Annotated in this window: 71 protein-coding genes; 51 read left to right on the top strand and 20 right to left on the bottom strand. The window is 66.4% G+C overall.

Going from position 1 to position 81,819, the window contains the following annotated elements; all coding sequences use genetic code 11:
* The 18 genes from HHL15_RS21320 to HHL15_RS21235 all read left to right on the top strand — a co-directional run.
* Positions 1 to 620 (top strand): methyl-accepting chemotaxis protein (locus tag HHL15_RS21320; RefSeq protein ID WP_235943561.1); only part of this gene is annotated, 620 nt, incomplete at its 5' end.
* Positions 621 to 641: 21 nt separating this feature from the next.
* Positions 642 to 1,589 (top strand): CheR family methyltransferase, encoded by a 948-nt coding sequence (locus HHL15_RS21315; protein WP_169147835.1) that lies wholly within the window; start codon positions 642 to 644, stop codon positions 1,587 to 1,589.
* Complete coding sequence (gene cheD / locus HHL15_RS21310) at positions 1,579 to 2,193, top strand: chemoreceptor glutamine deamidase CheD (RefSeq protein WP_328825073.1); 615 nt, start codon at positions 1,579 to 1,581, stop codon at positions 2,191 to 2,193. The genes HHL15_RS21315 and cheD overlap by 11 nt, the downstream gene beginning before the upstream one ends.
* Before the next feature lie 38 nt (positions 2,194 to 2,231).
* On the top strand, positions 2,232 to 3,326 hold the full coding sequence (locus HHL15_RS21305; RefSeq protein WP_169147833.1) for a protein-glutamate methylesterase/protein-glutamine glutaminase: 1,095 nt from the start codon (positions 2,232 to 2,234) through the stop codon (positions 3,324 to 3,326).
* Between the two features lie 64 nt (positions 3,327 to 3,390).
* On the top strand, positions 3,391 to 3,696 hold the full coding sequence (locus HHL15_RS21300; protein ID WP_169147832.1) for an STAS domain-containing protein: 306 nt from the start codon (positions 3,391 to 3,393) through the stop codon (positions 3,694 to 3,696).
* Positions 3,697 to 3,698: 2 nt separating this feature from the next.
* A complete protein-coding gene (locus HHL15_RS21295) occupies positions 3,699 to 5,447 on the top strand; it encodes an ATP-binding SpoIIE family protein phosphatase (RefSeq protein WP_169147831.1) in 1,749 nt (582 codons plus the stop codon).
* Between the two features lie 198 nt (positions 5,448 to 5,645).
* Positions 5,646 to 7,301: a methyl-accepting chemotaxis protein gene (locus HHL15_RS21290; RefSeq protein ID WP_328825072.1), complete on the top strand. Its 1,656-nt coding sequence runs from the start codon at positions 5,646 to 5,648 to the stop codon at positions 7,299 to 7,301.
* A gap of 174 nt (positions 7,302 to 7,475) precedes the next feature.
* On the top strand, positions 7,476 to 8,447 hold the full coding sequence (locus tag HHL15_RS21285) for a chemotaxis protein (protein ID WP_169147829.1): 972 nt from the start codon (positions 7,476 to 7,478) through the stop codon (positions 8,445 to 8,447).
* Between the two features lie 21 nt (positions 8,448 to 8,468).
* Positions 8,469 to 9,416 (top strand): chemotaxis protein, encoded by a 948-nt coding sequence (locus HHL15_RS21280; protein WP_169147828.1) that lies wholly within the window; start codon positions 8,469 to 8,471, stop codon positions 9,414 to 9,416.
* A 15-nt stretch (positions 9,417 to 9,431) separates the two neighbouring features.
* Positions 9,432 to 9,830, top strand: coding sequence for a chemotaxis response regulator CheY (gene cheY / locus HHL15_RS21275; RefSeq protein ID WP_169147827.1), 399 nt, complete (start codon positions 9,432 to 9,434; stop codon positions 9,828 to 9,830).
* A gap of 28 nt (positions 9,831 to 9,858) precedes the next feature.
* A complete protein-coding gene (gene cheZ / locus HHL15_RS21270) occupies positions 9,859 to 10,689 on the top strand; it encodes a protein phosphatase CheZ (RefSeq protein WP_169147826.1) in 831 nt (276 codons plus the stop codon).
* Positions 10,690 to 10,728: 39 nt separating this feature from the next.
* Entirely contained in the window at positions 10,729 to 12,678 is a 1,950-nt protein-coding gene (locus HHL15_RS21265; RefSeq protein WP_206198900.1) for a chemotaxis protein CheA, read from the top strand.
* A gap of 154 nt (positions 12,679 to 12,832) precedes the next feature.
* Positions 12,833 to 13,141, top strand: coding sequence for a DUF3135 domain-containing protein (locus tag HHL15_RS21260; RefSeq protein ID WP_169147825.1), 309 nt, complete (start codon positions 12,833 to 12,835; stop codon positions 13,139 to 13,141).
* Positions 13,142 to 13,248: 107 nt separating this feature from the next.
* On the top strand, positions 13,249 to 14,403 hold the full coding sequence (gene flhB, locus HHL15_RS21255) for a flagellar biosynthesis protein FlhB (protein ID WP_169147824.1): 1,155 nt from the start codon (positions 13,249 to 13,251) through the stop codon (positions 14,401 to 14,403).
* A 77-nt stretch (positions 14,404 to 14,480) separates the two neighbouring features.
* Positions 14,481 to 16,574 (top strand): flagellar biosynthesis protein FlhA, encoded by a 2,094-nt coding sequence (gene flhA, locus HHL15_RS21250; protein WP_169147823.1) that lies wholly within the window; start codon positions 14,481 to 14,483, stop codon positions 16,572 to 16,574.
* 270 nt (positions 16,575 to 16,844) lie between these two features.
* Positions 16,845 to 17,477, top strand: coding sequence for an arylformamidase (gene kynB, locus HHL15_RS21245; protein ID WP_169147822.1), 633 nt, complete (start codon positions 16,845 to 16,847; stop codon positions 17,475 to 17,477).
* Positions 17,478 to 17,514: 37 nt separating this feature from the next.
* Positions 17,515 to 18,765: a kynureninase gene (gene kynU / locus HHL15_RS21240; RefSeq protein WP_169147821.1), complete on the top strand. Its 1,251-nt coding sequence runs from the start codon at positions 17,515 to 17,517 to the stop codon at positions 18,763 to 18,765.
* Positions 18,766 to 18,824: 59 nt separating this feature from the next.
* A complete protein-coding gene (locus HHL15_RS21235) occupies positions 18,825 to 20,222 on the top strand; it encodes an amino acid permease (protein WP_169147820.1) in 1,398 nt (465 codons plus the stop codon).
* Between the two features lie 522 nt (positions 20,223 to 20,744).
* On the opposite strand, the gene HHL15_RS21230 is transcribed toward HHL15_RS21235, so the two are convergent.
* On the bottom strand, positions 20,745 to 22,145 hold the full coding sequence (locus tag HHL15_RS21230) for a DcaP family trimeric outer membrane transporter (RefSeq protein WP_169147819.1): 1,401 nt from the start codon (positions 22,143 to 22,145) through the stop codon (positions 20,745 to 20,747).
* A 395-nt stretch (positions 22,146 to 22,540) separates the two neighbouring features.
* Between HHL15_RS21230 and HHL15_RS21225 the strand changes: the two genes are divergently transcribed.
* A complete protein-coding gene (locus HHL15_RS21225) occupies positions 22,541 to 23,038 on the top strand; it encodes an Lrp/AsnC family transcriptional regulator (protein WP_169147818.1) in 498 nt (165 codons plus the stop codon).
* Here the strand turns inward: HHL15_RS21225 and HHL15_RS21220 are convergent.
* Positions 23,035 to 24,582 (bottom strand): sigma 54-interacting transcriptional regulator, encoded by a 1,548-nt coding sequence (locus tag HHL15_RS21220; protein ID WP_169147817.1) that lies wholly within the window; start codon positions 24,580 to 24,582, stop codon positions 23,035 to 23,037. The two genes, HHL15_RS21225 and HHL15_RS21220, sit on opposite strands and share 4 nt — an antisense overlap.
* 268 nt (positions 24,583 to 24,850) lie before the next feature.
* On the opposite strand from HHL15_RS21220, the gene HHL15_RS21215 reads away from it, so the two are divergent.
* From HHL15_RS21215 to motD, 7 genes are all read left to right on the top strand, one after another.
* Complete coding sequence (locus HHL15_RS21215) at positions 24,851 to 26,104, top strand: D-amino acid dehydrogenase (RefSeq protein ID WP_169147816.1); 1,254 nt, start codon at positions 24,851 to 24,853, stop codon at positions 26,102 to 26,104.
* A gap of 19 nt (positions 26,105 to 26,123) precedes the next feature.
* Positions 26,124 to 27,290 (top strand): alanine racemase, encoded by a 1,167-nt coding sequence (gene alr, locus HHL15_RS21210; RefSeq protein ID WP_169147815.1) that lies wholly within the window; start codon positions 26,124 to 26,126, stop codon positions 27,288 to 27,290.
* A 116-nt stretch (positions 27,291 to 27,406) separates the two neighbouring features.
* Positions 27,407 to 28,996 (top strand): flagellar biosynthesis protein FlhF, encoded by a 1,590-nt coding sequence (gene flhF / locus HHL15_RS21205; protein ID WP_169147814.1) that lies wholly within the window; start codon positions 27,407 to 27,409, stop codon positions 28,994 to 28,996.
* A 1-nt stretch (position 28,997) separates the two neighbouring features.
* Complete coding sequence (locus HHL15_RS21200) at positions 28,998 to 29,783, top strand: MinD/ParA family ATP-binding protein (protein WP_169147813.1); 786 nt, start codon at positions 28,998 to 29,000, stop codon at positions 29,781 to 29,783.
* Positions 29,784 to 29,903: 120 nt separating this feature from the next.
* Positions 29,904 to 30,677, top strand: coding sequence for an RNA polymerase sigma factor FliA (locus HHL15_RS21195; protein ID WP_169147812.1), 774 nt, complete (start codon positions 29,904 to 29,906; stop codon positions 30,675 to 30,677).
* Positions 30,678 to 30,697: 20 nt separating this feature from the next.
* Complete coding sequence (locus HHL15_RS21190) at positions 30,698 to 31,438, top strand: flagellar motor protein (protein WP_169147811.1); 741 nt, start codon at positions 30,698 to 30,700, stop codon at positions 31,436 to 31,438.
* Positions 31,439 to 31,445: 7 nt separating this feature from the next.
* Complete coding sequence (gene motD, locus HHL15_RS21185; protein ID WP_169147810.1) at positions 31,446 to 32,330, top strand: flagellar motor protein MotD; 885 nt, start codon at positions 31,446 to 31,448, stop codon at positions 32,328 to 32,330.
* 103 nt (positions 32,331 to 32,433) lie between these two features.
* On the opposite strand, the gene HHL15_RS21180 is transcribed toward motD, so the two are convergent.
* The 3 genes from HHL15_RS21180 to flgA form a co-directional block, all read right to left on the bottom strand.
* A complete protein-coding gene (locus HHL15_RS21180; RefSeq protein WP_169147809.1) occupies positions 32,434 to 32,910 on the bottom strand; it encodes a flagella synthesis protein FlgN in 477 nt (158 codons plus the stop codon).
* Between the two features lie 74 nt (positions 32,911 to 32,984).
* Positions 32,985 to 33,308 (bottom strand): flagellar biosynthesis anti-sigma factor FlgM, encoded by a 324-nt coding sequence (flgM, locus tag HHL15_RS21175; RefSeq protein WP_169147808.1) that lies wholly within the window; start codon positions 33,306 to 33,308, stop codon positions 32,985 to 32,987.
* Between the two features lie 91 nt (positions 33,309 to 33,399).
* Positions 33,400 to 34,092 (bottom strand): flagellar basal body P-ring formation chaperone FlgA, encoded by a 693-nt coding sequence (gene flgA / locus HHL15_RS21170; protein ID WP_169147807.1) that lies wholly within the window; start codon positions 34,090 to 34,092, stop codon positions 33,400 to 33,402.
* A gap of 301 nt (positions 34,093 to 34,393) precedes the next feature.
* Between flgA and flgB the strand changes: the two genes are divergently transcribed.
* The 13 genes from flgB to HHL15_RS21105 all read left to right on the top strand — a co-directional run bounded on the left by flgB (position 34,394) and on the right by HHL15_RS21105 (position 46,192).
* Entirely contained in the window at positions 34,394 to 34,798 is a 405-nt protein-coding gene (gene flgB, locus HHL15_RS21165) for a flagellar basal body rod protein FlgB (protein ID WP_169147806.1), read from the top strand.
* Positions 34,799 to 34,807: 9 nt separating this feature from the next.
* Positions 34,808 to 35,212, top strand: coding sequence for a flagellar basal body rod protein FlgC (flgC, locus tag HHL15_RS21160; protein ID WP_169147805.1), 405 nt, complete (start codon positions 34,808 to 34,810; stop codon positions 35,210 to 35,212).
* Positions 35,213 to 35,228: 16 nt separating this feature from the next.
* A complete protein-coding gene (locus tag HHL15_RS21155; RefSeq protein ID WP_169147804.1) occupies positions 35,229 to 35,900 on the top strand; it encodes a flagellar hook assembly protein FlgD in 672 nt (223 codons plus the stop codon).
* Between the two features lie 12 nt (positions 35,901 to 35,912).
* Positions 35,913 to 37,478 (top strand): flagellar hook protein FlgE, encoded by a 1,566-nt coding sequence (locus HHL15_RS21150; protein WP_169147803.1) that lies wholly within the window; start codon positions 35,913 to 35,915, stop codon positions 37,476 to 37,478.
* Positions 37,479 to 37,497: 19 nt separating this feature from the next.
* Positions 37,498 to 38,238 (top strand): flagellar basal-body rod protein FlgF, encoded by a 741-nt coding sequence (gene flgF, locus HHL15_RS21145; protein WP_169147802.1) that lies wholly within the window; start codon positions 37,498 to 37,500, stop codon positions 38,236 to 38,238.
* Positions 38,239 to 38,411: 173 nt separating this feature from the next.
* The gene (gene flgG, locus HHL15_RS21140; protein ID WP_169147801.1) at positions 38,412 to 39,194 is read left to right on the top strand and encodes a flagellar basal-body rod protein FlgG; all 783 of its coding nucleotides are present in this window, start codon (positions 38,412 to 38,414) and stop codon (positions 39,192 to 39,194) included.
* Positions 39,195 to 39,216: 22 nt separating this feature from the next.
* Positions 39,217 to 39,894 (top strand): flagellar basal body L-ring protein FlgH, encoded by a 678-nt coding sequence (locus HHL15_RS21135; RefSeq protein WP_169147800.1) that lies wholly within the window; start codon positions 39,217 to 39,219, stop codon positions 39,892 to 39,894.
* Between the two features lie 11 nt (positions 39,895 to 39,905).
* Positions 39,906 to 41,015 (top strand): flagellar basal body P-ring protein FlgI, encoded by a 1,110-nt coding sequence (locus tag HHL15_RS21130; protein ID WP_169147799.1) that lies wholly within the window; start codon positions 39,906 to 39,908, stop codon positions 41,013 to 41,015.
* On the top strand, positions 41,015 to 42,067 hold the full coding sequence (flgJ, locus tag HHL15_RS21125; protein ID WP_169147798.1) for a flagellar assembly peptidoglycan hydrolase FlgJ: 1,053 nt from the start codon (positions 41,015 to 41,017) through the stop codon (positions 42,065 to 42,067). The genes HHL15_RS21130 and flgJ overlap by 1 nt, the downstream gene beginning before the upstream one ends.
* Before the next feature lie 80 nt (positions 42,068 to 42,147).
* Positions 42,148 to 44,097 (top strand): flagellar hook-associated protein FlgK, encoded by a 1,950-nt coding sequence (gene flgK, locus HHL15_RS21120; RefSeq protein WP_169147797.1) that lies wholly within the window; start codon positions 42,148 to 42,150, stop codon positions 44,095 to 44,097.
* Positions 44,098 to 44,114: 17 nt separating this feature from the next.
* Positions 44,115 to 45,305 (top strand): flagellar hook-associated protein FlgL, encoded by a 1,191-nt coding sequence (flgL, locus tag HHL15_RS21115; RefSeq protein WP_169147796.1) that lies wholly within the window; start codon positions 44,115 to 44,117, stop codon positions 45,303 to 45,305.
* A 5-nt stretch (positions 45,306 to 45,310) separates the two neighbouring features.
* Complete coding sequence (locus HHL15_RS21110) at positions 45,311 to 45,781, top strand: hypothetical protein (protein ID WP_169147795.1); 471 nt, start codon at positions 45,311 to 45,313, stop codon at positions 45,779 to 45,781.
* Positions 45,782 to 45,886: 105 nt separating this feature from the next.
* Entirely contained in the window at positions 45,887 to 46,192 is a 306-nt protein-coding gene (locus tag HHL15_RS21105; protein WP_169147794.1) for a PilZ domain-containing protein, read from the top strand.
* Between the two features lie 16 nt (positions 46,193 to 46,208).
* On the opposite strand, the gene HHL15_RS21100 is transcribed toward HHL15_RS21105, so the two are convergent.
* From HHL15_RS21100 to HHL15_RS21085, 4 genes are all read right to left on the bottom strand, one after another.
* Positions 46,209 to 47,840: an acyl CoA:acetate/3-ketoacid CoA transferase gene (locus tag HHL15_RS21100; RefSeq protein WP_169147793.1), complete on the bottom strand. Its 1,632-nt coding sequence runs from the start codon at positions 47,838 to 47,840 to the stop codon at positions 46,209 to 46,211.
* A 22-nt stretch (positions 47,841 to 47,862) separates the two neighbouring features.
* On the bottom strand, positions 47,863 to 49,263 hold the full coding sequence (locus HHL15_RS21095) for a GntP family permease (RefSeq protein WP_169147792.1): 1,401 nt from the start codon (positions 49,261 to 49,263) through the stop codon (positions 47,863 to 47,865).
* Positions 49,264 to 49,416: 153 nt separating this feature from the next.
* Positions 49,417 to 50,838, bottom strand: coding sequence for a sigma-54 interaction domain-containing protein (locus HHL15_RS21090; RefSeq protein WP_169147791.1), 1,422 nt, complete (start codon positions 50,836 to 50,838; stop codon positions 49,417 to 49,419).
* A 133-nt stretch (positions 50,839 to 50,971) separates the two neighbouring features.
* Positions 50,972 to 51,886, bottom strand: coding sequence for a LysR family transcriptional regulator (locus tag HHL15_RS21085; protein WP_169147790.1), 915 nt, complete (start codon positions 51,884 to 51,886; stop codon positions 50,972 to 50,974).
* Between the two features lie 177 nt (positions 51,887 to 52,063).
* Between HHL15_RS21085 and HHL15_RS21080 the strand changes: the two genes are divergently transcribed.
* Positions 52,064 to 53,008, top strand: coding sequence for a sodium-dependent bicarbonate transport family permease (locus tag HHL15_RS21080; protein ID WP_169147789.1), 945 nt, complete (start codon positions 52,064 to 52,066; stop codon positions 53,006 to 53,008).
* Entirely contained in the window at positions 53,005 to 53,313 is a 309-nt protein-coding gene (locus HHL15_RS21075) for a P-II family nitrogen regulator (protein WP_169147788.1), read from the top strand. The genes HHL15_RS21080 and HHL15_RS21075 overlap by 4 nt, the downstream gene beginning before the upstream one ends.
* Positions 53,314 to 53,341: 28 nt before the next feature.
* Here the strand turns inward: HHL15_RS21075 and HHL15_RS21070 are convergent, their stop codons facing one another.
* From HHL15_RS21070 to HHL15_RS21060, 3 genes are all read right to left on the bottom strand, one after another.
* On the bottom strand, positions 53,342 to 54,115 hold the full coding sequence (locus tag HHL15_RS21070; RefSeq protein WP_169147787.1) for a hypothetical protein: 774 nt from the start codon (positions 54,113 to 54,115) through the stop codon (positions 53,342 to 53,344).
* Positions 54,116 to 54,211: 96 nt separating this feature from the next.
* Entirely contained in the window at positions 54,212 to 55,747 is a 1,536-nt protein-coding gene (locus tag HHL15_RS21065; protein WP_169147786.1) for a fumarate hydratase, read from the bottom strand.
* Between the two features lie 18 nt (positions 55,748 to 55,765).
* Positions 55,766 to 56,296 (bottom strand): TIGR00645 family protein, encoded by a 531-nt coding sequence (locus HHL15_RS21060; RefSeq protein ID WP_169147785.1) that lies wholly within the window; start codon positions 56,294 to 56,296, stop codon positions 55,766 to 55,768.
* A gap of 104 nt (positions 56,297 to 56,400) precedes the next feature.
* Between HHL15_RS21060 and purB the strand changes: the two genes are divergently transcribed.
* The 3 genes from purB to HHL15_RS21045 all read left to right on the top strand — a co-directional run bounded on the left by purB (position 56,401) and on the right by HHL15_RS21045 (position 59,125).
* Entirely contained in the window at positions 56,401 to 57,768 is a 1,368-nt protein-coding gene (gene purB, locus HHL15_RS21055) for an adenylosuccinate lyase (protein ID WP_169147784.1), read from the top strand.
* Positions 57,769 to 57,882: 114 nt separating this feature from the next.
* Positions 57,883 to 58,200 carry a DUF2322 family protein gene (locus HHL15_RS21050; protein WP_169147783.1) on the top strand — a complete coding sequence of 106 codons (318 nt, stop codon included), beginning with the start codon at positions 57,883 to 57,885 and terminating at the stop codon, positions 58,198 to 58,200.
* A 226-nt stretch (positions 58,201 to 58,426) separates the two neighbouring features.
* A complete protein-coding gene (locus HHL15_RS21045; RefSeq protein WP_328825071.1) occupies positions 58,427 to 59,125 on the top strand; it encodes a DUF3025 domain-containing protein in 699 nt (232 codons plus the stop codon).
* Here the strand turns inward: HHL15_RS21045 and HHL15_RS21040 are convergent.
* Positions 59,122 to 63,012 (bottom strand): EAL domain-containing protein, encoded by a 3,891-nt coding sequence (locus HHL15_RS21040; RefSeq protein ID WP_169147781.1) that lies wholly within the window; start codon positions 63,010 to 63,012, stop codon positions 59,122 to 59,124. The genes HHL15_RS21045 and HHL15_RS21040 overlap by 4 nt on opposite strands.
* 256 nt (positions 63,013 to 63,268) lie before the next feature.
* Here HHL15_RS21040 and gpmI point away from each other — a divergent pair, with 256 nt between their 5' ends.
* Together gpmI and HHL15_RS21030 are read left to right on the top strand one after the other, a co-directional pair.
* Positions 63,269 to 64,909, top strand: coding sequence for a 2,3-bisphosphoglycerate-independent phosphoglycerate mutase (gene gpmI, locus HHL15_RS21035; protein ID WP_169147780.1), 1,641 nt, complete (start codon positions 63,269 to 63,271; stop codon positions 64,907 to 64,909).
* A 94-nt stretch (positions 64,910 to 65,003) separates the two neighbouring features.
* Positions 65,004 to 67,058: a hypothetical protein gene (locus tag HHL15_RS21030; protein ID WP_169147779.1), complete on the top strand. Its 2,055-nt coding sequence runs from the start codon at positions 65,004 to 65,006 to the stop codon at positions 67,056 to 67,058.
* Positions 67,059 to 67,136: 78 nt separating this feature from the next.
* Here the strand turns inward: HHL15_RS21030 and HHL15_RS21025 are convergent, their stop codons facing one another.
* From HHL15_RS21025 to HHL15_RS21005, 5 genes are all read right to left on the bottom strand, one after another.
* The gene (locus HHL15_RS21025) at positions 67,137 to 67,913 is read right to left on the bottom strand and encodes an enoyl-CoA hydratase (protein ID WP_169147778.1); all 777 of its coding nucleotides are present in this window, start codon (positions 67,911 to 67,913) and stop codon (positions 67,137 to 67,139) included.
* Between the two features lie 24 nt (positions 67,914 to 67,937).
* The gene (locus tag HHL15_RS21020) at positions 67,938 to 69,083 is read right to left on the bottom strand and encodes a CaiB/BaiF CoA transferase family protein (protein WP_169147777.1); all 1,146 of its coding nucleotides are present in this window, start codon (positions 69,081 to 69,083) and stop codon (positions 67,938 to 67,940) included.
* 172 nt (positions 69,084 to 69,255) lie between these two features.
* Entirely contained in the window at positions 69,256 to 70,392 is a 1,137-nt protein-coding gene (locus HHL15_RS21015) for an acyl-CoA dehydrogenase (protein ID WP_169147776.1), read from the bottom strand.
* An 11-nt stretch (positions 70,393 to 70,403) separates the two neighbouring features.
* Positions 70,404 to 71,591 (bottom strand): acetyl-CoA C-acetyltransferase, encoded by a 1,188-nt coding sequence (locus tag HHL15_RS21010; RefSeq protein WP_169147775.1) that lies wholly within the window; start codon positions 71,589 to 71,591, stop codon positions 70,404 to 70,406.
* 118 nt (positions 71,592 to 71,709) lie between these two features.
* Positions 71,710 to 72,474 carry an SDR family NAD(P)-dependent oxidoreductase gene (locus HHL15_RS21005; protein WP_169147774.1) on the bottom strand — a complete coding sequence of 255 codons (765 nt, stop codon included), beginning with the start codon at positions 72,472 to 72,474 and terminating at the stop codon, positions 71,710 to 71,712.
* Positions 72,475 to 72,666: 192 nt separating this feature from the next.
* Here HHL15_RS21005 and HHL15_RS21000 point away from each other — a divergent pair, with 192 nt between their 5' ends.
* Positions 72,667 to 73,719 (top strand): AraC family transcriptional regulator, encoded by a 1,053-nt coding sequence (locus tag HHL15_RS21000; RefSeq protein ID WP_169147773.1) that lies wholly within the window; start codon positions 72,667 to 72,669, stop codon positions 73,717 to 73,719.
* 11 nt (positions 73,720 to 73,730) lie between these two features.
* Complete coding sequence (locus HHL15_RS20995) at positions 73,731 to 76,649, top strand: HD domain-containing phosphohydrolase (RefSeq protein WP_235943560.1); 2,919 nt, start codon at positions 73,731 to 73,733, stop codon at positions 76,647 to 76,649.
* On the opposite strand, the gene HHL15_RS20990 is transcribed toward HHL15_RS20995, so the two are convergent.
* Both HHL15_RS20990 and HHL15_RS20985 read right to left on the bottom strand, forming a co-directional pair.
* The gene (locus HHL15_RS20990; protein ID WP_169147772.1) at positions 76,627 to 77,412 is read right to left on the bottom strand and encodes a LytR/AlgR family response regulator transcription factor; all 786 of its coding nucleotides are present in this window, start codon (positions 77,410 to 77,412) and stop codon (positions 76,627 to 76,629) included. The genes HHL15_RS20995 and HHL15_RS20990 overlap by 23 nt on opposite strands.
* A complete protein-coding gene (locus HHL15_RS20985; protein ID WP_206198898.1) occupies positions 77,409 to 78,500 on the bottom strand; it encodes a sensor histidine kinase in 1,092 nt (363 codons plus the stop codon). Before HHL15_RS20985 ends, HHL15_RS20990 begins: the two co-directional genes overlap by 4 nt.
* Positions 78,501 to 78,778: 278 nt before the next feature.
* Between HHL15_RS20985 and HHL15_RS20980 the strand changes: the two genes are divergently transcribed.
* From HHL15_RS20980 to HHL15_RS20970, 3 genes are all read left to right on the top strand, one after another.
* Positions 78,779 to 79,129 carry a hypothetical protein gene (locus HHL15_RS20980; RefSeq protein ID WP_206198897.1) on the top strand — a complete coding sequence of 117 codons (351 nt, stop codon included), beginning with the start codon at positions 78,779 to 78,781 and terminating at the stop codon, positions 79,127 to 79,129.
* Between the two features lie 119 nt (positions 79,130 to 79,248).
* Positions 79,249 to 80,484: a hypothetical protein gene (locus HHL15_RS20975; protein ID WP_169147771.1), complete on the top strand. Its 1,236-nt coding sequence runs from the start codon at positions 79,249 to 79,251 to the stop codon at positions 80,482 to 80,484.
* A 73-nt stretch (positions 80,485 to 80,557) separates the two neighbouring features.
* Positions 80,558 to 81,322: a hypothetical protein gene (locus tag HHL15_RS20970; protein WP_169147770.1), complete on the top strand. Its 765-nt coding sequence runs from the start codon at positions 80,558 to 80,560 to the stop codon at positions 81,320 to 81,322.
* Positions 81,323 to 81,819 lie beyond the last annotated feature (497 nt).

Below are 81,819 nucleotides of genomic sequence, written 5' to 3'. Positions count from 1 at the left end.
AGACGAACATCCTGGCGCTCAACGCGGCGGTGGAAGCAGCGCGTGCGGGTGAGCAGGGCCGTGGTTTCGCGGTGGTGGCGAGCGAGGTACGGAGCCTTGCGCAGCGCAGCGCGCAGGCCGCGCGGGAGATCAAGGCGCTGATAGCGGACAGCGTGGACAAGGTGGAGGACGGCGCGAAGCTGGTGAATGAAGCCGGCCACACGATGGAAGAAGTGGTCTCGAACTTCCAGAAGCTGTCGTCGCTGGTGACGGAGATTGCGGAGGCGAGCCAGGAGCAGAGCAGCGGCATCGAGCAGGTGACGCATGCGGTGGGCCAGATGGACGAAGTGACGCAGCAGAACGCGGCGCTGGTGGAAGAAGCCGCGGCGGCGGCGGAGAGCCTGGAAGATCAGGCGCGCAGCCTGGTCCGGTCTGTCGCCATGTTCCGGCTGAGTGCGGCGGGTGTCGCTGCCGGTAATGGGGCTACCGTGACCGCGGCGCCGGTGGTGCCCGACAACGTCGCACGCCTGCCTGAAAGGGCCGGTCGCAGTACCCCGCAGAAGGGCGGACATGCGCTGCCGAAGGTCCGGCGTGCTGGCGGAATCTCCAATGACCTGGATGACGAGTGGGAAGAGTTCTAAGCTCGAGGGGCTGACTGAACCATGACAGATAAAATCAATTCACCCTTTCCACGGACGGCGCCAACGGCATCGCCTGCGAAAAGGGCCACGATAGCCGATACCCGCGCGGCACTGTCCGCGGTAAGAGCCCCATCGCTGCCGATGCAGGAAAGGGAGTTCCAGTTTTCGAGCAGCGATTTCGAGCGTGTCCGGGAGTTGATTTACAAGCACGCCGGTATTTCCCTGTCACCGATCAAGCAGGACATGGTCTACAGCCGCCTCGCTCGCCGTCTGCGGGCCCGGGGGGACCGTACTTTCGCCGAGTATTTGGACCGGGCCCAGCGGGAGCCCGAGGAGTGGGAAACCTTCGTCAACAGCCTGACGACCAACCTCACCTCTTTCTTCCGGGAGGCGCATCACTTCGAGATTCTCGCGGAGCGGCTCAAGTCCCATGGCGGGCGGAGCCCGTTCCGCATCTGGTGCAGTGCCGCCTCGACCGGAGAGGAGCCCTACAGCCTGGCGATCACCGCGTGCGAGGCGTTCAATACGCTGACGCCGCCGGTGCAGATCGTGGCGACCGACATCGATACCAATGTGTTATCGACCGCGCAGAAGGGCGTGTATGGCGTTGAACGCGTGGAGCGCCTGTCTCGCGAGCGCATGCAGCGTTTCTTCCTGAAGGGAACCGGCACCCAGGACGGCTACGCCCGGGTCCGCCCCGAACTGCAGCGGCTGATCGAATTCAAGCGCATCAATCTGCTGGACAAGGTGTGGGCCGTGCAGGGGCCGTTCGACGCCATGTTCTGCCGCAACGTGATGATCTATTTCGACAAGCCGACCCAGCACGGAATCCTGAAGCGCTTCGTGCCACTGCTCAAGCAGGATGGCCTGCTCTTCGCCGGGCACTCCGAGAGCTTCCTGCATGCGGCGGACTTGTTCCGTTCCCTCGGCCGTACCGTGTACGAAAGGACGGACGCACGTGCACGCTGAGCCTGGTTACCTGGAGCACCTGGCTACAAATCGTTATTTTGACCGCACTTTTGGCTGCGATGCCGTCAAGGTATTGCCGGGCGAGTATTTCGTGACCACCTCCGACATTGTGCTGGTCACGGTGCTGGGGTCATGTGTGACCGCCTGTGTACGCGATCGCGACAAGGGGCTGGGAGGCATGAACCATTTCATGCTCCCGGACAACGGGGGCGAAACGAATGTGCTTTCGTCCTCTGCCCGCTATGGCGCCTATGCCATGGAAGTGTTGCTCAATCATCTCCTGAAGCTCGGTGCCCGGCGGAGTAGCCTGGAGGCCAAGGTCTTCGGGGGCGGGCGGGTCCTGGCCAGCCTCAGCCAGGCCCAGGTCGGCGAGAAGAACGTGGACTTCGTGCTCGATTACCTCAATACCGAGCGCATACCCGTGGTCGCTCAGGATTTGCTGGACATCTATCCCAGGAAGGTCTATTTCTTTCCGATCAGCGGACGGGTGATGATGAAAAAGCTGGTCCGCGTGAAAAATGACACGCTTATTGCCCGCGAGCGGGAATATGAAGCCCGACTTCGACGCGACAATGTGCAGGGTGACGTTGAACTCTTTGGTTGATGGAGTGCTTGCGCTCCGTCTGGAACTGGAAGCAAAGCATGGCCATAAAGGTTCTCGTTGTCGATGATTCAGCGGTGATGCGCGGAGTCCTCAGTGAAGTCATAAATTCCGCTCCCGATCTTGAGGTCGTGGGGGCGGCACCCGATCCGATTGCGGCCCGGGAGATGATCAAGACGCTCAGTCCCGACGTCCTGACGCTGGACATCGAAATGCCTCGCATGGATGGCCTCGATTTCCTGGCGCGCCTGATGCGGCTGCGCCCCATGCCGGTGGTGATGATTTCCAGCCTTACTCAGCGAGGGTCCGAAGCCACGTTGCAGGCCCTGGAGCTCGGTGCCGTGGATTTCGTGGCCAAGCCCCGACTGGATTCGACGGCCGGAATAGAAGCTTACCGTGTAGAAATTTGTGACAAGGTACGCGCCGCCTACAGTGCCCGTCCAAGGGTCTCTGCAAGAGGGGCGGACGCCTCGAAACCCTTGCTGCGAGAGCCTCTTGGTGTGATTGGAACTAACTCGTCCGGGCTGTCTGAGCGTACCCTTCAGGAACGCCTCGTGTTGATCGGTGCGTCGACCGGGGGCACCGAGGCGATCAAGGAAGTGCTATGTTCGCTGCCTGAACAAATGCCGGGCATTCTGCTGGTTCAGCACATGCCCGAAATGTTCACCGCGTCTTTCGCAAAGCGCCTTGACGGTTTGTGCCGATTGCGCGTCAAGGAGGCGGCGCATGGCGAAAAGATCGTGGCAGGGACGGCTTATCTTGCTCCGGGGCATTCGCACCTGTCGGTCCGGCGCGTGCCGGGTGGGTACCAGTGCGAACTGGCGCAGAGCGAGCCCGTGAATCGGCATCGTCCGGCGGTGGATGTGCTGTTCCATTCGGCAGCCAGCCAGGTCGGGGCCAACGGGGTAGGTGTCATCCTCACCGGGATGGGCAAGGATGGCGCCCAGGGCATGCTCGCCATGCATCAGGCAGGTGCCTGGACCATCGGGCAGGATCAGGAGTCCTGCGTGGTCTATGGAATGCCGCGAGAGGCCGCGGTTGTGGGCGCGCTCGACGAGGTCGCGCCGCTCAGGGAAATTGGACAACGTGTCGTTGCCCGGCTGCGTTCTCCGGCGGGCAGGGGCATCAAGGGATAGTCGGGCGGCATGGCCGGAGAGGTCCGGCTCAGTCGCAAGTGTCAGTCAAGAACAGAGGCAATACATGGATACCAGTGTCAGCACCCAGCAGAGTCAGGCCAGGATTCAGCTCTCCGGGCGTTTCGATTTCAACTCCCACCGGGAATTCAGGGAGGCGGTCGACCGCGCCCTTGGCAGCCCCGGTACGACCGAGGTGGCGGTAGATCTGGGCAATGTGGCCTATCTCGACAGTTCAGCCCTCGGCATGCTGCTGATGCTGCGCGACAAGGCCAAGAGCTCGGGCAAGACGGTCTGTCTGGCCAATGCCAAGGGAAGTGTTCGGCAGGTTCTCGATATCGCCAACTTCGGCAAGCTGTTCCCGATCGTCTGACGGTGCCGGGAAGCGATAGCGAATCCCTCTTCATCCTTGTTGTCGATGACAACCCCGATGATCTTTTCCTGATCAGAAGGGATCTGCTGGCCCTGGGGCATCGAGTCGCTGGGGTCGGCACCGCGCAGGAAGCCTTGGCGCACATTGCCCGGGCCCATCCCGACGTGCTCATGACCGATGTCGGTTTGCCGGGCATGGACGGGATCGAATTACTCCAGACCGTTCGGGCCCGTACTGGCGGCGTCTGGATTCCCAGTTTGGTCTTCACGGGCAGCCTCGACGAGGCGACGCAGATGCGGGCGCTCGAAGCGGGGGCTGATGCCTATCTTTGCAAGCCTGCCTCCAGGCAGATGCTGCAGGCCAAGCTCGGGGTCATTCTCCGCCTCAAGTCGATGCAGCGTCAGGCCGAGGCCCGCAATCGCGAACTGGCCCGCTACCGGAGCTTGCAGGAGGAAGAGCAGCGTCTCGCGCGCTTCGTGATGGAGCGCCTGATCAACCGGGAGGCGTTGGGCGATCCGGCGGTCTCGCACTGGATCGCCTCTGCGGCGGAATTTAGCGGTGATTTGATCGCGGCTGCGCGGACTCCGGCGAATGTGCTGCATGTCTTGCTTGCGGACGGCGCCGGGCATGGTCTGGCGGCCTCGCTCAATGTCCTGCCAGTGACGGCCCCGTTCTACCGCATGACCGAGCGTGGCTTCGGCATCGATGCGATCGCCCGGGAGATCAACAGCCGGGTGCGGGCCCTGCTGCCCGTCGACCGGTTCATTGCCGCGACGCTCGTGGCAGTCAATTTCCGCGAGGGTTACGTCACCGTCTGGAATGGCGGCAATCCGGGGCCCTTGCTGGTTCGTCCGGACGGCGAGGTCGGGCTGCATTTCAACCACCATCATTTCCCGCTGGGCGTGGTGGACGACGATGAGTTCGACGCGACGGTCGATACCCATGTGGTGAGTCCACACGATCATCTTCTGCTCTTTTCCGACGGCCTCATCGAACTTGAGGACGATGAGGGGCGGGCGATGGGGGTGGAAGGCCTGGGGGTGGCCCTGCGCGGTCAGGATCCGGAGTGCCGCCTGCCGCATCTCACCGAGTGCGTTCTGCGCCTCACCGGAGGCAAGCCCCCACGGGACGATATCTCGATCGCGCAGATCGCGCTCACCGATGCCCCCCAGCCGCTGCCCGCGTCGCCTCACGGCGAGTCGGCGGCGGCCCCCTTTGCCAGTGACTGGCGCTTTGTCCTGCGCCTGGGTGCGGCGGATCTGAAGCGGCTCGATGCGGTGCCGCTGGTGCTCGGCGTGATTGAGCAGTTTGAAGGGGTACGGCCGTTCGCGGGGCGCCTGTTCCTGGTGCTGTCCGAACTGTTCAACAACGCCCTCGATCATGGTCTGCTGCGCCTGCCGTCGTCCCTGAAGGCGGGGGTCGAGGGGATGGACGTGTTCCTGGAGGAGCGGGCGAGCCGGCTCGACCGCCTCGCCATCGGTGCGATCGAATTCGAACTGATTCTCCGGCAGAATCCGGCGCAGCCCCCCGTGCTGCATATCGGCTGTTCAGATACCGGGCCGGGCTTCAACCATGAAAAGCAGGTCCGGGCGGCGATGGCAGAGCCGACGGGAGAGGATCTCGTGAAAGGTCATGGGCGTGGCATACCGTTGCTGCTCCAAGTCTGCGACGAAGTGCGCTACAGCGGGGCAGGCAACCGAGTGGATGTGCTGTTCCGCCTCGCAGAGCGCACGGCCGAGAGTGTGAAATAGTGTTTAAATTGCCTGCTCCCCACCTCTAAAGTTAGTTTTTCCCCCGCCGATAGACATCGCGACACATGCAGGCCCGGGTGCTGACCGGCCTGCAAGGGTGGCGCCGGGTGTGGGGCCCGGTCCCGGGTTTGGCCTGATCGGCCTGGCCCTTACATTTTCCGGGTTCTCCTGCAAATGCATGTCCATCTCGTTTCGTTGGTGACCGCCCTTCTCGCGGCAGGTGGCGCACTTGGCGCCGGGCTGGCTTTCGGCTTGTCGTTTTCCTTTGCCTTTGCCGGCGTCTGTGCAGCTCTTGGTGTGATCATCGGCCTGATTGGCCATTTTGCCGCGCGTATCCTGTTCGTCCAGCCGCTGCATGAGTTGCGGGACACCATCCGGGCCATGCACAGGGATGGAGACCTGTCCCGGCGGGCCGTGGTGTCGAGTGGCACCACCGGCGAGGTCGAGTCGGTCTTCAATGAGCTGATCGCGAGTTTCCAGGGGATCATGGGCAAGGTGATCTTCGATGCCCAGCGGGTCCATGAGGCTGCTGGCATGCTGTCGGGTCACGCGGGACGGGTGGTCGATGGGTCCGGTAGCCAGCAGGCCGCAGCGGAAAGCATGGTGCTGGCTATCGAGCAGATGACCTCGGGCGTCAATGCGGTGGCCGATCACGCAAGTCAGACTGCGGTGAACGCTCAGACGGCGAAAGAGCTGTCGGTGAAGGGCGCCGAGATCGTCGAGAGCGCATCCCTGGAAATCGAGCAGATCGCCCTCTCGGTCGAACAGTCGGCCCGAGTGATTTCCGCCCTTGGCGAGCGCTCCGAGGCGATCAGCGGCATCGTCAGGGTGATCCGCGAAATTGCCGATCAGACCAACCTGCTGGCACTCAACGCGGCCATCGAGGCGGCGCGGGCGGGGGAGCAGGGGCGCGGTTTTGCCGTCGTTGCCGATGAGGTGCGCAAGCTTGCCGAGCGTACTTCATCGGCAACGACGGAGATCGGCACGATGATCTCCGCGATCCAGCATGAAACCCGGAGTGCCATTGCTTCCATTGATGCCGGCAGTGCCCAGGCCCGCTCGGGCGCAGCCCTTGCGCAAAGGGCTGCGGGCTCCCTGCAGCAGATCAATGAAGGGGCCCAGGGGACGATGGAGAAGGTCGATGCCATCGCGGCGGCCATCAATGCCCACAGCCGGGAGGCCGAGCAGATCGTCGGCCATGTCCGGCAGATCATGGACATGGTCGGGCGCAATTCGACCGGTGCCCGGGAAACCCTGGAGGAGGCCGACAGCCTGAGTGGCCTGGCCGCCAACCTCAAGGAGATCAGCCGGGTCTTCAAACTGGGCGCCGAGGGAGAGCGGGCCATGGTGGCGCACAAGAAGATGCCCGAGCAGGTGCGGGAGGCGGCGCGTCAGGTGGGCATGCTGCTGGAGCAGGCGGTGGGGTCCGGCCAGGTCCGGGAGGAGGATCTGTTCGACGAGTCCTACCGCCCCATCGGCAACACCCGGCCGCAAAAGTACAGCACCCGCTTTGACACACTGGCGGATCGCATCCTGCCCATCCTGCAGGAGCGCCTGCTCGACAGCAATGCCGAGATGGTCTATGCCATCGCGACCGACCGAAACGGCTATGTGCCGACCCACAACAAACGCTTTTCTCAGCCGCTGACCGGTGACTACGACAAGGATTTCGTCGGCAACCGCGGCAAGCGCATCTTCGACGATCCGGTCGGCAAGCAGTGTGGCCGGCATGAAATGCCCTTCCTGATCCAGACCTATCGGCGGGATACAGGAGAGATCATGCATGACATCTCGGCCCCGGTTTATGTGAACGGGCGCCACTGGGGCGGCTTCCGGATCGGCTACCGGGCCTGAGCCGGGTAGCCTGCGAGTATTGCCGGGCCCGCCGCTGCGCGGGCCTTTTGATGGGTGGAAGTACCTGCTTCCGGCCACTTTCAAAGCCTCAAGATTGTTTGTCCCCCGCCGATATTGCTTGCAGATCGGAACCTGCGCCATTGGGTCGGCAGGGGTCCGAGACGGAGATTGAGCATGTCCGAACTTCTCAAGAACATCGATGCGCGTACCCGGCTGGCGGGTACCAACAAACTGGAGATTCTTCTGTTCACCCTGGGGCTCGATCCCCGTACCGGGCGCAGGGAGACCTTCGGGATCAATGTCTTCAAGGTGCGTGAGGTCATGCGTACGCCGCCGATCACCGCGGCACCCGAAATGCCGTCGTCCGTCGAGGGGATGGTGAGTCTGCGTGGTGTGCTGGTGCCCGTGGTGGATCTGGCCAAGTACGCAGGCATGGGGTCCGACAGCCCCCGCGACATCATGATCGTGACCGAGTACAACGGGCACACTCAGGGTTTCCTGGTCGAGGCCGTGGATACCATCCTGCGGCTCGACTGGTCCCAGATGCGGGTCCCGCCCGACATGCTGACCGCCAACCTCGGCGGCCTGGTCACGGCGGTCACCGAGTTGCCCGGCCCCAAGTTGGTGATGCTCCTTGATGTGGAAAAGGTCCTGTCCGAAACCACCCGTTACGACGACGAATTCCTGTTCAAGGGTATCGAGCCGATCACCGTGGAGGAGCCGCTCACGGTGTATTTTGCCGATGATTCGTCGGTTGCCCGCAAGCAGATCGAGCGGACCCTCGACGTGCTGGGCGTGCGCTACGTCGGCACCGTAAATGGCCGGGCCGCCTGGGACGAGCTGGAGAAGCTTGCGTCCTATGCCATGTCCTCCGGGCGCAAGGTCAAGGATCTGGTGTCCCTGATCCTCACCGATGTGGAAATGCCCGAGATGGATGGCTATATCCTCACCAAGAAGATCAAGTCCGATCCCCGTTTCGAGGGGATCCCGGTGATCATGCACTCCTCCCTGTCCGGCATGTCGAACCAGCAGCTTGGCCGTTCTGTCGGTGTGGACGAGTACGTGGCCAAATTCGAACCCCAGCGCCTGGCAGAAGTGCTGCGTCGCCTGATCACCCAGCGCGCGGCAGCCGCCAAGACTGCCTGAGTACAGAGGATCATGATGAACATGGATCATGTCGATCGCGGGCTCCTCGAAGCCGTCGATGCCCGTACCAAGCTGGCGGGCTCCAACCGGATGGAAATCCTGCTGTTCTCCCTGGGGACCCAGGAGATATTCGGGATCAATGTGTTCAAGGTCCGTGAAGTGTCCCGGACCCCCTTCATCACCAAGGCTCCCAACATGCCGAATGGCGTGGAGGGCCTGATCTCCCTGCGCGGCAACGTCATCCCGGTGCTGGCTCTGGCCAAGGTGATGGGTATCGCGTCTCCCAGCGACCCCCTTGGTGGCTCGATGATGGTCACTGAGTACAGCAAGCGCACCCTGGGCTTCCTGGTCCATGAAGTAGACCGGATCATCCGGGTCGAATGGGACAAGGTGCGCGCCCCGGACAACGTGACCTCCGGCGCCCATCATTTCATCACTGCGATCACCGAGCTGCAGGACGGCAAGCTGGTTTCCATCCTCGATGTGGAAACGATCCTGGCCAGCACCTTCGGCGAAGCCGTTGTCGGCCAGATCCACCCCCTTGAGGGCGGGCACGACGTCAATCTCTTCTTCGTCGATGATTCAGCCGTGGCGCGCAAGAAGATTGCCGAAACCCTTGACAAGCTCGGCGTCCGACACAAGCATGCCCTCAACGGCCTGGAAGCATGGACCCGGCTCGAAGGCATGGCCAACCACGCGCAGCAACGGGGCATCCCCCTGCGCGAAGAACTCAGCCTCATCTTGGTCGATGCGGAAATGCCGGAGATGGACGGCTACGTCCTCACCCGCAACATCAAGGCGGATGCCCGTTTCGAGGGCATTCCCGTCGTCATGCATTCATCCCTGTCGTCGGAAGCCAACCGGGCGATGGGCAAGAGTGTCGGCGTCGACTCCTATGTCGCGAAGTTTGATGCCGATGTCCTGGCGGATACCCTGCGCCCCCTGCTCATGCGGGCCTACCGGGATTGAACGGAGATCTAAAACATGTCGGACCCCAAAATGAAATTTCTTGTTGTTGACGACTTTTCGACCATGCGGCGAATCGTCCGCAACCTGCTCAAGGAGCTCGGCTTCACCAACGTGGATGAGGCCGAAGACGGGCAGATCGCATTGCAGAAACTCAATTCCCTGCCCTTCGATTTCGTCGTGACGGACTGGAACATGCCGAACATGGACGGCCTGACCCTGCTCCAGAACATCCGCGCGACGCCCTCGCTGAAGCATCTGCCGGTGCTGATGATCACGGCGGAGGCCAAGAAGGAGAACATCATCGCCGCCGCGCAGGCCGGTGCGAGCGGCTACATCGTGAAGCCCTTCACCGCGGCGACCCTGTCCGAGAAGCTCGAAAAGATTTTCGAAAAGATGGGCAAGAAGGCTGCCTGACGGCTGCCGACCAAGACGGAGCTCCATCATGGCAAAACGTCTCAAATTTGATGAATCGGGCGACAGCGACGACCTGCAGGCCCTGTTCGACAGCATCTCTGGAACCCCCGCCGTTGCAGCGCAGCCGCATCTGGAAGTGGTCTCCCCGAAGGCCTCGGCGGGCGGTGACGATGACGAACTGCAAGCCCTCTTCGACACGGTGGCAAGCGAGTACGAGACCTCTGACGCGGGCGAGGCCGAGGTGCCCGCGCATAGCTGCGACAAGGTTTTCAACCGGATCGGCGTAATGACCCGGCAACTTCACGACACCCTTCGCGAGCTCGGCTACGACCGCAGCCTGCAGGAGGCCGCCCACGCGATCCCGGATGCGCGCCAGCGCCTCACCTACATCGCCGAGATGACCGAGCAAGCGGCGAGCAAGGTGCTCAACGCCACCGACATCGCCAAGCCCATCCAGGACCGCACCGAGACCGGCGCCCGCGCCCTGCAGGCCCGCTGGGACAGGCTCTACGCCAACCAGATGACGCCGGAAGAGTTCCGCGTGCTGGCAGGGGAGACCCGCGGTTTCCTCGGTGAGGTCGCGCAGGGGAGCCGGGAAACCGGCGCCCAGCTGATGGAAATCATGATGGCCCAGGATTTCCAGGATCTGACCGGCCAGGTCATCAAGAAAGTGGTCGATCTGGCCCAGGGCCTGGAGAAGCAGTTGCTGCAGGTGCTCATCGAGGCCATGCCCGCCGAGCGCAAGGCAGAAGCGCCGGACACCCTGATGAACGGGCCGGTGATCAATGCGGTGGGACGAGACGACGTTGTGTCCAGCCAGGAACAGGTGGACGACCTGCTGGAAAGCCTGGGTTTCTGACCCGGCCGGTAGCGGGCTATCCCGCAAGGAGCGAATGCAATGAGCGATTTTTCGGGGATGGAAGACCTCCTTCAGGACTTCCTCGTAGAGGCGGGAGATCTCCTGTCGGGTGTCGACAACAAGCTGGTGGATCTGGAGCGGGCGCCCAATGACACGGGCCTGCTCAACGACATCTTCCGCGGATTCCACACCATCAAAGGGGGCGCCGGCTTCCTGAACGCGGCCGAACTCGTCACTCTCTGTCACCTGACTGAGAACCTGTTCGACAAGCTGAGGAACGGCGAGCTGGAGATCACCCCTGAGGTGATGGACGTGATCCTGTCGTCCACTGGCGCCGTGCGCGACATGTTCGGCTACCTCGAGCAGGGCGTGCAGCCGGGGGCTGCGGATCCGCATCTGATCGAGAACCTCCGCCTCGCCATCGCCGGCAGTCTCTCCCATGAAGTCGCCGCCCAGCCTGCGCCGGAGCCTGTCCGGGCTGCCGCGCCGCTGCGTGCGGTTGCCGCGGCTCCCGCTCCGGTGGCGCCCTCGGCGACGGAGCCGGACTGGAATGTCCTGTTCGAGACGGTGACCGGCACTGCCGTGGCAGCACCTACGCCGGCCGGAGTGCCGTCTGCACCGGTGGTCATGCATCAATCCGATGACGAGCTGGCGCATAAATCGCCCGAGCAGATCATCAAGGCCGCGGTCGGCCGGCGTGTCACCGACAAACCGGGTGCCTCCGGCCCGGTTGGCCGGCGTGACAGCGAGAAGCAGCGCGACAACTCCATCCGCGTGGATACCGCCCGGCTCGACCAGGTGCTCAACCTGTCCGGCGAAATCGGCCTCACCAAGAACCGGCTGAACGCCCTGCGCAGCGACATCCTGAATGGCCGTAACGACACTGAGACCCTGCACGCCCTTGATCTGGCGGTGAGCCAGCTCGACCTGCTGGTCTCCGACCTGCAGAACGCGGTCATGAAGACCCGCATGCAGCCGATCGGCCGCCTCTTCCAGAAATACCCGCGGATCGCCCGCGACCTGGCCCGCAACCTGGGCAAGGATGTGGAGCTGGTGCTCTCCGGCGAGGAGACCGAGATCGACAAGACCATGATCGAGGATCTCTCCGATCCCATCATCCACCTCATCCGCAACGCGGTTGACCACGGCGTCGAGGAGACTCAGGAGCGCCTCGCCAACGGCAAGCCCGAGAAGTCCAACGTGCGCCTTGAGGCCCGCCAGGAGGGTGACCACATCGTCATCCTGGTGGCCGACGACGGCCGTGGCATGAATGCCGAGCGCCTGCGCGCCAAGGCGGTCGAGAAGGGCCTCATCACCGATGAGGAAGCCAACACCATGGACGAACGCCAGAGCTTCAACCTGGTGTTCCTGCCAGGCTTCTCCATGGCCAGCCAGATCTCCGACGTGTCCGGCCGCGGCGTGGGCATGGACGTGGTGCGCACCAACATCCAGAAGCTGAACGGCTCCATCGAGATCCGTTCCAGCATGGGCAAGGGCACCACCTTCATCATCAGTCTGCCGCTGACCCTGGCGATCCTGCCGGTCCTGCTGGTGCGGCTGGGCGAGCAGCCCTTTGCGGTGCCGCTCTCCATGGTCCGCGAAATCCTGCCGATCGAGCCGGCCGAGGTTCAGGAAGTGGGCGGGCGGGCGACCATGGTGGTGCGCGGCGAAGTCCTGCCGATCATGCCCCTGTCGTCCCTGCTGGGCTGGGATCCGGTGCAGACGCCGGAGTACGGCGTACTCATGCAGAGCGCGGAGCAGAGCTTCATCCTTGCCATCGACAGCTTTGCCGGTCGCGAAGACGCGGTGATCAAGTCCCTCGACGATTTCCGCCCGAAGGGCGTTGCCGGCGTGACCACTCTGTCCAATGGCCAGATCGTGCTGATCCTCGACATGAAGGAGCTGCTCGGCGCGCTGGGCGACAGCCGCGGCGGCGTGTCCCGGCGGGCCCTGCTGGCGGCCATGGACGTGCCCGCGCTGGCCGCTTGAAGCTGAAGGCCCCCCGCGTTCAGGTCACACACTGAAACAGGTTGGTGTGACTTAAAACGCGCCCACGGAAGCGGCGGACGGTTAGGATGGATTCCTGACTGTCTGTCCGCGCGCCTCCCGTCGCCGGACTCGAATCGGCGGAAGGAGGGCTCTGATGGGCAGTTTCGATTTCGAGTACTGGCGGCATCTCGCAGAGAGCGATCCGAAAGCCTATTTCCAGCTGCGCGAGCGGACCTTGCGCAGCTTCATCGCCCAGCATCCCGACCAGGCATCCACCCTGTCCGAACTCCAGGAAAGCATCGACGCCGCCCGCGTGCTGGCCGGCACGCCGGTGCAGGCCTGCCGCGACATCATGGGGCAGGTTGGCGATCATCTGTCCCTGCTGTCCGTCCAGCTGGCCGACCTGCAACGCGAGATCGCCAGCATCAAGAGCTTCGTAGCCTCCCGGCCCTGGCCGCGCTGATCGGGGCGGCGCTGCGGAATAGCCCCGCCAAACGCCTCCTGTTCCGTCTCCTCCATCCGGGCGGACGGGCGTATCCTTCCGCCGTCACAACTACCGGTTAGCCTTTCGTGGCCGACGACAGCGACCTCGAGAAAACCGAACCAGCCTCAGGCCGACGCCTTGAGCAGGCGAGGGAAGAAGGGCAGGTTCCCCAGTCCAGGGAGCTTGCGACCTTCATCGTGCTGGTCGTCGGAGTGGCTGCGCTCTACGTACTCGGCCGTTGGGGGGGGCACCGCCTGATGCACATGCTGCGTACCGGGCTCAGCTTCGAGCGGGTCCAGGTCTTCGATGTGACGGGCATGCTCATTGCCCTGTACGACGTGGCGATGGAGGGTTTGCTGACAGTCGCGCCTCTGCTGCTTGCCCTGGTGGCGGCAACCTTTGTCTCCCCTTTCGTGATGGGGGGATGGGTATTCTCAAGCAATATTCTCCGCTTCGACCTGAGTCGGCTCAATCCGATGCAGGGATTGGGGCGCATGTTTTCCACCCATGGCCTGGCCGAACTGGTCAAGGCGACCCTCAAGGCCGCCGTGGTGGGGAGCGTCGGCACCTGGGTGGTGTGGCGGGAGCGCGACCACCTCTTCGGCTTGATGCTGCAGCCCCTCGAGGCGAGCATGGACGAATTTGCCAGCCTGGTGCTCTTTGCCACCCTGCTCATCACCTGCAGCCTGGCCCTGCTTGCCGCCATCGATGTGCCCTACCAGCTATGGGAATACCACCGCAAGCTGCGCATGAGCAAGGAAGAGGTGCGCAAGGAAAGCAAGGAGCAGGAAGGCGATCCACAGATCAAGGCACGCATCCGTGCAGCCCAGCGGGAGATGTCGCGGCGGCGCATGATGACGCAGGTGCCGCAGGCCGATGTGGTGGTGACCAACCCGACTCACTACGCCGTGGCCCTCAAGTACGATCCGGAAAAGTCCGGCGCCCCGGTAGTGGTCGCCAAGGGTATGGACCTCGTGGCCCAGAGCATCCGTGAGCTTGCCAAGGAGAACGGCGTACCCATCCTCGAGGCGCCCCCCCTGGCCCGGGCGCTGTACGCCAACTGTGAGCTGGACCAGCAGATTCCCGCAGCCCTCTACACCGTGGTTGCCGAGGTGATGGCCTGGGTCTTCCAGCTCAACCACTGGATCGCAGAGGGCGGGATGCCCCCCGAGCAGCCGGCCGGCCTCGCCGTGCCGCCCGGCCTCGATCCCGCTGTCGGGGATCCGGACGCAACCCGCTGATCGACCGCCGAATTGGGCGGTAAATCCCTGTTTCTTCCGGCCTTCCTGAGGCGCTCCGAAGGAGGACCATGGCAACCATGAACGGTAGCCTGAACCTCCGCGCGCTCTTCTCCCTGGGCAACATCCGGCAACTGGCCGGGCCGCTCCTCATCGTGCTGATCCTGGCGATGATGGTGCTGCCCCTGCCGGCCTTCGCGCTCGACCTGATGTTCACCTTCAACATCGCCGTGTCGGTGATGGTGATGCTGGTGGCGATGTACACGAAGAGGCCGCTGGATTTCTCGGTCTTTCCGACCGTGCTGCTGGTCACCACCCTGCTGCGCCTGTCCCTCAACGTGGCGTCCACGCGGATCGTGCTGCTGGAGGGGCATACCGGGCCCGACGCGGCCGGCAAGGTCATCGAGGCCTTCGGCCACTTCCTGGTGGGGGGCAATACGGCCGTCGGCCTGGTGGTCTTCATCATTCTCACGGTGATCAACTTCGTGGTGATCACCAAGGGCGCCGGGCGGATCGCCGAAGTGGGCGCCCGCTTCACCCTGGATGCCATGCCGGGCAAGCAGATGGCCATCGACGCCGACCTAAACGCCGGCCTGATCGATGAGAAGGAAGCCAAGCGGCGGCGTGCCGAAACCTCCCAGGAGGCCGACTTCTACGGCGCCATGGACGGTGCCTCCAAGTTCGTGCGCGGTGACGCCGTGGCCGGCATCCTGATTCTCGGCATCAACGTCATCGGCGGGCTGATCGTCGGGGTACTGCAGCACAACATGGAGGTTGGCCAGGCGGCCACCAACTACACCCTGCTCACCATCGGCGATGGTCTGGTCGCCCAGCTGCCGGCCCTGATCATCTCCGTGGCGGCAGGCCTGGTGGTATCCCGGGTTGGTGACGAAGGGGACATGGGCTCCCAGGTCATCGGCCAGGTCTTCTCGAATCCCCAGGTCCTCATCCTCACCGCGGCCATCCTCGGCGTCCTTGGGTTGATCCCGGGCATGCCCAACTTCGTGTTTCTGCTGATCGCGGCCGCCCTCGGCTACCTGGCGTGGCGAGGGGGCGTGCGCCCGGTGGCAGAAGAAGAGGCCGGCACGGCCGCGCCAGCCGCGGCGCCGGTGATGCCGGCAGAGAGCCAAGAGGCCAGCTGGTCGGACGTGACCCCTGTCGACGTCCTGGGCCTGGAGGTGGGTTACCGCCTGATTCCGATGGTGGACAAGGGCCAGGATGGCGAGCTGCTCAAGCGCATCCGCGGCCTGCGCAAGAAGTTCGCCCGCGATATCGGCTTCCTGGCGGCCCCGGTACACATCCGGGACAACCTGGAACTCAAGCCGAACGCCTACCGGATCGTCCTGAAGGGCGTCGAGATTGGCGTCGGCAGCGCCTTCCCCGGGCAGTTCATGGCGATCAACCCGGGCCGGGTGTCGGGGCCGCTCAACGGCCGCGACACCACCGACCCCGCCTTTGGCCTGCCGGCGGTATGGATCGACGGCTCCCAGCGGGAGCAGGCCCATGCCCTTGGCTACACCGTGGTGGATGCCAGCACCGTGGTGGCGACTCACCTGAACCACCTGATCCTCAGCCATGCGTCGGAGTTGCTCGGCCGCATCGAGACCCAGGCCCTGCTCGACCACATCTCGAAGGAAACCCCCAAGCTGGTGGAAGACCTGGTGCCCAAGCTGCTGCCCCTGGCCTCGGTGCAGCGGGTGCTGCAGAACCTCCTCGACGAGGGCGTCAATATCCGCGACATGCGCACCATCATCGAGGTGTTGGCCGAACATGCTCCGCGGGTGCAGGACCCCCTGGAGCTCACCACGCGGGTGCGTCAGGCCTTGGGCCGGGCCATCGTGCAGGGGCTCTTCCCGGGCAATGGCGAGGTCCAGGTCATGGCCCTCGACCCGGGGCTCGAGCGTGTCCTCATGCAGGCCATGGCCGGTGGCGGGCCGGAAGGCGGGGCCATCGAGCCGGGCCTGGCCGACACCCTGCTGCGCGAGACTGCCGCTGCGGCCATGCGCATGGAAGACACCGGCCTGCCGCCGGTCCTGCTGGTGCCGGCGCCGCTGCGCTGGCTGCTGTCCCGCTTCCTGCGCCGGGCGGTGCCCACCCTCAAGGTGGTGGCCAACTCGGAAGTCCCCGAAACCCGCCTGATCCGCGTCTCGGCCCTGATTTCGGCCAACGGCTGATCCCGTACCGCCCGACCGAAAGGCCTCGCCCGCAAGGGCGGGGCCTTTTTACGTGGTGGGGCAGGCAGGCAGGGTCCTTCCCAAGGGTGTTGCGGCGCAATATCCCGGGTGGTCCGGGATGTTTGAGGGTTTCGCAATTTAATTCCTATTTTGGCTTGAAGATGGGAATTAACTTTCAAAACCCGTTTATTTGGCCACTGTTATTGCAATTTTTCCGGTTTGCCCGGGTGATACGATGATTTCGTACTCTTCCCCAAGCGAAGCCGAAAAATGCTCTACGACATCAGCCCGCCGCTCCATACCGGCATGCCAGTCTGGCCTGGCGACACCCCCTTCCAGGCATATCGCGTGTGGCGCCTCGAGCACAGCTGCCCGGTCAACGTCAGCCGCATTGCGCTGTCGACCCACGCCGGCGCGCATGCCGACGCGCCGCTCCATTACCTCGCCGGAGGCATGGCGATTGGTGATACGCCCCTTGAGCCCTACCTCGGCCCCTGCCGCCTGATCCACTGCCTGGGCGGTGGAGCGCTCGGGGCGGAAGAATTGCAGGCCGCGCTGGCCCGTCTCCCCGGGCCGCTGCCCGAACGCATCCTGCTGCGGACCTGGCTGCGCTCTCCCACCACCCGCTGGGACCCGGCGTTCCGGGCCCTGTCGGCCGCCGCCATCGACTGGCTGGGCGGGCAGGGCGTGCGCCTGATCGGCGTCGACAGCCCCTCGCTCGATCCGGCCGACAGCAAGACGCTGCCCGCCCATCACGCCGTTGCCAGGGCCGGCATGGCGATCCTCGAAAACCTGTTGCTCGACGCGGTGCCGGAGGGCGACTACGAACTCATCGCCCTGCCGCTCCGGCTGTCTGGCCTCGATGCCAGCCCGGTGCGGGCCGTGCTCAGAAGCTTCAATTGACCTTGTTTTGTTGCCCACCTCAGAAAGGAGACACATTTTGCATACCCGTGAACGTTGTATCGAGGCGGATCTCGTCGATCCCCTGGCCCCCCTCCGGCAGGAGTTCGAGCTACCGGAAGGGGTGATCTACCTGGATGGAAACTCCCTTGGCGTACTGCCGCGCGCCGCCCGGGCGCGCAGTCTGGACGTGCTGGAGAAGGAGTGGGGCGTCGGCCTGGTCCGGAGCTGGAACACGGCCGGCTGGTTTGCACTGCCGAGCCGCCTGGGCGACAAGCTGGGCCGCCTGCTGGGGGCCGGCGACGGAGAAGTGGTGGTGACCGACACCACCTCCCTGAACCTCTTCAAGGCGCTCGCCGCCGCGCTGCGCATCCAGCAGGTCGAGCGGCCGGGGCGGCGGATCATCCTGTCGGAGCGCGACAACTTCCCGACAGACCTCTACATGGTCCAGGGAATGATCGATCTGCTGCAGCAGGGCTACGAGCTGCGCCTGACCGATGACAGCCTGTCGCTGCAGGAGGCGCTGAGCGACGACGTGGCGGTGGTGCTCCTGTCCCACGTCAATTACCGCACCGGCACCATGTACGACATGGCCGCCACCACCGCCCAGGCGCATGCGGCGGGCGCGCTGCTCATCTGGGATCTGGCCCATTCGGCGGGCGCGGTGCCGGTGGATCTGCAAGGCGCGGACGCCGACTTCGCGGTGGGGTGCACCTACAAGTACCTCAATGGTGGCCCCGGCTCACCGGCCTTCATCTGGGTCTCGCCGCGGCATCAGGCGCGCTTCTGGCAGCCCCTGTCGGGCTGGTGGGGGCACAACCGGCCCTTCGACATGGCGGTGGACTACACGCCGGACCGGGGCATCCGGCGCTTTCTCTGCGGCACGCAGCCGATGCTCTCGATGTCCCTCGTCGAATGTGGCCTCGACGTGGCCCTCAAGGCCGACATGGCTGCCGTCCGGGCCAAGTCGCTGGTGCTCACCGACCTCTTCATCGAGCTGGTCGAAGCGCGCTGCGCCAGCCATCCGCTGACCCTCATCACCCCCCGTGATCACGCCGTGCGTGGCAGCCACGTGAGCTTCCTGCACCCCGACGGCTACGCCGTGATGCAGGCGCTGATCGACCGCGGCGTGATCGGCGACTACCGCGAGCCGGAAGTGCTGCGCTTCGGCATCACCCCGCTGTACGTCGGCCAGACCGACGTGTGGGATGCGGTGGAGATCCTGCGCGACATCCTGGACACCCGGGCCTGGGACCGGCCCGAGTACGCGAGGCGCTCCGCCGTGACCTGACAGGCCCCTCACACCCCGACACGCTCGTCTGCACCCAAACACTATAAGAGGAGACAACCATGAGCACATCGAGAGACTTCGAGCATATTTCAAAACGGGAGGAGGGCCTGCAGCGCCGCCTCACCGCCGGGCAAATGAGCATGATCGCCATCGGCGGTGCCATCGGCACAGGCCTCTTCATGGGCAGCAAGTTCGCCATCGGCTTTGCCGGCCCCAGCGTGCTGCTGAGCTACACCATCAGCGGCTTCATCACCCTGCTGTTGATGGGCTGCCTGGCCGAGATGACGGTCGCCCACCCCACCTCCGGCTCCTTCGGCGCCTATGCCGAGCACTACATCAGCCCGCTGGCCGGCTACCTGGTCCGCTACGCCTACTGGGCCTGCATCGTCATGGCCGTGGGCACCGAGGTGACCGCGGTGGCCGACTACATGCAGTTCTGGTTCAAGGGCGTTCCATCGTGGATCTGGATCGTCCTGTTCTCGGGGCTGCTGATCGGCGTCAACGCGGCCAGCGTAAAGGCCTTCGGATCGGTGGAATACTGGTTCTCGACGATCAAGATCTTCGCCATCGTCGGCTTCGTCCTGCTCGGCGCCTACGTGGTGTGGGGCAGCGGCAGCCCGGAATACGGCACGCAGCATCTCACCGCGCACGGAGGCTTCTTTCCCAAGGGCGTGTGGGGCATGTGGATCGCCGTGGTCATCTCCATCTTCAGCTATCTCAGCGTGGAGATGATCGCGGTGGCCGCCGGCGAAGCGGAGAACCCTGCCGTCGCGGTGAAGAAGGCATTCCGCGCGACCATGGCCCGCCTCGTGCTGTTCTACCTGCTGTCCCTGCTGATCATCCTGGCCATCGTGCCGTGGGACCGCATCGGTGAAGGCAGCAGCCCCTTCGTCACCGTGATGCAGGTGCTGCGCATTCCCTACGCGGCCGACATCCTCAACTTCGTGGTGATCGTGGCGGCCCTGTCGGCCATGAACAGCATGCTCTACATCACCACCCGCATGATGTTCAGCCTGTCACGCGGAGGCGATGCACCGGCAGCCCTCGGTGTCCTCAACAAGAACGGCATTCCCTTCAATGCGCTCATGTTGTCCACCGCCGGCATCGCCCTGGCCACCGTGATCTATGTGCTGTTCCCGGAAAAGGCCTTCACCTTGATGATGTCCTTGTCCATGTTCGGCGCCATGTTCACCTGGATGATGATCTTCGTCACCCATTACTGCTTCCGCCGCCATCACGACAAGCGGGGCGGGCTGGAGCTGCCCTTCAAGATGAAGTTCTTCCCGGTGACGACCCTGCTGGGGGCTGGCCTGATGCTCGCGATACTGGTCACCACCGCCTTTACCGACGTGTTCCGGATGACGCTGGCCTTCGGCATTCCCTTCATCCTCCTGCTGGTGCTGAGCTTCCACCTCACCCGCAAACCTGCCGCCACGCCGGCCGCTCAGGAGTCGTAGCGCCGCACCCAGGCTGCCTCGCGACCATCGAAAAGGTCACCGTCCTCCGGGACGGTGGCTTTTTCCATGGTGGAAGGGCAGGTGAAAAGCCGCCTCGAACACAAAATTACTGACACTCCCCACCCGCTGCCGGCTAACTGAGTTAACGCGTCGCGTATCTCAGTTAACGCATCGCAGATCTCAGTTAACCGATCGCGTAACTGAGTTAACGCATCGAATAACTCAGTTAACGATCTGCGGAAGTGACATCTTCAGTTCGTTAACTGACATCTTCGATCCGTTAACTCAGTTACGCGACTCGTTAACTGACATCCGGAGTCCGTTAACTGACATCCGCCACCGCGGATTTGAGTTAGCCGCCACCGACATTGAGTAAACGCCTCCGCGCACAGCTTTCCGCGCCTCCGGTGCTCGAGCTGGACGGCGGAGGTCTGCATCACGGCGTGGCTTTTCTGCGTCACGCACCAGCAAAAAGGCCATCCCCGGAGGAATGGCCTTGATACTTCCGGGCGGCTTGGCGTTTCAGTTGAGGTTGTAGCGCACCATCATGTTGATGCGTGACATGTCGCCCTTCTCGCCGAGCAAGGTCTCGCGGCGGCCGAAGATGTACTCCAGGCCCACGTCCATGGCCTTTACCGGGTTCCAGATACCGCCAAAGTGGAACTGGCTGATGCGCCGGTTGACGCCGTACTGGCCGCCGCCGAAGCCGTTGCGGATGGCCAGGTCGGTGTAATCGTTGTCGGAGGTGCGCTGCGCCCCGTAAACGGCGTTGAGCCGCAGGCTGTCGCTGATCTTGTGCTGGTAGCCGAGCACCACCCCGACCGCCTTTTCCATCTCGATGCGTTGCTGCACGCTGTCGTAGGCGGCGCCCTGGATCATGTTGAAGTAGCGGCCGATGCCCGTGCCGCCGGTGATGCCCCAGGTGAAGAAGTCGTCGCCGATCGACTTGATCTGGCCGCTGGCAGCAAAGCCATTGCCGCGTCGAGCCTGGCTGCCGAGGGCGCCTTCGATGCGATGTTCGTGGGACACCGTGCGCAGGCTCAGGGCGCCCCAGTCGAAACGCTTGTCCCAGCGGGCGATGAGGTCGGGCACCTTGGAGAAGCCGTCGGTGGTGGCGCGTCCGCTGCTGTCCAGCACATAGCTCACCGAGTTTTCGATGGCGCCGCTGAAGTCGCCCCAGTCCTGGGTGCTGTGGGTGTAGCGGATCTGCGGCTGGCGGATGAAGGTGGAGCCGATCGGGCCGTTGAAATCCACGGTTTCCGGGGCGTTATTGACGTCCATGAAGGTGGACCAGCTCTGGCCGACCAGCAGACCGCCGATCCGCACGTAGGCATGGCGCAGCCGGAAGTCGTAGCTGTTGGTGTTGAGCTGGGTGTAGATGTTGCGCAGGTCGCCATAGACCGCCGAGTTGCCGGTGCGCGGGTCGTTGTTGAAGTCACCCTCGATCTTCATCGAGGCAGGGCCCAATGGCGTGGGGGTGGCCGCCTCCAGGCCGATGCGGGAGGTTCGGGCGTGCATGTAGGTCTGTCCCTTGCGCTGCGCTTCGGGGCTGCCGTTGAGGGGCATGAAGGGGGTGAAGGTGGAATAGTCATTGGCGCTGTTGTCGCCCTTGCTCTCGTGCACCATGTTCAGTTCGGCGCTGCCATAGATGCGCAGCGAGGTCTCCGACCCGGGCAGGCGGAAGGAGTTGGGGATGCTCCCCGCCACCACGGCCTGTTTGTCCTGGCTGGCCACCTTGTCGCGCAGGGCGGCGACTTCCTGGGCGCTCGGCGTTGAGCGTTTCAGGGCCTCGAGTTGTTCCTGCAACTGCTTCAACTGCGTTTCCAGCTCCGCCATGCGGTCCGGGCCGGCGGCGTGGGCGAGGCTGCCCGTGCCGCCGAGACCGGCGATGACGAGGGCGGTGAAAATCTGCTTGGCCTTCATGACTCCTCCTTGTTGTATGTGTTGAGGCTCTCTTGCTTGGATGGGCCCGTGGGAATGCGGGCAAGACTTCTCCCTGGCCGTTGGGAAGGCCATGACGGAAGAATCGGGTTAAGGCCGCCGTTTATGGCGGCAGGCGCTCAGGGGACTGGCGGTGGAATGGGGGCGTGGGCGATGCGCCGGCTCGGCATGCTCAAGGCGGATCGGCTGGGTGACCCCCACGCGTCAGGGCGGGCGGCAAGGGGAGAGGGGGCTGCCATCGGGCGGTGCTCCAAGGGGGTCAGGACAGATTTATGGTAGCACCGGGCTTGGCGGCAGAAATTGCAATAGTGGATTGTGGTTTGTCGATTTTTGGAAGAATATTCTCGTTATTGTTTCTTTAAGAATGGAAATTGCGAATGCAGCTGGATGTGATCGATATGCGCATTTTGGTTGCGCTGCAGCACAACGGGCGCCTCAGCAATCAGGATCTGGCCGACCGGATCGCGCTTTCACCGTCGGCGTGTTTGAGGCGCGTGCGGGCGCTCGAAGATCACGGCCTGATCCGCGGCTATCACGCCTTGCTGGACGCCCGTAAGCTGGGTTTTGAGCTGGAGGCGGTGGTCCATGTCACCCTCGACCGGGAGGAGGAGGACTGGCACAACAAGTTCAACGAGCAGATCCGGGTCTTCGATGAGGTCACCACCGCCTATGTGGTGAGCGGGCCGTGCAACTACGTGCTCCACGTGCGCACCCGCACGCTGGCCGAGTTCTCGCGCTTCATCATCGACAAGCTCAACAAGCTCCCGGGCATGCGTGACATCTGCTCCTACATCGTGATGGAGACCATCAAGAGCACCACGCTGCGCCTGCCCATCGACGACAGCCAGCTGGTGCGGCCGCCGCCGGGCCTCTAGCCGCCGCCCGCGTCGCCGCCGATGCCATAGCGCCGCAGGCGCTGGGCGATGGCCGAGTGGGAGGTGCCGAGGCGCTGGGCGAGGCGCCGGGTGGAAGGAAATTCACGGTAGAGGTGGAGCAGCAGCTTCTTCTCGTAGGCCGCCATCGCCGCGTCGAGGGTGGTGGCCTCGCCGGGGGCGGGTTCGCCGGCGTCGCTGCGGGTGCTGCGGGCCAGCTCCAGGGCATCGCGGTCGATGATCGTCCTTTCGGCAATGGTGACGGCGCGGAAGATCACGTTCTGCAGCTCCCGCACATTGCCGACCCAGGGGTTGGCCAGCAGGGCGGCGTTGGCCGACGGCGACAGGCGCATCGGCGAGCGGCCGGTCTGCGCGCAGGCCCGCTCGAGAAAGAGCTCGGCCAGCGGCAGGATGTCTTCCGGCCGCGCTCTCAGTGGTGGCACCTGCAGGTTGAGCACATTCAGGCGGAACAGCAGATCCTGGCGGAACTGGCCGTTCTCCACCATGGCTTCGAGGGGCCGGTGGGTGGCGCTGATCAGGCGCACGTCGACTTGTATCTCCCGGTCGCCGCCCACCCGGCGAAAGCGTCCGTCGTTGAGGAAGCGCAGGAGCTTGGCCTGCAGGTAGGGCGACATCTCGCCCACTTCATCCAGAAACACCGTGCCACCGTCGGCCAGCTCCAGCAGGCCCGGCTTGCCGCCACGCAGGGCGCCGGTGAAGGCGCCGGCGGCGTAGCCGAAGAGTTCGCTCTCGGCCAGGCTCTCGGGCAGTGCCGCGCAGTTCAGGGCAAAGAAGGCCTGGTCGCGACGCGTGCTGGCCTGGTGGCAGGCGTGGGCGAGGAGCTCCTTGCCGGTGCCGGTCTCGCCGGTGATCAACAGGGGCGCGTCCACCAGGGCCATGCGCGCCGCGCGCTGCTTCAACTGCTCCAGGCTGGGAGATTGCCCGAAGATGCGTTCAAAGCCGCCAGCGTCCAGGTTGCGCAGGGCGCTGAGGCGCTCGCCGGTGCGGCTGGGGGCGTAAAGCGTCAGCATGGCGCCGGCGATGCGGCCGCTCTCGTGGAGGGGCAGGGCCTCCATCAGATAAGGTTCGCCGCCCAGTTCGATCTCCCGCGGGGCGAGGTGGAAGCCCTGCTCGGCGAGGGTGCCGAGCAGGCCCGGCAGACCCAGCAGTGCCGGCAGGGAGGCCTCCCGCAGGGCGCTTTCATCGAGGCCGCTGGCGCGGGTGGCGGCGGCATTGGCCAGCACGATGCGTCCGCCGGCGTCGATGGCGAACACCGGGTCCGGTTGGGCGGTGAGCAGCGCATCCAGGTAGAGGCGGCGCTGGGCGCCGGGCAATATGGCGACCGCTTCGACGCTGCACACGCCGCGTATCGCCAGCAGCTGGGTCTGCAGGCCGGCCAGGCCATCCGGGTCGAGGGCCGGGGCCTCTATATAGATGTGAGGCGGGTCCACCTCGACCGCCGTCACGTTGAGGGCGCGGGTGGCGAGGGCCGCGAGGATCTCCTGGGCCATGCCGACCCGATCGGTGAAGAAGACAGCGATGCGCATGGGGATTCAACTGTGTTGATTTGTGCGCAGTGTATGTAAATCGATACGGATCTTCAATTCACTGAATCAGAAGTGATTTTTCCGGGCCCTGGAGATTGTTCGGGCATCTTGTAACGATATCAATACGATTTGTGCTTCAGTTTTTCGCGCGTATTTTCTATGTCCATGTTTTTAATGGATTAATTTTTCTGGCATGAGCGTTGCAATGCCTGCTTGAGGGCTGCACGAGGCGGCCCGTCCCCATGCAGAGTGTCCAGGAGAAAAGATCATGCGCGTTGCCGTGCTCGGGAGTGGAGTCATCGGAACCACCATTGCCTATTACCTTGCCCGCGACGGGCATGAGGTCACTGTCGTCGAGCGTCAGCCAGGGCCCGCCCTGGAGACGAGCTTTGCCAACGCCGGGGAGGTGTCGCCCGGCTACTCCGCACCCTGGGCCGGGCCGGGGGTGCCGCTGAAGGCGATCAAGTGGTTGCTGATGCATCACAGCCCGCTGGTGATCAAGCCCTTCCTCGACCCTTCCATGCTGCGCTGGTGCGCGTCCATGCTGCGCAACTGCACCGAAGCGCGCTATCGCATCAACAAAGGCCGGATGGTGCGCCTGGCTGAATACAGCCGGGACTGCCTCAAGGCGCTGCGGGCCGACACCGGCATCCGCTATGACGAGCGGACCCAGGGCACGCTGCAGCTCTTCCGCAACCAGGCGCAGCTCGACGGGGTGGGTAAGGATGTGGAGATCCTGAAAGCGTTCGGCGTGCCCTTCGAACTGCTCGATCGTCCGGGCTATCTGGCCCACGAGCCGGCGCTGGCCGGTGTGCAGCACAAGTTTGTCGGCGGGCTGCGCCTGCCAGGTGACGAGACGGGGGATTGCTACCTGTTCACCCGGGCGTTGGCCGACATGGCACGGGAGATGGGCGTGGACTTCCGCTTTGGCGAGCACATCCACGGGCTGCAGCGGGCGGGGGGGAGGATTGCCGGCGTGCACACGTCGCGTGGCGAGATCAAGGCCGACGCCTATGTGCTGGCGCTCGGCAGTTACTCGAAGGCGATGCTGGCGCCATTGGGCATCCGGGTGCCGGTTTATCCGGTGAAGGGCTATTCCATCACCGTGCCCATCCTCGATGCGGCACAGGCGCCGGAGTCCACCCTCATGGACGAGACCCACAAGGTGGCGGTCACGCGTCTCGGCGACCGGATCCGGGTGGGCGGCACAGCCCAGCTGTCGGGCTTCGACCTGAGCCTGGATGCGGCCCGGCGCAGCACCCTGGAGTTCGTCGTCGGCGATCTGTTTCCGCATGGCGGTGATGTGGCACGGGCTGAATTCTGGACCGGACTGCGACCGATGACGCCGGATGGGACGCCCATCGTCGGGGAAACGTCTTATCCGAACCTTTATCTGAGTACCGGCCACGGCACCCTGGGCTGGACCATGGCGGCGGGTACCGGCCGGGTGATGGCCGACATCATCGGCGGCCGGTCCCCGGAGATCCGCGTCGATGACCTGGCTGTTTCCCGCTACGCCTGAGCTTGCCTGGAGAGATCCCATGTTTCTGTCTTCACCTTTCTTCTCGCCGGACAACGCCGGAGCCTTCCTGGAGGTCGATCTGGGAGCCATCCAGGCCAACTGGCGGCTGCTCAGGTCGCGCCTGGAGGGCGCCGAGTGCGCCGCGGTGGTCAAGGCCGACGCCTACGGGCTGGGCGCCCGGCAGGTGGCCGAGGCCTTGTACCGGGTCGGCTGCCGGCGCTTCTTCGTGGCCCACCTCGGCGAGGGCATGGCCTTGCGGCTGGTGTTGCCGTCCGATGCGCAGATCCATGTGCTGCACGGCGTGCCGGCGGGCTGTGAAGCCGACTGCCTGGCGCATGGGCTGGTGCCGGTGCTCAACAGCGTGGCCCAGCTGCGGGCCTGGCAGCAGCTGGCAGGCAGGCAGGGGCGCGCGCTGCCGGCCATCCTGCAGGTGGATACCGGGATGGCCCGGCTCGGGCTGGCCGCCGACGAGCTGGCGGCCCTGGTCGGGGCGCCGGGTGGGCTGGAAGGCATCGTGCCGCGCCATCTGATGAGCCACCTGGTCGCCGCGGAGGATCCGGCCGAGGGGATCAACCGGCTGCAGCTCGAACGCTTCCGGCAGGCGCGCAGCCTGCTGCCCGGCGTAAAGGCCAGCCTGGCCAATTCGTCGGGGATCTTCCTCGGACCGGAGTACCACTTCGACCTGGCCCGGCCCGGCGCGGCCCTCTACGGGGTGGCGCCGGTGGTGGGGCAGGCCAATCCGATGCGTGCGGTGATCCGGCTGCGTGCGCGGGTCATCCAGACCCGCCGGGTGCCGGTCGGCGCCGGGGTGGGCTATGGCCACGCCTGGCAGGCGCAGCGTCCGTCGCGCATCGCCACGCTGGCGGTGGGCTATGCCGACGGTTATCTGCGCAGCCTGGGCAACCGGGGGGAGGTCGGCTTCGAGGGGCGGCGCCTGCCGGTGATCGGCAAGGTGTCGATGGACACCCTCACCGTGGATGTTACGGACGTGCCGGAGGGCCACCTGGAGGAGGGCGGCCTGGTTGACGTCGCCGACCCGCTGGGCGACGTGGATGCGATCGCCAGCCGGGCCGGGACCATCGGCTATGAAGTCCTGACCAGCCTCGGGCGGCGCTATGCGCGCAGTTATGTGGGCGCGGAGGTGGAGGGCGGCCAGCAGGAAGGCACGTTGCAGAAGGGGGAATAGCGCCCTAAAACCCGTCTTTTCCGGGGGATCGATTTTCTTTTTCGTGGAGATAATCGAAGCTACCGAAGTGCCCATCATGGGCCCATGAAAGCCTTCGTACCCCCGGAGACAGGAGCATGAACGTCAAGCGCTACTTTGCCAAAACCGCCCGCGAGGCCCTTCGCATGCTGAAGGACGACCTCGGGCCGGATGCGGTCGTGCTCTCCAACCGGGCGGCGAACGGCGGGGTCGAGATCCTCGCCCTGCCGGCCAATGATGTGGCCGCGCTGCAGTCGGCCCAGCGTGCGCGCAATCAGGCGGCTGCGGCGGCCGCGGCGGCGGCAACTGCCGCGCCGGCCCGTCCCGCCGCGCCGGTGCCGGCGCCTCCCTTGCCGAAGACCGCCGAGGAGTTCTTCGACGACGATTTCCGGGTCAGCCTGTCCCGCGCGGCAGAAAGCCGGCCACGCCCGGCGGCACCGCCGGCCGCGCAGCCTGCTGCTCCGCAGGCGGCCCCCGCACAGCCCCAGGCGGCGCGTCCGGCGGCTCCGGCGCCGCAGCGGCCGGCCGACATGCAGCCCTTCAGCCCGCCGCGGGTCGAGTTGTCGCGGGAAGTATTCAACGCGGCGACCTCCCAGGTGCGCCGCCCGTCCGCCGAGCCGGCCCCCCGCTCGCCCTTGCGCTCCGATGCACCGCCCGCGCCCCGCGAGGCGCCACCCCGTCCGCGCCCGACCGGGGTGGAAGAGGAGGCACGCATCCGCGCCCTGGAGTCGGCCAACTCCCAGATGGCTAACGAACTGGCCACCATCCGCGGCATGATCGAACGGCAGCTCGCCGGCTTCGCCTGGGGCGAGATGGGGCGTAGCGCCCCGGGCCGCACCCGGCTGATCGGCGATCTGCTCGAGGCGGGTTTCTCCGCGGTGCTGGCCCGTGAGCTGGCCGAGAGCGTGCCCGAGGACGAGGCCCCGGAAGAAGCCCACCGCCTGCTCCACGAGGCCCTGGATGCGCGCTTCCAGGCCATGGCCAGCGACGCGGATATCATCGACCGGGGCGGCGTGTTCGCCCTGGTGGGGCCGACCGGGGTCGGCAAGACCACCACCACCGCCAAGCTGGCCGCCCGTTGCGTGGTGCGCCACGGTGCCGACAAGCTGGCCCTGATCACCACCGACAGCTACCGGATCGGTGCCCACGAGCAATTGCGCATCTATGGCCGCATCCTGGGCGTGCCGGTGTTCGTGGTGCGCGACGCTACCGACCTGCGCGAGACCCTGGCCGGCCTGCGCGACAAGCACATGGTGCTGATCGATACCATGGGGATGAGCCAGCGCGACAAGATGGTGGCCGAACAGGCCGCCATGCTGACCGGCGCGGGCAAGGTGTCGCGCCTGCTGCTGCTCAATGCCACCAGCCGTGGTGACACCCTCGACGACGTGATCCGCGCCTATGCCGGCGATGACCTGGCCGGCGTGGTGTTCACCAAGATGGACGAGGCCATGTCCCTGGCGCCGGTGCTGGATGTGGCTATCCGCCACCGCGTGCAGGTCTATTACGTGGCCAACGGGCAGCGCGTGCCGGAAGACCTGCACCTGCCCAATCGCGACAAGCTGCTGACTCAGGCACTGCACGAGCTGCCCGCCAGTTCCCCCTTTCGGCTCGAGTCCCTGGAAGCCGGCCTGCTGATGGCCTCCGCCGGCAAGGCGGCGACCAACGGTCTGCACGGAGGGGCTTGAGATGCTGCACGCCTCCGATCAGGCCGCCGGCCTGCGCCGTCTTTTCCGTCGTACCCATTCTGCAGTGGTGGCCGTGTTTGCCTGCGGGCGCCGTCCGGATGCCCTGGCCCTGCAGACCCTGCTGGCCTTGACCGAAGGCGCGCACCGGGTCGTGGTGATCGATGAGCATGCCCCCGGGCAGGGTTCCCTGCTGAGCACTGCCGGTCTGCCGGAAGACGGTGATCTGCTGGGCGCGCTGGAGGGCCACCACGATGTGACCGAGACCATGCGCGAGGTGGCGGACGGGCTCTGGGTGGTGCCGGCCGCGGCCACCGTGCAGGCCGCCTCCCTGCTCGACGACACCCACCATGCCCGCCTCGAGGCCGGCCTGACCGAGCTCCAGCGGCGCGCCGATCTGCTGGCCATCCACGCGGTGGGCGATCCCCGCCAGCTGACGCCCTTCGCCCGCGCGGCGGCCCGCCACCTGCTGGTGGTTGAGGCCAGTGGCGTGGGCGCGCGCAGCGCCTGCCAGTGGATCAAGGGTCTGGCGGCGGCCGGCGCCGGTTCGCTGGAGGTGGCGGTCAGCGGCGCCCGTGACCGGGCCGATGCGACCGCGCTGTTTGCCAGCCTCAACGACTTCACCGGAAGGCATGTGGGCCTGCCCCTGGTCTGGCGGGGGGAGGTGGAACGGGATGCACTGGCCGAGTCGATGACGGCCCCGCTGGGTGAGCGGCACCCGGCCGAAGGGGCCAGCGCATTCATCCGGCGCCTGCGGGCCTGCTCATCCCCGGCGAGCGTGACGGGCTGAATGAGTCGAGTCGTTTTGTGAGATATTGTTTTGTGGGTCGCGTTGAAGCCTGTCGTTGCCGATGAGTCTTCCATCACGCAGCGCATCGCCCGGAAACCCAGACCAGAAAGCTGAGCCCTGATGTACACCGCCTCCGGAACCCTTGATAAAGAACAGCTCGTCGTCCAGTACGCGCCATTGGTCAAGCGCATCGCCTACCACCTGATGGCCAAACTGCCGGCCAGCGTGCAGGTGGAGGACATCATCCAGAACGGCATGCTCGGCCTGCTCGACGCGATCAACCGCTACGAGGAAGGCCTGGGGGCGCAATTCGAGACCTATGCCGTGCAGCGCATCCGCGGGGCCATGCTCGACGGCCTGCGTGAGAACGACTGGCTGCCCCGCAGCCTGCGGCGGGACATGCGGCGCATCGAAGCGGCGGTCCATCAGCTCGAGCAGCAGCATGGCCGCCATCCCACCGAAAAGGAGCTGGCCGATTCCCTCGGCCTGCCGCTCGCCGACTACCAGCACATGCTGCAGGAGGCGCGGGGTTATCAGCTCGTCTATTTCGAAGACTTTGCCGGCGATGGCGAAGAAGACTACCTGGAACGCCATATCACCCTCGAAGGCAACGACCCGCTGACCCTCTTGCTCGAGGGCAACATGCGGGATGTGCTGATCAAGGCGATCGACGACCTGCCCGACCGGGAAAAGACCGTGATGGGCCTCTATTACGAGCAGGACATGAACCTGAGGGAGATCGGCGAGGTGCTCGGGGTGTCCGAGTCGCGGGTCTGCCAGCTCCACAGCCAGGCCATCGCCCGCCTGCGCTCGCGCATTTCCGGTGCCATCCAGAATCCTGCCAAGACCAAGTCTGATGGCCGCGGCCGCGGTCGCCGGCCGGCTGCACCCTGACCCGGATAGAGGTTGCGTCCATGGACAGCATCAGCCTGATCGGCATCACCCTTGCCCTGGCCGCCATCCTGGTGGGGCAGGTGCTGGAAGGGGGGCATGTCGGCTCCCTGATCCAGCCCACGGCCTTTCTCATCGTCATCGGCGGCACCCTGGGGGCGGTGATGCTGCAGAGTTCCCTGAGGGTCTTCAAGGCCGGCATGCAGATGATCCGCTGGGTCTTCATGCCGCCGCGCCTCGATCACGCGGGGCTGATCGCCGACGTGGTGAACTGGAGCCATGTGGCCCGCAAGGAGGGGCTGCTGTCGCTGGAGAGCCAGATCCCGTCGATCGATGATCCCTTCATCCGGAAGGGCCTTCAGCTGCTGGTCGACGGGGTCGAGCCGGAACGCCTTCGGGAGGTGCTGGAGGTCGAGATCGATACCTGGGAAGGCCAGATGAAGCAGGGCGCGAAGATCTGGGAGGCGGCGGGCGGCTATGCGCCGACCATCGGCATCCTGGGGGCGGTGATGGGCCTGATCCACGTGATGGAGAACCTCTCCGATCCGTCCAAGCTGGGCTCCGGCATCGCGGTGGCCTTCGTGGCGACCATCTACGGGGTGGGCTCCGCCAACCTGATCTTCCTCCCGGTATCGAAGAAGCTGCTCGGCGTCATCGGAACCCTCACCTCCATGCGGGAGATGCTGGTGGATGGGCTGGTTGGCATCGCCAACGGCGACAACCCGCGCATCATCGAGAGCCGCCTGCAGGGTTACGCGGGCTAGACCGACCATGGCCAGGCGCAGGAAGGGTGAGGAGGAGCACGAGAACCACGAGCGCTGGCTCGTCTCCTACGCCGACTTCATCACCCTGCTGTTCGCCTTCTTCGTGGTGATGTACTCCCTGTCGTCGCTCAACGAGGGCAAGTACCGCATCATGTCGGACTCGGTGGTGAATGCCTTCCGCAACATCGCCACCAACAGCGACGGGCAGCGCATCGTCTCCAGCCCCATTCCGTCGATCCGCCCGAGCACTCAGTCGCCGCCCTCGGAGGCCGCGGAGGAGGCCCGCAAGTCGCGCGCCGAGCGGGTCAAGAACATGGCCGAGGAGATCCGCAAGGTGCTTGCGCCGTTGGTGGCGGACGGTCAGGTGCGGGTCACCGAGGGGGCTTTCGGCATCACCGTGGAGATCAACGCCAGCGTGCTGTTCGCACCGGGAGAGGCCAACCTGGGGCCGGACGCCAAACGCGCCCTGCGGGCGGTGGCCGACGTGGTGGCGGGGGCGGAGTTTCCGATCACGGTGGAAGGGCACACCGACATCACGCCGATCGCCACCGCCATGTTCCCGTCCAACTGGGAGCTGTCGGCCGTGCGTGCGTCCAGCGTGGTGCGGCTGTTTGTCGAAGGCGGTGTGCGTCCTTCGCGCCTGACCGCCGCGGGCTATGGCGATCAGCGGCCGGTGGCGGACAACGCCAACGCCGATGGGCGGGCGCGCAACCGCCGGGTGACGATCCTCATCGAGTCGCGCGTGGTCGAGGCCGAGCCACCGCCCCGGCCGGTGAGGGCGTCGGGGGTGACGGATTCGATCCTGCCGGCCGATGCGGCCCCGCCGGTGCCTGTCGCGCCGCCCGCATCGCAACCGTCCGCGCCGCAAGCGCCTGCCACCGCCAGGCCATGAGGCGCGCGGCCCGGGCACGCGGATCTTCCGGACGAACCTGACATTCCGCTCGCAAGGGCGAGGGGAGCGCGGCGGATCGCTATGTGGCGGGTGTTGTGGAGGCTCAGACCGAGCCGAGGTGGCGACTGGAGGCGGTGGGCCTGGATTGACCGTCGGGTCCGTAGATCTGGGGGTGTTCGGCCGCCGCGAGCAGGGTGGTGAGGGCCTGCTGGTTGTTCTGCAGGCGCTCCACGATCAACTGGCCGTTGACCCGGTTGCGCTCTTTGGCCTCTTCGGCCAGGGTCACGATCTCTTCCCATGCGGTCAGCGCATCGGGCGCCTGGGCCAGGACGATGCGGATGTTCTCGTTGCTGACCTTTGCGCCAACCCGGGCGAACATCATGGTGCGTTCGTCGGACAGGCGCTGGAGGCTGCGATAAAGCTGGGTCTTTTCTTCTGCAATCGTGCTGAGCGCGTCGATCTGACCCGCGATCAGCAGGGCTTCCTCGCGCTTCAGGAGTTCCAGGAATGTCCGCATGCCGGTGCGCTCGTCATGGATCAGACGGGCGAGCCGGTTGGAGAGGCCTGGATCGGCAGCCATGTCAGTGTTGCCCGCGCAGAGGGCGGCACGCCCCCGGAGAGGCGTGGGCGGACAGGGCCTGGGCCTGTTTCATCCTAGGCCTGCCCGGTTTGTCCGGTCTGGGCTGACAGCATCTGGCGGACGCTTTCGATCAGGCCGTCGGCGACCCGGCCAGTGTCTACCTTGAAGCGGCCTTCAGTGATGGCCTGCTTGATTTCGTCAACCTTCGCGCTGTCCACCACGGGGGTGTTGGCGACGGTTTCTTCCATTTGCTGCAGGCGAGCGGAGAGGGACGAGATCTCGACCTTTTCGCTGCCACCACCGGCCGCTTCGGATTTGGGAGATTCCTTGGCGGAGCGCGTGCGCCCGTCATTGGGCGGCAAGCCTCCGGTCGACTTCACAGAGTTATCGATCTTCATGGCGTAGCCCTTTCTTCCTTGTGTCGCAGAGGTATACGACCCGCGGAAGCCAAACTTTAACCCATTTGAGTCGGGGATGGCGGGCGGACGTTCAGGGCAGCGTGATTTCCACAATCCCTCCACTGCGCGCCGTTCCCCGGACCACCTGGCCGGTCGCCAGGCGGACTTGCGCGCCCTGGCCGTCGGCGGCGCTGCTCAGGGCCGTACCGTCGTTGGCGACCTGGAAGCCCGGGCCGCGGGAGATCACCTTGACCGGCTGCCCCTGCACCACGGCGGGTGGCAGGCGCAGGTGGCTGGCGGCGAGCGGGCGCCCGCCGGCGAGGGAGACCTTTGCGGCATGGCCGACCGCCTGACTGGGGTCGGTCAGCACGTCGACGGCCTGGGCCGTCAGTTCGCCCGACTCCCGCCGGATGTCGGCAGGCCCCAGGATCTGCCCCGCCGTAACCGGCGCTGTGGTGACCAGGTAGAGCCCCATGACCTTGATCTCCGCCGGAACGTAAGCCGACCAGGGCGACGGGGCGAGGCAGCGGATGCCCACCGAGATCCGGCCCCAGGGGCGCACGCCGCCGGGCAGGAAGGATTCGAACTGGACGCAGGGCGCCAGCTGGTTGTCGGCGCGGAATTCGCCGACCTGGATGCGCACCTCGCCCGGAAGGCTGCGTGTTTCGGTGTCGAGGAAGCGGGCCACTTCGGCACGCACCGGCGCGGGGTCCTGGCGGGCCTCGGCGATCGGAGCGAGGTGAAGAAGGGTGCCGAGCAGGGCAATTGCGAGAAGACGGGGCATGGGGGCTGGAGCAAGCGTGGCAACTGCCATTCGATCATGCCTGACGCCGGGACGCCAGTGGACCGGGGGGAATTGCCGCTGCGATCCAGTGCCCTGCGGCAAAAACTGCCGGAGCGGCAGCGGGTGGCTGCCGCCGTGGCCAAATTGGCGTGCTAATTGCCGCCTGTTCAGGCCATTCCCGGGCGTGGCCGGGCATTAGCATGGTTGGCATGGAAGGTGCAAAGGTGTGGGCAAGGCCCGCGTCGAATGACTTCTCCAAGTTTTACGGCGCTAGCGGAAACGAACTTTAGGGGTGACCAGAATGACCAGCCGACTCGACGAGACGATGCGTTTTCACCAGACAGCGCTGAATCTCCGCGCCTATCGGCAGCAGGTCATCGCCTCCAACATCGCCAATGCCGACACGCCGAACTTCAAGGCTCGTGACCTGGATTTCAAGCAAGCCCTGAAAGGCGCCCTGGGCGGCGAGCCGGCCAATCTGCCGCTGGCCGCCACTTCCGGCAGGCATCTGCCCGGAGTGGCCGCCAGCCCGGTAGAGAGCAGCCTGAAGTTCCGCAAGGAAGAGCAGGGCGCGGTGGATGGCAATACCGTCAATATGGATGTGGAGCGCAGTGCCTTTGCCGAGAATTCGGTGCAGTACCAGGCCAGCGTGACCTTCATCAACGGCCTGCTCAGCTCCATGCAGCGGGCCATCCAAGGGCAGTAAGGACACATCATGAGCATGCTCAACGTCTTTCACGTGGCCGGCAGTGCGCTGCATGCCCAATCCACCCGGCTGAACGCGACCGCCAGCAACCTGGCCAATGCCGACAGCGTCACCTCCAGCAACGGCCAGCCTTACAAGGCCAAGCAGGTCGTCTTTGCCGCCACCCCGATGGGTTCGCCGGCAGCTCAGGGGGTGCAGGTCAAGCAGGTGGTGGAGAGCGCGGCGCCGATGCGCATGGTGTACGACCCCAAGAGCCCGGCCGCCAACGGAGAAGGTTACGTGACGATGCCCAACGTCAATGTGGTCGAGGAAATGACCAACATGATCTCCGCCTCCCGCGCCTACCAGACCAACGCGGAAGTGATGGGCACGGCCAAGACCCTGATGGAAAAAACCCTGACCATCGGTCAGTAAGCACTGGAAAGCGATCATGAGCACCGTCAATTCCACCACCTCCGCCGACGTCATCGCGGCGCTGCAGAAATCGTCCGCGTCGTCCACCTCAAAGACCGACGAGGCCCAGAGCCGTTTCCTGAAGCTGCTCACCGAGCAACTCAAGAACCAGGACCCGCTCAACCCGATGGACAATGCACAGATGACCTCCCAGCTGGCCCAGATCAGCACGGTGGATGGCATCTCCAAGCTCAATACCACCCTGACGGCGCTCCTTCAGGACTCCCAGTCCAGCGAGGCCATGCAGGCTGCGGCGCTGGTAGGCAAGGGCGTGATGGTCGAAGGCAAGGCGCTGACACTCTCTGGCAGCAAGGCCTACGGCGGTTTCGAGCTGACCAGCGCGGCCGACAAGGTGACAGTCACCATCAAGGACTCGGCCGGTACCGAGGTGCGCAAGATGGAGCTGGGGTCCTTCGATGCCGGCGTCTTCAACTTTGCTTGGGATGGCAAGACCACCAACGGTACCCAGGCGGTCGATGGCAAGTACACCATGTCGATCGCCGCCACCCGCGGATCGGACGACGTGAAGCCCATCGCGCTTCAGCTCACCACGGTCAACAGCGTGCTGCGCACCAGCAAGGGCGAGGTATCCCTGGACGTGGGCTCGGGCAATCTGGTCAGCCTGACCGACATCAAGCAAATTCTGTAAGCGGAGGAAAAAATGGCATTCCAACAAGGTTTGAGCGGTCTTTCCATCGCTTCCAAGGCGCTTGATGCGATCAGCAACAACGTCTCCAACTCGAACACGGTCGGCTTCAAGCAGTCGACCGCACAGTTCTCCGACGTCTTTGCCGCATCCCTGGCCGGGGGCGGTACCCAGGTCGGTATCGGCGCATCCATCGACAAGGTGTCCCAGCAGTTCACCCAGGGCAACATCTCCACCACCGCCAACGCGCTGGACCTGGCGATCAACGGCCAGGGCTTCTTCCGGATGAGCAACAACGGCTCGATCTCCTACAGCCGCAACGGCCAGTTCCAGACCGACAAGAACGGTTACGTGGTCAATGCCCAGGGCCTGCGCTTGACCGGCAAGCTGGCGGATTCGAACGGCGTGCTGACCGGCACCACGGGCGACATCAAGCTCAACTTCAGCGATGCAAAGCCCGCCGCCACCACCAGTGCCGGCTACAACGTCAACCTTGACTCCCGCTCGGCCACCCCGGTGTCGATGAGCAAGGCCGCGGTGTTCGGCTCCGCCGCGCCGTCACTGACCGTGGCCGCAGCGCCGGCCAACGTGCTGACCATCGCGGTGGATGGCTCCACCACGCCGGTGACCGTTACCGTGCCGGCTGGCACCTACGCCGATGTGGGCTCCCTGGTCACCGCGATCCAGACGGCGGTCGACCAGACCACCCTCAAGGGGCGGGTCAATGTCGCCAGCGACAGCACCGGCGTGATCAACTTCGCCTCTGCCCGCAGCGGTCGCCTCTCCGACATCACCGTGACCGGCTCCGCCGCTGCCGCGCTGAACGTGCCCAGCACCACCGGCACAGCCACCAACAACGCCTTCAGCACCAGCGATCCGACCAGCTACACCAGCACCACCTCGCAGACGGTGTACGACTCCCTGGGTAACGCCCACACCCAGTCCCTGTATTTCGTGAAGACCGCCCAGTCCAACGTGTGGGACGTCTATACCAGCCTGGACGGTGGCTTCCCGCCGGAGATCGACCCGCTGACCGGCACCCATACGCCGACCACGATCAGCTTCGACTCCAATGGTGTGCTGCAGACCCCGACCTCCTTCTCGTCGTCCTACACGGTGTCCACCGGGGCCGTGCAGCCCCTCAACTTCACCGTCGAGCTGGCCGGCACCACCCAGTTCGGCAACAGCTACGGGGTCAACCAGCTCACGCAGGACGGCTACACCACCGGCAAGCTGTCCGGACTCACGGTGGATGCCGACGGCACCATCCAGGGCAATTTCAGCAACGGCCAGTCCCGCGTGATGGGGCAGGTCTGGCTGGCCACCTTCCAGAACCCCAATGGCCTGCAGTCCCTCGGCGGCAACCAGTGGGCCGTCACCAACGCCTCCGGGCCGGAGCAGCCCAATGCGCCGGGCACTGGTAGCCTCGGGGTGGTCCAGTCGGCAGCGGTGGAAGATTCCAACGTGGACCTCACCGCCGAGCTGGTGAACATGATCACCCAGCAGCGCTCCTACCAGGCCAACGCCCAATCCATCAAGACCCAGGACCAGATCCTGCAGACCCTGGTCAACCTGCGCTGACGCCTGAGGAAAGCCCGCCATGGACCGCCTTATCTACACCGCAATGACCGGCGCCTCTGCCACGATGGGGCAGGAGGCGGCCGTGGCGCACAACCTCGCCAACGCCACCAGCACCGGCTTCAAGGCCGAACTGCACCGGCTTCGCGCCGTCCCGCTGCAGAATACCGAGCTGAAGACCCGGGCCTTCGTGGCCGATGCCAGCGTGGCCGACGACTTTACGCCCGGCCCGCTGCAGCACACCAACCGGGCCCTGGACATGAGCGTGCAGGGCAAGGGCTGGTTTGCCGTGCAACTGCCCGATGGCACCGAGGCCTACACCCGCAACGGCAGCTTCGAAGTCAGCGCCAACGGCGTGTTGCAGACCCGCGGTGGCTTGCCGGTGCTTGGTTCGGGCGGCCCGATCACCCTGCCGCCGGATGTGGAAGTCGCGGTCGGCGCCGATGGCACGATCTCCACGGTGCCGCGTACCGGTGCCAAGAACAACACCACCAGCGTCGACCAGCTCAAGCTGGTCAACCCGCCTGAGCAGGACCTGCGCCGTGGCGGCGACGGGCTGTTCCGCCTTGCCGACGGCAATCCCGCGCCGGCAGATCCTGCCGTCCGCGTTGCCGCCGGCTATCTGGAAGGCAGCAACGTCAATGTGGTCGAGCAGATGGTCAGCATGATCTCCCTGGCCCGCCATTACGAAACCCAGACTCGCCTCCTGTCGGTTGCGCAGGAAATGGACCGTGCTGCATCCCAACTGGTGGCCAAGGGCTGAGCCACGCCCTCGCCAGACCCCGCCGGGGCCGGCGGGCGCTGATCGACGGGGCCCGAATTGATGGGTCTTTCCCCGCTTCATCCATCCCTGGAACGGCTCTTGCAACGGCTAGCATGAAAACCTAGCCGAACCGCCCGAACCGGCGGCCCGAACCGATATCTCTGGAGCTCCCCATGATCCGCTCCCTCTGGATTGCCCGCACCGGCCTTGACGCTCAGCAGACCCAGCTCGACGTCATCTCGAACAACCTCGCCAACGTCTCGACCAACGGCTTCAAGCGCGCCCGGGCGGTGTTCGAGGATCTGCTCTACCAGAACCTGCGCCAGGCCGGCGCCCAGTCCACCCAGCAGACCACCATCCCCTCCGGCCTGCAGATCGGTACCGGTGTGCGCCCCATCGCCACCGAGCGTATCCACACCCAGGGCAACCTGACCCAGACCGGCAATGCCCTCGACGTGGCGGTCCAGGGCGAGGGCTTCTTCCAGATCCTGCTGCCCGATGGCACCACCGCCTACACCCGCGATGGCGCTTTCCAGAAAGACGCCAACGGCCAGGTCGTCACCTCCAGCGGCTACCCGCTGCAGCCGGCCATCACCATTCCCGCCAATGCCTTGTCCCTGACCATCGGCAAGGACGGCGTGGTGTCGGTGACCCTGCCCAACCAGACAGCTCCATCGCAGATCGGCAACATCCAGATCGCCGGCTTCGTTAATCCGGGCGGCCTGCAGAGCGTCGGTGAAAACCTCTACCTGGAAACTGCCGCCAGCGGCACCGCCAACCCCAATACGCCGGGCACCAATGGCGTCGGCACCCTCAACCAGACCTACGTGGAAACGTCCAACGTGAACGTGGCCGAAGAGCTGGTGCTGATGATCCAGACCCAGCGCGCCTACGAGCTCAACTCCCGCGCCATTTCCACCTCCGACACCATGCTCGGCAAGCTCACCTCGCTGTAAGCCCCGTCGGGCGGAGATCATCATGAAAGCGCTTCGAATCGTCCTCCTGCCGCTGCTGGCCCTGCTGGGGGGCTGCGCGGCCCTGCAAGGCACGCCGCCGACGGCGGTCCATCAGCCCATGAGCGTGCGGCCGGAGCCGCGCACCGCGCAGGCGGCCCAGCCGGGCTCCATCTACCAGTCGAACTTCTCCCGGCCGCTCTTCGAGGACCGGCGTGCCCGCTTCGTCGGCGATGTGATCACGGTGAACCTGGTCGAGCAGACCGCCGCCAGCAAGAAGTCGTCGGCCAACGCCGAGCGCAATGCCAGCATGGCCGCCTCCATCTCGGCCCTGGCCAAGGTGCCCCTGGCGGGCGCCCTGGGCGGTCTGGGTGTCACGGCTTCCGATGCCAGCAAGTTCGGCGGCAAGGGGGACGCGGCGGCCAACAACGCCTTCACCGGCACCATCACCACCACCGTCATCGAGGTGCTGTCCAACGGCAACCTGCTGGTGTCGGGCGAGAAGCAGATTGCGATCAACCAGGGCAACGAGTTCATCCGGTTCTCGGGGGTGGTCAATCCGGTCTATGTGACCGGCGGCAACAGCGTCCAGTCCACCCAGGTCGCCGATGCGCGCATCGAGTACCGGGCCAACGGTTACATCGACGAGACGGAGACCATGGGCTGGATGCAGCGCTTCTTCGTGAACGTGCTGCCTTTCTGAGGGTCGTCATCATGAAGTCCTTGCCGCGGATCCTCCTCGCCCTGGCGGCCGGTGCATGCCTGGGCTTTGGCACCCCGGCCAGTGCCGAGCGCCTGAAGGACCTTGCCTCCATCGGCGGGGTGCGCCAGAACCAGCTGGTCGGCTACGGCCTGGTGGTCGGCCTCGATGGCTCGGGCGACCAGACCACCCAGACCCCCTTCACTGTGCAGAGCATCATCAACATGCTCGGCAACCTGGGTGTGACCCTGCCGCCCGGCCAGTCCCTGCAGTTGCGCAACGTGGCGGCGGTGATGGTCACTGCCAGCCTGCCGCCCTTTGCCCGGCCCGGTCAGCAGATCGACGTGACCGTCTCGTCCATGGGCAATGCCCGCTCCCTGAAGGGCGGCACCCTGGTCATGACCCCGCTGAAGGGGGCCGACGGGCAGGTCTATGCCATGGCCCAGGGCAACCTGGCGGTCAGTGGCGCCGGTGGCGCGGCGGGTGGCACCAAGGTCACGGTCAATCACTTGTCTGCCGGACGCATCCCGGGCGGCGCCACGGTCGAGCGGGCTGTTGCCAGCCAGGTAGGGCAGGGGGACTCGGTCTTCGTCGAGCTCAATACGGCCGATTTCGGCACCGCCCAAAGCGTGGTGGACGCCATCAACCGGATCGCCCCGGGCAGTGCCCAGGCCCTCGACGGCCGGCAGGTCCAGGTGCGCGCGCCCGATGACCTTAACCAACGGGTGGCCTTTCTCGGCCGGCTCGAGAACCTGGATGTGATCCCCGCGGTGCAGGCGGCCAAGGTCATCGTCAACTCCCGCACGGGCTCGGTGGTGATGAACCAGAAGGTGGCCCTGCAGAACTGCGCCGTGGCTCACGGCAGCCTGACCGTGACGGTCAGCAACGATCCCCAGGTCAGCCAGCCCGGCCCACTCTCCGGCGGGCAAACGGTGGTCACCAACAAGGGCGCGGTGGACATCAAGCAGGAAGGTGGCACCCTGTTCAACATCAAGGGCGGGACCAACCTGGCTGACGTGGTCAAGGCGCTCAACGCGGTCGGTGCCAACCCGCTCGAGCTGATCTCCATCCTGCAGGCCATGAAGGCCAGCGGTGCGCTCAGGGCCGAGCTCGAGGTGATCTGATGGCCGCCAGCGATCTCAGCCAGATCAATGCTCTCGATCCGAACAGCCTGTCGGGGCTGCGCCGTCTGTCGAAGGAGAATTCCCCCGAAGCAGCCCGGGAGGCGGCCAAGCAGTTCGAGGCCTTGTTCATGCAGCAGGTCCTCAAGTCCATGCGCGACGCGAGCCCCAAGGGGGGCATGTTCGACAGTGAAGAGTCGCGCATGTACCAGTCCATGCTCGACCAGCAGCTGTCCCTGCAGTTGTCTACCCGGAGTGGCGGCATCGGCCTGGCCAAGGTTATCGAGCGCCAGCTCTCGGCAGCCCGCGAAACCGTGGTGCTGCCTGACGGGCCGGTGCCCCTGAGTCGTCCGGACAAAGCGGTTCCCCTCGATCCGGCCATCAAGCGCGGCTTTGATGCCGCTGCTTCGCCGGGCGGCAGCGCTCTGTCAGGCTATGCGGGGGTGAATGGCGCCGCAGGTGGGGTTGCAGTCGGGACGGCAGGTGGAGCGGCAAGTTCGCCGGCAAAAACTGCCGTTTCGGCGGCCTCTGCCGGCCTTGCCGCCTTTCCGGGCCTGCCTGCCGGTGCCGGGCCGCGGGCCTTTGTCGAAAAGATCTGGCCGCAGGCTGTCGAGGCGAGCCGGGTCACGGGCATTCCCGCCCGTTTTCTGGTGGCCCAGGCTGCCCTTGAGACCGGCTGGGGCAAGCACGAGCTGAAGAACGCCGACGGCTCGCCCAGCCATAACCTGTTCAACATCAAGGCCGGCCGCAACTGGACCGGTGGAACCCTGGCCACCACCACCACCGAATTCCGCGACGGCGCGGCGACCCGCGAGAATGCGCGTTTCCGGGCCTACGGCTCGTATGCCGAATCATTCCAGGACTATGCCCGGATGATCCGCAACAATCCCCGCTATGCTGCCGTGGCGGGGCAGGGCGACGCGGTGGCTTTTGCCCGAGGGCTGCAATCGGCAGGCTATGCCACCGACCCGATGTACGCCGACAAGCTGGCCCGCATCATCAACGGCAACACCCTGCGTACCGCCCTGGCGGCCAGCGCCACGCCCCGGGCGTGAGGTTTTACCGGCCGGCTCCATGAGCTGGCAGAGTTCTTGCAGAAGGAGGTGCAGATACTCCCGAACCAAGGACGTGGATCATGGGCAGCAGCCTCTTCAGCATCGGACTCACCGGCCTCAACGCCGCTCAGGCAGGCCTGGTGGTCACGAGCCACAACATCTCCAACGCCGGCACCACGGGCTACAGCCGTCAGAGCACCGTCCAGAGCACCAACCCCGCCCTGTTCACCGGCGCTGGCTTCTTCGGCGAGGGTACCAAGGTTGATACGGTCAAGCGTGCCTACGACAGCTACCTGACCAATCAGGTGCTGTCCGCCCAGACCAAGTTCAGCGAATACGACACCTACAGCAACGAGATCAGCCAGATCGACAACATGCTGGCCGATCCCACCACCGGCCTGACGCCGGCGGTCGCCTCCTTCTTCGAAGGGGTGCAGGAAGTGGCAGCCAACCCGGCCAGCGTGCCGGCCCGCCAGTCCATGCTGTCCACCGCGCAAAGCCTGGTGGCCCGCTTCCAGAACCTGAGCAGCCGCATCAACGACGTGCGCAGCGGTGTCGAGACCCAGGTCAAGAACACGGTCAGCGAGATCAGCTCCTACGCCAGCCAGATCGCCGAGATGAACCACAAGATCGCGGTTGCCCAGCAGGCCGGCTCGGCCCAGCCTGCCAACGATCTGCTGGATACCCGCGACCGCCTGATCAACGAGCTTAACCAGCTGACCCGGGTGTCCACCACCACCGACAGCAGCGGCTCGATGTCGGTGTTCATCGGCACCGGCCAGCCGCTGGTGGTGGGCACCGTGGCGACCAAGCTGGAAGCCCAGGCCTCTCCGTCCGACCCCACCCGCAACGTGGTGAACATCATCACCCAGGGCGGAGCCATCACCGTCCCTGAGAACCTGCTCGGCGGCGGCAAGCTGGGCGGCTTGCTGGCGATGCGCTCGGGCTCGCTGGATTCCGCCCAGAATCAGCTTGGCCTGATCGCCGTCGGACTCAGCTCGGCCTTCAATAGCCAGCACCTCCTCGGCCAGGACCTCAACGGCAACCTGGGCACCAACTTTTTCAGCAACCCGACGGTGGCCGTGCAGCGTTATAACAGCGCCACTACGGCTACGCCCGATGTGCAGTTTTCCGACATTACCAAGCTCACTGGCGATGACTACAAGCTCACCTTCACCGATACCACCGGCGGCTACACCCTTAGCCGGGTATCCGACGGAGCCTCGGTGACCGCGGCCTCGGTGGGCCTCACCGTCACTCCGCCGGCGGTTTCGAAGGTGGGTGACAGCTTTCAGATTCTGCCGACCCGCTACGCCGCCTCCAATATCTCCGTGGCGATCAGCGATACGCGCATGGTGGCCGCTGCGGCGCCGATCGCTGCAGCAGCTACCGCCAGCAACCTGGGGACGGCCGCGATCAGTGCGCCGGTGCTCTCCAGTACAACCAACCTGGCGAGCTTTGGCACCACCGCGGCCCCACTCAAGCTGACCTACAGTGGTGGAAGCCTCAGCGGCTTTCCGGCCACCTTGCCGGTGACCTATACGCCGCTCAATGGCAGCCCGGTCACCGTGGCCGCTCCGGCTGCCTCCATTCCCTACAGCAGCGGCATGAGCGTCAGCGTGGGAGGCGTCAGCTTCACGCTGACCGGCGCGATGCAGGACAACGACAGCTTCACCCTCGGTCCGAATGCCGGCGGGGTGTCCGACAGCCGCAACGCGGTGCTGCTCGGCAGCCTGCAGACGACCAAGACCCTGCTGTCCGCCAACGGCCAGCCGTCGGCGACCTTCAACTCGGTTTACTCCCAGCTGGTCAGCGCGGTCGGCAACAAGGCGCGCGAGGTGGAGGTCAACCGGGATGCTCAGGAAAGCCTGGCCAATCAGGCCGTCCAGGCCCAGCAATCGGTGGCGGGGGTGAATATTGATGAAGAAGCGGCCAATCTGATCCGTTATCAGCAGGCATACCAGGCGGCGGGCAAGGTCATGAGCATTGCCTCCAAGCTGTTCGACCAAGTGCTGGCCCTGGGCCAATAAACTGAAGGAAAGCCATCATGCGTATCACCACCGGCATGATCTTTGACAAGGGCGTGCAGCAGATGCAGCGCCAGAACAGCCAGTTGCTCGATACCCAGCAGCAGGTTGCCACCGGTCGGCGCATCCTCACGCCCTCCGACGACCCCGTGGCCTCCGCCCGGGCCCTCGAGGTGTCCCAGTCGCAGAGCGTCAACAAGCTTTACGCCAGCAACCAGGGCTACGCCAACGATGCACTGCGCCTGGTGGACAGCAAGCTTGGTGCGGCGAACGACCTGGTCACCTATGTCCGTACCCGCGCGGTGGAATCGGGCAACGGCACCTACACGGCCTCCGACCAGGCGACCATCGCCGACGATCTGGAACAGCAGTTCGCCGCCCTGCAGTCCATCGCCAACAGCAGGGACTCCGCGGGCGATTATGTTTTTGCCGGCTATCGCAGCAATGCGCAGCCTTTTGTCGGCAGTCTCGCCGGTGGGGTCAGCTACCAGGGGGACCAGGGCACGCGCACCCTGCAGATCTCAGAGACGCGGAACCTGCCGATAACCAGCTCCGGCGACGAGATCTTCAACAGCATCCGGGCACCGGTGGGTTCGGCCTTTGCCCTGTCGGCCGCCACCAATAGCGGCTCGGCCCTGGTCTCGGGGACCAGCCTCGGTGGCTATAACGGCCACGCCTATGCGATCAGCGTCTCGGCCGGCCCCACCTACCAGGTCTTCGATTCGACGGCCGATCCGAGCCACAGCAGCCCCATCACGCCGACGGTCAGCGCCAGCGGCAACGACACGACCCTCAGCTTTGGGGGCGTCAGTATGACCCTCACGGGCACGCCGGCGGCCGGTGACAGCTATTCCCTCAGTTCCGTGGCGAGCAGCTTCGACGTGCTTGGCAATTTCGTCACTGCCCTCAATTCCGGCAATGCGGCCGTCACCCGCTTCAATGCAAACCAGACAATCGCCGGCATGGACGCCAGCCAGGACAGCATCAACGAAGTGCGTTCGGGCGTGGGGGCGCGCATGGTCGAGGTGGAGGCCCAGCAGAACATCAATGGTGACCTGGACCTGCAGTACTCAGAGACCTTGTCCCGCCTGCAGGATGCCGACTACGCGGAGACGGTGAGCAATCTCAGCCAGCAACAGATCTATCTCCAGGCTGCGCAGCAGAGCTTCATGCGGGTCAGCAACCTGTCGCTGTTCAATTACCTCAACTGATTCCGATGCCCCGTGCGTTGTCCCCACGGTCGCTGACGGCCCTGGCCGCAGCCTTGCTGGCAGGCTGCAGCACCATCGGTGAGCCGCCCCACGACTGGCTGCTGTTGCCCACCGCGGCGGTCGTGGCGGTAAGCAACGGCTACCTCACCATTCCCGGCCTGGCCGCCGGCATCGCGGCGTATGCGGTGCTGGACCCGCTGGCGCCGAACTGGAACCTCCAGGAGGCCCGCCTCGGAGAAGAGCGCTACCGCCTGGTGCTGCGCATGAAGGCCGTGCATTCGGGGGGCGCGGGAGAGGCTTACCAGGTCTTTGCCCGTCGGGCTGAACAGCTGGCCGGGCAGCCCGGCTTCGGGGCTTACGAGGTGCTGCGCTGGCAGCAAGGCATCGAGAGCAACCGGCCATTTGCCCAGCGGGTGGCCTACGGGGAGATCCGCCTGGTGCGCAGCCTGCCCCCGGTTGCGGTGAAGCAGCCCTGATTTCGTATCCGTCCGTGATATCTCCTGCCTGCAAGCGTTTCTGAACCTTGCCGTGTCCGGCCGACTTTCGTAAGGTGTCCGCTTGAACAGCAGGATTTTGAGCACATGGACCGCATGACCGAACGTCGCAAGGAACGCCGCATTCCCCTTGGCTGCAAGGTGGGCATCAAGCTCGCCGGTGGGGCCGCGCCCATAGTCGGGGACTGTGTCGAGCTGGGAGTCGGCGGCATGACCATCCACTCCCGCCACGTTCCCCGCATGGACGAGGTCTTCGAGGTCGCGGTGCTGCCCCCCGAGCATGGGGGGCACTTCATGCCCCTGCATGCCCGGGTGAGGGTGCGCCGCTGCCATGGCCTGGAGCAGGCCTGCATCTACGAAATGGGCGTCGAGATCCTCGAAGTCATCCGCTGAAACCCGCTGCTCGGGGTCAGGCTGGAGGCGTCGTGGCCAGCAGGTCCTGACGCAGCTGCATCGGGCCGTCGATGAAGATGCGAGGGTCCATCAGGCGTGGCGGGTGAGGCATGTGGGGGCGGAAATCCATGCGCGAGAGAATGTCCCGCTCGATGTCGATACCTGGCGCCACTTCGATCAGCTCCAGCCCGTCCGGGCCCAGCCGGAACACGCAGCGCTCGGTGATGTAGAGCACCGGCGTGCCGCGCCGGGTGGCCTGGGGGCCGCTGAAGGTGCGGTGCTCCACGTCCTCAACGAACTTGGCGGCCTGCCCCTCGCGGGTGATGAGCAATTGCCCGGCCGCCACCGCAACCTCCAGGCTGCCGGCGGTGAAGGTGCCCACAAAGACCACCTTCTTGGCGTTCTGGCTGATGTTGATGAAGCCTCCGGCCCCGGCCAGACGGGGGCCGAAGCGGGACACGTTGAGGTTGCCCTGGCGGTCGGCCTGGGCCAGGCCCAGGAACGCGATGTCCAGCCCTCCACCGTCGTAGAAGTCGAACTGGCTGGGCTGGTCGATGATGGCCTGGGTGTTCACCGCCGCCCCGAAGTTGAGGCCGCCGGCCGGCACACCGCCGATCACGCCAGGTTCGGCCGTCATGGTGAGGAGGTCACTGACCCGCTCTTCCGCCGCCACTGCCGCCACGCCCTCGGGCATGCCGATGCCAAGGTTCACCACGGCTCCCGGGGTGAGCTCCATGGCTGCGCGGCGGGCGATGATCTTGCGTTCGCTCATCTCCATGGGGGCGATGGCTGACATGGGTACCCGCAGCTCGCCGGAAAAGGCCGGGCTGTAGGTCTCGATGAAAGTCTGCATGTGGTATTCGGGGCGCTCCGCCACCACCACGCAATCCACCAGCACGCCAGGGATTTTCACTTGCCGAGGGTTCAGCGAGTTCCGCTCGGCGATGCGTTCCACCTGGGCAATCACGATGCCGCCGCTGTTGTGGGCGGCCATGGCGATGGCCAGGGCTTCCAGGGTCAGGGCTTCCTTCTCCATGGTGATGTTTCCGTCGGGGTCGGCGGTGGTGCCGCGGATGATGCCCACGTGGATGGGGAAGGCCTTGTAGAACAGGTATTCCTCCCCGTCGATCTCCATCAGCCGCACGATCTCGGTAGTGGTGCGGGCGTTCAGCTTGCCGCCGCCGAAGCGCGGATCCACGAAGGTGTCCAGGCCGACCCGGGTGAGGGTACCGGGCTTGCCTGCGGCGATGTCCCGGAACAGGTGGGAGATCACGCCCTGGGGCAGGTTCCAGGCCTCGATGCGGTCGGTCACCGCCAGTTCCTGCAGGCGTGGCACCAGGCCCCAGTGGCCACCGATGACGCGGGCCACCAGGCCGTCGTGGCCCAGATGGTTGAGACCGCGCTCCCGGCCATCGCCCTGGCCGGCCGCGTAGACCAGGGTCAGTCCGGCCGGGCCTGCCGGATCTGGCGCCTCGCTGGCCTGGTTCTCCAGGTAAAGGCTCTCGAGGGCCACCGCGATGTTCTCGGGAAAGCCGATGCCCACGAAGCCGCCGGTGGCGACCGTGCTGCCGGCGCGGATCAGGGCGACGGCCTCCCGGGCGGTGACGACCTTCCCCTGATCGGCGCCGCGGTGAGTCATGCTGTTCATGGCTGCTCCTTGCATGGAGGTCTCAGACGAGGCCGGTGAGGTAGTAGGTGGCGATCACGAAGAAGACCGCGCTGGTCTTGATCAGGGTGATCGCGAAGATGTCCTTGTAGGCGACCTTGTGGGTCAGGCCGGTGACCGCCAGCAGGGTGATCACGGCGCCGTTGTGGGGCAGGGTGTCCATGCCGCCGGAGGCCATGGAGGCGACCCGGTGCAGCACCTCGAGGGGAATGCCCACCGCGTTGGCGGCGGTGATGAAGGTCTCGGACATGGCTGCCAGGGCGATGCCCATGCCGCCGGAGGCCGAGCCGGTGATGCCGGCCAGGGTGGTGACGGTGATGGCTTCATTCACCAGCGGGTTGGGGATCACCTTGAGCGCGTCGGCCACCACCAGGAAGCCGGGCAGGGCGGCGATCACGGCGCCGAAGCCATACTCGGAGGCGGTGTTCATGGAGGCCAGCAGGGCGCCGCCGACCGCGGCCTTGGTGCCTTCGGCGAAGCGCGCGGCGACGGTGCGCCAGGCGAAGGCCATGACGGTCAGGATGCCCACCAGCAGCGCCCCTTCAACGGCCCAGATGGCGGCGATCTTGGAGACGTCCTGGACCACGGGGGCGGCCTTGCCGATCACTGCCGGTACGAAGGAGTGGCTCTTGCCGTAGATCTGCGGGATGAGGTCGGTGAACAGCTTGTTGGTGACGCCCACCAGCACCAGGGGCAGGACGGCCAGGATCGGGTTGGCCAACTTTTCCTTGTCGTCGAAGGGTTCCGGTTCATTCACCAGCTCGGTGCCATAGCCTTCGCCCGCAGCGGCGGCGGCGCGGCGGCGCCATTCCAGGTAGGCCATGCCGGCCAGGAAGATGAAGATCGAGCCCAGCACGCCCAGGGTGGGGGCGGCGTAGATGTTGGTCTTGAAGAAAGTGGTGGGGATCACGTTCTGGATCTGCGGGGTGCCCGGCAGGGAGTCCATGGTGAACGAGAAGGCGCCCAGGGCGATGGTGCCGGGGATCAGGCGCTTGGGGATGCCGCCCTGGCGGAACATCTCGGCGGCGAAGGGATACACCGCGAAGACCACCACGAACAGGGACACGCCACCGTAGGTGAGCAAGGCACACACCAGCACGATGGAGAGCATGGCCCGTTCGGCGCCGACCAGCTTGATCACCGAGGACACGATGGCCTTGGAGAAGCCGGACAGCTCGATGACCTTGCCGAAGATGGCGCCGAGCAGGAAGACCGGGAAGTAGTTCTTCACGAAGCCGACCATCTTGTCCATGAAGAGGCCGGTGAACATGGGGGCGACCAGGGTGGGGTCGGTGAGCAGCACGGCGCCGAGGGCGGCGACGGGGGCGAACAGGATGACGCTGTAGCCTCTGTATGCGATGAACATCAGGAAGCATAGCGAGGCGAGCACGATCAGGAACGACATGGTTTTATCTCCTCCGGTGAATGTTTGCGGAGGCTCCAGTGCAGTTTCTGTGCCAAAGATTTTCTTATTGATTCATAAGGTTTTTTCTTTTCGGTAGGCCTGCTGCTGCTCAGCCCGGCTGACAGTGTGTCCGGAGAGGCAGACAGGTTTCGATTACAGGTCGCCGGCGATGCCGAGGGCGCTGATCTTCTCGTAGAGGGATGCCCGGGAGATGCCGAGCTTGCGGGCCGCCTGGGCCTTGTTGCCCGCGGCGGCGGCGATGGCCGCCAGGATGGCCTCCCGTTCCGCCTCCTGCTGGACCTCTTCAAGGGTGCGAGGGTGGCCGGCCGGCGGGTTGGCGGGGCGGGCTTCCAGGCCCGGCAGGATGCGCTCGAAGTCTTCCCGCTCGAGGCTGTCGGCGTCGGACATCAGCAGGCCGCGCTCAAGCACATTGGCCAGTTCGCGCACATTGCCGGGCCAGTTGTGGCGGGCCAGGTAGGCGAGGGCCCGGGGGGCGAGGCTGCGGGGCGGCTCGCCCAGGCGCCGGGCCACGCTGTCAGCGAGGGATTCGGCAATGATCGGCAGGTCGTCCAGGCGCTCGCGCAGGGGCGGCACCTGCAGGGTCATGACGTTGAGGCGATAGAACAGGTCGGCCCGGAAACGCCCCTCATCCACCTCCTGCTGCAGTTTGCGGCTGGTGGCGGCAATGATCCGCACGTCCACGCTGATCAGCCGGTTCGACCCCACCGGCTCGATCTCCTTCTCCTGCAGGGCGCGCAGCAGCTTGGCCTGCAGGGATGGCGACATGTCGCCGATCTCGTCGAGGAACAGGGTGCCGCCCTGGGCCAGCTCGAACTTGCCGCTGCGCCCCTTGCGGTCGGCGCCGGTGTAGGCGCCGGGGGCGACGCCGAAAAATTCGGATTCGAGCAGGGTCTCCGGAATGGCGGCGATATTGACCGCGACGAAGGGGGCGCCGGCCCTCGGGCTGGCCGAATGGATGGCCTGGGCCAGCAGTTCCTTGCCGGTGCCGGTCTCGCCGATGATGAGGACCGGAGAGCTGGCGCGGGCGGCACGCCGGGCTTGGTCCTTGACGCTGAGGCAGGCCGGGCTGGCACCGACGAAGTTGGCGAAGCTGTACTTGGTGCGGCGGGCCTCGTCGAGCTTGCGACGGGTGTCGGCCAGCTCGTGGCGCAGGTTCTGGAAGCGCGACACGATGGGCGCCAGCTGGCGCGGGTCGTCGAACACCACCACCCCGAAGCCGCCGATGATCTCGCCCGCCTCGTCGCGTACCGGCAGGCGCATCACCACGAAGGACTCGTTGCCGAAGTCCATGATGTCGAGCATGATCGGCCGCCCGGTGGTGACCACGCTGCGCATCTGGCTGTTGGGGATGACATCTTCCACCGGCAGGCCGATCACCGCGGCGGGGTCGGGGATGTTCAGGTGGTGGGGGTACTGCTCGTTCATCCACACGATGCGGGCCTCCCGGTCGACGATCAGCAGTCCTTCGGACAGTTCCGAGAAGGCGCCCAGCAAGGTGTCCATGACCCGTTGGCGGATGCGTTCGGCTTCGGCGGCGAAGTTGGGGGTTGGCATGCTGTCCAGCCTCTTCTGGTTATGGTGAAGCGTCCGGGGGGGCGTGAACGATGCTGCGTTCCCGCGCCAGCCGTTGAGCATAGCGCAGTGCGACTTTTACCGAAGTGAGTGCTTACCGCAATGCCGCGCCTGATCAGGCTTGCCCGGACAGGGTGGCGCGGGAGGCGGCCAGCATTTCATCGAGGAAGGCGCGGGCAGGCACCGGCAGGATCTTGTTGCGCAGATGCACGAGATTCCAGGGGCGATGCAGGGGAAAGCCGTCCACATCGAGGATCACCAGTCCCTCGCCTTCAAGCCGGTCACCCAGCGCGTGGCGGGAGATCACGGCCAGGCCCATGCCAGTCCCGGCCAGTTCCAGCAGCGCCTCGTTGCTGCCCAGGGCCAGGCGCACGCGCAGCGTTACCCCGGCCTGCCGGGCAAAATCGTCGATGGCCCGCCGTGAGCCGGAGCCGGGCTCGCGTAGCAGGAAGGATTCGCCCGCGAGCTCGGCGAGGCTCACACGGCGCTCCGCCGCCCAATGCCCCCGCGGAGCAAGGATCACCATTTCGTTGTCGAGAAACGGGTGCACCACGATGTCCAGGTCCTCGGGGGGGTAGGACATCACGTACAGGTCGTCCTCGTTATGGCGCAGGCGCTCCACCACTCGGTCGCGGTTGGCGATCTCCAGTTCGATGGTGATGTCCGGGTAGCGCTTGCAGAAGGCGCCCAGCATGCGCGGCAGGAAGTACTTGGCGGTGGTCACCAGGGCCACCCGCAGCGTGCCCCGCTTGAGGCCCCGCAGCGCGTCGATGGCCGACTCGAAGCCGTTCCATACGTCATCCAGGCTGCGCGTGGTGGTCAGCAGCTCCTCCCCCGCGGGAGTCAGGCGCAGGCTGCGTCCGGCCTGGTCGAAGAGGGGCATGCCGACGGTGTCGGTGAGCTGGCGGACCTGGATGGAGACGGCCGGCTGGGTCAGGTGCAGGGCTTCCGCGGCCCGGCTGAAGCTGCCCAGGCGGGCAACGGTGGCGAAGGTCTCGAGCTGGCGGAGGGTGATGCGGCGGCGGGACATGTATAAGTTTTAACTAATGAATATCTTGATATTTGTTAATTGGATTTTATGCCACTGCGCCTTCATCCTGCCAGCCATCGCCCGCTGGAGCGGGTCATCAGGAGAACACACATGCATCAGCCCGCTTTTGCGCCGCGCCTTTCCGCGTGGCCGGTGGAAGGGAAGGAGTGAGCCGCCATGTCCTTTGAACCCGTCATCCTGTTCTTCATGCTCGGCCTGCTGGCCGGTGTGGTGCGCTCGGATCTGAAGATCCCGGGGGTGGTCTATGAAGCGCTGAGCATCTTCCTGTTGCTGGCCATCGGCATGAAGGGCGGTGTGGAGCTGGCCCGCCACTCTGTGCTGGATCTGGCCCTGCCGGCGGCGGTGGTGGTGGGGACGGCGCTGCTGATCCCCCTCGCGGCCTTCCAGGTGCTGCGCGTCGTGGGGCGACTGTCCAGGCCGGATGCGGCGTCCATCGCGGCCCATTATGGATCGGTGAGTGTCGTCACCTTCGCTGTGGCGAGCAGCTACCTGGCCAGCCGGGCCCTGCCCGCCGATGGCTACATGACTGTCTTCCTGGCCCTGCTTGAGCTTCCGGCCCTGCTGGTGGGCGTCTTCCTGGCCCGTCGGGGGCAGGGCGGCGTGCGTTGGAAGGCCTTGCTGCACGAAGTGCTGGCGGGCAAGAGCATCGTCCTGCTGGCCGGTGGCCTGCTGATCGGCTGGCTGGCCGGGCCCCAGGGCATCCAGCCCCTGGACCGGGTGTTCTTTGACCTGTTCAAGGGCATGCTGGCCTTCTTCCTGCTGGAGATGGGGCTGGTGGCGGCGGGGCGGCTGGCGGATCTGCGCCGGGCCGGGCCCTTCCTGCTGGTTTTCGCCATCGGCACGCCCATCTGCGCCGGCCTGCTGGGCCTGCTTACTGCCCGGCTGCTGGATTTCTCGGTCGGTAACAGTGTCCTGCTGGCGACCCTGTATGCCAGCTCGTCCTACATTGCGGCCCCTGCGGCGATGCGCATCGCAGTGCCGGAGGCGAATCCCGCCCTGTCCATCGGGGCGTCCCTGGGGGTGACCTTCCCCTTCAACCTGATTGCCGGCATCCCGCTCTACCACTGGCTGGCCACCCACCTCAAAGGAGTCTTCGCATGAGTCCCGCTGTTGCCCTCAGGAAGCTTGTCACCATCGTCTGCGAAGCCGACATGGAAAGCACCCTGCTGCCCGAGCTGGCCCGGGTGGGCGCCCGGGGTTACACCATCACCGAGGCGCGCGGGCAGGGCGCGCGGGGCGTCAGGGATGGCGCCTGGCGCGCGTCCTCGAACATCCGTATCGAAGTGCTGTGCGATGCGCAGGTGGCCGGTGACCTGGTGGACATGCTGCAGGCACGCTACTACGCCGACTACGGCATGGTGGTGTTCGTGGTGGATGCAGCAGTGCTGCGGCCTGCCAAGTTCTAGGTGGCGGAAGCCTCCGTCAGGCTGGCGGTCAGCGGGCGGGGGTCAGGCCGATCTCCCGGGCCGTGGCCGGCCCGATCAGGGTGTCGGCCAGGCTGCCCGGGATCTGCGCCTGGCTGTCGCTCAGGGGGATGCGCCCGGCCATGATCTCGGCGAGGTGCTGGGGGTGGCGGGGCCGGAGGTCGGGCTCCGCATAGCCATCCGGAAACAGCGGCTGGTTGGTGGCGAGGTCGTACTTGTCTGTCGCGCCGAGGGTGTGGAGCAGTTCGTGGGCGACGATCACCAGATTGCGCTGGCGCTCGCTGCGGCTGGCAAACACCTTGATGACGCCGATCTTGCCTTTTTCGAGGCCGAGGGAGTGCTCCAGTACCGGGCTGAGGGCGGGGTCGTGATAGAGCACGAACAAGCGGAGCTGGGGGCGCGGGCCGGGGGCGGCATCGTGCTGCCAGGCCCACAGGCGCAGCCTCAGACTCCACCAGACCATCGACAGACTGTTGCCGCCGCGTGGATAGGGCGGCGGCAACGCCTCCACCGGCGGTGCCAGGTTGAGGGCCACGGGGCGCAGCACCGGGCGGCCGAGGCGTTGAACCTCGTCCTGCAGCCAGTCGCCAACCGGTGCGAAGTCGTCCGGGCGCAGCTGGGCAACGGCCTGGCGGCTGGCCGGGGACGCGTCGGCGGCGATCGGGTAGATCGTCACGTGGATCGAGTCCTTCCAGTCGGTGGCCTGGGCGTGGCTTCGCCAGGCACTGACGGCCACTGTGGCGAGGATGAACAGCAGGATGGCGATGCGCAGGGTGCGGAACATGGTGCTGGAGCCGTGGTGCCGGGAGAGGGTGATGGAGGGCGGAGCAAAGATGAAAAACCCGGCGCGAGGCCGGGCTTTTCACGAAGCGGATGAGGCTCAGGCCACGGCGACCGGGATCTTGCCGATCCGGGCCTGCCATTCCTTCGGGCCGGTGTTGTGCACGCTGGTGCCGGAGGAGTCCACGGCCACGGTGACGGGCATGTTGACCACGTCGAACTCGTAGATGGCCTCCATGCCCAGGTCGGCGAAGCCGACGACCTTGGCCGACTTGATGGCCTTGGCCACCAGGTAGGCGGCGCCGCCGACGGCCATCAGGTAGGCGGACTGGTTGTCCTTGATGGCCTCGATGGCGGTGGGGCCGCGCTCGGACTTGCCGACCATGGAGATCAGGCCGGTCTGCTCGAGCATCATGCGGGTGAACTTGTCCATGCGGGTGGCGGTGGTGGGGCCGGCGGGGCCGACCACTTCGTCACGCACCGGGTCCACCGGGCCGACGTAGTAGATCACCCGGTTGGTGAAGTCCACGGGCAGCTTCTCGCCCTTGGCCAGCATGTCGGCGATGCGCTTGTGGGCGGCGTCGCGGCCGGTGAGCATCTTGCCGTTGAGGAGCAGCTTCTGGCCCGGCTTCCAGGCGGCGACCTGTTCCTTGGTCAGGGTGTTCAGGTCCACCTGGGTGGCCGACTTGAGATCCGGCGTCCAGGTGACGGCAGGCCAGTCTTCCAGCTTGGGCGGCTCGATCTTGGCCGGGCCGGAGCCGTCGAGATGGAAGTGGCAGTGACGGGTGGCGGCGCAGTTGGGCACCAGGGCCACCGGCAGGTTGGCGGCGTGGCAGGGGTAGTCCAGCACCTTCACGTCGAGCACGGTGGTCAGGCCGCCGAGGCCCTGGGCGCCGACGCCGAGGGCGTTGATCTTCTCCATCAGCTCGAGGCGCAGCTCTTCCGGGCGGGTCAGTTTTGCACCGCTGGCGGCCTTGGCCTTCAGCTCGTGGATGTCCACGGGCGCCATGATCGACTCCTTGGCCAGCAGCATGGCCTTCTCGGGCGTACCGCCGATGCCGATGCCGATGATGCCCGGCGGACACCAGCCTGCACCCATCTCGGGGATCTTCTTGAGGACCCAGTCCACCAGGTCGTCGGAGGGGTTGAGCATGGCGAACTTGGACTTGGCTTCGGAGCCGCCGCCCTTGGCCGCGCAGATCACCTCCACATGGTGGCCGGGGACGAGCTCGAAGTGGACCACCGCCGGGGTGTTGTCCTTGGTGTTCTTGCGGGTGCCGGCCGGGTCGGCCAGCACGGAGGCGCGCAGGGGATTGTCCGGGTTGGCGTAGGCACGGCGCACGCCTTCGTCGATCATCTGCTGGACGCTCATGGTGGCGTCCGGCCAGGTGACCTGCATGCCGACCTTGATGAAGACCATGCCGATGCCGGTGTCCTGGCAGATCGGGCGGTGGCCTTCGGCGGCCATGCGCGAGTTGGTCAGGATCTGGGCGATGGCATCCTTGGCGGCGGGGGATTCCTCGCGCTCATAGGCTTCGCCGAGGGCCTTGATGTAGTCCAGCGGGTGGTAGTAGCTGATGTACTGGAAGGCGTCCGCAACGGACTGGATCAGGTCTTCCTGTTTGATGGCGGTCATGGGTGAAGCTCCCTCTCTTTAGTGTTTTGACAGCAAAACGGTCTGGTTCATCATCTTGTCCACCAGGGCCATGGCGAGGGCGGACAGCAGGAACACGACATGGATGATCACCTGCCACATGATCGTGTGCTCGGCCAGGTTGGCGGCGTTGATGAAGGTCTTCAGCAGGTGGATCGAGGAGATGCCGATGATGGCGGTGGACAGCTTGATCTTGAGCACGCCGGCGTTCACGTGGGATAGCCACTCCGGCTGGTCCGGGTGGCCCTCCAGGTCGAGGCGCGACACAAAGGTCTCGTAGCCGCCGATGATGACCATGATCAGCAGGTTGGCGATCATTACCACGTCGATCAGGCCGAGGACCACCAGCATGGTCTCGGTTTCGCTGATGTGACCACCGGACTCGAAGACCGAGCTGACCAGGTGGAACAGCTCGGCCATGAACAGGTACACATAGATGCCCTGGGCCACGACGAGACCGAGGTAAAGCGGCGCCTGCAGCCAGCGGCTCCAGAAGATGAAACGTTCGAGTTGTTGCGGACCTTTGCTCATGATGGGGTGATGCAGTTGGGGGAGCCCGGATTTTATCATCGGCGAACGGCCCTCCAAGACGGTAAAATGGAGAACTTTGCTTTTCTGCCTCAAGGCCTTTACGCATGAATCTCCAGCCCATCACCGCCCTGTCGCCCCTCGACGGCCGTTACGAGTCCAAGGTTTCCGCCCTGCGCGAGCATTTTTCCGAGTTCGGCCTGATCCGCAACCGGGTCAAGGTGGAAATCGAATGGCTGAAGGCCCTCGCCGCCGCGCCCGAACTGGCCGAAATCGCTCCCTTCTCGGCCGCCACCGTGGCCGAGCTGGATGCCGTGATCGCCGACTTCTCGGTGGCCGACGGCGAGGCCGTGAAGGCCATCGAGGCCACCACCAACCACGACGTGAAGGCCATGGAGTACTGGCTCAAGGAGCGCCTGGGCCACAACGCCGAGGTTACCCGCGTCACCGAGTTCATCCACTTCGGGTGTACCTCCGAGGACATCAACAACGTGTCCCACGCGCTGATGCTGCGCGACGGCCGCGACACCGTGCTGCTGCCGTCCCTCGACAAGATCATCGCCCGCCTGGTCGAGCTGGCCCACAACCTGGCCGACCTGCCGATGCTCTCCCGCACCCACGGTCAGCCTGCCAGCCCGACCACCCTGGGCAAGGAGATGGCCAACGTGGTGTATCGCCTGCGCCGGGTCCGCAAGTCCATCGCCGGCGTCGAGCTGACCGCCAAGTTCAACGGTGCGGTGGGCAACTACAACGCCCACCTGTCGGCCTACCCCGACTTCGACTGGGAAGGCTTCAACGGCCGCTTCATCGAATCCCTCGGCCTGGCCTTCAATCCCTACACCATCCAGATCGAGCCCCATGACGCGATGGCCGAGCTCTACGACGCCACCGCCCGGGCCAACACCATCGTCCTGGATCTATGCCGCGACATCTGGATGTACATCTCCCTGGGCTACTTCAAGCAGAAGCTGAAGGCCGGCGAGATCGGCTCGTCCACCATGCCGCACAAGGTCAACCCGATCGACTTCGAGAACGCCGAAGGCAACCTGGGCCTGGCCAACGGCGTGCTGCGCCACCTGGCCGACAAGCTGCCGGTGTCGCGCATGCAGCGCGACCTCACCGACTCCACCGTGCTGCGCAACATGGGCGTGGCCTTCGGCTATGCCGTGCTGGCCTACGACTCCTGCCTGCGCGGCCTGGGCAAGCTGGAAGCCGAGCCGGCCCGCCTGGCGGCCGACCTGGACGCCTGCTGGGAAGTGCTGGCCGAGCCCATCCAGACCGTGATGCGCCGCTACGCCGTGCCCAACCCCTACGAGCAGCTCAAGGAGCTGACCCGCGGCAAGGGCATCACCAAGGAGGCCCTGCAGCAGTTCATCGCCACCCTGGCCATCCCCGAGGCCGAGAAGGCCCGCCTGCTCGAGATGACCCCCGCCAGCTACATCGGCAAGGCCGCCGAACTCGCCAAGCGCATCTAAGGCACAAGGGGCCTGTACCTGTACCTGTGCCTGCAGGGGCGGCTTCAGCCGCCCCTGCAGCCCCCGCAGAAGCCCCGCACGCCTCACTCGTCACCTGATTCCGGAGCATTACCCATGGCATTCGCCGACAAGCTCAAGACCCTGCCGGGCGTATCCCACCTGGCTGCCATCCAGCTCAGCAACACCGCTGGCGAGGTGCTGGCCACCATCGAGAACAAACCCGGCCAGGCCGGCTCGCTGGCGGTGTACAACCACCTGGCCCAGATCCACGGGGCGATCACCCCGGAGGCAGCAGCCCAGGGCATCGAGATCTACGCCGAGCATAGCGAGGACGCCCGCCTCAATCCGGGCAAGCACCCCAACATCGACCGCCTGATTGGCCTGGTCGAGCGCGGTGAGACCCTGCGCGTCAAGCACGTCTTCGAAGCCTGATCCTGCCCGCGGCGTAATGCCTGCGCCTGCAGCGCCGCCAGCGCCAGAGGAAACGCAGGGCCGCCCCAGGTTTCCGTGCCCCCCTCGGGGGGCGGGCGGGGCGCAGCCCGGCCCTGGGGGGGCTCATTGGGCGGCGCACCCCCTCTTCGAGCCCATAGCCGGTCTGCTGGCCCGCTTCCCCGACGGTCTGCCTGATGCCGCGCGGCTCACCGCCACGCTGCGCGAGGTGGCGCCCGATGCCGTCTGCGGGGCGGGGCTGCCGCTCCGCTTCGTCCTGCCGCCTGCCGTCGCGCCGGCCTATGAGGCGCACATCCATGCCACCGGCGAGGTGCCCACCCGCGCCGATGACTGGCACGACTTCTTCAACGCGCTGGCCTGGTGCGTCTGGCCGCAGGCCAAGGCCGCCTGCAATGCCCGTCACCTGGAGGTCCTGCGCCAGCGCGAAGCGGCCGGCCTGGGCGGGCGTGGCCCGCAGCGCGATGTGCTGACCCAGTTCGACGAATGCGGGGTGCTGGTGGTCAGCTGCGACCCGCAGATTCCCGCCCTGCTGGCGGCCCACGAGTGGCTGGAGGTGTTCTGGACGCGCCGCGCCCGGCTGGTGGCGACGACCCGCTTCCTGGTCTTCGGCCACGCCAGCTGGGATCAGCTGCGCGCGCCCTTCATCGGCCTGTGCGCCAAGGCCTTGTACCGGGTGGTACCGCCAGGGTGGTTCGAGCAGCCGGCTGCGCAGTGCCAGGCCGAGGCGGATGCCTGGCTGGCCGGGCGCCTGGCCGACGCGCAGTGCCCGCTGGGGCGGGAGCACCTGTCTCCGCTGCCGCTGCTGGGCATTCCCGGCGTCACGCCGGAGAGCGAGGCGGCGGACTACTACACCGATACCCGCCAGTTCCGGCCCCTGCGGCGCAAGGCTGCCCCGGCGCCGTCCTAGCCGGTCGTCGTGGCGCCGCCTGGCGGCAGCCCGCGTCCCGTACGCAGCATCTCACCGAAGACCTCCGCCGGCACCGGCCTGGAGAAGTAATAGCCCTGGATCTCGTCGCAGCCCTGTTGCCGCAGGTAGGCCAGCTGCGCTTCGGTCTCGACCCCCTCGGCGACGACCCGCAGACCCAGCCGGTGGGCCAGGTCGATGATGGTGACGGCGATCAGCGCCGACTGGCGCTCGGTGGCGAGGGTCCGCACGAAGGACTGGTCGATCTTTATGGTGTCGATGGGAAAGCGGCTGAGGTAGCCGAAGCTGGAGTAGCCGGTGCCGAAGTCGTCGAGGGACAGCTTGATGGCCAGCTGCTTGAGCTCGCGCAGGATCCCGATGGTCCGCTCGGGTTCTTCCATCAGCAGGCTCTCGGTCAACTCAAGTTCGATGCAGTGGGGCGGAACCTGGTGGCGGGTCAGGGCCTCGGCGATGGTGCCCTGCAGGTGGGCGGCCTGGAACTGGCGCGCCGAGACATTCAGGGCGATCCGGCTGTCGGGCAGGCCGGCGCCACGCCACGCGGCGATCTGGCGGGAGGCCTCCTCGATCACCCAGGCGCCGATGTGCACGATCAGGCCGCTGGATTCGGCGAGGGGAATGAAGCGGGCCGGGGATTCCAGCCTGCCATCGCGGCGCTGCCAGCGGATCAGGGCCTCGGCGCCGCAGATCCGTCCGCTGGCCAGGTCCACCTTGGGCTGGTAGTACAGGATGAACTCCTGGCGTTCGAGGGCCTTGCGCAGGGCCGCCCCCATCTCCAGGCGGGCCAGGGCATCGGCGTTCATGCTCGCCGTGTAGAAGCAGAAGCGGTTGCGCCCCTGGGCCTTGGCCTGGTGGAGGGCCGCGTCGGCGTCGCGCAGGAGCTCGTGGGCGGAATGGCCGTCGTCCGGGTAAAGGCTGATGCCGATGCTGGCGCTCAGGTAGAGCTCGGTGCCGTCGGGCAGGCTGGCAGGGGCGGCGATCGACCCGAGGACGGCCTGGGCCGCTTCGATGGCGGTCTCCGGGTGGCGTACCGACTCCAGGATGAACAGGAACTCGTCGCCGCCGAGGCGTCCCAGGCTGTCTTCCTGGCGCGCCCGTTGCCTCAGCCGGCGGGCCACCTCCACCAGCAGCAGGTCGCCGGCCTGGTGGCCGAGGCTGTCGTTGATGGTCTGGAAGTGGTCCAGGTTGATGAACAGCAGGGCCACCCGCTGGCCGGCCCGCCGGGCCCGGTCCAGGGCATGTTCGAGGCGGGACTGGAGCAGCAACCGGTTGGGCAACTCGGTGAGCGGGTCGTAGTGGGCCAGGCGGGCCACCTGCTCCTCGCTGCTGCGCATCTGGCTGATGTCGGTGAGCAGGCCGACGTAGTGGGTGGGAAGCCCGTCGCGGGCGGGCACCGGGTGCCCTTGCTCGCGGACCCAGCGGGTGCTCCCGTCCTGGCGCAGGATGCGGTACTCGAGTTCGAAATCCCGCCCGGCCCGGATGGCGCCGCGCTTCTCTCCATCCACGCGGCGGCGGTCGGCCGGGGCCAGAGCCTCCAGGTAGGCCTGGGGGTTGGTGTAGAGCGACTCCAGCGGGCTCTGCCACAGCGTTTCATAGGCGGGGCTCACGTAGGCCACCCGCGCCGCGCTGACATCGACCAGCCAGATGACCTCCGGGATGGTCGCGGCAATCAGCCGGAAGCGCTCCTCGCTGTCGCGCAGGGCGTGCTCGGCCTCCTTGCGCTGGCGGATGTCCTCCACCACCGAGATGAAGTAGTCGGGCGTGCCGTCGTCGTCGCGGATCAGGGCCACGGTGAGATGGATCCAGATCTCCTTGCCCGTCTTGCCGAGATAGCGCTTGTCGAGGGCGTAGCTGTCGATCTCCCCTGCGAGCAGGCGGCGGACCTGCCCGACGTCGGAGTCCAGGTCGTCGGGGTGGGTGATGTCCTGGAAGGTGAGGCTCAGCAGTTCATCATGGCCATAGCCGACAATCTCGCAAAGTTTCTGGTTGACCCGCAGCCAGTGGCCGTCCGGGGCTACGTGGGCGAGGCCGACGGCGGCCTGCTCGAAGGTGGCCCGAAAACGCTCTTCGAGGCTGCGCAGGCGCCGCCGGGTGCGCGAGCGCTCCTGCAGCAGCCCGGCGATGCGGGCCAGCAGATCGTCGATGGAGAAGGGCTTCTGGATGTAGTCCTGCACCCGGTGCTGGAGCAGGGCGGTGCGCAGGGCGTCGTCGGCCTTTGCGGTCAGCATCACGATCGGCATGTCGTCCAGGTCGTGGTACTGGCGCAGGGCCTCCACCATCCGGTCGCCGCTGAGGAGCGGCATCATCACATCGGAGAGCAGCAGCGCCGGCCGCAGTTCGAGCGCCCGCCGCAGGCCGGTCTGGCCGTCGAAGGCGGTGGCCACCCGGTAGGCCGGGGCCAGGGCGTTGGCGATGAAGGCACTCATGTCCGGGTTGTCTTCGACGACGAGGATCAGCGGGGCATGCTCACCGGGCCCGGCAAGCGGAGCGGGGTCGACCGGGGCGTTGTCGGTCACGCTGGCCTCGGCGGGCAGGGGCAGGCCGGTGCGGTTGTCGGCCGGGTGCAGGATGCCGCCCGGCGGCGCCTGGGTGGGCAGCCTGATGTTGAAGCGGGCCCCGCCCAGGGGGGAGGCGCCGACCGAGACCTGGCCATGGTGCAGGCGGACGAATTCGCGGACGATGGCCAGGCCCAGACCGGTGCCGCTGGTGGTCCGTCCGCTGGCGTCCTCCACCTGGCGGAAGCGCTCGAACACGGCTTCGCGCAGGTGCTCCGGGATGCCCGGCCCGCTGTCCTCCACCTCGATCTGCAGGTCGCTGCCGTCCAGGGCCAGGCGGATGCCGATGGTGCCGCCGTCGGGCACGAACTTGAAGGCATTGGCCACCAGGTTGAGCAGGACACGCTCGCATTTCTCGGCATCGGCCTGGATCTCCAGCCGGTCCGGTGCGGCCACGAGGTAGGTGATCCGGCGGTCGTGGGCGACCGTGTCGAAATTCGACGCGAGCACCCGCAGGCGCCAGGCCAGATCGAATTCCGTGTAGCGCAGGATCAGGCGGCCGGCGTCGAGGCGGGCGAGGTCGAGCAGGTTGTCCACCTGCCGGTGCAGCAGGCGGGCGTTGCGCTGCATGACCTGCAGGGCCCGTCGCTCGTCCGCATCGATCCGTGGTGAGGCGAGCAGCCGGTCGAGGGGGCCCAGGATGAGGGTCAGCGGTGTGCGCAGCTCATGGCTGACATTGCCGAAGAAGCGGGTCTTGAGCTCGTCCAGCTCCCGGGCCTTGCGGTACAGGCTGTCGAGCTCTTCGTTGGCCCGCTTGAGCTGGGCGCTGGCGTCGGCCACCTGCTGGGCCCGCGCAAAGACCTCCGTCTCCATGCGCAGGGCCTTCTCGCGCAGGGCTTCGGTGAGCCGGCCTTCCTCGATGCCCTGTTGCTTGAGGCGGACGAAGTCGGTGACGTCCTCCACCCGGTGGATGATGTAGCAAAGCTGCCCGTCCGGGGCCAGGACGGGGGTGTTGAGCGGGCTCCAGTAGCGGCTTTCAAAACCGCCGCCTTCTTCGGCGGGGAGCCGGATGTCGTACTTCTGGACCGGCATCGCGTCCGGCTGGCCGGTCTGCAGTACACGGTTCAGGGAGGCGCGAAGGTTGCGCACGCCTTCGTTGCCGGGGTCGTCGGGGTTGTCCGGGAAGACCTCGAAAAGAGGCTTGCCGACGATCCCGGCGCGGGACGTCCGGGTGGCCCGGGCATAGGCATCGTTCACCGCGACGATGGTCAGCGCGGGGTTCAGGACCAGGTACAGGCCGGGGGCTGATTCGAACAGCAACTGGTAGGCTGGGCCTGGGGGGACGCGCGGCGAAGCGGCGTCATCGGCCATCGTCATCACAACTCCTGGCGTGGCGGGCTATGTCATTAGCCTAGCGGGCGGTGCTTTCAATGTTCAGTGACAAAATGCCGTTTATGCGTTTCGCATTGCCCGATATGGGCGGATTGCTGCCTGTTTTCGGCCGTCCTGAGGGTCGGAGGTGCTCCTCCTGCTCCTCAATCCCGTGATGAACCCCCCGATTTGAAGGAAAATACGGGCTCAGCCGGTTGTTGCCTGCCGCGCCGGCCCCGAATTCATTCTTCAGGAAGTGACCATGCTGCAGAAATTCTCCGCCTTCGCCGGCGTTCCGGGCCCTGTCGTCGTCATCGTGATGGACGGCTACGGGGTGCCCAAGACCGACGTGGGCAGCGCCATTGCCGCGGCGCGCAAGCCGACCCTCGACCGACTCTTCGCCGAATGCCCCAGCATCACCCTGCGCGCCCATGGCACCGCGGTGGGCATGCCGTCCGACGAGGACATGGGCAATTCCGAAGTGGGGCACAACGCCATTGGCGCCGGCCAGGTGTATGCCCAGGGGGCCGCCCTGGTGGCCAACGCCATCGCCGACGGGGCCATCTGGCAGGGCCAGGCGTGGCGCGAGATCGTGGCTGGCGCCAAGGCGGGTCGTGGGGTCGTCCACTTCATCGGGCTGTTCTCCGACGGCAACGTGCACAGCCATATCGACCACCTCAAGGCGATGGTCGTGCAGGCCAGGGCTGAAGGCGTGCCCACCGTGCGCATCCATGCCCTGCTCGACGGCCGTGATGTGCCGGAGACCAGCGCGCTGGAGTACGTGGTGCCCTTCGAGGCCTTCCTGGCCGAGGTCAGCAGCGGCGGCTTCGATGCCCGCATCGCCTCCGGGGGAGGCCGCCAGTACATCACCATGGACCGTTATGACGCCAACTGGCCGATGGTGGAAAAGGGTTGGCGCACCCATGTGCTGGGCGAAGGCCCGCAGTTCGGCAACGCCACCGAGGCGGTCAATGGGCTGCGCGAGCGCAACCCGGGCACCATCGACCAGGATTTGCCGGAGTTCGTCATTGCCGAAGGTGGCAAGCCCATCGGCACCATCGAGGATGGCGACGCGGTGGTGTTCTTCAACTTCCGCGGCGACCGGGCCATCGAGATCACCCGGGCCTTCGTCGAGGCCGACTTCGACAAGTTCGACAGGGTCCGCCACCCGCAGGTTACCTACGCCGGCATGCTCCAGTACGACGGCGACCTGCAGTTGCCCAAGCGCTTCCTGGTGGCCCCGCCGGCCATCAAGGACACCTCCGGCGAGTGGTTCAGCCGCCAGGGGCTGGCCCAGTTCGCCTGCTCCGAGACCCAGAAGTTCGGCCATGTCACCTATTTCTGGAACGGCAACCGCTCCGGCAAGTTCGAGGGCGAGACCTGGCAGGAGGTGCCGAGCGACGTGGTGCCCTTCGAACAGCGTCCCTGGATGAAGGCCGCCGAGATCGCCGATGCCATGATCGCCGCCCTGAAGTCGGGCCAGTACAAGCTGTTGCGCTGCAATTTCGCCAACGGCGACATGGTCGGCCACACCGGCAACTTCCGCGCCGCGACCATGGCCGTGGAAGCGGTGGACCTGGCCCTGGCCCGCCTGCTGCCGGCCATCGAGGCCGCCGGCGGGGTGGCGCTGATCACCGCCGACCACGGCAACGCGGACGAGATGTTCGAACTGGACAAGAAGACCAAACAACCGGCCACCAACAAGGACGGCTCCTTCAAGGCCAAGACGGCCCACACCCTCAACCCGGTGCCGCTGATCCTCTTCGACAAGGTCTCGGGGGGCCGGCTGGGGCTCAAGGCTGATTCGGTGGCAGGTCTGTCGTCCATCGCCGCCACCACGGCCAACCTGCTCGGCTACGCCAAGCACCCCGCCTGGGATGACAGCGTTCTCGACGTGAAGTGAGGCCCTGTCCGGTTGGCGCCCCCGCCGGCCGGACGCTCAGGTCCTGACCGGGGCGGGCCGGGCGATCGGCCCGGCATGCCGGATGCCCCCGGACATGACCGCAACTGCGGACAACCCGACCATGCCCATCCTTTCCTCCCTGCGCCGTTCCCTCGAGCTCGACATCACCCCCGACCAGGACGGGGTGTCGCAGGCCAGGCGCATCAACCAGCGGCGGATCCGGGTCTTCGCCACGGTCTTCCTGCTGGTGCTGCTGCCGGGGCTGCTGTGGAACTTCCTGAGGCCGGCCGAGTACCGGGCGACGACCCGCGTGCAGATCTCCCCGGGGAGCACCGAGCTCCGTCCGGCGACGCCCGCGGTCCAGGTCCAGGCGGAGCGGCCGCGGACAGCCTCGGAGCTGCTGACCCAGGTGCAGGTGCTGACCAGCCGCCCGTTGCTCGAGAAGGTGGCCGCTGCCCTGGGCACTGCCGGCATGCCCTTGCCCGGCGCCGATGCGGCGGCGCGCCTGCGCGAGATGATCAGTGCGGAGGCGGTGGAGGGCACCGAGGTCGTCGAGCTGCAGGCCACCGGCACGCAGCCGGAGCAACTGGCGGCGGCGCTCAACAAGCTGGTGGACATCTACCGGGAAGACATGAAGGCCTCCTACGGGGCGGTGGCCGGTGAAAGCCTGGCCCAGGCCCGCCAGGAGGCCGAACGTCTGGCGGCCACCGTGCAGGCGCGCCGTCAGCGTGTCGAGGCCTTCCGCAATGCTTCCGGTGGCCTCTCGCCGGAGCGTGACGAGAACGAGGCGGTGGCCCGCGTCAAGGGGCTCACCGCGTCCCTCAATGCCGCGACCGAGAAGGCCGCGGTGGCGGAGGCCCGCCTCAAGGCCCTGAAGGCCGGCGGCAAGGGGGCTACCGGCGCAGAGGATCCGACCCTGGCCAACATGGAGGCCCGGGCGTCCCAGCTGGCCGAGGAGATCCGGCAGATGGAGCGGACTTACACGCCGGAGTTCATGCGCATGGATCCGCGTGCCAAGCAGCTGCAGACCCGCTTTGCCGAGATGGAGCGGCAGATCGAGGCCCAGCGCGTCACCAGCCGTGAGAACACCCTGCAGGCCGCCCAGGACGATTACGCCGGCGCCCGCGCCACCGTCGACCGTCTGCAGGCCGAGATCCGCAGCCAGCGGGGTGCCGTGCAGGACTTCTCGCAGCGCTTCACCCAGGCCAAGACGTTGGAGGACGACCTCGCGCAGATTGAGCGCGCCAGCCGCGAGGCCCAGGAGCGCCTGGCTCGCCTGGAGGCCAGCGAGAAGAGCCGCCTGCCGGCCCTCAGCCTGGTGGAGGCGGCCGGCGTACCGCTCAAGCCTTTCCGTCCGGACTACATGCTGGACGGGTTGATCGTGCTCGGCGTGGCCTTCAGCCTTGGTCTGCTGGCGATCTGGTTCGTCGAACTGTTCAACCGCCCGCCCCAGGCCGCGGCCCAGGCCAGCACCACCGTGATCATGCCCCAGCCCTGGGGCGGGCCTGCGGCGGCACCCGGCATGGCCGGCCTGGCGGCGCCGGGGCAGGATGCGCCGGTGCTGGCCGGCGCAGCGCCCGGCCTGCTCGCCGCCCACGCCAGGCCACCCCGGGAGCTGTCCCAGGAAGAGGTGGTGGACCTGCTGGCCGCGTCGTCAGGCGAAGGCCGCTTCGTGCTTGGCCTGCTGCTGATGGGGCTGACCGCCGAGGAGGCGGTGGCGCTCAGCCAGGGCGATTTTAGTGGTGCGGATGGCTGGCTGCGGGTGGGCGGCGCGGCGCAGCGACGGCTGGAAACCCCGGCCTGGATGGCGGGCTGCCGTCCTTCGGCGATCGGTGGCAGTGACGCGCCCCTGCTGCAGGACGCCGCCGGAGCCCGCCTGCAGCCTGCGGATATCCAGTCGATGCTGGCCTGCGCCGCCTTTGACGCCGGGTTGAGCAGCGCCGGCAGCATCGACGCGGAAGTGTTGCGCCACACCTGCATCGCCTGGCTGGTGCGCCAGGGGCTGCGCTTCGCCGAGTTGGGCGGCCTGGTGGGGCGCCCCAGTCCGGAGGCGCTGGCGATCTATGCCAGCCTGGCGCCGGAAGGGGCCAAGCTGCCCGCCACCGAGATCGACCCCCTGATGCCGGCCTTGCGGGCGATGGGGGCCTGAGTCGGGGCGGCCCCGGCGAGTCGCACATGAAGAAAGGGGCCGAGGCCCCTTTCTTCATTGATGCGTAGCGGCTGATGCTTAGCGGTTTTTGAACTCCGCCTTGCGCTTTTCGACGAAGGCGGCCATGCCTTCCTTCTGGTCTTCGAGGGCGAAGGCCGAGTGGAAGGTACGGCGCTCGAACAGCAGGCCTTCGTTGAGGCTGCTCTCGTAGGCGCGGTTCACCGATTCCTTGATCATCATGACCACCGGCAGGGAGAAGCCGGCGATGGTGTCGGCGGCCTTCAGGGTCTCTTCCAGCAGTTGCTCGGCCGGGATCACGCGGGCCACCAGGCCGGACTTCTCGGCTTCGGTGGCGTCCATCATGCGGGCCGTGAGGCACAGGTCCATGGCCTTGGCCTTGCCCACGGCGCGGGGCAGGCGCTGGGTGCCGCCGGCGCCCGGCAGGATGCCCAGCTTCACTTCCGGCTGGCCGAATTTGGCGCTGTCGGCGGCGTAGATCATGTCGCAGCTCATCGCCAGTTCGCAGCCGCCACCCAGGGCGAAGCCCGCCACTGCGGCGATAACCGGCTTGCGACAGGTCTTGATGCGTTCCCAGTTGCGGGTGATGTAGTCGCCCTTGTAGGCGTCCATGTAGCTGAAGTTGGCCATCATGGTGATGTCGGCGCCGGCGGCGAAGGCCTTCTCGGAGCCGGTGATGACGATGCAGCCGATGTTCTCGTCGGCTTCAAAGCCGTTGAGGGCCAGGCCCAGCTCGTCCACCAGCGCGTCGTTGAGGGCGTTGAGGGCTTTCGGACGGTTGAGGGTGATGAGGCCGACCTTGCCGCGGGTTTCGACGATGATGTTCTGGTAGTCCAATTCGTTCTCCTGTTGCAATTGTTATTAGATTGCGCCCGCCTGGCGCAGGTCGGCGATCGCTTCCGGGGTGAATCCCCAGTCGGTGAGCACGTCTTCGCCGGTACTGCCGACGACGGGCGGGTGGGGGTGTGCGGGCACGCTGCGACTGAAACGGGGCGCCGGGGCTGGCTGAATGACGCCGTCAAGTTCGATGAAAGTGCCGCGCGCCCGATTGTGCGGGTGTTCGGGCGCTTCGTCCATACTCAAAACGGGCGCCACGCAGGCGTCGCTGCCTTCGAGCAGCTCGCACCACTCGGCCCGCGTGCGGGTCTCCAGGTGCGTGGCCAGGCGGGTCTTCAGCTCCGGCCAGCGGGTGCGATCCCACTGCAGCTTGAAGTCCGGGTCGGTGATGCCGGTCTTCTCGAGGAACAGGGCGTAGAACTGGGGTTCGATAGGGCCGATGGAAATGTACTTGCCGTCGGCGCAGCGGTAGGTGTCATAGAAGGGGGCGCCGCCGTCGAGCAGGTTGCTGCCCCGTTCGGAAGACCACTGGCCCATCGCCTTGAGGGTGTACATCATGGTCATCAGCAGGGCCGATCCATCGGTCATGGCGGCGTCCACCACCTGGCCCTGGCCGGACGTCCGCGCCTCGGTGAGGGCGGCCAGTACGCCCACCACCAGCAGCATGGCCCCGCCGCCGCAGTCGGCTACCAGGTTCAGGGGCACCACCGGCTTGCCACCTGGCTCGCCGATGGCATGCAGGGCACCGGACAGGGACAGGTAGTTGATGTCGTGCCCGGCGCTGTGAGCCAGCGGGCCGCTCTGCCCCCAGCCGGTCATGCGGCCGTAGACCAGCTTCGGATTGGCGGCGAGGCTTTCGTCAGGCCCCACGCCAAGCCGCTCCATCACGCCGGGGCGATAGCCTTCGACCAGGATGTCGGCCTTTGCGACCAGCGCGCGGGCGGCAGCCAGGCCTTCGGGTTTCTTCAGGTCCAGGGTGACCACCCGACGGCTGCGGTTGAGGATGTCGATCTTCGGATCGAAAAGGTCCGACGCCGGTTTGGCGCCAGGGGCCGGCTTGCGTTCGATGCGCACCACCTCCGCCCCCAGGTCGGCCAGGATCATGGCCGCCATCGGGCAGGGGCCGAGGGCGGCGAATTCGATGACTTTCACTCCATGCAGGGGGCCCACGGTGTCTCCTTTCACGCCTGTTGTTTTCGGTCCCGCAAATGCACCAAGAAGCTGTAAAGGGGACAGCGGGCGTAGCGAGCGGGCCGAGGTCGCGATGAGGAGCACAGCCGTACTTGAGTACGGCGAGCACCGCAATTGCGAGATCGGCCCGCGCAGTAGCCCGATGTACCCTTTACTCGGCGGCGATGCTGCGGCCGATCACCAGGCGCTGGATGTCGTTGGCGCCTTCGTAGATCTGGCAGATGCGCACGTCGCGGTAGATGCGTTCGACCGGGAAGTCGCTGGTGTAGCCCACACCGCCATGGATCTGGATGGCGTCGGAGGCGATCTTCTCGGCAGCTTCGGAGGCGAACATCTTGGCCATCGAGGCTTCCTTCAGGCAGGGCTTGCCGGCGTCCTTGAGCTGGGCGGCGCGCCATACCATCAGGCGGGCGGCGTCGAGCAGGGTGTTCATGTCGGCCAGTTTGAAGTTGACCGCCTGGTGCTCGATGATGGGCACGCCGAAGGTCACCCGTTCCTTGGCGTAGCGCACGGCAGCCTCGAAGGCGGCGCGGGCCATGCCGATGCTCTGGGCGGCGATGCCGATGCGGCCGGCCTCCAGATTGGACAGGGCGATCTTGTAGCCTTCGCCTTCCTTGCCGAGCAGGGCCGAGGCGGGCACGCGACAGTTCTCGAGGATGATCTGCACGGTGTCGGAGGCGTGCTGGCCCATCTTCTCTTCGGTGCGACCGACGATGAAGCCCGACGTGGCGGTGGGCACCAGGAAGCAGGAGATGCCCTTCTTGCCGGCAGCCTTGTCGGTCACGGCGAAGACGATGGCCATGTGGGCATGCTTGCCGGTGGTGATGAACTGCTTCACGCCGTTGAGCACGAAGTGGTCGCCGTCCCGGTCGGCGCGGGTGGTGATGGCGCCGGCATCGGAGCCGGTGTGGGGCTCGGTGAGGCAGAAGCAGCCGAGCTTCTCGCCGCGGGCCAGGGGCTTCAGCCATTCTTCCTTCTGCTGGTCGGTGCCGTACTTCATGGTGATGCCGCAGGCCAGCGAGTTCTGCACCGAGACGATGGTGGAGGTGGCGCCGTCACCGGCGGCGATCTCTTCGAGGGTCAGCACCAGGCTCATGTAGTCCATGCCGGCACCGTCCCACTCCTCGGGCACGCACATGCCCATGGCGCCCAGTTCGCCGAGCTCCTTGAGGGCCTGGGCGGGGAAGGTGTGGTTCTTGTCCCATTCCGCGGCGAAGGGGGCCAGGCGCTCCTGCGCAAAGGCGCGCATGGAGTCGCGGATCATTTCCTGTTCTTGGGTGAGGATCATGGTGCGTCTCCTTAGAGCATTTCGACGGCCAGGGCCGTGGCTTCGCCGCCGCCGATGCACAGGCTGGCGACCCCGCGCTTGCCGCCGGTCTTCCGGAGGGCGCCGAGCAGGGTGACGATGATGCGGGCCCCGGAGGCGCCGATGGGGTGGCCCAGGGCGCAGGCACCGCCGTGGATGTTGACCTTGGCGTGGTCCAGCTTGAGGTCGTGGATGGCGGCCATGGTGACCACGGCGAAGGCTTCGTTGATCTCCCACAGGTCCACGTCGGCGGTGGTCCAGCCGGTCTTGGCCAGCAGCTTCTGCATGGCACCGACCGGGGCGGTGGCGAACAGGTTGGGCTGGTGGGCGTGGGTGCTGTGGCCGACGATCCTGGCGATCGGCTTGAGGCCCTTGGCGGCGGCGGTGGAGGCGCGCATCAGCACCAGGGCGGCGGCGCCGTCGGAGATGGAGCTGGAGTTGGCCGGGGTCACGGTGCCGTCCTTGCGGAAGGCAGGCTTGAGGCTGGGGATCTTCTCGAGGTTGGCCTTGGGGGGCTGCTCGTCGCTGGTGATGGTCACGTCGCCCTTGCGGCCGGCCACCGTGACGGGGGTGATCTCCCACTCGAAGGAGCCGTCCTTGATCGCCGCCTGGGCGCGGGTCAGGGAGGCGATCGCGTAGGCGTCCTGCTGTTCGCGGGTGAAGCCGTAGCTGCCAGCGCAGTCTTCGGCGAAGGTGCCCATCAGGCGGCCCTTCTCGTAGGCGTCCTCGAGGCCGTCGAGGAACATGTGGTCGAGGACCTGGCCGTGGCCGAGGCGGTAGCCGCCACGGGCCTTGGGCAGCAGGTAGGGGGCGTTGGACATGGATTCCATGCCGCCGGCGATCATCACGTCGTTGGTGCCGGCCAGCAGCAGGTCATTGGCCAGCATGGTGGCCTTCATGCCGGAACCGCACATCTTGTTGACGGTGGTACAGCCAGCGGACAGGGGCAGGCCGCCACCCAGGGCAGCCTGACGGGCCGGGGCCTGGCCTTGGCCGGCGGGCAGCACGCAGCCGAAGATGACTTCCTCGACCACCTCGGCCGGGATGCCGGCGCGCTCGACGGCGGCCTTGATGGCGACACCGCCCAGCTGGGCCGCGGTGAGGCCGTTGAAGTCGCCCTGGAAACCACCCATCGGGGTGCGGGCGGCGGAGACGATGACGATCGGATCGTTGGAGCTCATGGTGTGCCTTTCGAGAATTCTGTGAGGGTGAGGGGGCTTGCAAGTCATGCGCCGGGCCGTCCCGGGAATGACCTGCCCCCTTGAGGCCGCCCGCGTACTCGTGGGCGGGGGGCTCGGTTTACTTTGCGGCCATGCGGATGGCACCGTCGAGGCGGATGACCTCGCCGTTCAGGTAGGCGTTACCGAAGATGTGCTCGACCAGCGCGGCGAACTCGGCCGGCTTGCCCATGCGGGCGGGGAAGGGCACGGTCTTGCCGAGGGCTTCCTGCACCTCGGCGGGCATGCCCAGCAGCATCGGGGTTTCCATGATGCCCGGGGCGATGGTCATCACGCGGATGCCGGAGCGGCTCAATTCACGGGCGATGGGCAGGGTCATGGCGACCACGCCGCCCTTGGAGGCGGCATAGCCGGCCTGGCCGAGCTGGCCGTCGAAGGCGGCCACCGAGGCGGTGCTGACGATCACGCCGCGCTCGCCACCGGCGTTCGGCTCGTTCTGGCTCATGATGGCTGCGGCCAGGCGGATCATGTTGAAGCTGCCGACCAGGTTGATGTTGATGGTGCGGGCGAAGGACTCCAGCTTGTGCGGGCCTTCCCGGCCGACCACCTTTTCGGCCGGCGCCACGCCGGCACAGTTCACCAGGCCGCGCAGGGTGCCCAGCGCGGTGGCGGCGGCGAAGGCGGCCTGGGCGCTTTCCTCGTTGGTCACGTCGGTGGCGACGAAGCGGGCATTGGCGCCCAGCTCGGCGGCCAGGGCCTCGCCGGCCTCCTTGTTCACGTCGGCGAGGACGACCTTGCCGCCCTTTTCGACGATCAGGCGCGCGGTGGCCGCGCCCAGGCCGGAACCGCCGCCGGTGACCACGAAGACGTTGTTCTGGATCTCCATCTTTCTCTCCTCTTTCTTGTTGGAAGACGCACCCCGGATGGGCGCGAAGCGTGGCGTAGTCTAGGCATAAGCGGGGGCGGGCTCCATGCCAAAATCGCTCAAACTGGATGGTAGAATTTGCCACTTGCACGGGGCCTCCCACGGGCTCCCGCGTCCCGCAGCCAAAGGCTCTGCCCAGTGCGCTCCCCGCCCATGTCCAGTCCCGGTCCGTCCCCCTTGTCAGCCGCCGAGCGCGGGGCCGACAAGGGCACCATCTCGATCAGCTTCGTCGAAGAGGCGCTGGTGGCGCTGCGGGCCCGGGGCATCGATGCCGATGCCCTGCTGGAACATGCCGGCATTTCCCCCGAGCTGCTCAATGCGCCCCAGGCGCGGGTCGCCTCATCCCACTATGCGGCCTTGTGGCATTCGATCGCCCAGGCCATGGACGACGAGTTCTTCGGCATGGACAGCCACCGCATGCGGGCCGGCAGCTTCACCCTGCTGTGCCACAGCGTGATCCACTGCGACTCCCTGGAGCGCGCCCTGCGCCGGGCCCTGCGCTTCCTGCGCCTGGTGCTGGATGACTTCGAGGGTGTGCTGCTGCGGGAGGGCGATTCCGCCCGGGTGGTGCTGGTGGAGCGCTGTGTCGAGCCGCGGCGGGCCTTTGCCTACGGCACCTTCCTGATCATCCTGCACGGCCTGGCCTGCTGGCTGGTGGGGCGCCGGATTCCCCTCGACCATGCCGCCTTCCGGTGCCTGGAGCCCAGCTACAGCGGGGAGTGGCGGGTGCTCTTCTCGCCCGACCTGCGCTTCGGCCAGGCCGAGACCGAGATCGTCTTTCCGGCCGACTACCTGGGCCTGCCCAACGTGCAGAACGAGCGCACCATGAAGGTCTTCCTGCGCAGCGCGCCGGCCAACTTCCTGGTCAAGTACCGCAACAGCGACGGCCTGGTGGCGCGCATCCGCCGCCTGTTGCGGGACATCCCGCCCGATGCCTGGCCGGATTTCGAGACCCTGGCCCAGCAGATGCATTTCTCCCCGTCCACCCTGCGCCGCCACCTGCTCGAAGAGGGCCCGTCCTATCAGGCCATCAAGGACGACCTGCGCCGCGACCTGGCCATCAGCCAGCTCTGCCATTCCGACAAATCGGTGCTCGACATCGCCCTCGACCTGGGCTTCGCCGAGGCCAGCGCCTTTCACCGGGCGTTCAAGAAATGGACGGGGGCGCGCCCCGGCGAATACCGCCGCGCCCTGGCCGGGCAGTAGGGCGCGCGGGCATGGCGTCGATGCACACCCCGCCGGCCCGCCAGCGCTTCCGCTTTCCGCTGCACGTCCATATCTCCACCTTGTTCTTCCTGCTCGTGCTGGTGGCCGGCGGCAGCATCGCCTGGGCCTCCTATGCGCGCAGCGCGCGCATGCTCGAGGGCGTGGCGGGCGACATGCTGCAGCGCATCTCCCGCCAGACCGCGGCCGAGACCGGTACCCTGCTCGAACCCGTGGATGCCTCCCTGCGCCAGCTCGTGCTGCACCCCCTGGCCCGCGCCGGCACCCTGGCCGAGCGGCTCGCCGCGCTGCCGGCCCTGCGCGAGGCCTTGCTCGCTTCGCCTTCGCTGGCGGCGGTGTATGCGGGCTATGGCGACGGCGAGTTCTTCCTGCTGCTGCGCCTCGCCGACGCCGCCGACCGGCGCCTGATGAACGCACCGGAGGGGGCCGCCTATCTGATCCAGAGCATCGACGACGGGCAGGGCCGCTATGTCTTCCTCGACCGGAGCCTCGGCGTGCTGCGGGACGACCCGCGCCCCGACTACCCGTCCAGCTACGACCCGCGCCGGCGTATCTGGTACACCCTGGCGCGGGGCACCGACCTGCTGGTGCAGACCGAGCCCTACCTGTTCGCCTCCACCCGCAAACCCGGCGTCACCCTGGCCCGGCGCAGCGTGGAGGGTGTGGTGATGGGCGCTGACATCCGTCTCGAGACCCTGGATGGCAGCCTGCGCCGCCAGCGCATGACGCCGGCCTCGCAGCTGGTCATCTTCGAGCCCGATACCCAGGTGGTGGCCTTCAGTGAAGGCGACTGGCTGGCCGCGGCCGGGCAGGGCGGCGGGAGGCCGCGCCTGGCCGATCTGCAGGGCGGCGTAATGGCGGCGTTGGCCGCCCGCCTGCCCCGCGGAGGGGACGTGCTGCCCCTGGTCGACTTCCAGGCCGGTGGGCGGGACTGGCACGGGGCGGTGGCCCGCCTCGTACTGCCAGGTGGGCGCAAGGCCTTCCTCGGGGTGGCCATCCCCGATGACGAGCTGCTCACCGAAGCCCGTGGCATCCGGGATCAGTCGCTGCTGGTGACCCTGCTGGTGATGCTGCTGGCTCTGCCTTTCACCTACTTCGCGGCACGGCTCGTGTCGCGGCCGATCCGCAGCCTGGCCGAAGAGACCGCGGCGATCCGCCGCTTCGACTTTGCCGATCCCGTCGCCACCCGCTCGGTGGTGCGCGAGGTGGACGACCTGGCCGCCGACCTGGCCTCGATGAAAGGGGCGATCCGGCGCTTTCTCGACATCGCCTCGGTCACCGCCGGCGAGGCCGACTTCGACCGCCTGCTGGCCCGCCTGGTGGACGAAACCGTGGCGGTGGTCGGTGCGCGGGCCGGGGTGCTCTACCTGGTCCGGGATGGCGCCGAGCAGCTCGATCCGGTGACCCTGCGCGATGCCGCCGCCGACAGCCTGCCCCTCGAGCGGGCGCCGGACGGTGAAGGCATGGCCGGCCTGGTGCCGGCCGGGGCGAGCTCGGGCGTCGGGCTGCTGGCCGCCGACAGCCCCGGCCTGCCGGGCTGCGGCCGTCTCTTCGAGCGGCTCGGCGTCGGCACCATGGCCTACCTGGCGGTGCCCCTGCTGGACCGTCAGCACGCGCGCCTGGGCCTGATGGTGCTGTGGTTCGACGAGGCCCCGCACAGCGACCTGGTGCATTTCGTCGAGGCCCTGTCCGGCTCGGCCGCCATGTCGGTCGAGACGCGGGGGCTGATCCAGGCCCAGAAGCAGTTGTTCGAAGCCTTCATCCAGCTCATCGCCGGCGCCATCGACGCCAAGAGCCCCTACACCGGCGGCCATTGCGCCCGTGTGCCGGTGCTCACCAAGATGCTCGCCCAGGCCGCCTGCGACGCTGGCGACGGGCCCTTCCGGGACTTCCGGCTCAGCGCCGAGGATTGGGAGGCGGTGCATATCGCCGCCTGGCTGCACGACTGCGGCAAGGTCACCACGCCGGAGTTCGTGGTGGACAAGGCCACCAAGCTCGAGACCATCCACGACCGCATCCACGAGATCCGGATGCGCTTCGAGGTGCTCAAGCGGGATGCCGAGATCGCCAGCCTCAAGGCCCTTGCCGCCGGTGAGGAGCCCACGGCTGCGCGGCAGGCGCTGGAGGCCGAGTGGGCCCGTCTCGACGCAGACTTCGCCTTCGTGGCGGCCTGCAACCTGGGCGGCGAAGCCATCGACCCGGCAGCCGTGACACGCCTGCAGGCGATCGCCCGGCGCACCTGGCTGCGCACCCTCGACGACCGCCTAGGCATCGCCCCGGAAGAAGCCCGCCGCAAGGGGCCGGCCGCGCCTCTGCCGGTGCTTGAGGCGCTGCTGGCCGACCGGCCGGAGCACCTCATCCCGCGCGGGGAGAAGGACCGGGTGCCGGCCGACAACCCCTGGGGCTTCCGCATGGCCGTGCCGGAGCTGCTCTACAACCGGGGCGAGCTGGCCAACCTGTCGGTGGGGCGCGGCACGCTCACCGAGGAGGACCGCTACAAGATCAACGAGCACATCGTGCAGACGATCCGCATGCTGTCGGAGCTGCCCTTCCCGCGCCACCTCAAGGCGGTGCCCGAGATCGCCGGCGGCCACCACGAGAAGATGGACGGCAGCGGTTACCCCCGCGGCCTGACACGCGAGGAGATGAGCCCGGTGGCGCGCATGATGGCCATCGCCGACATCTTCGAGGCCCTCACCGCCGTCGACCGCCCCTACAAGCGCGGCAAACGCCTGTCGGAGGCGATGAGCCTGATGGCGCGCATGCGCGACCACAAGCACATCGATCCGGAGCTGTTCGAGCTGTTCGTGAAGTCGCAGGTCTATCGCGATTACGCCAGCCGCTTCATGGCCCCGGAATATGTGGACGAGGTGGACGAAGCGGCCTTGCTCAGACCGCCGGCTTGTGGTTGAACTGGCTGCGCACCCAGGCGGTATAGGTGCGCCCCACCCGGATCTCGGCGCCGTCGCGGAGGGTGACGAGCAGCGCGGCGAAGGGCGCCGGCCGGATGCGCAGCACGGCATCGCGGCGGACGATGTGGCCGCGGTGGATGCGCATGAACGCCTCCGGGTCCAGGCGTTGCTCCAGGGCGCTCAGGCTGTCCTGGTACAGATATTGGGCACCCGCGGCATGGATGCGCACGTAATCGCCTTCGGCCTGGAAGCGCACGATGTTCTCCTGCGCGACGCGCACGTGTTCGTCGCGGACCTTCACCCAGAAATCCCGTGCATTGCGGCTCCGTTCGCCGAGGGCCCGTTTGAGTGCGGCGATGGTCTCCTGCAGTTCGGTGATCCGGTCCGCCGTGAGGCGGGATTCCACGGCAGTCCGTGCCCGCTCCATGGCGCTGCGGAAGCGTCCCGTGTCGACCGGTTTGGTCAGGTAGTCGAGCGCATTGGCTTCGAAGGCACGCAAAGCGTGATGATCGAAGGCGGTCACGAAGATCACCACGGGGGGCGCCCGTCCCAGCCGTTCCAGCACATCGAAGCCGCTTCCCCCTGGCATCTGGATGTCCAGCAGCAGGATGTCCGGCTGCATCCCGGCGAGCTTGCGGCCGGTTTCATCCACGTCGGCAGCTTCGTGGATCTGTCCGATCCAGTCCAGCTTGCCCAGTAGACGTACCAGCCTGCGCCGGGCCAGGGGCTCGTCGTCGGCGATCAGGACACTCAGCCCGTTCATGAGGGCCTCCACGGCAGGTCGAGGGCGACACGGTAGCGCCCGGGGGCGACGGCCCCGGATGTCAGGCGGCCGTCCCCCTGGAATCTCAGCTGCAGGCGTTCCGCAACATTGCGCAGGCCGATGCCCATGCCGCTGGGAGGGCGTTGCCCGCCACCTTCAGGTGGCATGTCGTTCTCCACGGTGATGTGCAGGCGCTCGCCGTCGCGGCGGGCCTCGAGTGTGATGTCCACCGGCCCGCTGGTGGCGCCCACTCCATGCTTGATGGCGTTCTCGATCAGCGGCTGGAGGATCAGGCTGGGGACCAGGGCGCCGCGCACCGCCGGCGGTACGTCGATGCGGAAGCTCATGCGGTCGGAGAAGCGTTCGCGTTCGATCTCGAGGTATTCCTCCTGCAGGGCCAGCTCGCTGGCCAGGGGAAGATCGTGCATCGGGTCCAGGGACAGCGTGGTGCGCATGAAGCTCGACAGGGACAGCACCATGCGCTCGGCCCGCGTGGCCGCACCTTCCTCGATCAGGGCGGCGATCGAGTTGAGGGTGTTGAACAGGAAGTGCGGATTGACCTGGTAGCGCAGCGCCCGCATCTGCGTCGTCAAGGCTTCCTCGCGGATCGCCGCCAGCCGGCGCTCCCGCTCACGCACCTCGAAGTGGTAAAGCAGGGCGACGAACAGGCACGACCAGCCGAACAGCATCGAGGCCCCCTCGATCAGCGTGTAGCCCGAATACACCGGGTCGAAGCTCACCGGCTTGGGGTACTGGCAGAGCATGTAGTTGAAGAAGTCGATGGCCGTGAACACCGGGGCCGTGACCGCCGTCAGCAGGAAGCACAGCAAGGCCTTGCGGGTGAAGGACAGGCGTCGCAGGCGGAACAGCAGCAGCGACATGCCGTAGGTCATCAACGCCGCCGCGCCGAACAACACGAACTTCAGCGCTGCGGATTCGATCGGGTCGATGTTGATGAAATAGCCCAGCACGCTGTCCGCGCAGAACATCGCCGCCCAATAGACCAGGCTCAGGCGCAGGGTGGCGCGGACGATGCCGCCCGGATAGGCCGCGTCGGCCATCGCGTTCGATCTGGGGAGGACAGACATGCGCACATTATCCCTCTGCCACCGCCCCGATGCCGTGCAGTTCAACCCCCGATAGCAGCCATTCACAGAAGTCCCTTCTGTCTGGCGGTGGCGAAAGACCATTGGCCTAAAAGCGCGTGGCGGGCCTGCCACCGGACATTAGACTGATTTCGACCCATGCCGGAGACGCCCGTGGCGGCGGCTTTCCGGAGTGCTTTCCCGGCGGGATCAAAAGCTGTCCGGATCGCAGCCTTGAAGGCTGGGTTTTCCTGAAGTTCCGTTTTTTCGAGGTGGCTCAGATGCAGGTGAAGTCTTATTTCTTTGGGGTGATGGCCTGTGCCGGCCTCGTCGGCTGTGCATCGGTCGCGGTGACCGACGACGCCATCACGCAGCGTACGGCGTTCGCACTGGGTGTCGACCGCAAGGACCTCACCATCTCCAACCGGGTCGACGACGGTACGACCAGCCGCTACCAGGTCAAGACCCGGGCAGGGCGGCAGTACAACTGCTTCGTGGGGGGCTCGATCTCGGTGTTGGGACGCACGGTGTCCGAGGCCATCTGTACGGAAGTGGGCCGTGACGGCGCGACCAGGCCGGCGGTGGCGCCGGCCAACTGCAATGCGCTGCTCAAGTCGGCGGGCAAGTGCTGAGGCCGGGCACTTCCGGCCGCCGATTCCCGTTCGAGGCGTTCCGGGCGCTCCGCCCGAGCCTGCATCGATCACCCCATCCGGACCCCATGCCCTGGCAGGTGCCGTCTCAAGGAGGTTTCATGTCGAGTCAACAACAACGATGGTTCCACCGGGCGCTGGCCGGCTTCGTGCCACTCCTGCTGGCGGCCTGTGGTGGTGGCGGTGATGGCGCTGGCAACGGGGGCGGGGCCACTCCCGGCGCCACCTACACCGTCGGCGGGCAGGTCACCGGTCTGGCCGCGGGCAAGGTGGTGGTACTGCAGAACCGTGGTGGCGACGATCTCAGCGTCGGCACCAATGGTGGCTTCACCTTTGCCACGCGGCTGGTGGCCGACGCGGCATACACCGTCACGATCCGGACCCAGCCCGCCGGACAGCGCTGCGCGCTTGCCCGCGCCTCGGGCACGGTGACGGCCAATGTCTCCAACATCAGTGTCACCTGCCAGGATGCGTCGGCCGCGCTCATCAAACCCGTCTACCTGGCGGATACCTACCGGGCAGACCGCAGCGGTCTGCTGACGCAGGCCAACGTGCAGGGCGCCAATGGCTACGCCTACCTGTTCGGCCTGGCGGCCACGCCCACGGAGTACATCAACCTCTACGTGAAAGACCTTGCGACGGCCTACACCTGTGAGGTGCTGGATCTGCCCGCGAGTGCTGCGGCCCTGCAGGCCCAGTTGAACGCCCAGGGCGCGCGAGGCTATGCGCACGGCAGCTTCATGACCGACGGTGTCACCAACAGCGTCTTCTACGTGAAGGACGCCCAGGGGCTGGCCCCGTTCAGCTACGAGTTGCTGCCCAGCCAGAACAGCAGCAGTGCCTTCCTGGCCCAGGCCAATGCGCAGGGGGCGAGGGGATTCCACTTCGTGGGGAATTTCATCATCGGCGGAACGACCGTGGCGATCTACGGCAGGGACAGCAGCAATGCGCGCTACGCCTATGTGCAGCAGCCGACGAGCAGCGAGGCTGCGCCGGAGACCTTCCTGGCCCAGGCCAACGCGCAAGGGCAGCAGGGCTATCGCTTCGCCGGTGAATATGTCTTCCCGGGCAATCCCGGTGGCGACACATTCAAGAATATCTACGTCAAGGACACCACGCAGGCGGCCACCTTCGACTACAAGGCGCTGACCCCCCCTGCGGGCGCCAGCGCATTGGTGAGCCAGGCCAATGCAGAAGGTCAGTCCGGCTACTTCTACGCCGGCCCGATGATGTTCTTTCCGAACGGCAACTCACTGCCTGGTGTCGCCCGCAACCTGTATGGCAAGCCCACCCAGTGCAGCGGCAGCGTGATGTGCCGCATCCGCAGCCCACTCTGATCCAGGCTGCCTTTCCGACAATCGAGGCCGCCTTCCCCGGAAAGGCGGAACGAACCTGAACATGGGAGTTTTCATGAAAGCCACTCTCCGCATCGCCGCATTGACCCTCATGCTCGCCGCCAGCCCCCATGCCTCGGCAGCGGGGAGCTTCCTCTTCGCCGGGACCGGCTCCAGTGGCATCAGCCAGGATCTCGTGCTCGGGCTGAGCAATGGCAGCACCGTCACCTTGACGACGGGGCAGGGCCTCTTCACGGCGGGCACGCTCAACCAGGGATGGTGGGGGTTCGACAACGCGAACTTCGACGCGAACGACAGCATCTACGTCGGCGCCCTGCAGCCCGACCCCCTCGACCCCATTTGGCTGCACCGCAACTTCTTCACCTTCTCGCTGGCCAACATCACGCCGGGCAGCATCATCAGTGCCGCGCTGCGCATCAACGACGTAGGCATCGGCTCCAGCACCTTTCCCATGACCTATTCCTTGTTCGATGTCACGACCGATGCGCGGACACTCAATGCCAACTCCGGCACCAGCTCATCGATCTACGACGACCTCGGCAGCGGCAGGCGCTACGCCGAACAGGTGGTGACCGGCCAATTGTCCGGCGGCTACGAAATCGGCCTGAACGGTGATGCCCTTGCCGACCTGAACGCTGCGGCCGGTCGTTTCTTCTCGATAGGGGGCACGCTCGACATGCCGGTCTCGGTGGTGTCCGAACCTCCGCTGCTGGCCCTCCTCGGCGCAGGCCTCGCCGCCGCTGGCCTTGGGCGACGACGCAGGGTTTCCCGGGCCGATCTCCGATCTGCACCGCCAGAACTGAGTCACGCCCCCGCTTAAGTCACTTCAGGCCGTGCGGAAGTGAGTTAAGCGGCCACGGATGTCAGTCAAGCGAGTGCGGAAGTGAGTTAAGCGAGCGCGGAAGTGAGTTAAGCCGCCGCTTAACTGACATCAGCCCCCGCTTGATTGACATCCGCGGGTGCGGAACTCAGTTCCCGCCCCGCGGATTTGAGATCTCGCGCTGCGGATTTGAGATATCGCCCCGCGGATTTGACATCTCGCGCTGCGGATTTGACATCCGGGGTCACGGAATTGAATTCCGGCATGGCGGAACTCAATTCCGCCGGGACGTGAGCCCGATCCGCGCGCCCGGCAGTGACATCCGCCATCCCTTGAGCGGGGTGTGCACAGGCGCACCTCAAAAAGCAGAACCCCCGCGGGCCTGAGCCGGCGGGGGTTCTTCTGTATCGAGCAGGGAAGGGACGAAAGGGCGAAGGACGAAGATCCCCCCAGGCTCACACCTTGCGGTAGATCTCCGCGCCGCTCTTCACGAACTC

The organism is Zoogloea dura, from assembly GCF_012927165.1.
In the GTDB taxonomy this organism is placed as follows: Bacteria; Pseudomonadota; Gammaproteobacteria; order Burkholderiales; family Rhodocyclaceae; genus Zoogloea; species Zoogloea dura.
Note: the sequence above shows the minus strand (reverse complement) of the source record. Positions and strands in the feature narration are given on the sequence as shown.

What these genes read in the sequence shown, in the direction of transcription:
- HHL15_RS21030 (WP_169147779.1), top strand. Translation starts at nt 65,004, where the DNA reads ATGACCGCAACTGCGGACAACCCGACCATGCCCATCCTTTCCTCCCTG.
- HHL15_RS21130 (WP_169147799.1), top strand. Translation starts at nt 39,906, where the DNA reads ATGAAGTCCTTGCCGCGGATCCTCCTCGCCCTGGCGGCCGGTGCATGC.
- HHL15_RS21315 (WP_169147835.1), top strand. Translation starts at nt 642, where the DNA reads ATGACAGATAAAATCAATTCACCCTTTCCACGGACGGCGCCAACGGCA.
- HHL15_RS21000 (WP_169147773.1), top strand. Translation starts at nt 72,667, where the DNA reads ATGTCCAGTCCCGGTCCGTCCCCCTTGTCAGCCGCCGAGCGCGGGGCC.
- flhA (WP_169147823.1), top strand. Translation starts at nt 14,481, where the DNA reads ATGAACGGTAGCCTGAACCTCCGCGCGCTCTTCTCCCTGGGCAACATC.
- HHL15_RS21215 (WP_169147816.1), top strand. Translation starts at nt 24,851, where the DNA reads ATGCGCGTTGCCGTGCTCGGGAGTGGAGTCATCGGAACCACCATTGCC.
- HHL15_RS21200 (WP_169147813.1), top strand. Translation starts at nt 28,998, where the DNA reads ATGCTGCACGCCTCCGATCAGGCCGCCGGCCTGCGCCGTCTTTTCCGT.
- HHL15_RS21225 (WP_169147818.1), top strand. Translation starts at nt 22,541, where the DNA reads ATGCAGCTGGATGTGATCGATATGCGCATTTTGGTTGCGCTGCAGCAC.
- HHL15_RS21135 (WP_169147800.1), top strand. Translation starts at nt 39,217, where the DNA reads ATGAAAGCGCTTCGAATCGTCCTCCTGCCGCTGCTGGCCCTGCTGGGG.
- HHL15_RS21195 (WP_169147812.1), top strand. Translation starts at nt 29,904, where the DNA reads ATGTACACCGCCTCCGGAACCCTTGATAAAGAACAGCTCGTCGTCCAG.
- HHL15_RS21060 (WP_169147785.1), bottom strand. Translation starts at nt 56,296, where the DNA reads ATGAGCAAAGGTCCGCAACAACTCGAACGTTTCATCTTCTGGAGCCGC.
- flgB (WP_169147806.1), top strand. Translation starts at nt 34,394, where the DNA reads ATGACCAGCCGACTCGACGAGACGATGCGTTTTCACCAGACAGCGCTG.
- gpmI (WP_169147780.1), top strand. Translation starts at nt 63,269, where the DNA reads ATGCTGCAGAAATTCTCCGCCTTCGCCGGCGTTCCGGGCCCTGTCGTC.
- flgJ (WP_169147798.1), top strand. Translation starts at nt 41,015, where the DNA reads ATGGCCGCCAGCGATCTCAGCCAGATCAATGCTCTCGATCCGAACAGC.
- HHL15_RS21085 (WP_169147790.1), bottom strand. Translation starts at nt 51,886, where the DNA reads ATGTCCCGCCGCCGCATCACCCTCCGCCAGCTCGAGACCTTCGCCACC.
- HHL15_RS21110 (WP_169147795.1), top strand. Translation starts at nt 45,311, where the DNA reads ATGCCCCGTGCGTTGTCCCCACGGTCGCTGACGGCCCTGGCCGCAGCC.
- HHL15_RS21095 (WP_169147792.1), bottom strand. Translation starts at nt 49,263, where the DNA reads ATGTCGTTCCTGATCGTGCTCGCCTCGCTATGCTTCCTGATGTTCATC.
- HHL15_RS20990 (WP_169147772.1), bottom strand. Translation starts at nt 77,412, where the DNA reads ATGAACGGGCTGAGTGTCCTGATCGCCGACGACGAGCCCCTGGCCCGG.
- HHL15_RS21230 (WP_169147819.1), bottom strand. Translation starts at nt 22,145, where the DNA reads ATGAAGGCCAAGCAGATTTTCACCGCCCTCGTCATCGCCGGTCTCGGC.
- HHL15_RS21285 (WP_169147829.1), top strand. Translation starts at nt 7,476, where the DNA reads ATGTCCGAACTTCTCAAGAACATCGATGCGCGTACCCGGCTGGCGGGT.
- flgG (WP_169147801.1), top strand. Translation starts at nt 38,412, where the DNA reads ATGATCCGCTCCCTCTGGATTGCCCGCACCGGCCTTGACGCTCAGCAG.
- flgF (WP_169147802.1), top strand. Translation starts at nt 37,498, where the DNA reads ATGGACCGCCTTATCTACACCGCAATGACCGGCGCCTCTGCCACGATG.
- HHL15_RS21070 (WP_169147787.1), bottom strand. Translation starts at nt 54,115, where the DNA reads ATGTTCCGCACCCTGCGCATCGCCATCCTGCTGTTCATCCTCGCCACA.
- HHL15_RS21155 (WP_169147804.1), top strand. Translation starts at nt 35,229, where the DNA reads ATGAGCACCGTCAATTCCACCACCTCCGCCGACGTCATCGCGGCGCTG.
- flhF (WP_169147814.1), top strand. Translation starts at nt 27,407, where the DNA reads ATGAACGTCAAGCGCTACTTTGCCAAAACCGCCCGCGAGGCCCTTCGC.
- HHL15_RS21065 (WP_169147786.1), bottom strand. Translation starts at nt 55,747, where the DNA reads ATGACCGCCATCAAACAGGAAGACCTGATCCAGTCCGTTGCGGACGCC.
- HHL15_RS21260 (WP_169147825.1), top strand. Translation starts at nt 12,833, where the DNA reads ATGGGCAGTTTCGATTTCGAGTACTGGCGGCATCTCGCAGAGAGCGAT.
- alr (WP_169147815.1), top strand. Translation starts at nt 26,124, where the DNA reads ATGTTTCTGTCTTCACCTTTCTTCTCGCCGGACAACGCCGGAGCCTTC.
- HHL15_RS20985 (WP_206198898.1), bottom strand. Translation starts at nt 78,500, where the DNA reads ATGTCTGTCCTCCCCAGATCGAACGCGATGGCCGACGCGGCCTATCCG.
- HHL15_RS21050 (WP_169147783.1), top strand. Translation starts at nt 57,883, where the DNA reads ATGGCATTCGCCGACAAGCTCAAGACCCTGCCGGGCGTATCCCACCTG.
- HHL15_RS21080 (WP_169147789.1), top strand. Translation starts at nt 52,064, where the DNA reads ATGTCCTTTGAACCCGTCATCCTGTTCTTCATGCTCGGCCTGCTGGCC.
- cheZ (WP_169147826.1), top strand. Translation starts at nt 9,859, where the DNA reads ATGGCAAAACGTCTCAAATTTGATGAATCGGGCGACAGCGACGACCTG.
- purB (WP_169147784.1), top strand. Translation starts at nt 56,401, where the DNA reads ATGAATCTCCAGCCCATCACCGCCCTGTCGCCCCTCGACGGCCGTTAC.
- HHL15_RS21235 (WP_169147820.1), top strand. Translation starts at nt 18,825, where the DNA reads ATGAGCACATCGAGAGACTTCGAGCATATTTCAAAACGGGAGGAGGGC.
- HHL15_RS21265 (WP_206198900.1), top strand. Translation starts at nt 10,729, where the DNA reads ATGAGCGATTTTTCGGGGATGGAAGACCTCCTTCAGGACTTCCTCGTA.
- HHL15_RS21305 (WP_169147833.1), top strand. Translation starts at nt 2,232, where the DNA reads ATGGCCATAAAGGTTCTCGTTGTCGATGATTCAGCGGTGATGCGCGGA.
- flgA (WP_169147807.1), bottom strand. Translation starts at nt 34,092, where the DNA reads ATGCCCCGTCTTCTCGCAATTGCCCTGCTCGGCACCCTTCTTCACCTC.
- kynB (WP_169147822.1), top strand. Translation starts at nt 16,845, where the DNA reads ATGCTCTACGACATCAGCCCGCCGCTCCATACCGGCATGCCAGTCTGG.
- HHL15_RS21280 (WP_169147828.1), top strand. Translation starts at nt 8,469, where the DNA reads ATGGATCATGTCGATCGCGGGCTCCTCGAAGCCGTCGATGCCCGTACC.
- HHL15_RS21040 (WP_169147781.1), bottom strand. Translation starts at nt 63,012, where the DNA reads ATGACGATGGCCGATGACGCCGCTTCGCCGCGCGTCCCCCCAGGCCCA.
- HHL15_RS21090 (WP_169147791.1), bottom strand. Translation starts at nt 50,838, where the DNA reads ATGCCAACCCCCAACTTCGCCGCCGAAGCCGAACGCATCCGCCAACGG.
- flgC (WP_169147805.1), top strand. Translation starts at nt 34,808, where the DNA reads ATGAGCATGCTCAACGTCTTTCACGTGGCCGGCAGTGCGCTGCATGCC.
- HHL15_RS21190 (WP_169147811.1), top strand. Translation starts at nt 30,698, where the DNA reads ATGGACAGCATCAGCCTGATCGGCATCACCCTTGCCCTGGCCGCCATC.
- HHL15_RS21150 (WP_169147803.1), top strand. Translation starts at nt 35,913, where the DNA reads ATGGCATTCCAACAAGGTTTGAGCGGTCTTTCCATCGCTTCCAAGGCG.
- HHL15_RS21075 (WP_169147788.1), top strand. Translation starts at nt 53,005, where the DNA reads ATGAGTCCCGCTGTTGCCCTCAGGAAGCTTGTCACCATCGTCTGCGAA.
- motD (WP_169147810.1), top strand. Translation starts at nt 31,446, where the DNA reads ATGGCCAGGCGCAGGAAGGGTGAGGAGGAGCACGAGAACCACGAGCGC.
- flgM (WP_169147808.1), bottom strand. Translation starts at nt 33,308, where the DNA reads ATGAAGATCGATAACTCTGTGAAGTCGACCGGAGGCTTGCCGCCCAAT.
- HHL15_RS21005 (WP_169147774.1), bottom strand. Translation starts at nt 72,474, where the DNA reads ATGGAGATCCAGAACAACGTCTTCGTGGTCACCGGCGGCGGTTCCGGC.
- HHL15_RS20995 (WP_235943560.1), top strand. Translation starts at nt 73,731, where the DNA reads ATGGCGTCGATGCACACCCCGCCGGCCCGCCAGCGCTTCCGCTTTCCG.
- flgL (WP_169147796.1), top strand. Translation starts at nt 44,115, where the DNA reads ATGCGTATCACCACCGGCATGATCTTTGACAAGGGCGTGCAGCAGATG.
- HHL15_RS21015 (WP_169147776.1), bottom strand. Translation starts at nt 70,392, where the DNA reads ATGATCCTCACCCAAGAACAGGAAATGATCCGCGACTCCATGCGCGCC.
- HHL15_RS20975 (WP_169147771.1), top strand. Translation starts at nt 79,249, where the DNA reads ATGTCGAGTCAACAACAACGATGGTTCCACCGGGCGCTGGCCGGCTTC.
- cheY (WP_169147827.1), top strand. Translation starts at nt 9,432, where the DNA reads ATGTCGGACCCCAAAATGAAATTTCTTGTTGTTGACGACTTTTCGACC.
- HHL15_RS21105 (WP_169147794.1), top strand. Translation starts at nt 45,887, where the DNA reads ATGGACCGCATGACCGAACGTCGCAAGGAACGCCGCATTCCCCTTGGC.
- HHL15_RS21300 (WP_169147832.1), top strand. Translation starts at nt 3,391, where the DNA reads ATGGATACCAGTGTCAGCACCCAGCAGAGTCAGGCCAGGATTCAGCTC.
- HHL15_RS21100 (WP_169147793.1), bottom strand. Translation starts at nt 47,840, where the DNA reads ATGAACAGCATGACTCACCGCGGCGCCGATCAGGGGAAGGTCGTCACC.
- HHL15_RS21180 (WP_169147809.1), bottom strand. Translation starts at nt 32,910, where the DNA reads ATGGCTGCCGATCCAGGCCTCTCCAACCGGCTCGCCCGTCTGATCCAT.
- HHL15_RS20980 (WP_206198897.1), top strand. Translation starts at nt 78,779, where the DNA reads ATGCAGGTGAAGTCTTATTTCTTTGGGGTGATGGCCTGTGCCGGCCTC.
- HHL15_RS20970 (WP_169147770.1), top strand. Translation starts at nt 80,558, where the DNA reads ATGAAAGCCACTCTCCGCATCGCCGCATTGACCCTCATGCTCGCCGCC.
- HHL15_RS21220 (WP_169147817.1), bottom strand. Translation starts at nt 24,582, where the DNA reads ATGCGCATCGCTGTCTTCTTCACCGATCGGGTCGGCATGGCCCAGGAG.
- HHL15_RS21010 (WP_169147775.1), bottom strand. Translation starts at nt 71,591, where the DNA reads ATGAGCTCCAACGATCCGATCGTCATCGTCTCCGCCGCCCGCACCCCG.
- flgK (WP_169147797.1), top strand. Translation starts at nt 42,148, where the DNA reads ATGGGCAGCAGCCTCTTCAGCATCGGACTCACCGGCCTCAACGCCGCT.